The 113111-nt window shown below is 62.8% G+C and carries 106 protein-coding genes, 2 tRNA genes, 5 pseudogenes and 1 riboswitch (2 of these 114 only partly in view); of the genes and pseudogenes, 50 read left to right on the top strand and 63 right to left on the bottom strand.

The window, feature by feature from the left end; genetic code table 11:
* A protein-coding gene (locus MKK04_RS04080) for a TatD family hydrolase (protein WP_241106270.1) crosses the window boundary here: on the top strand, positions 1–206 show its end. The gene continues 571 nt to the left of window position 1, outside the view; the window shows 206 of its 777 coding nt (coding positions 572–777); its start codon lies off the left edge, out of view; it ends in the stop codon at positions 204–206.
* A gap of 134 nt (positions 207–340) precedes the next feature.
* On the opposite strand, the pseudogene MKK04_RS04075 reads toward MKK04_RS04080, so the two are convergent.
* From MKK04_RS04075 to MKK04_RS04055, 5 genes and pseudogenes are all read right to left on the bottom strand, one after another.
* Positions 341–475: pseudogene (locus MKK04_RS04075) on the bottom strand (DUF3077 domain-containing protein); the annotation flags it as partial.
* A gap of 92 nt (positions 476–567) precedes the next feature.
* Positions 568–1521 carry an RHS repeat-associated core domain-containing protein gene (locus MKK04_RS04070; protein ID WP_241106269.1) on the bottom strand — a complete coding sequence of 318 codons (954 nt, stop codon included), beginning with the start codon at positions 1519–1521 and terminating at the stop codon, positions 568–570.
* 152 nt (positions 1522–1673) lie between these two features.
* Positions 1674–2504 carry a regulatory signaling modulator protein AmpE gene (gene ampE, locus MKK04_RS04065; protein WP_233687292.1) on the bottom strand — a complete coding sequence of 277 codons (831 nt, stop codon included), beginning with the start codon at positions 2502–2504 and terminating at the stop codon, positions 1674–1676.
* On the bottom strand, positions 2501–3073 hold the full coding sequence (ampD, locus tag MKK04_RS04060) for a 1,6-anhydro-N-acetylmuramyl-L-alanine amidase AmpD (RefSeq protein ID WP_241106268.1): 573 nt from the start codon (positions 3071–3073) through the stop codon (positions 2501–2503). The genes ampE and ampD overlap by 4 nt, the downstream gene beginning before the upstream one ends.
* 209 nt (positions 3074–3282) lie before the next feature.
* Positions 3283–5412 (bottom strand): DUF1631 domain-containing protein, encoded by a 2130-nt coding sequence (locus MKK04_RS04055; RefSeq protein ID WP_233687294.1) that lies wholly within the window; start codon positions 5410–5412, stop codon positions 3283–3285.
* A gap of 241 nt (positions 5413–5653) precedes the next feature.
* On the opposite strand from MKK04_RS04055, the gene nadC reads away from it, so the two are divergent.
* Positions 5654–6502 (top strand): carboxylating nicotinate-nucleotide diphosphorylase, encoded by an 849-nt coding sequence (gene nadC, locus MKK04_RS04050; protein ID WP_025337721.1) that lies wholly within the window; start codon positions 5654–5656, stop codon positions 6500–6502.
* Positions 6503–6678: 176 nt separating this feature from the next.
* Here nadC and trxB read toward each other — a convergent pair whose 3' ends face one another.
* Positions 6679–7641, bottom strand: a complete 963-nt coding sequence (gene trxB / locus MKK04_RS04045; RefSeq protein ID WP_025337720.1) for a thioredoxin-disulfide reductase — start codon at positions 7639–7641, stop codon at positions 6679–6681.
* A gap of 330 nt (positions 7642–7971) precedes the next feature.
* On the opposite strand from trxB, the gene cysZ reads away from it, so the two are divergent.
* A complete protein-coding gene (gene cysZ / locus MKK04_RS04040; RefSeq protein WP_025337719.1) occupies positions 7972–8700 on the top strand; it encodes a sulfate transporter CysZ in 729 nt (242 codons plus the stop codon).
* 45 nt (positions 8701–8745) lie between these two features.
* Here cysZ and MKK04_RS04035 read toward each other — a convergent pair whose 3' ends face one another.
* The 4 genes and pseudogenes from MKK04_RS04035 to MKK04_RS26580 form a co-directional block, all read right to left on the bottom strand.
* Positions 8746–9363, bottom strand: a complete 618-nt coding sequence (locus tag MKK04_RS04035; protein ID WP_039613812.1) for a GAD-like domain-containing protein — start codon at positions 9361–9363, stop codon at positions 8746–8748.
* Positions 9364–9381: 18 nt separating this feature from the next.
* Positions 9382–10725, bottom strand: coding sequence for a DUF6861 domain-containing protein (locus tag MKK04_RS04030; protein WP_207832477.1), 1344 nt, complete (start codon positions 10723–10725; stop codon positions 9382–9384).
* A 226-nt stretch (positions 10726–10951) separates the two neighbouring features.
* Positions 10952–11362 (bottom strand): methyl-accepting chemotaxis protein, encoded by a 411-nt coding sequence (locus MKK04_RS26585; RefSeq protein ID WP_416775377.1) that lies wholly within the window; start codon positions 11360–11362, stop codon positions 10952–10954.
* 129 nt (positions 11363–11491) lie between these two features.
* A pseudogene (locus MKK04_RS26580) lies at positions 11492–12178 on the bottom strand (PAS domain-containing protein); the annotation flags it as partial.
* Positions 12179–12445: 267 nt separating this feature from the next.
* Between MKK04_RS26580 and MKK04_RS04020 the strand changes: the two are divergent.
* Positions 12446–13636, top strand: a complete 1191-nt coding sequence (locus MKK04_RS04020) for a glycosyltransferase family 4 protein (RefSeq protein ID WP_233687296.1) — start codon at positions 12446–12448, stop codon at positions 13634–13636.
* 312 nt (positions 13637–13948) lie between these two features.
* On the opposite strand, the gene MKK04_RS04015 is transcribed toward MKK04_RS04020, so the two are convergent.
* Both MKK04_RS04015 and MKK04_RS04010 read right to left on the bottom strand, forming a co-directional pair.
* Entirely contained in the window at positions 13949–14431 is a 483-nt protein-coding gene (locus tag MKK04_RS04015) for a glutathione peroxidase (protein WP_207832471.1), read from the bottom strand.
* A 144-nt stretch (positions 14432–14575) separates the two neighbouring features.
* Positions 14576–15061 (bottom strand): FKBP-type peptidyl-prolyl cis-trans isomerase, encoded by a 486-nt coding sequence (locus MKK04_RS04010; RefSeq protein ID WP_003259610.1) that lies wholly within the window; start codon positions 15059–15061, stop codon positions 14576–14578.
* On the opposite strand from MKK04_RS04010, the gene MKK04_RS04005 reads away from it, so the two are divergent.
* Together MKK04_RS04005 and pta are read left to right on the top strand one after the other, a co-directional pair.
* On the top strand, positions 15060–15362 hold the full coding sequence (locus tag MKK04_RS04005) for a DUF3565 domain-containing protein (RefSeq protein WP_233687297.1): 303 nt from the start codon (positions 15060–15062) through the stop codon (positions 15360–15362). The two genes, MKK04_RS04010 and MKK04_RS04005, sit on opposite strands and share 2 nt — an antisense overlap.
* 31 nt (positions 15363–15393) lie before the next feature.
* Entirely contained in the window at positions 15394–17481 is a 2088-nt protein-coding gene (gene pta, locus MKK04_RS04000) for a phosphate acetyltransferase (protein ID WP_207832467.1), read from the top strand.
* 125 nt (positions 17482–17606) lie between these two features.
* Here the strand turns inward: pta and MKK04_RS03995 are convergent, their stop codons facing one another.
* The 8 genes from MKK04_RS03995 to MKK04_RS03960 form a co-directional block, all read right to left on the bottom strand.
* A complete protein-coding gene (locus MKK04_RS03995; protein WP_087503383.1) occupies positions 17607–18326 on the bottom strand; it encodes an OmpA family protein in 720 nt (239 codons plus the stop codon).
* A gap of 108 nt (positions 18327–18434) precedes the next feature.
* Entirely contained in the window at positions 18435–19079 is a 645-nt protein-coding gene (locus tag MKK04_RS03990) for an MBL fold metallo-hydrolase (protein ID WP_063911253.1), read from the bottom strand.
* Between the two features lie 146 nt (positions 19080–19225).
* Positions 19226–19918, bottom strand: coding sequence for a sensor histidine kinase (locus tag MKK04_RS03985; protein ID WP_063911252.1), 693 nt, complete (start codon positions 19916–19918; stop codon positions 19226–19228).
* On the bottom strand, positions 19915–21522 hold the full coding sequence (locus tag MKK04_RS03980; RefSeq protein ID WP_207832464.1) for a response regulator: 1608 nt from the start codon (positions 21520–21522) through the stop codon (positions 19915–19917). The genes MKK04_RS03985 and MKK04_RS03980 overlap by 4 nt, the downstream gene beginning before the upstream one ends.
* 159 nt (positions 21523–21681) lie before the next feature.
* Positions 21682–24393: a LuxR C-terminal-related transcriptional regulator gene (locus MKK04_RS03975; protein WP_233687298.1), complete on the bottom strand. Its 2712-nt coding sequence runs from the start codon at positions 24391–24393 to the stop codon at positions 21682–21684.
* Positions 24394–24731: 338 nt separating this feature from the next.
* A complete protein-coding gene (locus MKK04_RS03970; RefSeq protein WP_241106267.1) occupies positions 24732–26096 on the bottom strand; it encodes a DUF1329 domain-containing protein in 1365 nt (454 codons plus the stop codon).
* Between the two features lie 25 nt (positions 26097–26121).
* The gene (locus MKK04_RS03965) at positions 26122–28005 is read right to left on the bottom strand and encodes a DUF1302 domain-containing protein (RefSeq protein WP_207832458.1); all 1884 of its coding nucleotides are present in this window, start codon (positions 28003–28005) and stop codon (positions 26122–26124) included.
* A 332-nt stretch (positions 28006–28337) separates the two neighbouring features.
* The gene (locus MKK04_RS03960; RefSeq protein ID WP_233687301.1) at positions 28338–30020 is read right to left on the bottom strand and encodes a fatty acid--CoA ligase; all 1683 of its coding nucleotides are present in this window, start codon (positions 30018–30020) and stop codon (positions 28338–28340) included.
* 312 nt (positions 30021–30332) lie between these two features.
* Between MKK04_RS03960 and MKK04_RS03955 the strand changes: the two genes are divergently transcribed.
* The 3 genes from MKK04_RS03955 (at position 30333) to MKK04_RS03945 (ending at position 33203) form a co-directional block, all read left to right on the top strand.
* The gene (locus MKK04_RS03955; protein WP_063911246.1) at positions 30333–31298 is read left to right on the top strand and encodes a 2-hydroxyacid dehydrogenase; all 966 of its coding nucleotides are present in this window, start codon (positions 30333–30335) and stop codon (positions 31296–31298) included.
* Between the two features lie 54 nt (positions 31299–31352).
* On the top strand, positions 31353–32351 hold the full coding sequence (locus MKK04_RS03950) for a class I SAM-dependent methyltransferase (protein ID WP_241106266.1): 999 nt from the start codon (positions 31353–31355) through the stop codon (positions 32349–32351).
* A gap of 39 nt (positions 32352–32390) precedes the next feature.
* Positions 32391–32531, top strand: a riboswitch (yybP-ykoY riboswitch).
* Positions 32532–32618: 87 nt separating this feature from the next.
* Entirely contained in the window at positions 32619–33203 is a 585-nt protein-coding gene (locus tag MKK04_RS03945; RefSeq protein WP_207832452.1) for a TMEM165/GDT1 family protein, read from the top strand.
* A 36-nt stretch (positions 33204–33239) separates the two neighbouring features.
* Here MKK04_RS03945 and MKK04_RS03940 read toward each other — a convergent pair whose 3' ends face one another.
* The 4 genes from MKK04_RS03940 to MKK04_RS03925 form a co-directional block, all read right to left on the bottom strand.
* Positions 33240–34055, bottom strand: a complete 816-nt coding sequence (locus MKK04_RS03940) for a M48 family metallopeptidase (protein WP_207832451.1) — start codon at positions 34053–34055, stop codon at positions 33240–33242.
* A 180-nt stretch (positions 34056–34235) separates the two neighbouring features.
* Positions 34236–34856 (bottom strand): SOS response-associated peptidase, encoded by a 621-nt coding sequence (locus tag MKK04_RS03935; RefSeq protein ID WP_233693843.1) that lies wholly within the window; start codon positions 34854–34856, stop codon positions 34236–34238.
* A gap of 15 nt (positions 34857–34871) precedes the next feature.
* Positions 34872–35132 (bottom strand): putative signal transducing protein, encoded by a 261-nt coding sequence (locus MKK04_RS03930; protein ID WP_133970277.1) that lies wholly within the window; start codon positions 35130–35132, stop codon positions 34872–34874.
* The gene (locus MKK04_RS03925) at positions 35132–35317 is read right to left on the bottom strand and encodes a CPXCG motif-containing cysteine-rich protein (protein ID WP_063911241.1); all 186 of its coding nucleotides are present in this window, start codon (positions 35315–35317) and stop codon (positions 35132–35134) included. The genes MKK04_RS03930 and MKK04_RS03925 overlap by 1 nt, the downstream gene beginning before the upstream one ends.
* Before the next feature lie 125 nt (positions 35318–35442).
* Here MKK04_RS03925 and MKK04_RS03920 point away from each other — a divergent pair, with 125 nt between their 5' ends.
* Entirely contained in the window at positions 35443–36609 is a 1167-nt protein-coding gene (locus tag MKK04_RS03920; RefSeq protein ID WP_241106265.1) for a 1-acyl-sn-glycerol-3-phosphate acyltransferase, read from the top strand.
* Positions 36610–36643: 34 nt separating this feature from the next.
* Here MKK04_RS03920 and MKK04_RS03915 read toward each other — a convergent pair whose 3' ends face one another.
* Positions 36644–36904: a hypothetical protein gene (locus tag MKK04_RS03915; RefSeq protein WP_207832446.1), complete on the bottom strand. Its 261-nt coding sequence runs from the start codon at positions 36902–36904 to the stop codon at positions 36644–36646.
* A gap of 280 nt (positions 36905–37184) precedes the next feature.
* Positions 37185–37769: a YajG family lipoprotein gene (locus tag MKK04_RS03910; RefSeq protein WP_013970929.1), complete on the bottom strand. Its 585-nt coding sequence runs from the start codon at positions 37767–37769 to the stop codon at positions 37185–37187.
* 145 nt (positions 37770–37914) lie between these two features.
* Here MKK04_RS03910 and MKK04_RS03905 point away from each other — a divergent pair, with 145 nt between their 5' ends.
* Positions 37915–38148, top strand: coding sequence for a hypothetical protein (locus MKK04_RS03905; protein WP_063911239.1), 234 nt, complete (start codon positions 37915–37917; stop codon positions 38146–38148).
* 600 nt (positions 38149–38748) lie between these two features.
* Entirely contained in the window at positions 38749–40257 is a 1509-nt protein-coding gene (gene mqo / locus MKK04_RS03900; RefSeq protein ID WP_063911238.1) for a malate dehydrogenase (quinone), read from the top strand.
* Between the two features lie 176 nt (positions 40258–40433).
* Here the strand turns inward: mqo and MKK04_RS03895 are convergent, their stop codons facing one another.
* From MKK04_RS03895 to MKK04_RS03880, 4 genes are all read right to left on the bottom strand, one after another.
* Positions 40434–40724, bottom strand: coding sequence for a PA4642 family protein (locus MKK04_RS03895; RefSeq protein WP_063911237.1), 291 nt, complete (start codon positions 40722–40724; stop codon positions 40434–40436).
* Positions 40725–40792: 68 nt separating this feature from the next.
* Complete coding sequence (locus tag MKK04_RS03890; protein WP_013970925.1) at positions 40793–41263, bottom strand: hypothetical protein; 471 nt, start codon at positions 41261–41263, stop codon at positions 40793–40795.
* 77 nt (positions 41264–41340) lie between these two features.
* The gene (locus MKK04_RS03885; protein WP_207832444.1) at positions 41341–41814 is read right to left on the bottom strand and encodes a WbuC family cupin fold metalloprotein; all 474 of its coding nucleotides are present in this window, start codon (positions 41812–41814) and stop codon (positions 41341–41343) included.
* 2 nt (positions 41815–41816) lie between these two features.
* A complete protein-coding gene (locus tag MKK04_RS03880; protein ID WP_003256346.1) occupies positions 41817–42374 on the bottom strand; it encodes a hypoxanthine-guanine phosphoribosyltransferase in 558 nt (185 codons plus the stop codon).
* A 160-nt stretch (positions 42375–42534) separates the two neighbouring features.
* Between MKK04_RS03880 and upp the strand changes: the two genes are divergently transcribed.
* Positions 42535–43173: a uracil phosphoribosyltransferase gene (gene upp / locus MKK04_RS03875; protein ID WP_063911234.1), complete on the top strand. Its 639-nt coding sequence runs from the start codon at positions 42535–42537 to the stop codon at positions 43171–43173.
* 2 nt (positions 43174–43175) lie between these two features.
* On the top strand, positions 43176–44450 hold the full coding sequence (locus tag MKK04_RS03870) for a uracil-xanthine permease family protein (protein WP_046616023.1): 1275 nt from the start codon (positions 43176–43178) through the stop codon (positions 44448–44450).
* Positions 44451–44582: 132 nt separating this feature from the next.
* On the opposite strand, the gene hemH is transcribed toward MKK04_RS03870, so the two are convergent.
* Together hemH and MKK04_RS03860 are read right to left on the bottom strand one after the other, a co-directional pair.
* A complete protein-coding gene (gene hemH / locus MKK04_RS03865) occupies positions 44583–45596 on the bottom strand; it encodes a ferrochelatase (protein WP_207832442.1) in 1014 nt (337 codons plus the stop codon).
* 13 nt (positions 45597–45609) lie between these two features.
* The gene (locus MKK04_RS03860; RefSeq protein ID WP_207832441.1) at positions 45610–46515 is read right to left on the bottom strand and encodes a TIGR01777 family oxidoreductase; all 906 of its coding nucleotides are present in this window, start codon (positions 46513–46515) and stop codon (positions 45610–45612) included.
* 187 nt (positions 46516–46702) lie between these two features.
* Between MKK04_RS03860 and MKK04_RS03855 the strand changes: the two genes are divergently transcribed.
* From MKK04_RS03855 to MKK04_RS03835, 5 genes are all read left to right on the top strand, one after another.
* Complete coding sequence (locus tag MKK04_RS03855) at positions 46703–47689, top strand: NAD(P)/FAD-dependent oxidoreductase (RefSeq protein ID WP_063911231.1); 987 nt, start codon at positions 46703–46705, stop codon at positions 47687–47689.
* Positions 47690–47790: 101 nt separating this feature from the next.
* The gene (locus MKK04_RS03850) at positions 47791–48759 is read left to right on the top strand and encodes a YbgA family protein (RefSeq protein WP_233687306.1); all 969 of its coding nucleotides are present in this window, start codon (positions 47791–47793) and stop codon (positions 48757–48759) included.
* Positions 48749–49648 (top strand): MerR family transcriptional regulator, encoded by a 900-nt coding sequence (locus MKK04_RS03845; RefSeq protein WP_207832437.1) that lies wholly within the window; start codon positions 48749–48751, stop codon positions 49646–49648. Before MKK04_RS03850 ends, MKK04_RS03845 begins: the two co-directional genes overlap by 11 nt.
* Complete coding sequence (gene phrB, locus MKK04_RS03840) at positions 49639–51081, top strand: deoxyribodipyrimidine photo-lyase (protein ID WP_241106264.1); 1443 nt, start codon at positions 49639–49641, stop codon at positions 51079–51081. Before MKK04_RS03845 ends, phrB begins: the two co-directional genes overlap by 10 nt.
* Positions 51078–51776: an SDR family oxidoreductase gene (locus MKK04_RS03835; RefSeq protein WP_207832433.1), complete on the top strand. Its 699-nt coding sequence runs from the start codon at positions 51078–51080 to the stop codon at positions 51774–51776. The genes phrB and MKK04_RS03835 overlap by 4 nt, the downstream gene beginning before the upstream one ends.
* 123 nt (positions 51777–51899) lie before the next feature.
* On the opposite strand, the gene MKK04_RS03830 is transcribed toward MKK04_RS03835, so the two are convergent.
* The 6 genes from MKK04_RS03830 to hemA all read right to left on the bottom strand — a co-directional run bounded on the left by MKK04_RS03830 (position 51900) and on the right by hemA (position 57245).
* On the bottom strand, positions 51900–52418 hold the full coding sequence (locus MKK04_RS03830) for an acyloxyacyl hydrolase (RefSeq protein ID WP_207832431.1): 519 nt from the start codon (positions 52416–52418) through the stop codon (positions 51900–51902).
* A 101-nt stretch (positions 52419–52519) separates the two neighbouring features.
* Complete coding sequence (gene murI, locus MKK04_RS03825) at positions 52520–53317, bottom strand: glutamate racemase (RefSeq protein ID WP_207832429.1); 798 nt, start codon at positions 53315–53317, stop codon at positions 52520–52522.
* Positions 53310–54065: a molybdopterin-synthase adenylyltransferase MoeB gene (locus tag MKK04_RS03820; RefSeq protein ID WP_013970911.1), complete on the bottom strand. Its 756-nt coding sequence runs from the start codon at positions 54063–54065 to the stop codon at positions 53310–53312. Before MKK04_RS03820 ends, murI begins: the two co-directional genes overlap by 8 nt.
* Positions 54059–54889 carry a peptide chain release factor N(5)-glutamine methyltransferase gene (gene prmC / locus MKK04_RS03815; protein WP_207832427.1) on the bottom strand — a complete coding sequence of 277 codons (831 nt, stop codon included), beginning with the start codon at positions 54887–54889 and terminating at the stop codon, positions 54059–54061. The genes MKK04_RS03820 and prmC overlap by 7 nt, the downstream gene beginning before the upstream one ends.
* Positions 54889–55971 (bottom strand): peptide chain release factor 1, encoded by a 1083-nt coding sequence (gene prfA, locus MKK04_RS03810; protein ID WP_013970909.1) that lies wholly within the window; start codon positions 55969–55971, stop codon positions 54889–54891. Before prfA ends, prmC begins: the two co-directional genes overlap by 1 nt.
* On the bottom strand, positions 55968–57245 hold the full coding sequence (gene hemA, locus MKK04_RS03805) for a glutamyl-tRNA reductase (protein WP_063911223.1): 1278 nt from the start codon (positions 57243–57245) through the stop codon (positions 55968–55970). The genes prfA and hemA overlap by 4 nt, the downstream gene beginning before the upstream one ends.
* Before the next feature lie 519 nt (positions 57246–57764).
* Here hemA and MKK04_RS03800 point away from each other — a divergent pair.
* The 11 genes from MKK04_RS03800 (at position 57765) to MKK04_RS03750 (ending at position 67341) form a co-directional block, all read left to right on the top strand.
* The gene (locus tag MKK04_RS03800) at positions 57765–59486 is read left to right on the top strand and encodes a tetratricopeptide repeat protein (protein ID WP_207832425.1); all 1722 of its coding nucleotides are present in this window, start codon (positions 57765–57767) and stop codon (positions 59484–59486) included.
* A 4-nt stretch (positions 59487–59490) separates the two neighbouring features.
* On the top strand, positions 59491–60108 hold the full coding sequence (gene lolB / locus MKK04_RS03795) for a lipoprotein insertase outer membrane protein LolB (protein WP_207832423.1): 618 nt from the start codon (positions 59491–59493) through the stop codon (positions 60106–60108).
* Positions 60109–60111: 3 nt separating this feature from the next.
* Positions 60112–60972 carry a 4-(cytidine 5'-diphospho)-2-C-methyl-D-erythritol kinase gene (gene ispE / locus MKK04_RS03790; RefSeq protein ID WP_241106263.1) on the top strand — a complete coding sequence of 287 codons (861 nt, stop codon included), beginning with the start codon at positions 60112–60114 and terminating at the stop codon, positions 60970–60972.
* Between the two features lie 20 nt (positions 60973–60992).
* Positions 60993–61067: transfer RNA gene (locus MKK04_RS03785), tRNA-Gln, on the top strand.
* A gap of 47 nt (positions 61068–61114) precedes the next feature.
* Positions 61115–62056 (top strand): ribose-phosphate pyrophosphokinase, encoded by a 942-nt coding sequence (locus MKK04_RS03780; RefSeq protein WP_016391678.1) that lies wholly within the window; start codon positions 61115–61117, stop codon positions 62054–62056.
* Between the two features lie 121 nt (positions 62057–62177).
* Entirely contained in the window at positions 62178–62771 is a 594-nt protein-coding gene (locus MKK04_RS03775; RefSeq protein ID WP_087502895.1) for a 50S ribosomal protein L25/general stress protein Ctc, read from the top strand.
* Positions 62772–62850: 79 nt separating this feature from the next.
* Positions 62851–63435 carry an aminoacyl-tRNA hydrolase gene (gene pth / locus MKK04_RS03770; RefSeq protein WP_008099045.1) on the top strand — a complete coding sequence of 195 codons (585 nt, stop codon included), beginning with the start codon at positions 62851–62853 and terminating at the stop codon, positions 63433–63435.
* Positions 63436–63458: 23 nt separating this feature from the next.
* Positions 63459–64559, top strand: a complete 1101-nt coding sequence (gene ychF / locus MKK04_RS03765; RefSeq protein WP_063911218.1) for a redox-regulated ATPase YchF — start codon at positions 63459–63461, stop codon at positions 64557–64559.
* 886 nt (positions 64560–65445) lie between these two features.
* Complete coding sequence (locus tag MKK04_RS03760) at positions 65446–66090, top strand: hydrolase (RefSeq protein WP_241106262.1); 645 nt, start codon at positions 65446–65448, stop codon at positions 66088–66090.
* A 117-nt stretch (positions 66091–66207) separates the two neighbouring features.
* Positions 66208–66831 (top strand): DedA family protein, encoded by a 624-nt coding sequence (locus MKK04_RS03755; RefSeq protein ID WP_207832418.1) that lies wholly within the window; start codon positions 66208–66210, stop codon positions 66829–66831.
* A 69-nt stretch (positions 66832–66900) separates the two neighbouring features.
* A complete protein-coding gene (locus MKK04_RS03750) occupies positions 66901–67341 on the top strand; it encodes a DoxX family protein (protein ID WP_241106261.1) in 441 nt (146 codons plus the stop codon).
* A gap of 39 nt (positions 67342–67380) precedes the next feature.
* Here MKK04_RS03750 and MKK04_RS03745 read toward each other — a convergent pair whose 3' ends face one another.
* The 3 genes from MKK04_RS03745 to MKK04_RS03735 all read right to left on the bottom strand — a co-directional run bounded on the left by MKK04_RS03745 (position 67381) and on the right by MKK04_RS03735 (position 70018).
* On the bottom strand, positions 67381–68286 hold the full coding sequence (locus MKK04_RS03745; RefSeq protein ID WP_233688384.1) for a LysR family transcriptional regulator: 906 nt from the start codon (positions 68284–68286) through the stop codon (positions 67381–67383).
* A 290-nt stretch (positions 68287–68576) separates the two neighbouring features.
* Positions 68577–69557, bottom strand: a complete 981-nt coding sequence (locus MKK04_RS03740; protein ID WP_207832412.1) for an MBL fold metallo-hydrolase — start codon at positions 69555–69557, stop codon at positions 68577–68579.
* A gap of 101 nt (positions 69558–69658) precedes the next feature.
* Entirely contained in the window at positions 69659–70018 is a 360-nt protein-coding gene (locus MKK04_RS03735; protein WP_233688385.1) for a response regulator transcription factor, read from the bottom strand.
* Between the two features lie 75 nt (positions 70019–70093).
* Here MKK04_RS03735 and MKK04_RS03730 point away from each other — a divergent pair.
* Positions 70094–70362 (top strand): annotated as a pseudogene (locus tag MKK04_RS03730) (AraC family transcriptional regulator); the annotation flags it as partial.
* A 39-nt stretch (positions 70363–70401) separates the two neighbouring features.
* Here MKK04_RS03730 and MKK04_RS03725 read toward each other — a convergent pair.
* From MKK04_RS03725 to MKK04_RS03710, 4 genes are all read right to left on the bottom strand, one after another.
* Positions 70402–71046 carry a hydrolase gene (locus MKK04_RS03725; RefSeq protein WP_207832410.1) on the bottom strand — a complete coding sequence of 215 codons (645 nt, stop codon included), beginning with the start codon at positions 71044–71046 and terminating at the stop codon, positions 70402–70404.
* 166 nt (positions 71047–71212) lie between these two features.
* Positions 71213–71821: a DsbA family protein gene (locus MKK04_RS03720; RefSeq protein WP_207832408.1), complete on the bottom strand. Its 609-nt coding sequence runs from the start codon at positions 71819–71821 to the stop codon at positions 71213–71215.
* Between the two features lie 95 nt (positions 71822–71916).
* On the bottom strand, positions 71917–72819 hold the full coding sequence (locus MKK04_RS03715) for a LysR family transcriptional regulator (protein WP_207832406.1): 903 nt from the start codon (positions 72817–72819) through the stop codon (positions 71917–71919).
* Positions 72820–73233: 414 nt separating this feature from the next.
* The gene (locus tag MKK04_RS03710) at positions 73234–74448 is read right to left on the bottom strand and encodes an MFS transporter (protein WP_241106260.1); all 1215 of its coding nucleotides are present in this window, start codon (positions 74446–74448) and stop codon (positions 73234–73236) included.
* A 331-nt stretch (positions 74449–74779) separates the two neighbouring features.
* Here MKK04_RS03710 and MKK04_RS03705 point away from each other — a divergent pair, with 331 nt between their 5' ends.
* The 8 genes from MKK04_RS03705 (at position 74780) to MKK04_RS03670 (ending at position 84885) form a co-directional block, all read left to right on the top strand.
* On the top strand, positions 74780–76048 hold the full coding sequence (locus MKK04_RS03705; RefSeq protein WP_241106259.1) for a c-type cytochrome: 1269 nt from the start codon (positions 74780–74782) through the stop codon (positions 76046–76048).
* The gene (locus MKK04_RS03700; protein ID WP_207832400.1) at positions 76045–76518 is read left to right on the top strand and encodes a (2Fe-2S)-binding protein; all 474 of its coding nucleotides are present in this window, start codon (positions 76045–76047) and stop codon (positions 76516–76518) included. Before MKK04_RS03705 ends, MKK04_RS03700 begins: the two co-directional genes overlap by 4 nt.
* Complete coding sequence (locus tag MKK04_RS03695) at positions 76511–78730, top strand: xanthine dehydrogenase family protein molybdopterin-binding subunit (RefSeq protein WP_241106258.1); 2220 nt, start codon at positions 76511–76513, stop codon at positions 78728–78730. Before MKK04_RS03700 ends, MKK04_RS03695 begins: the two co-directional genes overlap by 8 nt.
* Positions 78731–78782: 52 nt before the next feature.
* Positions 78783–79751, top strand: coding sequence for an XdhC family protein (locus tag MKK04_RS03690; protein ID WP_233693835.1), 969 nt, complete (start codon positions 78783–78785; stop codon positions 79749–79751).
* Positions 79752–79907: 156 nt separating this feature from the next.
* On the top strand, positions 79908–81020 hold the full coding sequence (locus MKK04_RS03685; RefSeq protein WP_207832396.1) for an alkene reductase: 1113 nt from the start codon (positions 79908–79910) through the stop codon (positions 81018–81020).
* 169 nt (positions 81021–81189) lie between these two features.
* Positions 81190–81621: a DoxX family protein gene (locus tag MKK04_RS03680; RefSeq protein ID WP_233688078.1), complete on the top strand. Its 432-nt coding sequence runs from the start codon at positions 81190–81192 to the stop codon at positions 81619–81621.
* Positions 81622–81654: 33 nt separating this feature from the next.
* Positions 81655–82845 carry a YbfB/YjiJ family MFS transporter gene (locus tag MKK04_RS03675; protein ID WP_241106257.1) on the top strand — a complete coding sequence of 397 codons (1191 nt, stop codon included), beginning with the start codon at positions 81655–81657 and terminating at the stop codon, positions 82843–82845.
* A gap of 327 nt (positions 82846–83172) precedes the next feature.
* On the top strand, positions 83173–84885 hold the full coding sequence (locus MKK04_RS03670) for a SulP family inorganic anion transporter (protein WP_207832390.1): 1713 nt from the start codon (positions 83173–83175) through the stop codon (positions 84883–84885).
* Positions 84886–85004: 119 nt separating this feature from the next.
* Here the strand turns inward: MKK04_RS03670 and MKK04_RS03665 are convergent, their stop codons facing one another.
* From MKK04_RS03665 to ycaC, 7 genes are all read right to left on the bottom strand, one after another.
* Positions 85005–86015: a DUF2955 domain-containing protein gene (locus tag MKK04_RS03665; protein WP_207832387.1), complete on the bottom strand. Its 1011-nt coding sequence runs from the start codon at positions 86013–86015 to the stop codon at positions 85005–85007.
* Complete coding sequence (locus tag MKK04_RS03660; protein WP_241106256.1) at positions 86005–87102, bottom strand: HlyD family secretion protein; 1098 nt, start codon at positions 87100–87102, stop codon at positions 86005–86007. Before MKK04_RS03660 ends, MKK04_RS03665 begins: the two co-directional genes overlap by 11 nt.
* Entirely contained in the window at positions 87099–88619 is a 1521-nt protein-coding gene (locus MKK04_RS03655) for an efflux transporter outer membrane subunit (protein WP_241106255.1), read from the bottom strand. The genes MKK04_RS03660 and MKK04_RS03655 overlap by 4 nt, the downstream gene beginning before the upstream one ends.
* A 13-nt stretch (positions 88620–88632) precedes the next feature.
* Positions 88633–89730, bottom strand: coding sequence for an AI-2E family transporter (locus tag MKK04_RS03650; protein WP_207832381.1), 1098 nt, complete (start codon positions 89728–89730; stop codon positions 88633–88635).
* A gap of 38 nt (positions 89731–89768) precedes the next feature.
* Positions 89769–90965 carry a monovalent cation:proton antiporter-2 (CPA2) family protein gene (locus tag MKK04_RS03645; RefSeq protein WP_241106254.1) on the bottom strand — a complete coding sequence of 399 codons (1197 nt, stop codon included), beginning with the start codon at positions 90963–90965 and terminating at the stop codon, positions 89769–89771.
* Positions 90966–91001: 36 nt separating this feature from the next.
* Complete coding sequence (gene ppk2 / locus MKK04_RS03640) at positions 91002–91820, bottom strand: polyphosphate kinase 2 (RefSeq protein ID WP_207832378.1); 819 nt, start codon at positions 91818–91820, stop codon at positions 91002–91004.
* A gap of 229 nt (positions 91821–92049) precedes the next feature.
* Positions 92050–92670: an isochorismate family cysteine hydrolase YcaC gene (ycaC, locus tag MKK04_RS03635; RefSeq protein ID WP_186673804.1), complete on the bottom strand. Its 621-nt coding sequence runs from the start codon at positions 92668–92670 to the stop codon at positions 92050–92052.
* 238 nt (positions 92671–92908) lie between these two features.
* Here ycaC and MKK04_RS03630 point away from each other — a divergent pair, with 238 nt between their 5' ends.
* From MKK04_RS03630 to MKK04_RS03620, 3 genes are all read left to right on the top strand, one after another.
* A complete protein-coding gene (locus tag MKK04_RS03630) occupies positions 92909–93298 on the top strand; it encodes a YybH family protein (RefSeq protein WP_207832376.1) in 390 nt (129 codons plus the stop codon).
* 95 nt (positions 93299–93393) lie between these two features.
* Positions 93394–94893, top strand: coding sequence for a purine-cytosine permease family protein (locus tag MKK04_RS03625; protein WP_233693833.1), 1500 nt, complete (start codon positions 93394–93396; stop codon positions 94891–94893).
* A 13-nt stretch (positions 94894–94906) separates the two neighbouring features.
* Positions 94907–96337 (top strand): aldehyde dehydrogenase family protein, encoded by a 1431-nt coding sequence (locus tag MKK04_RS03620; RefSeq protein WP_241106253.1) that lies wholly within the window; start codon positions 94907–94909, stop codon positions 96335–96337.
* A gap of 130 nt (positions 96338–96467) precedes the next feature.
* Here MKK04_RS03620 and MKK04_RS03615 read toward each other — a convergent pair whose 3' ends face one another.
* A complete protein-coding gene (locus MKK04_RS03615; protein WP_241106252.1) occupies positions 96468–96986 on the bottom strand; it encodes a GNAT family N-acetyltransferase in 519 nt (172 codons plus the stop codon).
* A gap of 175 nt (positions 96987–97161) precedes the next feature.
* Here MKK04_RS03615 and MKK04_RS03610 point away from each other — a divergent pair.
* A pseudogene (locus MKK04_RS03610) lies at positions 97162–97422 on the top strand (DUF3422 family protein); the annotation flags it as partial.
* A 69-nt stretch (positions 97423–97491) separates the two neighbouring features.
* Here MKK04_RS03610 and MKK04_RS03605 read toward each other — a convergent pair.
* The 6 genes from MKK04_RS03605 to MKK04_RS03580 all read right to left on the bottom strand — a co-directional run bounded on the left by MKK04_RS03605 (position 97492) and on the right by MKK04_RS03580 (position 104676).
* Complete coding sequence (locus MKK04_RS03605) at positions 97492–99903, bottom strand: DUF3772 domain-containing protein (protein ID WP_241106251.1); 2412 nt, start codon at positions 99901–99903, stop codon at positions 97492–97494.
* Positions 99904–99959: 56 nt separating this feature from the next.
* The gene (gene ada / locus MKK04_RS03600) at positions 99960–101018 is read right to left on the bottom strand and encodes a bifunctional DNA-binding transcriptional regulator/O6-methylguanine-DNA methyltransferase Ada (RefSeq protein ID WP_233693830.1); all 1059 of its coding nucleotides are present in this window, start codon (positions 101016–101018) and stop codon (positions 99960–99962) included.
* Positions 101019–101166: 148 nt separating this feature from the next.
* On the bottom strand, positions 101167–101793 hold the full coding sequence (locus MKK04_RS03595) for a DNA-3-methyladenine glycosylase family protein (RefSeq protein ID WP_207832363.1): 627 nt from the start codon (positions 101791–101793) through the stop codon (positions 101167–101169).
* An 88-nt stretch (positions 101794–101881) separates the two neighbouring features.
* Positions 101882–103039 (bottom strand): MFS transporter, encoded by a 1158-nt coding sequence (locus tag MKK04_RS03590; protein ID WP_207832361.1) that lies wholly within the window; start codon positions 103037–103039, stop codon positions 101882–101884.
* A gap of 83 nt (positions 103040–103122) precedes the next feature.
* Entirely contained in the window at positions 103123–103260 is a 138-nt protein-coding gene (locus MKK04_RS03585) for a hypothetical protein (RefSeq protein WP_233688085.1), read from the bottom strand.
* Positions 103261–103461: 201 nt separating this feature from the next.
* The gene (locus MKK04_RS03580; protein ID WP_241106250.1) at positions 103462–104676 is read right to left on the bottom strand and encodes an MFS transporter; all 1215 of its coding nucleotides are present in this window, start codon (positions 104674–104676) and stop codon (positions 103462–103464) included.
* Between the two features lie 181 nt (positions 104677–104857).
* Between MKK04_RS03580 and MKK04_RS03575 the strand changes: the two are divergent.
* Both MKK04_RS03575 and MKK04_RS03570 read left to right on the top strand, forming a co-directional pair.
* Positions 104858–105451 (top strand): annotated as a pseudogene (locus MKK04_RS03575) (FecR family protein); the annotation flags it as partial.
* Positions 105452–105554: 103 nt separating this feature from the next.
* Positions 105555–105631 (top strand) — tRNA-Met (locus tag MKK04_RS03570).
* Between the two features lie 83 nt (positions 105632–105714).
* Here the strand turns inward: MKK04_RS03570 and MKK04_RS03565 are convergent.
* A complete protein-coding gene (locus MKK04_RS03565) occupies positions 105715–106329 on the bottom strand; it encodes a LysE family translocator (protein WP_241106249.1) in 615 nt (204 codons plus the stop codon).
* Positions 106330–106575: 246 nt separating this feature from the next.
* On the opposite strand from MKK04_RS03565, the gene MKK04_RS03560 reads away from it, so the two are divergent.
* A complete protein-coding gene (locus tag MKK04_RS03560) occupies positions 106576–107493 on the top strand; it encodes a LysR substrate-binding domain-containing protein (protein WP_241106248.1) in 918 nt (305 codons plus the stop codon).
* Here MKK04_RS03560 and MKK04_RS03555 read toward each other — a convergent pair.
* Positions 107433–108014 carry a D-Ala-D-Ala carboxypeptidase family metallohydrolase gene (locus MKK04_RS03555; RefSeq protein ID WP_241106247.1) on the bottom strand — a complete coding sequence of 194 codons (582 nt, stop codon included), beginning with the start codon at positions 108012–108014 and terminating at the stop codon, positions 107433–107435. The genes MKK04_RS03560 and MKK04_RS03555 overlap by 61 nt on opposite strands.
* A 67-nt stretch (positions 108015–108081) precedes the next feature.
* Between MKK04_RS03555 and MKK04_RS03550 the strand changes: the two genes are divergently transcribed.
* Complete coding sequence (locus MKK04_RS03550) at positions 108082–109239, top strand: hypothetical protein (RefSeq protein ID WP_207832350.1); 1158 nt, start codon at positions 108082–108084, stop codon at positions 109237–109239.
* A gap of 54 nt (positions 109240–109293) precedes the next feature.
* On the opposite strand, the gene rimI is transcribed toward MKK04_RS03550, so the two are convergent.
* On the bottom strand, positions 109294–109749 hold the full coding sequence (gene rimI, locus MKK04_RS03545; protein WP_046616794.1) for a ribosomal protein S18-alanine N-acetyltransferase: 456 nt from the start codon (positions 109747–109749) through the stop codon (positions 109294–109296).
* Positions 109746–110531 (bottom strand): energy transducer TonB, encoded by a 786-nt coding sequence (locus MKK04_RS03540; protein WP_207832348.1) that lies wholly within the window; start codon positions 110529–110531, stop codon positions 109746–109748. Before MKK04_RS03540 ends, rimI begins: the two co-directional genes overlap by 4 nt.
* 285 nt (positions 110532–110816) lie before the next feature.
* On the opposite strand from MKK04_RS03540, the gene mksB reads away from it, so the two are divergent.
* The 3 genes in view from mksB to mksF are tightly spaced (each overlapping or abutting the next) and all read left to right on the top strand, a layout consistent with a single transcriptional unit that may run on beyond the window.
* A complete protein-coding gene (gene mksB / locus MKK04_RS03535; protein WP_024086237.1) occupies positions 110817–112106 on the top strand; it encodes an Mks condensin complex protein MksB in 1290 nt (429 codons plus the stop codon).
* Entirely contained in the window at positions 112096–112803 is a 708-nt protein-coding gene (gene mksE, locus MKK04_RS03530) for an Mks condensin complex protein MksE (RefSeq protein ID WP_063911191.1), read from the top strand. The genes mksB and mksE overlap by 11 nt, the downstream gene beginning before the upstream one ends.
* Positions 112800–113111, top strand: partial view of an Mks condensin complex protein MksF gene (mksF, locus tag MKK04_RS03525; RefSeq protein ID WP_063911190.1) — the beginning only. The gene runs 2523 nt beyond the window's last position; 312 of the gene's 2835 nt are visible here — the first part of the coding sequence; the start codon lies at positions 112800–112802; the stop codon falls past the right edge of the window. Before mksE ends, mksF begins: the two co-directional genes overlap by 4 nt.

The following is a 113111-nucleotide window of genomic DNA, read 5'->3' as shown; positions in this document are numbered from 1 at the left end:
GCAAGACCCTGGCGCGGTTGCCGCTGGACAGCGTGGTGCTGGAGACCGATGCGCCGGACATGGCGCCGGTCATGTACCCAGGGATGAGGAACAGCCCGGAGCACCTGCCGGAGATTGCCGGGGCGCTGGCGCAGGTGATGGGGGTAGACGTCTCGGAGCTGGCTGAAGCCAGCAGCCGCAATGCTTGCGCGTTGTTTGGCTGGTAGCTGAGAGGGTTATTGCCTGCGCGGGCCTCTTCGCGGGCTTGCCCGCTCCCACAGGGTCCGCGCAAATTGAGACCGGCGCAGTACCTGTGGGAACGGGCGTGTCCGCGAAGAGGCCGGCCCAGCCAATACAAGACTCAGCGCATCATCCCCAACCCGGCATCATCCATCAGCGCCTTGGCCAAAGCACTCAGATAATGTGAAGCCCAAAGCAGTTGCGGCTTGTTGTCCATCAGGCCGTCAATGTTCAGGTCCCGCCCCGACCCGCACAATATGTGGAGCGTGGCGTAAGGCGCGGCGCGAAGAGTGCCAACACGCAAGAGCCCTGACTCAGGGCTCCGTGCTTGCGCATTTGCGCCTAACATCAAGGCCCATGTCGGGCTTGCCTTATGGCATTCATGATTGCCAGGTTTCTATGGTGTTCGACCACCTCCGGATTCGGATTCCACTCATCCCATGAGTCTACAGATGAGGTTGAGCTGACTTGCCTGGAAAGACTGCCGCGCTCATTTGTGCGGGAATTTAAAGGGGGGGTGTAGGGCAACTCCGTTAATGCGTTCTGGGCAGCGAAATTTCCATGTGACGAACTGGTGGCCGCAATTGCAGCTTGTCTTTCCGGATTTGGATTGGCCATCGATGGATGCGACGGCATGTGAAGATTACCTCGCCCCGGCATATGGTCTCGCTGGTGTTGCCTGAACTCATCCCGGAGAATGCTATTTATCACGTTTTCCATCGCACGTACCCGTTGACGATGTCTTGCAGCCTCAGCGGCCCCTTCCAGGGGCCCTGCGAGCTCTCGTTGCCGTATCGGTCTCCATTGTTGCGTTGTAGGAGCGCGCCAACGTCTGAAAGTTAAATGGCCGCTGGGGTCGGTATTGTTTATCGGGTCACAGTCGCAGTAGCTGTATGGATTAATCCCACCTTTCCCAAATGGACTCAAGCTGTCAGGCGACTCAAAGCGCATCAGGACCGTGCTGAAGGATCGATAGCCATTGCCAAGGGCATAGCTGTCGCGTACAGAAATGGTGGCTTCGCCGTTGTAGCCCAGCAGCGTTCGCAATGATGGCGATCCTGGGGCATGACCATAAGCTGAATACGTGTGAGGCTCTTTCTCATCGGTTTCCTGCACCGACAGCACCGAACCCTTGTCATCGGTTGTCAGTAAGCCAGTCGCAGCGCTTCCCGCTATTTGTCGCTCGGCTAATGCCAGGTCATGCGTGCGGAAGATGGTGCGAATCACGTCGCCTTGTTTCAAGAAAATAAAATGGTCACCCTGATAGAAGAAGAGCGAATTGCTTAATGCTTTTCTCATCATGCAAGTCCCTGCGGTGCTGGATGAATGGAGGCTGCTTTTAACTCATTCTGATTAGCTGCAGGGTTTTTTGATACTGGCAGAAATAGTAGTTTTATTGCCTGACACAGAGCCTGTGGGAGCGGGCAAGCCCGCGAAGAAGCCAGCGAGCCAGTTCAGACAAGCACCGTCCACAGCGCAAAACCGGCATACCACAGCACCGCACAGCGCAGCAGCAGCTCCCACAGGCTGTCCAGCCGCCCCAGCCCGCGCTGGCTGTCTTCTTCCTCGGGAATGTCATCGGCAATGCGCCCGACCCGCGCCACCAGGTGGGCGGCGCTGATGTGCCAGTTGAGCACCTCGTGCAGCATCACCCGCGTGACCGCGAGGAAGTTGCCAACCAGGGCAAAACTCAAGGCCAGCACCCGCACCGGGAGCCAGTCCATGATATGCCTCAGCTGCTCGGCACGAGCCTTCAACGTCGGTTGCTTGCTGTGTTCGCCACACAGCGCCAGCAGTCGATAGGCCAGGGCTGCGCCCGGGCCGAGCACGAAGTACCAGAAGATCACCGCGAAAAAGCCCTGGTACACCTGCCACAGCAGGTTGCCCTGCACCTGAACCAACAGGCTGTGCGGTTCGTCGGCCGCCAGCCCCAGGTCGCGTTCGGCCACGTGCAGCGCAGCCTGGTCATCACCGCGCCGCCAGGCATCGCGGAACGGCCCCAGCGATGCCTTGGCATCGCCGCGGCCCAGGCTGTAGATCAGCACCAGCAGGTGCACCGGCAACGCCAGCAAGCCGTACGCCACCGGGTCCAGCACATGCAGCAGCAATACCAGCAGCGCTACCGGTGCCAACACCAGGATGGCCAGCGTCCACCAGGGGTGCACCTTGCCGCTGCGCTCCAGGCGTACCAGTTCGCCCAGGAAGAACCCATCACGTTGCACCTGATGGCGCAGGGCCGAGAACTTCTCGACCCACAGCGCCAGCAACAACACCAGAAAACTCATGCCTTGTCCTCGTTTTGCTGCAGCGCTTGGCGATAGCGCGACCAGTCGAAGGCCGGACCGGGGTCGGTCTTGCGCTGCGGGGCAATGTCGCTATGGCCCTGGATGCGGTCCAGGCCGATGGCCGGCCAGGCACCGCGAATGTGCCGGGTAAGCTGCTCCAGCACCGCGTACTGGGCATCGGTATAGGGCAGGTCGTCGGTCCCTTCAAGTTCGATGCCGATGGAGAAATCGTTACAGCCTTCACGCCCGCCGAAGCACGACACACCGGCGTGCCAGGCGCGGTCGAGCAACGACACGAACTGGGTCACCGCACCGTCACGCTCGACGAACAGGTGCGCCGACACGGTCAGGTGGTTGATGCTGGCGAAGTACGGGTGTTCGTCGGGGTCCAGGCGGTTCTGGAAGAACTGCTGGACCTTGCCGGTGCCGAAACAGGCCGGCGGCAGGCTGATGTTGTGGATCACCAGCAGTGAAATCGATTCGCCTTCGGGGCGGGCATTGAAGTTCGGCGAGGGGCAGTGGGTGATTCCGATTCCGTGGAACCAGCCAGTGGCACGGTCCAATTGCATGGGGCAGATCCTGAAAGCGCCGTGAACAGGCTGACAGTATGCCCTGCGGCCAACGGCGTTTGCATGTGAATCATTGTAATGCTGTAGGAGCGGGCGTGCCCGCGAACACCGGCGCAGCCGGTGCCATCCACCGCGGCGCTTGTTTCGCGGGCACGCCCGCTCCCACCAGGATCGCGTCTGCTTGCAGATATTGCGCAAGACAGTTGCGCCTACCGCCGCAGCCCGTCGAGCACCGCCTCCAGCGCCCGCTCGAACAACAGCCCGTCATCCAGCACCCGCACGTCGCCCCGGTGCAGTGCCTGGGCCAGGCTGGCACCGTTCCATTCGCGCACTTTCATGCCGGTGCGGTTGGCGAACACCAACCGGTCGCTGCTGTCGATGCGTGCCACCAGTTTGCAGCGCAGCGGTTCGTCCTCGTCCAGCACCTCGACCCAGGTACCGATACGCAAGCGCTGCACCTGGCGCAGCGCCACAGCCTGCCCGTCGGCAACCTGCAACGGTGCGCAAGCGGGCTCTTCGGCAATCGCCAGCACGATGTCCTCGGCCACCAGTACGTCGCCCTGGGGCTGGCCCGCGCCACCTGCACAGGCACGCAGGTGCAACTGCTCCAGCTGCAGGAAGAATTCGCGGGTCGCGGCCGAGTCCAGGGCCACGCCGGCCAGGCCATCGCGCAGTGCCTTGAGCAGGCCCGGCACCTGCTGCAGCAAGGCTTGCGGCTCATGTGGCGGGGTGATGCTGGCCAGCAACATGTCCATCGTCTGCAATGCATCCCGCCAGGCCTGGGATGCCTCGCCCTGCTTGAGCCAGGCCAGCAGCAGCACCTGGCTCCAGGCCTGCACCAGCATCTGTACCACCACCTGCGGCAATACCCGGCCACGCAGACGCTGGTTAAGTGCGTGCTGCACCTGCTGCCTGGCCTGCTGGGCCCGGGCACGCCCTTCTTCGGCGTCGCGGGTGCGTTGTTCAAGCAGCTCGTTGCGCCGCCGTTCGTCCTGGTTGAAAACGAGGAAGTCTTCGAGCAGTTCGGCGAACAGGCTGATATCTTCGGCAAAATCATTGAGCAGGCGCTGGACGATACGCTCCACCCGCAGGTGCAGGCTGTCACGCAGGCCATCGCCGCCGCATTCCCAGCCGATGGCCGCGCCGGCGATCTCGTTGAGCAGCCGGCGGGCCGGGTGGCTGGCCCGACTGAACAGCCCCTTGTCCAGCAGGGCCACTTTCAGCAGCGGAATATGCAGACGTGCGATCAGCGCGCGCAGGCTGGCCGGCAAGTTGTCGTCGTTCTGGATGAAGGCGAACAGCAGGCCGATCAGGTTGATCATGTCCTCGTCGGCCACATCGATGCGCCGGCGTGTGCCGCTGCGCACGCTGACCCGCAGCAGCAATTGTTCAAGCTGTTGGCCAAGCTCGAAATCGTCAGCCTCGTGGGTGGCAGGCACGTAGTGCTGCAAATGCGAAAGCAGGCGCAGCAGGTCGGCGGTACTGATTGGCTGGGCGGCGGCCATCGCCTGCAAACGAGGCGCGAACTGCCCACGCGCCGGGGCCAGCAGTGTTTGCAACGAGGCAAAGAAAACCTGCCCTGCTGCGTCCGCGCCTACCTCATGCCCCAGGTTCGCCGGCCCACGTCGTGCGCTCATGCGCCGATCTTCGGCGCGCCGGCGCGGTGCCGGCGGCAACTCGGGCAGCACACCGGCGGCAGCCAGCAACTGGTTGGCTTCACCATAGATCACTTCGGCATCACGCAGCACATAGCGCTCGAACAGTTTGAGCAGGACCAGTTTGACCCGCAGGCCAACCCCCAGGTTGCGGCCAGCGTCGAGGAAGTAACCGCACAGCGCAGCGGGCCCCAGCGGGTTGTGCTGCTCGTGCAGGGGGCGGTCGAGCAGTGCTTGCAAGCGCAGGCCCAGTTGCTGCAGGGCAACGCCGTCGCGTGACAGCACCTGCGCGACCATGCCTTCGATCGCGGCGGCCCGCTCCACCTGGGCTTTGCTGCGCAGGTTGCCCGGCTCGAGCAGGTGCGCCAGCAAGTCAATCTGGCCGATACGGGCAAAGGCATCATGGAACGTGTCGAGAAAACCGCGCTCGATGCTCTTGCGCTTCAGGCGCAGGTCGCGCATGGCCTCGAAGTACAGGTTCTGGTCACTGCGATCGAACGCCTTGTCGGCCATCTCGAAGAGGGTGTCGTCGGCGTTGTCGAACAAGTCCTGCAAACCCTGACGCAACTGCAAGGCGGCCTTGTCGCGTACCTGCAGGAGCAATACCGGAAGGCAAGGCAGAGGCGTACGCCCGCCTCGGTCGATGGCTGCCGCCAAGGGCACCACCTTGCCTTCTTTTTGCATCCTGGACTCCTTGCAGGGTGTCTCGCCCGAAGGGGCTGAAGATCGTCAAACTCATGACGCCAAATACTGGTCACATTATCGGTAAAAATCCGCATCGCTGCCAGCATCGTTTCACAGGCTGGCTAGTGACCCGGGTTTACCCCGGTTGCTCACACCGGCCGACCAAAGGTCATCGCCAAGGCGGCTGTACACGCTGGCCCCCTGCCCTATAATCGCGGGCATCTAGCTTGTGGAGCCGACCATGCCGAACCTACGCCTTGCCGACCTGACCGCTGAAATCGAAGCCAACGTGCGCCGCGCGCTGTTGGAGGACATCGGCAGTGGCGATATCACTGCGCAGCTGATCCCGGCCGAGCGCCTGGCCAAGGCGACCATCATCACCCGCGAAGACTGCGTGATCGCCGGCACCGCCTGGGTCGATGCCGTGTTCCGCCAACTCGACCCGCGCGTGGCCGTGCACTGGCAGGTGGCCGATGGCGAGCGCGCCACGGCCAACCAGCCGCTGTTTCATCTGGAGGGCCCCGCGCGTTCGCTGCTCAGTGGTGAGCGCAGTGCGCTGAACTTCCTGCAGATGCTGTCAGGTGTGGCCACCCGTGCGCGCTTCCTGGCCGACCTGGTGGAAGGCACCCAGGTGCGCCTGCTGGACACCCGCAAGACCCTGCCGGGCCTGCGCCTGGCGCAGAAGTATGCTGTGACTTGCGGCGGTTGCGACAACCACCGCATCGGCCTGTACGACGCCTTCCTGATCAAGGAAAACCACATCGCCGCAAGCGGCGGCGTGGCCGAGGCCGTGGCGGCGGCGCACCGCATTGCGCCGGGCAAGCCGGTGGAAATCGAAGTGGAAAGCCTGGATGAGCTGCGCCAGGCACTGGCTGCTGGTGCCGACATCATCATGCTCGACGAACTGAACCTGGAAGAGATGCGCGAAGCAGTGCGCATTACCGCGGGCAAGGCCAAGCTGGAAGCCAGTGGCGGGGTCAACGAGACAACCTTGCGAGTGATTGCCGAGACTGGGGTGGACTACATCTCGATTGGTGCGATGACCAAGGATGTGAAGGCGGTGGACCTGTCGATGCGCTTGAGCCTGTGAGCTGATTGCGGACACAAAAAAACCGGCCATCGAGCCGGTTTTTTTGTGGGGTGGCTTATGGCCCTATCGCCGGCAAGCCAGCTCCCACAGGTACTGCACATGACTTGAAGTCGATGCGGTCGAGGTGGGAGCCGGCTTGCCGGCGAAAGGGCCCCGAAGCAGCCCCCGGCTGGCAATCAGAACGAGGCGTTGGCCAGCCCGTCCAGGTAACGCTCCACATCCAATGCCGCCATGCAGCCGGCACCGGCCGAGGTAATGGCCTGGCGGTAAACGTGGTCAGCCACGTCACCGGCGGCGAACACGCCCTCGACGTTGGTGGCGGTGGCATTGCCCTCACGGCCGCCGTTGACCACCAGGTAGCCGTCCTTGAGGGTCAGCTGGCCTTCGAACAGCGAGGTGTTAGGGGTGTGGCCAATGGCGATGAACACGCCGTCAACCTTGATTTCGTCGCTGCTGCCGTCGTTGTTCTTCAGGCGCGCACCGGTCACACCCATGTTGTCACCCAGCACTTCGTCCAGGGTGGCGTTGAGCTTGAGCTCGATCTTGCCTTCGGCCACACGGGCGTGCAGCTTGTCGACCAGGATCTTCTCGGCGCGGAAGGTATCGCGACGGTGCACCAGGGTCACCTTGCTGGCGATGTTGGCCAGGTACAGCGCCTCTTCCACGGCAGTGTTGCCGCCGCCAACCACGGCAACCGGCTTGTTGCGGTAGAAGAAACCGTCGCAGGTAGCGCAGGCCGAAACGCCCTTGCCCATGAAGGTTTCTTCCGACGGCAGGCCCAGGTAGCGGGCGCTGGCGCCAGTGGCGATGATCAGCGCGTCGCAGGTGTACTTGCCGCTGTCACCCTGCAGGGTGAACGGCTTGTTGGCCAGGTCGACGGCGTTGATGTGGTCGAAGACGATTTCGGTTTCGAAACGCTCGGCGTGCTCCTGCATGCGCTGCATCAGGGCCGGGCCGGTCAGGCCGTGGGGGTCGCCCGGCCAGTTGTCGACTTCGGTGGTGGTGGTCAGCTGGCCGCCGGCCTGCATGCCGGTGATCAGCAGCGGCTTGAGATTGGCACGGGCGGCATACACCGCGGCGCTGTAACCGGCAGGGCCGGAACCGAGAATGATGACGCGCGAATGACGTACTTCAGACATGTCGAACTCCTGTCGAGCGGGCCGCAGGGGCCGGCTTCGGTATACCGGCTGCGCCAGCTGGAAAATTAAAAAGGACCCACGCAGCACTTGGGGAAGGCTACAACGCGCAGGCCCATAAAGCGGAAAGTTGAGCGCACTGTAGCGAGGTCGCAAAGATTAAGGAAATATCCTTCGACAATCCACCTCATAGCCATCGTCTATTCAGCGAATTCATCGATAGCCAAGCCCTGCTGCTTTTGTTACAGCCCGTTTCCCGCCCGCTGCCCGCCTTTCGTCGGCGCAGCAAACTCGGTAAGGTCAGCGCGTTTTCCTTCTCTGCGGAGTCTCTCGATGCAAGCCCCTGTACTCTCTGGCCCCCAATACCTGCGCGAAGGCCTGAAACTGGTGCTGAGCCCCAATCTGCGGTTGTTCGTGCTGCTGCCGCTGGCGGTCAACCTGCTGCTGTTTGGCGGCCTGATCTACTTCGCCGGCCACCAGTTCAGCCTGTGGGTGGACGCCCTGATGCCAAGCTTGCCGAGCTGGCTGAGCTTTCTCACCTACATCCTCTGGCCGCTGTTCGTCGCCCTGGTGGTGCTGATGGTGTTCTTCACCTTCACCCTGGTGGCCAACATCATTGCCGCGCCGTTCAATGGCTTTCTGGCGGAAAAGGTCGAGGTGGTGGTGCGTGGCCAGGACAACTTCCCGGCGTTCAGCTGGGGCGAACTGGTGGCCATGGTGCCACGTACATTCGGCCGTGAAATGCGCAAGCTGGGCTACTTCCTGCCGCGGGCCATCGGCCTGTTCATCCTGTCGCTGATCCCGGTGGTCAACGTGGTGGCGGCGCCGCTATGGCTGATCTTCGGGGTGTGGATGATGGCTATCCAGTACATCGACTACCCGGCGGACAACAACAAGATGAGCTGGCAGGACATGCTGGCCTGGCTGCGGCAGAAGCGCTGGCAGTCGTTGGGGTTTGGTGGCATCACCTACCTGGCTCTGATGATTCCGCTGGTGAACGTGCTGATGATGCCGGCGGCGGTGGCCGGGGCTACGTTGTTCTGGGTGCGGGAGCGTAACTGAGGGAGCGAGGGGCTGCAGGCCAGCCCCTTTCCGCAGATTGCGTTTCTAGAAGTCAGAGAAGCTGTAGGGTTCTAGAGTAGAAATCTGAGAAAGCAATATCAAATGTTCCACTGCCTTAACCTTTTCGATATTAGCAAGTTCACTTGGCCCACCGAACGCCAAGGCCGGAACAAAACCATACATTTCATCGTGCTTTAGCATGCCTAATTTTCTCTTTGCTGGCTCGAATAGGTCGCCGAAATCATTGGATTCCTTCTCCATGCCCAGGAAAAAACCTTGCACTTCCCTATCGATATCAGCTGTCGCTAATTCATGGTCATTGCCAGAATAACGTGACGCGTAGGCTATGATGTCCAATGAAAACCCGGAATTTTCACCCCATAGATAGAGATCACCAAAGGCACCGCGAGCGACTAGATGATACGTATCACGCCCCTCTAATGCAGTACCTTCAATGAATGAAGCGACCACCCCCTCGTAATCCTGTGGGTTGACAGTCCAGAATATCCCGTCGCCGTATCCACACCATCCGTGCTCAGCCCAATATTCCAATAATTTTTCCGGCAATTTTCCACTATAACGCTGTATGCTCGAAGGCGGAACCTCTTGCCGGAATACAGGATTACCCATTTCCTCTATAAAAATTGAAAAGAATTCATCCATATTAAAAACCTCTAACTATTAGCATTTATGCAACCTGACATTCAAAAGGCTTGATGCACCACCCGACCTGGATAGCTCTTCAGCAGCTTGCTTTAATCCTCCCACTCTATTTTTCCACTGCGGACCTATAGTAGAGTTGACTTGTCTGTCGCCGAAGTCAGAAATAGCGTCCCTACCACCCGCGCTCAAATCTGGATTATGCAATGCCGCAAGCGATGACATGGTTTCCTTTGCTTGCCTCACTGAAAGTTTTTTAGCTTCAATAGGGCTCATACTTTTCATCAAATTTTTCTGAGTTCTATCTTTCAATTTATCATACAGTTTCTTCCTTGCTTTCCTGGCAATGTTCGGATCCCGCTTGACTGGATGAGTAAGATTTTCAAGAAACTCTTCAACCGTAAGCCGGTTTAGCCCATCCTGCTGTCCCTTCAACTGCCGTTCAAACTCGCCATGCTTGGATACTGGCAATTTGTCTGCCTTGAAACACGCCACCGTATGCAACGGCATGCTACCGGGCTTCCCCGTCGAGGGCTCCTTGTCTTTTCCCGCCGGCCGATTCGGCTGCACCGGTTGCGGCTCATTCGCTGCCCCCTTGCGCCGCTCCGGCACCTGCAGGTCCGGTCGTTTCTTCAGCCCCTCTTCATGCTTGAGCATCCATTGCCCCAGCCGCACACCTTTGCGGCTGGCCGCCATCTCCTGCGCCAGCATCCGGGCATCGCCGCGCCCGCGGGTGAGGTACGAGACGATCGCCCCCAACAGCAGCACCACCACTTCCACATGGCCCATGGCGATGTGGTGGGCAGCCCTGGAAATCGCATGCAGATCGTCCCGCCCGAACGGGTCATCACTTTCGTCCCGCGTGCCCTCCCAGGCTATGCGAATGCCATCGAGGTAGTACTCGCCGATGCGGGGCAGGCCTTCGATAAAGAACTCGGCAATGGAGGCAAGTCCCAGTACGCCAAGTATCCAGCCGCTGACCTTGAGGCCCATCGCCGCGCCAGCGCCGGCCAAGGGAATGGCCCCTGCACCTGCGCCAAATGCCCCGATGCCAGCGCCAATGGCGCCGCCGGTGAGGGTGCTGCCGACGACGATCATCGCCATCTCCCTCACGACCTTGAGCAGTTCGTTGAGGATGCTGGCGATTTCCAGGTCGGCAAAGCGTTGGTGCAGGATACTGCCGGCCTGCCACTCGGCCTGGTTGAAGGCCGACTGGACAGCCCTGACCCGACGCAGGTTGAGGGCCAGTGAGGCGGCCGGTTCATTGAGGTAGGTACGAAATTGGGCGCGTCCCTGATAGCCCATTTCATCGGTAATGCGTGATTCGATCTCGAACCACGAGGGCACGAGGTAATCCAGGTACATGAGGTGTCTCCCTGACAGCGTGTGCAGGGGGAAATCCCGTCATGGATTCGGATCGGAGGTTTCTGAGTCAGTTGTAGGAAAATGCGACTTCGTTTACTGCAGGTTCAGCGAAGTTGAGCTGTTCAGCCGACATCATGGACAGGGCTGGGGTTCTTTGTCGTTCCTGAGATCGAGCCCCACCCGGGCGAGGGCTCGATTCCATAGGCGCTACAAACCCCAGGCCATATCAAAGACTCAACCGGCTGGAAAACTGCCCCACCACATCCACCACCCGCTTTGCCCCGTCCTGGATCTCGACAATCACGCTCCCGGTCTCGTCCGCCAGTGCCAGCCCCTGCTCGGCCTGGCGCTTGCTGGTGTCGATGATCGCCACTGCCGCCTGGGCCAGTTGCTCGTTCTGCTGCACCACCCGGGCGATTTCCTCGGTGGCGGTGCTGGTGCGCGAGGCCAGCTGGCGCACTTCATCGGCAACCACGGCAAACCCCCGCCCCTGCTCGCCGGCGCGGGCCGCTTCGATGGCCGCGTTCAGCGCCAGCAAGTTGGTCTGCCCGGCAATGTCGCTGATGGTCTTGATGATCGAGCCGATCACCCGCGACTGGGTATCCAGCGCCTGGATGCCCTCTGCCGCCTCTTGCATCGAAGCTTCCAGCCCGCGCATCACGCTGACGCTCTGGGTGACCACATCGGTGGCCTTGCGGGCGCTGGCATCGGTACCCAGCGAGGTGTTGTAGGCGACATCCGCCGCCTCGGCCACCGCCTGCTCCTGGTTGACCTGCTCGGTGATGACAGTGGCGAACTTGACCACCTTGTACAGCACGTCATGGGCATCGAAGATGGGGTTGTACGAAGCTTCCAGCCAGACCACCCGGCCATGGGCATCGATACGCTTGAAGCGCTCGGCAACGTACTCGCCACGGCGCAGCTTGTCCCAGAACGCCTGATAGCCGGCCGAATTTGCCTCCTCCGGCTCGCAGAAAATGCGGTGATGCTTGCCACGAATCTGTTCCAGGCGGTAACCGACGGTGGTCAGGAATCGATCGTTGGCGGTTAGGATGTTGCCGTCGAGGTCGAATTCGATCACGGCGGTGGAGCGCATCAGGGCCTTGATCAGGCTTTCGTGCTCGCGGGATGTCTCGATGGTGCGGGTAAGATCGCTGGAGTGCAGCGTGAAATACTTGATGCGCCCCTCGCTGTTCTTGACCGGCTGCAGGATCGACCGTAACCAGGCTTCCTGGCCATTGCCGCGCAGCAGGCGGAATGCACCGTTCAGGTGTTCACCGCGGCTGATGGCGCCCTTCATGCGCTGGTAGAAATCCAGCGTCTTCACATGGGCAGGGACGATGTCCTCGATGTTGCGTCCAAGCAATTGTTCGGCACGGTAGAGCATCTCGCTCTCGAAGTTGCCGTTGACCATCTCGATCCGTCCCTGAGGGTCGAGTTGCAGTACCAGCATCTCGCTGTCGAGGCTACTCTTGACCTGTTCGATGGACATCAGGTCTTCGCGTAGCTGCCGGATTTCTTGCTTGAGCTTGTTGTTGAACATCACCGCTCTCCTGGAGCGCATCAGGTAGTCGAATGCATCTGCATCGGCTGTCGGTGCCCCCTCTTGAGCGGCCTGCAAGGAAAAATTCACAAAGCGAAAAGCGTCGGCAATCAGGCGTCATCAGTACGTCACATGGCAGTCACATTGGCGCAACCCAGCAGGCGGAAACTTTTTTTCATGAACACACCCGCCCTACGCATTACCTTGGTCAGCGAAACCTTCCCACCCGAGATCAACGGCGTGGCCAATACCCTTGGCCGCCTCAGCGAAGGGTTGCGCCAACGCGGCCATGAGATCGAAGTGGTGCGCCCGCGCCAGGCCGGTGAAGCCCCGCTGCACAACGACCCGAACCTGATGCTGTGCCGTGGCTGGCCCCTGCCTGGTTACCCGGGGTTGCAGTGGGGCGAGGTGTCGATGCACAAGCTGTTGCGCCGCTGGCGCCGGCAGCGCCCGGATGTGCTGTACATCGCCACCGAGGGGCCGCTGGGGCTCAGCGCACTGCGCGCGGCCCGGCGCCTGGGGGTGGCTGTGGTCAGTGGTTTCCATACCAACTTCCCGCAGTACTCCGGCCAATACGGGCTGGGCCTGCTGACGCGCCTGCTCACCCACTACCTGCGCTGGTTCCATCGGCGCACGGCGATCACCCTGGTGCCCAGCCTCAGCCAGCGCCAGGAGCTTGAGCGCCGCGGCTTCGAACGCCTGGAACTGCTGGCCCGGGGGGTCGATGCCTGCCTGTTCAACCCGGCCCGGCGCAGCCCCGCATTACGGGAAAGCTGGGGGCTTGGCCCGGATGACATCGCCGTCCTGCATGTGGGGCGGCTGGCGGCAGAGAAGAACCTGGGCTTGCTGCGCCCAAGCCTGGAGGCCCTGCAGAAAACTTATCCACACAAACGCCTGCGCCTGATCATGGTAGGTGACGGCCCGCAGCGTGCCGCCCTGGAACAGCAGGTACCGGATGCCGTGTTCTGCGGTGCCCAGCGTGGCGAGGTGCTGGCCGAACACTATGCCAGCGGTGACCTGTTCCTGTTTCCGAGCCTGACCGAAACCTTTGGCAATGTGGTGCTCGAAGCCATGGCCTCGGGCCTGGCGGTGGTCGCGTATGACGAGGCGGCCGCTGCGCAGCATATTCGCCATGGCCATAGCGGTGCACTGGCCATGCCGGGGGATCAGGCAGCGTTCATCGACTCTGCCTGCTGGCTGCTGGAAGAAGAAGAGACGTTACGCCGGGTGCGCCTGAATGCGCGGCGGCATGCCAGCCGCCAGGGCTGGCCGGCGATTGTCGAGCAGTTTGAGGGGTATCTGTATAGCGCTTGTCGACATCCCGGGGGGGCGGCTGAGCGTTCGACGCAATATGTGCAGCGCCTGTAAGACCGAGCGCCGCCCGCGCGGCGCTTCGCGGGACAAGCCCGCTCCCACATTTGTTGCAACGTGGCCATGTCTGTTAGGCCATGGTTGTCAGCCTTAGTTGGCCTGACTCAATTTCTCGGCTGGCGCTACCGCCACCTCACCAGTCTCAAGACATGCACCAAGACAGGCAACCATGGCTTGACAGGTTCGGCACGTTGCAACAAATGTGGAAGCGGGCTTGTCCCGCGAAGCGCCGCGCGGGCGGCGCTCGATTTCACAGGCGCTGCACATATTGCGACAATCACCTGGCAGCCTTGATACGTCCCCAGCTACTCAGCCCAACGCCTTCTCGATAGCCTGCACCACCGCCGGATCATCCGGCGCCGTGCGCGGCGAGAAACGCGCCAGCACCCGCCCGTCCTTGCCGACCAGAAACTTCTCGAAGTTCCAGGTAATGTCACCCGGAAACTCTGCCCCCTCGCCCGCCAGCAGGCGGTACAGCGAGTGACGCCCCGGCCCGTTGACCTCCAGCTTGGCACCCAGCGGGAAGCTCACCCCGTAGTTGAGGCTGCAGAACTCCCGGATTTCCTTTTCGCTGCCCGGCTCCTGGCCGGCAAACTGGTTGCACGGCAGGCCAAGCACGTTGAAGCCCTTGTCCTTGTAAACCTGGTAGAGGTTTTCCAGGGCCTTGTATTGCGGCGTGAGCCCACACTTGGAGGCAACGTTGACCACCAGCACCACTTGGCCCTTGAACGGTGCGAGGGGCAGCTCCCCGCCGTTCAACGCGTCCAGTTTCAGGTCGTGAAATGCACTCATGATGAATCCCCTCTCAGGTTCCCGGTTGCCGCGCAGGCGAAATCCGCCCACTAAAAAGGCGCTCGTCCAAACCGTCCACCTCCCGTAGGAAGGCAAATCGGCTTGCCCGAGCGCCTGGCGACTTTCTGAGCTTAGCGCAGAAAATCAGTGGTGATGGCCACCTTCACCGTGGATGTGGCGGTGAGCGATTTCTTCGTCGCTGGCGTCACGCACGTTGACTACCTTGACCTGGAAGGTCAGGCGCTGACCGGCCAGCGGGTGGTTGCCGTCAACAGTCACGTCGTCGCCGTCGATGTCGCGGATGGTGACGATCTGCATCTGGCCATCCGGTGCCGAAGCGTGGAACTGCATGCCCACTTCCAGCTCGTCGACGCCTTCGAACAGGCTGCGGTTCAGGGTGCTGACCAGCTCGGCCAGGTATTCGCCGTAGGCATCTTCCGGCTCGATGGAAACGTTCAGCTCGTCACCGGCCTGCTTGCCTTCCAGGGCTTTTTCCAGGCCCGGGATGATGTTGCCGGCACCGTGCAGGTAAACCAGCGGTGCACCGCCAGCGGAGCTGTCGATGGTCTCCCCGGCGTCGTTGGTCAGGGTATAGTCGATGGAGACAGCCTTGTTGGCGGCGATCAGCATGGGGCAAGACCTTTTGCAAAAGTATGTAGAGCGGACAAGTGTAACCAAGCCATCGCCCGAATGCGAACGCACCGCGGACGAGCAACGGCCCATCAGTCGGATCACCGGCTTCCACCAGGACGAAGAGGGCCACTGGGTGGCCGAACTGTCCTGCGGCCACACCCAGCACCTGCGCCACCAGCCGCCGTGGCAGGCACGCCCCTGGGTGCTCGACCCGGCCCGGCGCGCGCAGCGCATCGGCCAGCCTTTCGCTTGCGGCTGGTGCGCACAGGGGGCCGATAGCGCTACCCTTGGCCGTTAATTTCTTGCACCGCTTATTTCGAGAAGCACGCATGCAGACATTTTTCATTGCGCCGACCGACTTCGGTGTCGGCCTGACCTCCATCAGCCTGGGCCTGGTGCGCACCCTGGAGCGCGCCGGCCTGAAGGTCGGTTTCTTCAAGCCGATCGCCCAGCCCCACCCGGGTGACACCGGCCCCGAGCGCTCCACCGAGCTGGTCGCCCGCACCCACGGCATCAAGCCCCCCGTGCCGCTGAGCCTGGCCCACGTCGAGCGCATGCTTGGCGATGGCCAGCTGGACGAGTTGCTCGAAGAAATCATCCGTCTTTACCAGCAAGCCTGCATCGGTAACGACGTGGTGGTGGTCGAGGGCATGGTGCCTACGCGCCATGCCAGCTACGCCGCGCGGGTCAACCTGCACCTGGCCAAGAGCCTGGATGCCGAGGTGATCCTGGTGTCGGCACCGGAAAACGAAGTGCTCAGTGAACTGTCCGGGCGGGTCGAACTGCAGGCCCAGCTGTTCGGCGGCCCACGCGACCCGAAGGTGCTCGGGGTCATCCTCAACAAAGTGCGCACCGACGAAAGCATGGCGGACTTTTCCACCCGCCTGCGCGAGCACTCGCCACTGCTGCGCGGCAACGACTTCCGCCTGCTCGGCTGCATCCCCTACCAGCCCGAACTGAACGCCCCGCGCACCCGCGACGTGGCCGACCTGCTCGGTGCCCAGGTGCTCAATGCCGGTGACTACGAGCAGCGGCGCATGAGCAAGATCATCATCTGCGCGCGCACCGTGGCCAACACGGTGCCACTGCTCACCTCGGGCACGCTGGTGGTGACCCCGGGCGACCGCGACGACATCATCCTCGCCGTCAGCCTCGCAGCGATCAACGGCGTCCCACTGGCCGGCCTGCTGCTGACCAGCGACAGCAAACCTGACGCACGCATCCTTGGTCTGTGCCGTGGTGCCCTGCAGGCCGGCCTGCCGATCCTGTCGGTCAGTACCGGCTCGTACGACACCGCCAACCAGCTCAATTCGCTGAACCGCGAAATCCCGGTGGACGACCGCGAGCGCGCCGAATTCATCACCGACTTCGTCGCCAGCCACCTCGACGCCGCCTGGCTGCACCAGCGTTGCGGCACCCCACGCGAACTGCGCCTGTCGCCGGCAGTGTTCCGCTACCAGCTGATCCAGCGGGCACAGCAGGCCAACAAGCGCATCGTCCTGCCGGAAGGTGCCGAGCCGCTGCTGGTGCAGGCTGCGGCCATCTGCCAGGCCCGCGGCATTGCCCGCTGCGTGCTACTGGCCAAGCCCGAGGATGTCGACGCCGTGGCCCGCGCCCAAGGCATCACCTTGCCGCCGGGCCTGGAGATTCTCGACCCCGAGCTGATTCGCGGGCGCTATGTGGAGCCGATGGTCGAGCTGCGCAAGAGCAAGAACCTCAATGCGCCAATGGCCGAGCAGCAACTGGAAGACCCGGTGGTGATCGGCACCATGATGCTGGCCCTGGACGAAGTGGACGGCCTGGTCTCGGGCCTGGTGCACTCCACTGCCAACACCATCCGCCCGGCCCTGCAGCTGATCAAGACCGCACCGGGCTCAAGCCTGGTGTCGTCGGTGTTCTTCATGCTGTTCCCCGAGCAGGTGCTGGTGTACGGCGACTGCGTGATGAACCCGCACCCGAGCGCTGCCGAACTGGCCGAGATCGCCCGGCAGAGTGCCGAATCTGCGCAGGCCTTCGGCATCGCGCCGCGGGTGGCGATGATCAGTTACTCAAGCGATTCGGCCAGCGATGAAGAGGTCGGGAAAGTGCGTGAAGCAACCCGCCTGGCACAGGGTGCGGCGCAGGAGCTGCTGATCGACGGGCCACTGCAGTATGACGCGGCGGCCAACCCGGCGATTGCACGAGAACTGGCGCCGAACAGCCCGGTGGCCGGGCGTGCAACGGTGTTCGTGTTCCCGGACCTGAATACCGGCAACACGACCCACAAGGCGGTGCAGCGCAGCACCGACGGGGTCAGCCTGGGGCCGATGCTGCAAGGGTTGCGCAAGCCGGTGAACGACTTGCCGCGCGGGGCGCAGGTTGACGATATCGTGCATACCATTGCCCTGACGGCGATTCAGGCGAGCGTGGCGGGCTAAAAACAGGGGCTGCCTTGCAGCCCCAGTGGGAGCGGGTTAACCCGCGAAGAATGCGACGCGGTGTTTGGCACCGGCTACGCCGGTGTTCGCGGGTGAACCCGCTCCCACAGGGTCACTCTGATCGATCAGGGATACTGCTGAACCTGACCTTGCTGGTCATACTGCTGCCCCGGGATCGGCTTCAGGTTCACTTCCACACGACGGTTCTGCGCGCGGCCATTGGCGTCAGCGTTGCTGGCGATCGGCTGATCCGGGCCCATGCCACGTACCGAGATACGCGAGGCATCCACACCCTGCGAGGTCAGGTAGGTGCTGACCGCCTGCGCACGGCGCTGGGACAGGTCCATGTTGTGCTGGCGGCTGCCAGTGCTGTCGGTGAAGCCAACCACTTCGATGGTGTTCTGGTTGAACTGCTTGAACGAGCCGGCCAGGTTGTTCAGCGGCGAGTAGAAGCTTGGCGCGATGTTGGCCGAATCGGTGGCGAAGGTGATGTTGCCCGGCATGATCAGCTTGATCTGGTCACCCTGGCGCTGCACTTCCACACCAGTGTTGGCCATCTGTGCGCGCAGCTCGGCTTCCTGCTTGTCGGCGTAGTAGCCATAACCGGCTGCAGCGGCACCTACGGCGGCGGCGCCGATCAGTGCACCCTTGCCACGGTTGTTGTGGTCGATGGCGGCACCGGCGATAGCACCGGCCAGCGCGCCCAGGCCGCCGTACTTGGCGGTCTTGCTCATCCCCGTGGAGCCCTGCGCCTGGCCCTGGCTGTCATAAGGGTTCTGGCCGGCACAGCCGGTCATCAGGGCAGCGGCGGTTGCGACGATAATCAGACGACGCATGGTGAACATGGACAAGCTCCTACTGAATTCATGAATGCGGCAGATCATAACGGGATCTATGCCAGCCTTGGATTGCATCGGCAACGAAAAATTCCATGAAAGTGCCTTCATGTGCCATCAGGCACGCACGAAGGGGTTTTCGCGCATTTCGTCGCCCAGGCGGGTATCGGGCCCGTGGCCGGTCACCACGATGGCCTCCTCGTCCAGCCGGTACAGCCGCTCCTTGATGGAACGTACGATAGCCCGCTGGTCGCCGCCCCACAGATCGGTACGGCCAATGCCACGGCGGAACAGGGTATCGCCGGCGATCAGCAGCTTCGCATCGGCAAACCAGAAGCTCATCGAGCCCGGCGTGTGGCCTGGCGTATGCAGGGCCACGCCACAGCCGCAGGCCAGCTCCTCGTCATCCCCCAGCCAACGGTCTGGCGCAGGTACCGGGGTGTACGGCACGCCGAACATCTGGCATTGCATTTCCAGGTTGTCCCATAGCGCCTGGTCATCCTTGTGCAAGTGCAGCGTAGCGCCGGTCAGTTCCTTGAGCTTGCCCGAGGCGAGGAAGTGATCGAAATGCGCGTGGGTGTGGATGATGCTCACCAGCGTCAGGCCGTGGGCCTGCAGGCGTGCAAGGATCTTGTCCGGGTCACCCCCCGGGTCGACGACGATGGCCTTCCTGGTCAGCGGGTCGCCGATCAGGGTGCAGTTGCATTGCAGAGGGCCTACGGGGAAGGTTTCGCGGATGAGCGCAGGCGGGGCTTGGGTCATGGTGTTCTCGATGGCAAAGCTGGAGTTCTGCTGAGAGCCTGACAGGAAATTGGGGTGGGTGCACGAGGTTCATGTCTTGAGATGTGTGGCGCCTTTGAGATCGAGCGCCGCCCGCGCGGCGCTCGATCTCAAAGGCACCACACATCCTAAGGCAAGAACAACCTGAACAACCCTCCCCCAAGCGCCCCGCCATTGGAGATCTCGATCCGCCCGCGTACCCCGCCGCTTTCATGCAGTGCCGCGATCCGCGCCGCAAAATACAGGCCCAGGCCGGTACTGCCGCTGGTCGAGTCGATACCCTGGATGAATTCCTCCTGGCGTTCGAGCATGCGCTGTGGATAACCCGGGCCGTCATCGTTGACGCAGATGGCCAGCTGGTTGTCTGCCTCTTCGATGGTGATCAGCAAGGCATGCGCGGCAAAGCGGGTGGCGTTGGTGATCACGTTGGCGATTACCGAGGCCACCAGCTCGCGGTCGAAGAAGCCCAGTGGGTTGTCGGTATCGATGCGCCAGGTAGCAAGGATATCCTTGTGCTTGAGCACTTCCTCGTGCGCGGCCAGCTGGGCTTCGATGAAGTCGTCCAGTTCGTGGTAGTCCGGGCACACCGGCAGCTGGTTCACGCCCAGTTTGTACAACCCCAGCAACTGCACCAGCATGCCGTTGAGGTGGCGAAACTCATGCTCCATCACCCCCTGCTCGGCACCACCGCGCAGCTCCTCGGGCAAGCGCTGCACCCACTGGTTGTGGGACTGGATCAGCGCCGACAGGGAATTCTTCAGGTCGTGCACGGTGGAGGCGATCACCGTGGAAAAATCCAGCCCCTGATTGTCTTGATTCATGCGCCGAACACTCGGATGTGCAGTTTGCGGTAGCGGTCGTAGCGGTTGTCGCTGGCGGGGATGCCGGCCACGCTGCTCAGGGCGTCGCGACACTCCTGCATGATCGCCGGCTGAGGGCTGTCACCGCCGATGCGCAGCAGCGCCTGGGCAGTATTGAGGGCGATGCTGATGTTCTTCGGTTGCAAACCCAGCGCTTTGCGGAACAGTTGCAACGCCTCGCCGAGCTGCCCGCCCTGGTAACTGCGCACCCCCTGGCGATTGAGCGTGACCGCTTCGGTGATGGCGTTGAGCACGCTGGGGTCGTCCGTCAGCTTGCCGACCCTCTCCATGACCTTGGGGTCATCGCCATAACTTTCCACACAGCTCTTCAGCACGCCGATGGCGGCGGCTTCCTGCCCCATGGCCTGCAGCTGCGCGGCAACGGTCAGGGCCGAATCGACCGAGAAGAACTGGTTCATCTTGTCCAGGCGCTGGATCGCCTGTTCGGTCAGCTTGGCAGCCGTTTCAGGGTCGCCGGCCTGCTGCAGGCTGGCGGCCTTCATCATGCGGGCACGCACCTGCAGCCCCTGGTCCTCGGGGTTGTCCTTGGCCACTTCGCTGAGCGTACTGTTGATCTCGACCCGGGTGCGCGCATCCAGGCCAAAGCCGGCATTCTTGCTCATCAGCGCCTGCACCAGGCCCAGGTTGTTCTCGGGGTCCTTGTAGCGTGAGCTCTGGCCCTGGTTTACCGCATGGCGGAACGCCTTCGAGGCACTCTCGAAGTCTTCGTTTTCCAACGCCAGCTTGCCCAACGTTGACTGCCGACGCACCGACAATGGCGACAGGCGCACGGCTTCCTCAAGCATGTTCTGCGCACGCCTGGTTTCGCCTTGGGCCACCAGCACCTCGGCCATGCCATCGTACAGGCCTGGCATGATCGGGAAGGCCTTCAGCGCCTGCTCGTACACACCCTGAGCCTGGGCATTCTGGCCACGCTTGTGCATCAGGCTGCCCAACGCCGAATACACCCACGGCTGCGGGCGGCTGGCCAGGATGGCCTTGAGGAACTTCTCCAGCTCCTCGAAACGGTTGAGGTTGCGCAAGGCATCGGCCCGATAGCGCAGGCACAGCGGGGCCAGGCGCGGGTCACGCTTGCACAGCTCGGCGCAGGCCGCCAGCACTTCGGCCGGGCGATTGCGGTCCAGGGCCTGCAGGATCGGCTTGAGCAGGGTCTTGCGCTGGTACAGCTTCTCGACGCGCTGGGCCAGGCCAACCCGGTTGAACGGTTTGGTCAGGTAGGCATCAGGCTCGTGCTCGATGGCGCTCAGGACAATGGCCTGGCTGCTCTCGGCCGTGACCATGATGAATATGCACTCATGGCTGATGTGCTTGTCGAGAATCAGGTCTTCGAGCACCTGCTGGCCGTTCTTCTTGCCGTCGCCCAGGTGGAAGTCCTGCAGGATGACGTCATAGCGCTTTTGCGCGCACATGCGCAGCGCCTGCTCGCCGCTGTCGGCGGTGTCCACGTCACGCACGCCCAGCTCGCGCAGCATGGAACGGGTCGACGTGCGAAAGTCGGTAAAGTCGTCGACGATCAGAAAGCTCTTTTGCCCGTACTGCAGCATCAACACGACCTGCCTTGGAATAATTGAAAAATCGCGCGAGGCGATGCCACCGATCGCTGTATCGGCAGCTGGTCGGGAAAGATGAGGGTAGAGCATTGGCGGCCACGAACCATGGCCTCGGGCCATTACTTTAGCGGGCAATGCCCTGCAGGGCCAGAATCATGCCAGCAACCCCAGGGATTTGGCCTTGGCCACCGCCTGGGTACGCCGCTCCACACCCAGCTTGCTGTTGATATGGCTGGCGTGGGTTTTCACCGTGTGCAGGGAAATGAACAACCGCTCGCTGATCTGCTGGTTGGAACAACCCTGGGCAATCAACTCGAGCACGGCCAGCTCGCGGCCACTCAGGGCCTCGCCGGTGCTGGCGCTTGGCATTTGCGGCAAGCGCTTGAGCAGTTCGGCCTGTACCGGGCAAGCGGCAACTGCCTGCAACTGTTCAAGAAGCCACTGCGGGTGTTGCTCCAGCAAAGGCTGAAAGGGTTGCAGCACGCCGCCATGGGCTGCTTCCAGCAACCTTGGCAACAACTGGGCGGCCTGCCCTTCCCGGCCTTCGCCCAGCAACAAGCCAAGCCACTGGCACAGGGCACTGACGCAGAGCATCATGCCGCCACTGGCCTGGCCGCGCTCGACCAGGCCGGCCAGGCGTTGCGCCGCGTCGTCGCTGCGCGACTGGATACGCTCGAGCAATGCCTGCTGCAAGGCGATGTGCAACGGCAGCAACGGGTGGAACTCCGGGGCCGCCGCGGGTTGCTCGCCACCATAGGTCTGGCCCAGGCGCAGCAGCCAGGACTCGGCCAGGTCAATGCGCCCCTGGGCCAGCCACAACTCGCATTTGACCAGGGTGATCATGGCCAGGTAGTAGACCGGCGGCACATCCCAGATGTGCATCAACCGCTCGGCCTCGGCCAGTTCGGCAAAGGCTTCGGCAAAGTGCCCTTCCCGGCCATCGAGCGTAGCGATCACGCAGTGGCCGATGAGCACGCTGATGTCGCGGCAGGCCCGCGCCTCGCCCAGCCCCGCACGCAAACGGGCACGGCCCTGGGCCGGCTGCAGGCGCGAGACCAGCAGGTAGCCTTCGTAAAGCGTCAGACGGGCGCGCACGGCATACAGGCGCTGTGCCGACAGCCCTTGCAGTCGCTGCAGCCCCTGGCGCACTTCGTCCAGCGCGCGCAACACCTCGCCACGGGCATGCAGCACCCGCGCCCGGTCGTAATGGGCCAGGGCCTCGAACAATGGGTTGCCGACACGCTGGGCCAGTTCCAGGGCCTCGCGGTTCCAGCCACGGGCCCGCCAGAAATCGCCATCGGCAATCGCCAGGTTGGACAGCGTCGACAGGCATACCAGGCGTTGGCCATAACGCTTGCTCGGCAGGCTCTGCAGCGCTTCGCTGCAATAGGCCAGGGTACGCTCGCGGTCGCCACGGCCACGGGCGATCACACCACTCAGCGCCAGCCACTGGGCCAGCATGGACTTTTGCGCGGTTGCCGAAGGTGCGGGCAGGAAGCGGCTGAGGTAACCCGCCAGCTCCTCGGCCGCATCCAGCTGGCACGCCAGGCCCAATGCCCAGCTGTACAGAACGATCAGCCGTGGCGTGCTGATGAGCAGGCTGTCGGGCAGGTCCATCTTCCAGCGCAGCAACATGCCGACGTTCTGTTCAGCCAGCAGTTGTTCCTCGGACAGGCTCTGTACCAGGCCGGCGGCGACATCCAGATGCCCGGCACGCAGCGCCTGCTCCACCGCTTCGTCCAGCAAGCCTTGGCTTTCGAACCAGCGGCAGGCGCGCAACTGCAGGCCGGCCAGCGGCTCGCTGGCCTGGCGGCTGCGCAGCAGGTCGGAGAACAGGTGGTGATAGCGGAACCAGTGGCCATGCTCGTCCAGCGGCACCAGGAACACCTGGTGCGCCTGCAGGAAACGCAGGATCGCGGCACTGTCATGGCGGCCGCGTATGGCATCGCACAACGGGGCACAGAACCGTTCCTGGCAGGCCGTGTCGTACAGGAAGGCCTGCACGTCGGCGGGCAGCATGTCGATGACTTCTTCCAGCAGATAATCGCGGATCAGCCCCTCACCGCCATGCAAGGCCTGGGGCAAGGCATGCTCGTCAGCGGACTCGCTGGCCGCCAGTTGCCAGAAACGCAACCCGGCCACCCAACCGTCACTGCGCTGGATCAGATTGTCCAGGGCCTGGCCACGCAGGCCGGTGGGCTGGCGACCGATCACCGCCAGCGACTCCTCGGCGGTCAGGCGCAAGTCCTGCTCGTTGAGTTCGACCAGTTGCCGCGACAGGCGCAGGCGCGCCAGGTGCCAGTCCGGGCGCTGGCGGCTGGTGACCAGCAGCACCAGCCCGGGGGGCAGGTGATTGAGGAAGAACTGCAGGCAACGGTCGAGCACTGGCCCCTGGGCCAGGTGATAGTCGTCCAGCACCAGCAACAAGGGCGTATCGGCTTGCAGGTACAGCGCCAGCTCGTCGAGCAGACCGTCGAGCCATTCCTCGAAGGCGAACGGCTGGTGGCGCTGGCGCATTTTCAGCAGGCCCATGGCCTGGCCGCCCAGCGCCGGGCAGTACTGCTGCAGGCCTTCGAGCAGGCGTTCGAGGAAGCGGCCCGGGTCGGCATCCCGTTGGCTCAGGCCCAGCCACAGGCTACGCCAGTGCTCGGGCAGCGCTTCGCAAAATTCGATGGCCAGGGAGCTCTTGCCGAAACCCGCCGGGGCATTGACCAACAACAGCCGCCCGCCGAGGCCGGCCTGCAGCCGCTGGCACAGGCGCAGGCGCGGCACATGGCCGTCCGGCAAGGGCGGCCGGAAGAAACGCCCGTCCAGCAGGCCCAGGGCCTGGCTGGTGAATCCATGCGTACGGGACAGATCTGTCATGGCCGGCTCGTTCTGGTTGGAAGACTACGGCGGTATGGATGCTTGCGAGACTAGCGGGTAACGCTGCGCATTTGAAGATGATGGGCGCAATTGGCCTGGAAAAGACTGCGACAAAAAGCAACATGGCCGATGGACAGCGGCTGGGACGGGGGTTTGCTGAGGTATTCACCAGCTTTATTGCTGTACCGGCCTCTTCGCGGGTGAACCCGCTCCCACAGTTACTGCACTGGACTTGAAACCTGTGCGATCCCTGTGGGAGCGGGTTCACCCGCGAAGAGGCCGATACAGGAAAATGAAACGCCCCGGACAAGCCGGGGCGCTCGGGGGTTGCGCGATATCTAGCGAATACCCGACTGGCGCAGTGCCGCTGGCTGGAAGTCAGCCTTGCTGGCGCTGAAGCCGAAGTCGTAGGCGCGCTTCTCTTCGTTCTTCATGCCCAGGGCCAGGTAACGGCCCGACTGCAGGTCGTAGATGGCCTCCAGGGTGTACCACGGCACCTCCACGTTGTAGTACGGCTGGGCATGCGCCTCGGACACGCGCCACAGCTGGCCACGGCCGTCGTACTGGTCGATCACCGCGGCCTGCCAGGTGTCTTCGTCGATGTAGAAGTCACGCTTGGCATAGATGTGTCGCTGGCCCGGCTTGAGGGTAGCGACCACGTGCCACACGCGACGCAACTCGTAACGGGTCAGGTCCTGATTGATATGGCCGGCCTTGATGATATCGGCATACTTGAGCTTGGGGTCGTCGAGCTTGAAGGCGTTGGAGGCGATGTACAGCTCCTTCTTGCCTTCCAGCTTCCAGTCATAGCGGTCTGGCGCACCGTTGAACATGTCCAGGTTGTCCGAGGTGCGCAAACCGTCGGCGGCGGTACCCGGGCCGTCGTACGACACTTGCGGTGCCTGGCGCACACGGCGCTGGCCGGCGTTGTAGATCCACGCCTTGCGCGGTTCCTTCACCTGGTCGAGGGTTTCGTGCACCAGCAGCACGGTCCCGGCCAGGCGTGCAGGCGCGGTCACTTCCTGCTTGAAGTAGAACAGGATATTGCCTGGGTTGTTCGGGTCGTAGTCCTTCATGCGCTCGCGGAAGACGAACTGGTCGGAGAAGTACACTGGGTTGAAGGAGCCGTTCTGCTGTGGCGTGGCCTGGGTCACCAGGCGGCTGACACTGCCACCGCGGTAGCGGGTGATATGGTTCCAGATCACTTCCAGGCCGCTTTTCGGGATGGGGAACGGCACGGCTGTGCGGAAGTTGTTCAAGCCGTTGCCGCCTTCCACCAGGGTGGTCTTGGTGGCGTTTTCCTTGATGGCGGCGAATACGTCGGCCGGTACCGTGGAACCGCGATGGGTCTTGAATACCGGGATCTTGAAGGTGTCCGGGTAGCGCTTGAGCATGGCCAGCTGGCCCGGCGAGAGCTTGTCCTTGTACTGGTCGGCGTTCTGCGCAGTGATGGTGAACAGCGGCTTTTCACTGCCGTACGGGTCGGACAGGAAGCCCTTGCCGTCGGCACTGCCCGCACTCTTCGACAGCGGCTCCCACGGGCCGATCGAGCCATCGGCGTTGCCGGCCTTTTCGGCGCCCATCGGGGTCAGGGTACTGCCCAGCTTGGCCGCCTCGTCGGCGGATACTGCAGCCATGACGCTGGTCGCCAGCAGGGACAGGCCCAGCACACCGGCTTGCAGCAGACTTCTGGTCTTGTTCATGTCGTGTCGTCCTGGATCTGAATGCTTAGAAGTTCACGCCGAAGCTGAGCGCGACGAAGTCGCGGTCATCCACGGTGGTGTACTTGCCATCGAAGAAGTTGGTGTACGACAGGCTTGCCGTGTAGGTGTTCTGGTACTCGGCGTCGAGGCCCAGGCTGACGGCCTTGCGGCCTTCCTCGAAGTTGGCGCCAGGGCCCGGCGAATAGCCGGAGACGTCATGCGACCAGGCCACGCTGGGTTTCAGGTTGACCCCGGCGAACACGTCGTTGTAGTCCCAGATGGCACGAGCGCGGTAACCCCAGGAGGTCGAGGTGGTGAAACCGTCGTTTTCGCAGTTGCGGGTCAGGTTTGCGGTCGACGAACCAAGCCCCGAGCCGATGATGGTGTTGCCGTTGAGAATGGCGCAGGTACCGCTCGGCAGCGGGCCGGGACCGTAGACCGGATCACGCCCGTAACGCGCCTTGCTGGTGCTTTCCAGTCCGCCCACATGGGTGACACCGACTTCACCGACCACGGTGAGGCGACTGGCCCCCATGACCTGGTCGAAGAAGTGGGTAAAGGTGGTCTGGAACTGGGTGATTTCCTTGCGCCGGTAGCCATGCAGGTCCTGCCCGGGCGTGCCGGTCAACACCGAAGCGTTATTGAAGGGGGCTCGATCGATCGGTGTTACCCCTGCAAACAGAATGTCCGTAGTGTTGAGCTGCACCGGAGCATTGGGGCGGTAGCTGAGCTCGCCGCTCCAGGCCGTGCCGGTGGGCAACGTGGTGGAGAAGCTCAGGCCATACAGGCGAATGTCTTCCGGATACTCGACGAAGTACTCGGAGTTGCCCGCGATGATCAAAGGCGCTAACGCACGCACCGCTGGTGGCGCAAGTGGGTTGTTCACCAGATTGAACAGCCCCTGCGGCGCCCCGGTAGCACTGAAGATCGGTGCCCGGCTGTGGTAGTTCATGAAGTAGGCGCCAAACTCAGTATCCAGCGGCTCGAACATGTAGCGGAACGCCACCCCGAACTGGCCGCTATCACGGGCATCGCGGTCGGCACCTCGGCGTACCTTGACGCCCTCGCTGTTGACGTCCACGCCAAAAGCCGACAGGCCGGCGAGCGCCTGGGGCGACAATGCCCGGCTGCTGTTGAGCACACGCAGGTTATCGGTACAGCCATCGGCAATAATGTCCGGCTGGGAGAAGAAGGTGCCGCAGTTGTCGACGACAGTCTGGTCCCATTCGATCTGGTAGAAGGCCTCGGCCGACAGGTTGTCGGTCAGGCTCTGCGAAACGTAGAACATGTTGACCGGAATCAGGCCTTCCTTGATCTCGGCCCCCGGGCGGCGGAACGCCGACACGTCGATCGGGTTGATCGAGTTGATGCCGCCACCGATGAAGGTACTTTCACCCCAGCTCACCACCTGCTTGCCCAGGCGCACCGAGCCAGGCTGATCGCCGATGGCGTAATTGTGGTAGACGAAGGCGTCGAGCAGCTCGGCACCGGACGATTTGGCGCCTTCCTTGCGGTTGGAGTCGCTGATGTCCTTGAACTCGCGGCCTTCGTCCTTCAGTTCGAAGTCATACCAGTACTTGCCACGAACGAACACGCCGGTATCGCCGTACTTGAGCTCCAGGTCATGGATGCCCTTGAAGATCTTGGAGAAGGTTTCGCCCTTCTTGAAGTTCAGGTGGCCATCGTCGGATGTCTGCGACAGGCCCTTGCCGCCGTTGTTCACCCCGATCAGGTTCTTGTTGGGGTTGGCCGTCGACCAGCTGGCGCCGATGGAGAGCGACGAGTCGAACTGGCCTTCGATTTCACCAATGTTGAAACTGACAGCGAAAGCAGGACTTGCGAGCGTGGAAGCAAGGCTGACGGCCAGGGGCAACTTGGCCCGGCGCCAGAACAGGTTTGCAGATTTCATCGACGCTACTCCATGTACTTTTTTTGTTATGGCAGTGAGTCCTTTCAAGAACGGCCCGAGCGACCGGTGTACAGGCTTGCGCCCGCGGCGACACGGCTTGCGCATGTCGCCTTCCCCCATTCCTGAAAATCCCCTGGCCCCGACTATAGCCAGCAAGGCACAGGCGCTTGATCCCTCTAAAGTGTGATTTGCGCTCCGTGCTGCCAACTCGCTGTAATGTTGTCCCGGTTGCGCGCTGGCAGTGCTAAAGGATGGCGTATTTCTGCCGTTTGGCAAGGCTCACCCGCTCTAGCATGCGGATCGCGAACTGCGGTAAGCGACCCGCATGGCGGTTACAGCGTGGAAAGGAACGCGCTGTTGCTGGCCTGCCACTGGACGATGTCCTGGCGGATGCGTTTCTTGTCGAGCTTGCCGACACTGGTCTTGGGAATTTCAGTAACAACGGCGATCTGGCTTGGAATGGCCCACTTGTTGATGTGCCCTTGCTCGACGAACGGCTTGAGGTGTTCCTTCAGCGCCTTGGCGTCGATGACCTGGCCTTCGCGCACCACCAGCAGGGCAAACGGGCGCTCGCCCCACTGCGGGTCGGCCACCCCCACTACCGCCACTTCGCGCACGGCCGGATGGCGGCTGATCAGGTCTTCGAGGTCGAGCGAGGAAATCCACTCGCCACCGGTCTTGATCACATCCTTGATGCGGTCACGGATGTCGATGTAGCCCATACCGTCCAGCGTGGCGACATCACCGGTGTGCAGCCAGCCACCCTGCCACAGCTCCTCGCTCTTTTCCGGCTCCTTGAAGTAGCCCAAGGTCAGCCACGGCGCACGCAGCACCAGCTCGCCCTGGGTTTCACCGTCGGCGGGCAGGAAGTTGCCGTCGCCGTCGACGATGGCCGCCTCGACCAGCGGTACCGGCACGCCGGCCTTGATGCGGTAGGTGATGCGCTCATCCTCGCTGCCGGCCTGCAGCTCGTCGTTCAGGTGGGCGGCGGAAATCAGCGGGCAGGTCTCGGACATGCCATACGCGGCGGTCAACTGGATGCCGCGCGCCAGGGCGGCCTGGTACAGCGAGCGGTTGAGCGCGCTGCCGCCGATGATGATCTTCCAGCCGCCGAAGTCCTGCCCTTGAGCGTTCGGGCAGTTGAGCAGCATCTGCAGGATGGTTGGCACGCAATGGGAGAAGGTGACCTTCTCTTCGCGCCACAGCTTGACCAGCATGTCCGGCTCGTAGCGCCCCGGGTACACCTGCTTCATGCCGAGCATGGTGGCGGCGTAGGGAATGCCCCAGGCATGCACGTGGAACATCGGGGTAATGGGCATGTACACATCGTTGCTGCCCAGCAGGCGCACGCTGTCGATGCTGCCGGTCACCGAGGCTTCGGCCAGGGTATGCAGCACCAGTTGCCGGTGGGTGAAGTACACCCCCTTGGGGTTGCCAGTGGTGCCGGTGGTGTAGAAGGTGGTGGCCACCGAGTTCTCGTCGAAGTCCGGGAAGTCGTAGCGCGGGCTGGCGGCGGCCAGCAGTTGCTCGTACTCGCCGACCAGGTTGGGCAGCTCGGCAGTCTTGTCCGGGCCGTCGGTCAGCAACAGGGTCTTGTCGACGGTGGTCAGTTGCCCGGCGATGGCCTGGTACAGGCCGACGAAGTCGCTGTTGACCAGCACCACACGGTCTTCGGCGTGGTTCATGGTGTAGAGAATCTGCTCGGGCGACAGGCGCACGTTGATGGTGTGCACCACCGCGCCGATCATCGGGATGGCGAACATGCATTCCAGGTAGCGGTGGCTGTCCCAGTCCATCACCGCCACGGTGTCACCGGCCTTTACCCCGGCTTCGGTCAGCACGTTTGCCAGGCGCGCGATGCGTTCGTTGAGTTGTGGGTAGGTCAACCGCAACTGGTCGCGGTAGACGATTTCGCGGGTCTTTTCATAGCGGCTGCCGGACATCAGCAGGCGCTTGATCAGCAGCGGGTAGGCGTAGGCGCCCTCGGCGGGCTTGATGATGCGGGTCTGCAACATGGGTATCCCTTTTCTGAAAAGCGGGCCGGACAAGTCTGGGAACTACTGTAGTTCGCCAATGTGACGGCTAAATCAGCCGAAGGAATGATTTGCGTGGCAAAGGTATGAGTGGCGGGCGTTGACGGGCGGCAAGGTTGAGCTAGACACTGCGGCGGCAGCTTCAGGTCATGTGGTGAAGCTGAGGGCCTGTTCGCGGGTAAACCCGCTCCCACAGGTACTGCACCAGCCTCTGCAATTGTGCAATATCTGTGGGAGCGGGTTTACCCGCGAATGGCCGTGACACCGAAATTCCGCCCAGCCTCGGAGAACTTCATGCCCAGCCCGCGTCGCGCCGTGTTTCTCGATCACCAGTCCCTGGACCTGGGCGATCTCGACCTCTCGCCCCTGAAGCAGCAGTTCGACGAGTTCGAGCTGTTCGCCGCCACCCGCCCGGAGCAAGTCGCCGAACGCCTGCAGGGCGCGGTGGCGGTGGTCAGCAACAAGGTCATGCTCGACGCCGCGACCCTGGCCGCCAACCCGCAACTGAAGCTGATCCTGGTGGCCGCCACCGGCACCAACAATGTCGACCTGGCGGCAGCGCGTGCCCAGGGCATCACCGTGTGCAACTGCCAGGGCTACGGCACACCGTCCGTCGCCCAGCACACCCTCGCCCTGCTGCTGGCCCTGGCCACCCGCCTGTGCGACTACAACCAGGCGGTAGCCGACGGCCAGTGGGCCAAGGCCAGCCAGTTCTGCCTGCTGGACTTCCCTATCGTCGAACTGGAAGGCAAGACCCTTGGCTTGCTCGGCCATGGTGAACTGGGCGGCGCGGTGGCGCGGCTGGCCGAAGCCTTCGGCATGCGCGTGCTCAGCGGGCAGATCCCCGGCCGCCCGGATCGCGCCGACCGGCTGCCACTGGACGAGCTGCTGCCGCAAGTCGACGCCCTGACCCTGCACTGCCCGCTGAACGAGCACACCCGGCACATGCTCGGCGCCCGCGAGCTGGCCCTGCTCAAGCCCAACGCGCTGGTAGTCAACACCGCCCGTGGCGGCCTGATCGATGAGCAAGCGCTGGCCGACGCCCTGCGCAGTGGCCACCTGGGCGGCGCCGCTACCGATGTGCTGAGCGTGGAGCCGCCGGTCAACGGCAACCCGCTGCTGGAGCCCGGCATCCCGCGCCTGATCATCACCCCGCACAGTGCCTGGGGTGCGGTGGAGTCGCGCCAGCGCATCGTCGGCCAGCTCAGCGAGAATGCCCAGGCCTTCTTCGCCGGGCAGCCACGCCGCGTGGTCAGCTGAGCCCGGCGCCTAGCTCTGCTACACTGCGCCACTTTTTTCCAGGAGGCGTCGTCCATGGACCCGCGCAGTGAAGTGTTGCTCCGCCAGGCAGAGCTGTTCCAGGGGCCGCTGCTGCTCGCCGGCGCCCCCGCCGACAGCCTGCTCGCTCAGTTGCCCCAGGCCCAGGCCTGGACCTGGCATGCGGGCGATCAGGCCATGCTCGAAAGCCGCTTCGCCGGCCGCAGCCACTATGCAGTCGAGCCCCCTGACGTGGCGTTCGACAGCGCCGTGCTGTTCCTGCCCAAGTCCCGCGAACTGGCCGCCTACCTGCTCAACGCCCTGGCCTCGCGCCTGGCCGGCCGCGAGCTGTACCTGGTCGGCGAAAAACGTGGTGGCATCGAAGGCGCGGCCAAGCAGCTGCAGGCCTTTGGCAAGCCGCGCAAGCTCGACAGTGCCCGCCATTGCCAGCTGTGGCAGGTGACCATCGAACACGCGCCAGAAGCCAAACCCCTGGAAAGCCTGGCCGAACGCTTCGAGCTCAGCCTGGAAGATGGCCCGTTGCAGGTGGTCAGCCTGCCCGGTGTGTTCAGCCATGGTCGCCTCGATCGCGGCACCGCCCTGCTGCTCAAGCACCTCGATGGCCTGCCGAGCGGCCATGTACTGGACTTCGGCTGCGGCGCCGGGGTGCTGGGCGCCACGGTCAAGCGCCGTTATCCACAAAGCCAGGTGACCCTGCTGGACGTTGATGCCTTCGCCGTGGCCGCCAGCCGCCTGACCTTGGCCGCCAATGGTCTGGAAGGCGAAGTGATCAGCGGCGATGGCATCGACGCGGCGCCGACCGGGCTGAGCCTGATCCTGAGCAACCCGCCGTTCCACACCGGGGTGCACACCAACTACCAGGCATCGGAAAACTTGCTGAAAAAATCGGCCGTTCATCTGCGAAAAGGTGGCGAAATGCGCCTGGTTGCCAACAGCTTCCTGCGCTACCAGCCGCTGATCGAAGGGGCGCTGGGCAACTGCCAGATACGCGACGAGGCGGACGGCTTCCGCATCTACCAGGCAACACACGGATAAAAACAGCGCTTGCCGAAAGCGTTCTGCCTAGGCAGAATCCGCACCGTCCTAGGGGAGTAGTCTCCCGCGAGCACCCAGCTCGCCCGGTACGCGTCAACATACTTGGTCCACAGACCATGGCGCGTGCGACCCACCATGCCAGCCTGCATGGCGAGATCCGCATAGACGGATCCAGGGTTTGACAAGACCTATGACACGCACACCTTACCCGGGGCGGGAAGGCTGTACGTGTCATAGCCGTGTCGACCCGCCCCCGTAGGAATCCTGATGCTGGAATCTCTGTTGGTCCCCACCGCCATCGTTGCCCTCGCCGAAATCGGCGACAAGACGCAATTGCTCGCGCTCATTCTCGCTGCCCGCTTCCGCAAGCCCTGGCCGATCATCGCCGGTATCATCGCCGCCACCCTGGCCAACCATGCCGCGGCCGGTGCCGTGGGTGCGTGGGTCGGTAGTTTCTTCAGTGACTCGGCCCTGCACTGGGTTCTGGCTGCGAGCTTCACCGCCACTGCACTGTGGACCCTGGTACCGGACAAGATGGATGACGACGAGAACCCGGCACGCCGCTTCGGGCCGTTCCTGACCACGCTGATCGCGTTCTTCCTGGCTGAAATCGGTGACAAGACCCAGGTCGCCACGGTGATGCTGGCTGCACAGTATCCGTACCTGATCATGGTCATTATCGGCACCACCCTGGGCATGCTGATTGCCAACGTGCCGGTGGTACTGGCGGGTAACTTCGCGGCGGACAAACTGCCGCTGACGCTGATCCGTCGCCTGGCGGCCACGGCGTTCTTCGTGCTGGCGATCGTGGCCGTGTACTCGGCGATGAAAGCCAGTGGCTGGGTGGGTTGACTGCTGACGGGGGCCGCTCTGCGGCCCCTTACGGTCTTACTTCCTGGCCGCCTGATACAGTGGCATCACCTTCGGAATCGCCGCCTGCAGCGAAGCAATGCGGCTCTGGGACGCCGGGTGAGTGCTCATGAACTCAGGCGGTGCGCCTTCGGAAGCCTGGCTCATCTTGTTCCACAAGGTGATCGCGGCATTCGGGTCGTAACCGGCACGCGCCGAGAGCTCCAGGCCGATCAGGTCGGCTTCGTTCTCGTTGGCCCGGCTGTTGGGCAGGGTCATGGCGTAGTTCACCACGGTGTCGGCCAAGGCCATGCTGCTCTGGCCCAGGCCAAAGAGGGCGCCGGCACCCTGGCGGGCCATTTCCACACCGTACGCCTTGGACATCGCCTCGCGGCTGTGCTCACGCAAGGCATGGGCGATCTCGTGGCCCACCACCGCCGCAATTTCCGCATCGGTGAGCTTGAGCTGGTCGATCAGCCCGGTGTAGACGATGATCTTGCCACCCGGGCCGCAGTTGGCGTTGAGCTCGTCGCTCTTGATCACGTTGACTTCCCAGTTCCATTGCGCGGCATCCGGGCGGAACTTGGGCGCCTGGGCGATCAGGCGGTTGGCAATTACCTGGACACGCTTGGCATCAGCGCTGGACTTGTCGAGCACGCCTTTGTTCGATGCCTCGCCCAGGGTCTGCTGGTACGACTGGGCGTACATCTGGTTGACCTCATCGGTCGAGAGCATGCTGAACATGTACTGCTGGCGCTCGACGCCGACAGCACCGCCGCTGGTGGTGTTCACCGCCTGGCAGCCGGCTAGCAGAATGCCGGCACTCAACAGACTGACGACAAAAGACTTACGCATGAAAACACTCCCTTTTTACATGCGCCGTATCGTAGGCCGAGTCGCTTGGGGCCGCCATAGCCGCAGGGAAGATTTTCGTCGCCTGTGCCGGCCCCTTCGCGGGTGAACCCGCTCCTACAGGGATAATGCGATCGTTGCAGGAGCGGCTTCAGCCGCGAAGAGGCCGGTACAGGCAACCCATCAAGCCGGGGTCAGGCACTCCGGTGCATCCAGCTTCGGGTCATTGACGAAATGCGCCAGGGCCCGCTCGCGCAACGTCGCCGGCGGGCTGGCCAGCAATTCATGCAGGCGGGTCAGCGGCGTGTCCGGGTCAAGCCAGGCCGCCTGCCCTGCCTCGTCCAGTATCAGCGGCCGACGCTGGTTCATCGCCGCCTGGGTCACCACTGCGCAACTGAGCCACACCTGATCCTGCACCGGGTAGGCCTCCCACACGGCAGCGAAGTACAGCGACGCCCCCTCCCCCGGGGTCAGCCAGTACGGGCGCTTGCGCACGCTGCCACGCCATTCGTAAAAGCCGTTGGCCGGCATCAGGCAGCGGCGCTGACGAAACGCGTCACGAAACATCGGCTGCTCGGCCAGGGTCTCGGCGCGGGCATGGGCGGGGGTACGCGAAAGGTCGGTGAGCCAGGCCGGGGTCAGCCCCCAGCGCGCCTTGGCCAGTTGCAGCTGGCCGTCGAGCTGGCGCTGGATCAGCACCGTGCCCCCTGGCGAGATGTTCCATTGAGGTGGCTGGCCGGCGGGAAAGCCAGGCAGACTGGCAAGGGCCTGGGGCCAGCGAAACAGGGCGTAACGTCCACACATGGGCGATTTCAGAACCTAGCAGATCAAGGTACCGGGGAAACTCTCCGGTTCGTCGCCAACCAGTGGCTGGGCGTCATTGTACGCATCGATCAGTTGCCGTGCGTATTCGGCCTGCTCATCAGCCACGGCAAGCCCCAGCAGGCCCTGCAGCGGCAGCTCGCCGGCAGCACCGACCAGGTCACGGCCGACCAGGTGCGCCTCGACCCCCTCGCTGGCGAGCATGCCCGCCAGCATTTCCGCCTCAAGCAGGCTTTCCGGTTCGTAGATGCGTTGCATCAGGTATCGTCCTCGCGGCGGACTTCGAGCATCCATTCGTCACCATGCACCTGCAGAATGAACACCACAGGCTGGCAGCACACCTGGCAGTCCTCGGTGTAGACCTGGTCACCACCTGACAGGTCAACAGTGGTTTCCACACGTTCGCCACAATAAGGGCAATCATAGAAGTCGGTTTCCAGCATCGAGGTCTCCGCAGTGACTTATGCGTATAATTGCCGGTCTATTTACAGGGCCTGTGTGTGTCCGAGCCGTTTTTCGGAACCCGTCCCTACCTTATTACCCTAGCCGTTTCCAACAAGAGAGCATGATGGGCGAATTCGATGCCATCCGACCGTACGACGACGCTGAGGTCCCTGCCGTTCTGGCACGCCTGCTCAGCGACCCGGCATTCCTCGATATCCTCACCCACTTCCGCTTCCCGCGTGCGGCCGGTGCTCTCGGCTGGTTGCTCAAACCGCTGATCGCTCGCCGCCTGCGCAAGGAGTTCGCCGGCGTCACCTGTGTCTCGACCTTGCAGGACAAAGTCGAGTACTACGTCGACCAGACCATCGACCGCGCCACCGACGGCGTCACCTATTCGGGCGTGGAGCAGCTCAAGGCCGGCACCGCCTACCTGTTCCTGGCCAACCACCGTGACATCGTCATGGACCCGGCCTTCGTCAACTATGCGGTGTACCACGCCGGCTTGCCCACGCCGCGCATCGCCATTGGCGACAACCTGCTGCAAAAGCCGTTTGTCAGCGACATGATGCGCCTGAACAAGAGCTTCATCGTGCACCGCTCGATCAGTGGGCGCCGCGAGAAGCTGGCGGCCTACCAGCTGCTCTCGGCCTACATCAACTACTCGATCCGCAACGACGCCACGTCGATCTGGATCGCCCAGGCCGAAGGCCGGGCCAAGGACGGTGACGACCGCACCGATTCGGCAATCCTCAAGATGTTCCACATGAGCCGCAAGGACGAGCCGTTCGGCGCGGTGATCCAGAGCCTGAACCTGACGCCGGTGTCGATCAGCTACGAATACGACCCGTGCGACCAGGCCAAGGCCCGCGAGCTGTACATCCGCGCCACCACCGGCACCTACAAGAAGGCGCCGGGCGAGGACGACAACAGCATCGCCAAGGGCATTACCGGCTACAAGGGCCGGGTGCACATCAACTTCGCCCCGCCGGTGACCGAGTACCACGAGGACACCAAGCAGCTGGCAGCGGAAATCGACCGGCAGATCCTCGGTGGCTACCGGCTGTTCCCGGTGCACTACCTGGCCTATGCGATGTGGGATGGCAAGGATGAGGCGCTGCAGGTGCCCAGCGCCGAGAAGGTGTTCCCGGCTGATGAGCTGGCCCGGGCCAAGGAGGAATGGCAACGCCGCCTGGATGCCTGCCCTGATGAGCAGCGGCCGTACCTGGTGCTGCAGTATGCGACGCCGGTGCGTAACCAGTACCAGGTCAGGCAGCAGGCGCCGGTTGCATGAGCGAATGCCGGGGCTGCTTTGCAGCCCCAGGCTTTCAGACCCAGGTACTGAACCAGGACAACAGCAACGCCATCGCCAGGCACGAAAAACCGAGAATGTAGAAATAGCGCGGCACCCGAAGGTCGAATGCGTCCACTACCCCCTCGCACATTGTCATGTATTCGCGGGTTTCGGCCTCGCGCCGCCGTGCACTGTGCAGCAACCACCCGCCCGGGCAGGTCAGCAGCAGCGCCAGCAGATTGATCAGCTTGATCGGGTGGGCGGCCAGGAACCCCCAGAGTACTTGCAAGGACATCACGCAACCTCGGTATGAGCGACGGCAAAGGCCTGCATTTTACCCAAGTCGCTACCTGACGCCCGGCCCAGGCGACAAAGTGTCATCAAGTTTCATCTGGCATGGCATGAGGATTTGCCGGTCTCTTCGCGGGCACGCCCGCTCCCACAGGAACATCACTATGTTCAGGTCCAGTGATATCCCTGTAGGAGCGGGCGTGCCCGCGAAAGGGCCGGTACAGACAACAAAAAACCCGCTGCCCGGATCACAGGCAGCGGGTTTAGTTTTACCTGATGAAGGCTTACTGCCCCAGCACCTGCCCGATGGTCGGGTCCTTGAACATGCGGGTCAGGGCATCGCTCAGCACATCGCCCACCAGCTGGGTGTTGGTTTCCTGGTTCGGCGCCATGCCGAAACGCTGGTCCAGCGAAGCGCCATAACGACCACTGTAGCGGCGGCCGCCATTGGACACGTCGGCACGGAAGGTGGCGCCGATGGTAGCCTCGGTCACGTACAGGTTGTCTTTCGGCGACTGGTACTTCAGCTCGGCCAGGGTCACGGTCAGCTGCGGTGCGTTGTAGGCGTTCGGCGTCGGGGTGAAGCCGAGCAGGCGCACGGCGGCTTCGGCCTGGGCCTGCAGCTTGGGCACGATGTCGTTACCGCTGACGCTGATGGTGCTGGTCTCGGGATACATGCCACCGCGAGTGCCCAGGGACTGCGAAGCCCGCCCGTCAACCACCCGGACCACGACCGGCTGGCCATGGCCGACCGGGGCGAGCTGGGCCTTGAGCGTGGGTTGCGGGTTGAGTTGTTGCGGGCTGTGGGCACAACCGACCAGGCTGAGGCTGGCCACGGCGATCAAACCGAACAACAGACGTTGCAACATGCGCGTTACTCCAGAAAAAGCGGCGAAGGCCCACAGTATACCTAGCCACGCATCGACCAGTCATCGGTCCGACCCGCTTGTCACAATCGTTTCATCGCCACGCCCTTATCCTTGCGCCAAGCCCTAACGCAAAGGACTCGTCGCCATGGCCTCGCTCTGGACCCTGCTCTTCCAACGCCCGCGCCACAACGCCTATGCCCGCCTCGACGCCGACGGCAAATGCCTGGCCTTCAAGCAATGCAGCCAGGCGCCCAGCGGCAGCGGCTGGGTCCAGGTCGGCGAAATCCAGCTTGCCTGGCTGGGCCGCGAACTGCCCGCCAGCGCCCGGGTTTGCGCCCGCGCAAGCCGCCGCTGGCACCAGCGCATCCTCGCGGCCTGACAAACGCTGCAATAAAAACCACGAATGGCGACATTTCTGCCCGCGACATCGCTATAATCTCCCCCCGATTATAAGGACGTCTCCTGATCGGGCCCCGCACTCGCCGATTGACCCCGGCAACTTCAACGCTTCGCCCACAGAGAGCCTTCCACTCAGGTCTTGCATCGGCTGTCGTGCCTGCTTTTCCGGCCCTTCACACTGCATGAACCTGCGGGTTGCCATCGCGCAGTCCCCTTTTGAGGTTCACGTCTCCAAAAGAGCGTGAAAAAACGGTTTTCACAACTTCACAAGAGTGTGGCGAGCAAATGAACAGTCTGGCATGTGCAAAAGCGGCAGATGTGTCCCGAACAGCCCTGAACAGGCGGCAAATGCGCTCATCCCGTATGAGTGTCTGAGCCGTTCCATAACGCACGCACGACACCTTGACCATAAGTCGAATTGCCGCACCCGTGGCAAGCCGCGTTCAATACCTGAACCCGAAGACTGATTGGCGGTGTCCGCGGAAGTTGCAAGAACTGCGAAAAGTCGGACATGGCGAACCTGGCAAACCCAGGTCCTATGCTGTCAATTAGGTAGCTGTAGATTGTGGAGACGCGTTAAATGGCGCAGAACGAATCGGTTGATGTGGTACTGGTAGGCGCGGGCATCATGAGTGCCACCCTGGCCGTACTGCTCAAGGAGCTCGACCCGACCCTGAAGCTTGAGGTCGTGGAGGCGATGGACTCCGGAGCCGCGGAAAGCTCCAACCCCTGGAACAACGCAGGCACCGGCCACGCCGGCCTGTGCGAGCTTAACTACACGCCCCAGGCCGCCGATGGCAGCATCGACATCAAGAAGGCCGTGCACATCAACACCCAGTTCGAGGTTTCGCGCCAGTTCTGGGCCTACCTGAGCAAGAAGGGCAACTTCGGCTCGGCGCGTGCCTTCATCAACCCTGTCCCGCACCTGAGCTACGTCGAGGGTGACAAGGGTGTTTCCTTCCTCAAGAAGCGCTATGAGCTGCTCAAGCAGCACCATGCCTTCGCCGATATGGAATACACCGAAGACAAGGCCGTGATGAACGACTGGATGCCGCTGATGATGCCAGGCCGCCCGGCCGACCAGCACATCGCCGCCACCCGCGTGCTCAAGGGCACCGACGTCAACTTCGGCGCCCTGACCAACAAGCTGCTGAAGCTGCTGGGCGACTCGCAGGACGCCCAAGTGAAGTACAGCAAGAAGGTCGTCGGCCTGCGCCGTAACGGCAAGGGCTGGACCGTGAGCATCAAGGACGTCAACAGCGGCGGCAGCCGTGAAGTGGACGCCCGCTTCGTCTTCCTCGGCGCCGGTGGCGCGGCCCTGCCGCTGCTGCAGCTGTCGGGCATCCCGGAAAGCAAAGGCTTCGGCGGCTTCCCGGTCAGCGGCCAGTGGCTGCGTTGCGACAACCCGGAAATCGTCAAGCAGCACCAGGCCAAGGTCTACAGCCAGGCCGCAGTAGGCGCCCCGCCGATGTCGGTACCGCACCTGGATACCCGCGTGGTCGATGGCAAGAAATCGCTGCTGTTCGGCCCCTATGCCGGCTTCACCACCAAGTTCCTCAAGCACGGCTCGCTGATGGACCTGCCGCTGTCGGTGCGCATGGGCAACATCGGCCCGATGCTGGCCGTGGCCCGTGACAACATGGACCTGACCAAGTACCTGGTCAGCGAAGTGATGCAGTCGATGGAGCAGCGCCTGGAAGCCCTGCGTCGCTTCTACCCACAGGCCAAGGCCGAAGACTGGCGCCTGGAAGTGGCTGGTCAGCGTGTGCAGATCATCAAGAAAGACCCGAAGAAAGGCGGCGTGCTGCAGTTCGGTACCGAGCTGGTTTCGGCCCAGGACGGCAGCCTGGCTGCACTGCTCGGCGCATCGCCGGGTGCTTCGGTCACCGTGTCGATCATGCTGGAACTGATCGAACGCTGCTTCCCCGAGCAGGCCAAAGGTGCCTGGGCTGCCAAGCTCAAGGAAATCTTCCCGGCTCGCGAGAAGACCTTGGCGACCGATGCCGCCCTGTACCACAAGATCAGTGCCGACAACGACGTGGCACTGGAACTGGTGGAAAGCAGCCCGGCAGCCAAGCACTACGCCTGATTCGCCCGGTAACGAAAAAACGCCCCTCGGGGCGTTTTTTTGTGCCTGGATGTCAGCCTGTTCTGCCCTTTCGCGGGTAAACCCGCTCCCACAAGGACAGCACCACAGCTTAGGGCTGCGCTGTACCTGTGGGAGCGGGTTTACCCGCGGTACAAACCGGAGACATCGTTTACAAATCAACCACGGGCCTTGGCGATGATCTCGATGTAATCCGCCGCATTGCGCTGGTCGGCAATCTGTTCGACAAAGGTCTTGCCGTGCTCGTCCTTGCCATCCAGGTCCAGCCCGGCCTCGACGAAGAAGCCGACAAAACGCTCGAAATCGTCGATGCGCAGGCCACGGTAGGCCTTGACCAGCTTGTGCAGCGACGGCGAGGTCACGCCATCGGCAGGCTCGAACTGAAGGAACGTCTTGATGTAGTCGTCGCTGATCTCGTCACCGATTACCTGTTTCTTGTCTTTACGCATTGCCGACTCCAACTGGACCATCACGAAATTTCGAAGGCCGGCAGTGTACCCCCCGCAGGCCGGGCGCCTCAACGCGTACGTACGGTACCGGTGTGCAGGTCGGCCCAGACGTGGCCGTTGCCGTACGTGAGAAACTGCACATACAGCGTCTCGTTGCGCAGCAGGTCCATGATCACCCGGTAGTCGCTGAGCGGGTAATTCAGGCTCAGGGTGCGGGTTTTCTCGTCGTACACAGGCTTCTTCAAGCTCTTGGCAGCCTCACCGTCGAAGGTCAGCAGCACCTGGGCGATGGTCGCACCCTTGCTTAGCGGCTTGCCTTTGAGGCGCACCTGCAACGACGAGGTGATCGGGATCGGCTGCTGGTCGGACTGGCGCTGGGTGCCCACGACCACCGAGTAGTCGGTCACTTGCAGCAATTGCTGGCCGGTCGGCGCTTCCTGGCGCAGGGACTGGTCGTCAGGTGGCAGGAACTGGCTGTGCAGCGGTGCGGCGGCGAGTGGCAGGCTGACCGCCAGCAGGAGGGGAAGAAACGCACGCATGTGAGGCTCCTTGAATGAAGGAGCACTCTAGCATGCTGTGTCTGGGCTTGCCGGCGATGAGGCCGATGCAGGCAACATCAATCGAACTGCGCGAGCATCCAGGCCTGGTACTCGGCCACGCCCTCTTCTCCTTCGCGCGGTGCCCAGTGCGCATGCTCACCCTCGCCCACCGGCCGGTATGGCCCAGCCTTGCACTCGAACAGGATGCTGTCCGGCTCCAGCACCACCAGCCCATGGTAAATGCCGGGGGCCAGGTCCACCCCCAGGCAATTGCCGCCTGCCTGCAGCACCCGCTTGTCGGTCACCGCCCCCTGCTCATCGAAAAGCAACAGACCGAAGCGCCCCTTGAGTGCAATCAGCGTTTCGGCCTTGTCGGCGCTCAGGTGGCGGTGCGGCGGGATGTAGGTGCCCGGCTGCAGGCCGACCGCCATGCGGTGGCAGGGTTCTTCCATCTCATGGAAGGTGTGATGCTGCCGCCCGCGCGGGTTGGCGGCGGCCTGTGCGGCCAGCCCGGCGAACAGCGATTGGTCGATGAACGCAGGCTGGCGCATGATCACAACCCCTTGACGGCGAAGATGCCGTTGGCGTTGCGCCAGTAGCCTTTGTAGTCCATGCCGTAACCGAAGATGTAGCGGTCGACGCAGGGCAGGCCCACGTAGTTGGCCTTGAGCTCCGGGCTGGCCTTGCGGTCATGGTCCTTGTCGATCAGTACCGCCGTGTGCACCGAGCGCGCGCCGGCATGCTTGCAGAACTCGATGATGGCGCTGAGGGTGTGGCCTTCGTCGAGGATGTCGTCGACGATCAGCACGTCACGGTCGATGAACGACACTTCCGGCTTGGCCTTCCAGAACAGCTCGCCGCCACTGGTCTGGTTGCGGTAGCGGGTGGCGTGCAGATAGCTGGCTTCCAGCGGGAACTGCAGGTGGGTCAGCAGTTTGCCGGAGAAGATCAGGCCGCCGTTCATCACGCAGAACACCACCGGGTTCTTGTCGTGCAGGTCTTTGCAGATCTGCTCGCCGACTTTGGCGATGGCCGCTTCGACTTCGGCTTCGGTGTACAGGCAGTCAGCTTCACGCATGACTTGACGGATATGCTCGAGATCGGCGGACATGGCGCTCTCCGGGGGGCATTTTGGAAAAGCGGGCAAAGGTACGCATCCGCTCGTCACAGATCAAGCATTTATGGACTAACGTCCAGAATGACCAGACGACAGCACAGGCTGAATAGATTAATCTAGCGCGGTTTTTTTGCCCGCCTTTCGGAGCCCCCCTATGCCCACTCGTGAGATCCGCCATCCGCTGATCCGCCACAAGCTCGGCCTGATGCGCCGTGCCGATATCAGCACCAAGAATTTTCGCGAACTTGCCCAGGAAGTCGGCGCGCTCCTGACCTACGAAGCCACCCAGGACCTGCCGCTCGAAACCTACGAGATCGACGGCTGGTGCGGCAAGGTGCAGGTTGAAAAAATCGCCGGCAAGAAGATTACCGTGGTGCCGATCCTGCGCGCCGGTATCGGCATGCTCGATGGCGTGCTCAGCCTGATCCCGGGTGCCAAGGTCAGCGCCGTCGGCGTTGCCCGCAACGAGGAAACCCTCGAAGCCCACACCTACCTGGAAAAGCTCGCGCCGGACATCAACCAGCGCCTGGCCCTGATCATCGACCCGATGCTGGCCACCGGCGGTTCGATGGTCGCCACCATCGACCTGCTGAAGAAGGCCGGCTGCAAGGAGATCCGCGCCATGGTCCTGGTCGCCGCGCCTGAAGGCATCGAAGCGGTGGAAAAAGCCCACCCGGACGTGCAGATCTACACCGCTTCGATCGACCAGCGCCTGAACGAACACGGCTACATCGTGCCGGGCCTGGGCGACGCCGGTGACAAGATCTTCGGCACCAAGCAAAAGGACGCCTGACCATGCAGGACGGCTTCAACGACCCGCTCTGGCGCCAGGTCGTTTCGGGCGCGCAGATGCTCTTCGTGGCATTCGGCGCGCTGGTGCTGATGCCACTGATCACCGGCCTCGACCCGAACGTCGCGCTGTTCACCGCCGGCATCGGCACCCTGCTGTTCCAGCTGGTCACCGGCCGCCAGGTACCGGTGTTCCTGGCCTCGAGCTTTGCCTTCATCACCCCGATCATCCTCGCCAAGGGCCAGTTCGGCCTGGCCGAGACCATGGGCGGCGTGATGGCCGCAGGCTTCGTGTACACCTTCATGGGCCTGATGGTGAAAATCAAAGGCACCGGTTTCATCGACCGCATGCTGCCACCGGTGGTGATCGGCCCGGTGATCATCTCCATCGGCCTGGCCATGGCGCCGATCGCCGCCAACATGGCGATGGGCAAGGCCGGTGACGGCAGCGTGCTGCTGCCGTACAAGACCGCCATGATGATCTCGATGCCGGCCCTGCTGACCACGCTGATCGTCGCCGTGTTCGGCAAGGGCATCTTCCGTCTGGTGCCGATCATTGCCGGCGTGCTGGTAGGCTTTGCCCTGTCCTTCGCCTTTGGCGTGGTCGACACTGCCAGGATCGCCGCCGCACCGTGGCTGGAGCTGCCCAACTTCACCGCGCCAGCGTTCAACTGGCAGGCCATCCTGTTCATCGTCCCGGTTGCCCTGGCACCGGCGATCGAACACATCGGCGGGGTGATCGCGGTCGGCAGCGTGACCGGCCGTGACTACCTGAAGAAGCCTGGCCTGCACCGCACCCTGCTGGGTGACGGCCTGGCCACCACCGCAGCCGGCCTGTTCGGCGGCCCGCCCAACACCACCTATGCCGAAGTGACCGGCGCGGTGATGCTGACCAAGAACTACAACCCGAAGATCATGACCTGGGCGGCGGTCTTCGCCATCACCCTGGCCTTCATCGGCAAGTTCGGCGCGCTGCTGCAGAGCATCCCGGTACCGGTGATGGGCGGCATCCTGTGCCTGCTGTTCGGCTCGATCGCGGCGGTGGGCATGAACACCATGATCCGCCACAAGATCGACCTGGCCGAAGCGCGCAACCTGGTAATCGTGTCGGTGACCCTGGTGTTCGGTATCGGCGGCGTGCTGATCGGCAGCGGTGACGGCCCGGATGACTGGGGCCTGAAGGGCATCGCCCTGTGCGCCATCGTGGCTATCGCCCTGAACCTGATCCTGCCGGGCAATGATGGCTGGAAGCACAAGAAACTGGATGATCAGTTGCCTTGATTCGGCTTTAGCCTGACCCGGCCACTTCGCGGGTAAACCCGCTCCCACAGGTACCCCGCTGCCCTCAGGCCTTGTGCAAAACCTGTGGGAGCGGGTTTACCCGCGAAGAGGCCAGAACAGGCAACCTTGGACTCAGGCTTTTTCGCACATTCCCGCCAGCACCTTCACCCACTCCGGGTGATCATTCAGGCACGGCACCAGCACCAGCTCCTGCCCGCCGGCCTCGACAAACTGCTCGCTGCCGCGCATGCCGATCTCCTCCAGCGTCTCGATGCAATCGGCCACGAACGCCGGGCACATCACCAGCAGCTTCTTCACCCCGGCCTTGGCCAGTTCGTCCAACCGCGCCTCGGTATAGGGTTCGATCCACTTGGCCCGCCCCAGCCGCGACTGGAAAGACACCGACCATTTGCCATCGGGTATGCCCATTTTCTGCGCAAAGGCCCTGGCCGTGGCCAGGCACTGCCCGCGGTAACACACCGCACGCATATCGGCACTGGCATCCTTGCAGCAATCGGCCGCCTGGAAGTCATGTTTGCCAGTCGGGTCCAGCTTTTTCAGATGCCGTTCCGGCAAGCCGTGGAAGCTCAGCAACAGGTGATCGTAATCCTGCTCCAGGTAAGGCCTGGCGCTGGCGCCCAGTGCCTCGATGTAGTCCGGGTGCTCGTAGAACGGCTGCAGCACGCGCATCTGCAACGGCAACTGGCGTTCACTGACCGTCTGCCTGGCCAGCTCTACTACAGTGGTTACCGTGCTATCGGCGAACTGTGGGTACAGCGGCGCCAGGGTCACCTTGCGCACACCCTGGGCCACCAGGCGCTCAAGTACCTCGGGCAAGGCTGGCTGGCCATAGCGCATGGCAATCTCCACCGGGCCATGGGGCCAGTGCTCGACCATCGCCGCCTGCAGGCGACGGGTCAGCACCACCAGTGGCGAGCCCTCGTCCCACCAGATCGAGCCATAGGCGTGTGCCGACTGCTCCGGGCGCTTGACCAGGATCAGCGACACCAGCAGGCGCCGTACCGGCCAAGGCAGGTCGATCACGTAAGGGTCCATGAGGAACTGGTTGAGGTAGCGGCGCACATCGGCCACCGAGGTGGAGGCCGGGGAACCCAGGTTGACCAGCAGCAGAGCGTGATCGGTCATGCAGCGTCCTATGTCAGAGGCGGCTGGACAGGTTGTCCAGGGCCGATTGCAAATCGTTGAAGCGGAAGGTGAAGCCTGCCGCCAGCAAACGTACCGGGCGCGCGCGCTGGCCGCCGAGCAGCAGCGTCGACAGCTCACCCAGGCCGGCCTTGAGCAGCAGTGCCGGCACCGGCAGCAAGGCCGGCCGGTGCAGGGTGCGCCCCAGGCGCCTGGCAAACTCGCGGTTGCGCACCGGCTCCGGGGCGCAGGCATTATAAGGACCGCTGGCATCCTTGTGCTGCAAGAGAAAATCAATCAGGGCGACCTGGTCGTCTATATGGATCCAGGGCATCCACTGCCGCCCGTCGCCCAAAGGCCCGCCCAGCCCCAGTTTGAAGGGCACGCGCAGGCGCGACAAAAAGCCGCCATCACTGGCCAGCACCAACCCGGTACGCACCAGCACCACGCGAATACCCTGGGCCTGGGAACGCAGGGCCGTCTCTTCCCAGGCAATGCACAGCTGGCTGGCGAAATCTTCGCGCACCGGCGGTGAAGCCTCGGTCAGCTCGCGTTCGCCACCGTCTCCGTACCAGCCCACCGCAGAGCCGGAGATCAGCACTTGCGGGCGCTGTTCACGGGTGCCCAGCCAGGCCAGCAACTGCTCGGTGAGGCTGACGCGGCTGGCCCACAGCAGGTTGCGCCGGGCGGCTGTCCAGGGCCGGTCGGCAATCGGCGCGCCGGCCAGGTTGATCACCGCGTCCAACTGATCATCCGCCTCCAGTTGCTCCAGGCGGGCGATGCCACGCACGCCGGTGCCACAAATTTTCGGCACCTGCTCAGGTCGCCGGCTCCACACCGTCAGGCGATGACCCTGGCCGAGCCAGTACTGGCACAGGTGCTTGCCAATCAACCCGGTGCCACCTGTCAGCAATATATGCATGGCTGTGTCCTCGCAGAATGCGGCGGTGGTCTATTTTTAACATCAAGGCACTTTTTTGACCCGACGCTCTCGGATAAACATAGGTCAACCTGTCTGCCAACGCGGAATAACCTTATACAAATTTTGTGCATTGTACAGGTTTACCTGACAGCGTAGTCTGCTTACAGCAAGGTTTGAAGAGGCCATCATGACAGTACCTATCGCCATCATCGGGGCCGGTATAGCCGGCTTGTCAGCCGCCCAGGCCTTGCAAAAGGCCGGGCAATCCGTGCATTTGTTCGACAAGGGCCACGGCAGTGGCGGGCGCATGGCCAGCAAGCGCAGCGAAGTCGGCGCGCTGGACCTGGGTGCCCAGTACTTCACCGCCCGTGACCGGCGCTTCGTCGAGCAGGTGCAGCAGTGGGTCGCCGCCGGTTGGGCCGAACAATGGAAACCGCAGCTGTACAACTACCGCGATGGTGAGCTCACCCCCTCCCCCGACGAGCAGACGCGCTGGGTGGGTGTGCCGCGCATGAGTGCAATCACCCGCGGCCTGCTCAAGGACGTGACGGTCAACTTCGGCTGCCGCATCGCCGAGGTGTTCCGCGGCAAGCAATACTGGCACCTGCAGGACACCGAAGGCTGCAGCCACGGCCCCTACAGCCGCGTGGTGATCGCCGTGCCGGCACCGCAGGCCACCCCGCTGCTGGCCTCCACCCCCAAGCTCGCCGCCGTGGCCGCCGGCGTGCAGATGGAGCCCACCTGGGCCGTCGCCCTGGCCTTCCAGACCCCGCTGGACACGCCGATGCAAGGCTGCTTCGTGCAGGACAACCCGCTCGAGTGGCTGGCGCGCAACCGTAGCAAACCCGGGCGTGACGAGAAGTTCGACACCTGGGTACTGCACGCTACCTCGAACTGGAGCCGGCAACACATCGACCTGCCCAAGGAAGAGGTGATCGAACAGCTGAGGGGCGAGTTCGCCGAACTGGTCGGCTGCGTGGTGCCGCCACCTACTTTTGCCTTGGCCCACCGCTGGCTGTATGCCCGCCCGAGCAGCAACCATGAATGGGGCGCGCTGGCCGATGCAGACCAAGGCTTGTACGCCTGCGGCGACTGGTGCCTGTCCGGGCGGGTCGAGGGCGCCTGGCTCAGCGGCCAGGAAGCTGCGCGCCGGCTGCTCGAACACCTCGAATGATGTAGAGCTATACAAAAAAACTGGTTTGCATAACTTCAGGGCTGTGCTGGAATAAACCTGTACAAGTTTTTGGTTTCGTACAGGTTATCTGGAGACAGCCCATGCACGACTCATCCGCCCACAGCAAGCCGCGTATCGCCATCAGCGCCTGTCTGACCGGGCACAGCGTGCGCTATAACGGCGGCCACAAGGCCTCCGACCTGTGCCGCACGCAGCTCGAGGAACACTTCGACTGGTTGCCGGTGTGCCCGGAGGTGGCCATCGGCCTGGGCGTACCGCGCGACCCGATCCGCCTGGTCGGCGACCCCGAGCAACCGGAAGTGGTCGGAACCCGCAACCCCGGGATGGACCTGACCGGCCCGCTGCGCAGCTACGGCGAGCAAATGGCCGCCGAACTCGACGATATCTGCGGCTACATTTTCATGCAGAAATCGCCCTCCTGTGGCCTGGAGCGGGTCAAGGTGTACCAGGACAATGGCCATCCGGCCTTCAACAGCGGGCGGGGCGTGTATGCCCAGGCGTTCTGCGCAAGGCGCCCAGACCTGCCGGTGGAAGAAGAAGGCCGCCTGCACGACCCGGTGCTGCGCGAGAATTTCATCAGCCGCGTGTACGCCTACGCCGACTGGCAGCGCCTGCTGGCCGAAGGCCTGAGCCGGGGCGCCCTGGTGCGCTTCCACTCACGCTACAAGTACCTGCTGATGGCCAACAACCCCCAAGCCTACCGCAGCCTGGGGCGCCTGCTCGGCAGCATGAGCAAGGAAGACGACCCGCAAAGCATCGGCCCGCGCTACTTCAGCCAGCTGATGCAGGCCCTGCGCCGCTGCGCCAGCCGTGGTACCCATGGCAACGTGCTGCAGCATCTGAGCGGCTACTTCAAGGACGCGCTCACTCAGCAGGACAAAGCCGAGCTGCAGACCGTCATCGGCCAATACCAGCAAGGCGTTGTGCCGCTGGTGGTGCCGCTGACCCTGCTCAAGCACCACTTGCGCAAGCACCCCGACCCGTATCTGCAGCAACAGGCCTACCTGCAGCCGCACCCAGAGCGCCTGGGCCTGCGCAATGCCGTCTGAAATCCTGTTGCCCATCGGCGAACTGGCTCGCCGCACGGGCGTCAACCCCGTCACCCTGCGCGCCTGGGAGCGCCGCTACGGCCTGCTCAAGCCCCAGCGCACTGCCAAGGGCCATCGCCTGTATCCGCTGGAGCAGGTCGCACGCGTCGAGGCGATCCTCGCCTGGCTGCAGCGCGGTGCCTCCGTCAGCCAGGTACGTGAGCTGCTCGACAAACCGGCCAGCACGGCGCCGAAAGGCGACTGGCAAGCCCGGCAGTTCCAGCTGATCGAGGCCATTGCCACGCTGTCGCAGCGCGCCCTCGACCAGCAGCTCAACCAGGCGATGGCCTTGTACCCGGCCGTCACCCTGTGCGAGCAGTTGCTGTTGCCGCTGCTCGACCTCCTGGAGCTGCGCTGGCGCAACTACTTCAATGCACGGCTGGAGCAGGTGTTTTTCCACAGCTGGCTGCGCAGCAAGCTGGGCGCCCGGGTCTACCACGACAACCAGTTGCTGCAAGGCCCTGCCATCTTGCTGGCTGAAGACAGCGAACGCACCTTCAACCCCGATTTGTGGTTGTGCGCCTGGCTGTTCACCAGCAACGGCCTGCCAGTCGAAGTGCTGGAGCACGCCATTGCCGGCGCGCACCTGCAATGCGCCGTCACCATGCTCAAACCGCGCGCCGTGCTCCTGCACCTGGGGCCACGCATCGATGAAAAGGCGCTGCAACGCACCCTGCCCAACCTGCCCGTACCGACCTTGCTCGGTGGGCCAACGCTGGCGCTGCACGAAGCCCGGCTGCGAGCCCTCCGGCTGCCCAACCTCGCCCTGTTCGATACCCCACAGGCGGCATTGCGTTTGCTGCAAGCCCATGACCGCCAGCCCGTAGAGATGACCGCACCATGCACCTGACCTGGCTGCGCAGTGACCTGCGCATCGATGACAACACCGCGCTCAGCGCCGCCAGCGAACGCGGCACGACCCTCGCCCTGTGGCTGGTCAGCCCCGGGCAATGGCAGGCCCACGACGACGCTACCTGCAAAGTCGACTTCTGGCTGCGCAACCTGCGCGACCTGCGCCAGTCGCTGGGACGCCTGAACATTCCCCTGCTGATCCGCAAGATCGACACCTGGGACCAGGCGCCACAGGCGGTGCTCGATGTCTGCCGCCAACACCAGGTGCAAAGCGTGCACTGGAACGAGGAGTACGGCATCAACGAACAACGTCGCGACACCGCCACCCGGGCGCTGCTGGAAAAGTCGGCCATCCAGGCCCACAGCCACCTCGACCAGCTGTTGTTCCGCCCGGGCACCATCCTTACCCGCAGCGGCGACTACTTCCAGGTGTTCAGCCAGTTCAAGAAGAGCTGCCTGGAGCACTTGCACCGCGGCCTCCCCGCCCTGGCCCACCGAGTCAAACGCCAGGCACCGCTGCAGATCAGCAGCGACCCGATCCCCCAGCACGTGGACGGCTTCGAAAAACCCGCTCAGGCCCTGCGCGACCACTGGCCGGCCGGTGAAGCCGAGGCACAAGCGCGGCTGACCCGCTTTCTCGACGAGACCATCGACGACTACCAACAACTGCGCGACTTGCCTGCCAGGCCCGGCACCAGCCAGCTCTCCGCCTACCTGGCCGCTGGCGTGATCTCGCCGCGCCAGTGCCTGCACGGCGCCCTGGCCAGCAACCGCGGCGAGTTCGACAGCGGTAGCAGCGGCGTGCAAACCTGGATCAACGAGCTGCTCTGGCGCGAATTCTACAAACACATCCTGACCGGTTATCCACAGGTCTCGCGTCACCGCGCCTTCCGCGCCCAGACCGAAGCCCTGCCCTGGCGCGACGCACCGGCCGACCTTGAAGCCTGGGAACAGGGGCGTACCGGCTTCCCGATCATCGACGCCGCCATGCGCCAACTGCTGCACACTGGGTGGATGCACAACCGCCTGCGCATGATCGTGGCCATGTTCCTCAGCAAGAACCTGCTGATCGACTGGCGCAAGGGCGAGCGGCATTTCATGCGCCACCTGATAGACGGCGACCTGGCCGCCAACAACGGCGGCTGGCAGTGGAGCGCGTCCACCGGCACCGACGCAGTGCCCTATTTCCGCATCTTCAACCCGGTTTCACAGTCGCAGCGTTTCGACCCGCAGGGGCGTTTCATTCGGCACTGGCTGCCGGAATTGCAGGGGCTGGATGAAAAAACCATTCATCTTCCCGTAAGATCAGCCGATCTTTTTGCCAGACAATCCTACTACAGTCCAATCGTCGATCTTGACAGCAGTCGCCAGCGCGCGCTGGAGGCGTTCAAGGGCCTCCCGCGCCGGCAGGATCAGAGGGCGCTATCTTGAACAATGCACGCAGTATCTGGGTAACGGGCGCCGGCAATGGACTAGGCCTGGCGCTGGTGGAAGAGTTGCTCGCTGAAGGACACCGGGTAGCCGCCAGCGGCAAGGACAGCGAGGCACTGGATGCCTTGGCGGCGCGTTATGGCAGCCAATTGTTGCGCTTGCCCTGGCAGTTGCATGAAGAACAGCAGGCGGCCCAGGCCAGCCAACAGATCTGCCATGCCTGGTGCTCGCTGGATGGCTTGATCATCAACGCCGGTACCAGCGATTACCTGGTGGACGATGTGGCGGACAGCGAGTTGTTCGAGGCGCTCGTCACTGGCAACCAGTTGGCCAGCGAGCATTGCCTGGCCAATGCGCTGCCCTTGCTGGCGAAGGGTGACTCGCCGCAGGTGATGGCGGTGTTCAACCGGTATTCGGCCTTGCAGTTATATGCGCCGACGCAGGTGACTGCGGGCTGGAACAACTTGCCGCAGTGGGTGCGCGAGCAGCGTCAGGCGTTGAAGGCTCTGGGGGTTGAGCTAACAGTGGTTGGGCCGCAGTCGTTGAAGACACCTGTAACCCCGGCGCAGGCAATACCAGAGGTGTGGACGCCGCAGAATGCGGCAGAAGAACTGCTGCGGCGCTGGCCACAGAGGGAACCTGAGCTTGTGCTGGAGGCTTTGGACCTCAATGGCCTGTGGCCGTTGACGCGGTAGAGTCTGGCATCGGCACTGCCTTCTTCGCGGGTAAACCCGCTCCCACAGGTACACCACTGCACTCAAGATACAGTCCACCCTGTGGGAGCGGGTTTACCCGCGAAGAGGCCGGCACAGGAGCGCTCAGAGCGCCATGCGGTAATGCAGGCTGTAGCTCTCCACGCCATCGTTGGGCTGTTTGATGCCCGCGTTGGAATAGTGAATCGCCCGCACGCCAATCTCATGCCCACCGGCAAAGCGCAAACCAAAGCCGATGCGGTCCTCGAACTGGAACGCCGAGCCCAGTTCGTTGTCTTCCAGTTCGGTGCTGGAGAATGCCGCCACACCGATCCCCGCCTCGATGTAAGGCTTCACCGACTCCCCGGCAAACTCATAAACGAACACCGGCGCGAACGACAGGCTGTGGTTGCTCGCGGTCTTGTCGCCATCCCAATAGGTGTAGGCCCCATCCCAGTACCCCGTAAGGCGCCCCACGCTGGTCTGCCACCAGCTCGCCTCCCAATTCGATTGCAGCCCCAACCGGTAGACCATGGTCGAGTCACCGGTCTGCCCCACCGAAAACGAAACATCGGCAGCCTGCGCCGACAATGAATGCCCCAGGGTGAAGACGGCAGCCGCCGCCAAGCCGAGCAGCTTCTTCATGAGCAACATCCTTCTTTGCTGTTATTAGTGTCCGCCTCATATCAGGCAAGGCGGTAGAAAACGGCAGCGGTACGGTAGTTCAGTTGCTTTTCACGTTTTTTTTACAATGAAAAGCTTTGCACACTGCCAGACTTATGCCACAGCAAAGGTAGGATTTTCCTGAGAGATTGCGGATCAGCACTGGTCCAGAAACGGGTATCCCGAGCCGGTCCTTCAGCCAACAGGTCATCCGCGCCCAGCAGCCTCTGCAGTTGGCGCGCCACCGCGGCGCCAGTGTCGATGATGGCCACGTCGGCTGGCACCATGCCGGCCAGCAACGGGCGCAAGAAGGGGTAATGGGTGCAGCCGAGGATCAGCGTGTCGCAGCCAGCGGCCAGCAACGGCTGAACATAACCTTGCAGCAACTGGCGCAGCGCCGGGCTCGCCAGGTCGCCGGCCTCGATCAACTCGACCAGCCCCGGGCAAGGTTGGGTGATGACCTGTACGTCATTGGCAAAACGGTCGAGCAAGGCGGCGAACTTGGCGCTCTGCAGGGTACCGGTGGTGGCCAGCACACCGACCACGCCAGAGCGCGTAGCGGCGGCAGCGGGCTTCACCGCCGGCTCCATGCCCACCAGCGGCCAGTTCGGGTACAACTCGCGCAGGTCGGCCACCGCCGCCACCGTGGCGGTGTTGCAGGCCAGTACCATGGCCTTGGCGCCCTGTTCATGGAAGAACGCAGCAATGCGCCGGAGACGCTCACGGATATAGTCCGGCGACTTCTCGCCGTAGGGTATGTGGCCGCAATCGCCCACGTACAGCAGCGTCTCGTTGGGCAGCAGGCGCTGGATCTCGGCGAGTACCGACAAGCCGCCAACCCCGGAGTCCATCACGCCGACCGGCGCCGAACGCTCAGCCATCGCGCTTGCCGCAGACCGCACAAGCCGGGTCGCGCTTGACCCGCAATTCGCGGATACGAGTGCCGAGCGCATCGATCAACAGCAGGCGGCCGACCAGCGGCTCGCCGAACCCGGCCAGCAGCTTCATCGCCTCCAGCGCCTGCAGGCTGCCTACCAGGCCCACCAGCGGGCCGATCACGCCGGCTTCGCTGCAGGTCAGTTCGGCTTCGCTGCCATGGCCGTACAGGCAGTGGTAGCAAGGGCTGTAGTCACGCCGTGGGTCGAACACCGACAACTGCCCTTCCAGGCGGATCGCCGCACCGCTGACCAGCGGCTTGCCAGCCGCGACACAGGCGGCGTTGACCGCCTCACGGGTACCGAAGTTGTCGGAGCAGTCCAGCACCAGGTCGACCGCCGCCACGGCGGCCGCCAGCGAATCCTCGTCCAGCGCCTGGCGATGGGCGACCAGGCTGATTTCCGGGTTGATCGCCTGCAAGCGCTGCAAGGCCGAATCGACCTTGCTCATGCCGACGCTGGCACTGTCGTGGATGACCTGGCGTTGCAGGTTGGTCAGGTCGACGGTGTCGAAGTCGGCCAGGTGCAGCTCCCCCACCCCGGCGGCGGCCAGGTACAGGGCAACTGGCGAGCCAAGGCCACCGAGCCCGACGATCAGCGCCTTGCTCTGCTTGAGCCGCAACTGGCCGTCAATATCGATCTGGGCCAGCAATACCTGCCGGCTGTAACGCAGCAGTTCCTGATCACTCAACATGGCAGGCGCCCCAGGGTAATGCGTTCATGACCGCCCAGATCCATGCGGCTGGCGACCTCGATGAAACCTTGTTCAGCCAGCAGGGCGCGCACCGCCGCTGCCTGATCGTAGCCGTGTTCCAGCAACAACCAGCCACCCGGCAACAGGTGCGCGGGGGCCTGGGCGGCGATTACCCGCAGGTCGTCCAGGCCATCGGCCCCGGCCACCAGCGCGCTGCTGGGCTCGAAGCGCACATCACCGGCAACCAGGTGCGGGTCTGCGGCGGCGATGTAGGGCGGGTTGCTGACAATCAGGTCGAAACGCTCGCCGGCCAGGCTGTCGAACCAGTGACTGAGCCGTACCTGGACGTTTTCCAGGCCCAGGCGCTGGCGGTTGCGCTCGGCCAGGGCGACGGCCTCCTCCACTCGGTCCACTGCGGTTACCTGCCAGGCCGGGCGATCACTGGCCAGGGCCAGGGCAATCGCGCCGGTGCCGGTGCCCAGGTCAAGGACCTTGGCCGGCGTGGCAGGTTGCAGCTCAAGGGCGGCTTCGACCAGCAGCTCGGTATCCGGCCGCGGGATCAGGGTATGCGGCGCCACTTCCAGGTCGATCTTCCAGAAGCCCTGCAGCCCGAGAATGTAGGCGACCGGCTCGCCGCCACGGCGGCGCTGCAGGTAACCGGCATAGGTCTCGGCGTCTTCGCTGCTGACGATTCGCTCGGGCCAGGTATGCAGGTAGCTGCGCGACTTGCCGATGGCCGCAGCCAACAGCAGCTCGGCATCCAGCCGCTCGGTGGGCGATTCTGGCAACTGCGCGTTGCGCAGCAGGCTGGCGATGATGGTCATCAGTCCCCCAGGGCGGCCAGTTGATCGGCCTGGTACTCGGCCAGCAGCGGTTCGATCACCGCCTCCACGCCGCCGGCGAGGATGTCGTCCAGCGAGTACAGGGTCAGGTTGATACGGTGGTCGGTCACCCGGCCCTGCGGATAATTGTACGTGCGAATGCGCTCGGAACGGTCGCCAGAGCCGACCAGCAGCTTGCGCTCGGTGGCGATGGCGTTCTGCGCCGCGCTGGTCTGCATGTCGTTGAGCTTGGCCGACAGCCAGGACATGGCGCGGGCACGGTTCTTGTGCTGCGAACGCTCTTCCTGGCACTCGACCACGATACCGGTTGGCAAGTGGGTGATACGGATCGCCGAGTCGGTCTTGTTGACGTGCTGGCCACCGGCACCGGATGCGCGGTAGGTGTCCACGCGCAGGTCGGCCGGGTTGATCTCGATGGCCGCCTGTTCGTCCGGCTCGGGCAGTACCGCCACGGTGCACGCGGAGGTGTGGATACGGCCCTGGGATTCGGTCTCGGGCACGCGCTGTACGCGGTGCGCGCCGGACTCGAACTTGAGCTTGCCGTACACGCTCTCCCCCTCGACGCGAGCGATGATTTCCTTGTAGCCGCCGTGTTCGCCTTCGTTCTCGGAGAGGATTTCCAGGCGCCAGCCACGCTTTTCGGCGTAGCGCGAATACATGCGGAACAGGTCGCCGGAGAAGATCGCTGCCTCGTCGCCACCGGTGCCGGCACGGATTTCGAGGAACACGTTGCGGCCGTCGTTGGGGTCCTTGGGCAACAGCATGCGTTGCAGCTGCGACTCCAGCGTCAGCAGTTGTTCCTTGGCTTCACGCACTTCTTCCACGGCCATTTCGCGCAGGTCCGGGTCACTGTCCTTGAGCAGCGCCTGGGCACCTTCGAGGTCGTCCTGGACTTTGCGCCACTCTTTATAAGCAGCGTAGACCGGCTCGACTTCGGCGTACTCACGGGAATAGGCGCGAAAGCGCGTCTGGTCGGAAATGACCTCGGCATCACCGAGCAGTGCGGTGAGTTCTTCGAAGCGGTCCTGGAGGATTTCCAGTTTGTTCAGCAGCGACGCTTTCATTGCGGGGATTTGTCCGTCGAGCCCTCGTTGAGGGCAAAGAGTTCCTGGGCCATGGCCAGCGCATCGAGGCGGCCCTCGGCCGAGAGCCTTTTCAGTTGCACGCTTGGCGCATGCAGGAGTTTGTTGGTCAGCCCCCGGGCCAGTTGGGCCAATACGTCTTCGGGGTTGCCGCCGTTGGCCAGCAGGCGCTGGGCCTTTTGCAGTTCTTCGTCGCGCAGGCGCTCGCTTTGCTGGCGATAGGCCTTGAGCACGTCCACCGCGGCCAGCTCGCGCAGGCGCAGCATGAAATCTTCGGCCCCCACCGACACCAGTTCCTCGGCGGCCTGGGCCGCGCCCTGGCGGCTCTTGAGGTTTTCCGCCACCACGTCGTGCAGGTCATCGACAGTGTACAGGTAGACGTCGTCCAGTTCGCCGACTTCGGTTTCGATATCGCGCGGTACGGCGATGTCGACCATGAAGATCGGCTTGTGCCGGCGCTGCTTCAGCGCGCTCTCGACCGCGCCCTTGCCGAGGATTGGCAACTGGCTGGCGGTGGAGCTGATGACGATGTCGCTGTTGGCCAGTTCCTGGGGGATGTCGGCCAGCAGTACCGCGTGCGCACCGAACTGCTCGGCCAGGATGCTGGCCCGCTCCAGGGTACGGTTGGCCACGACGATGCGGCGCACGCCCTGCTCATGCAGATGGCGGGCGACCAGGGTGATGGTTTCGCCGGCGCCGATCAGCAGGGCCTGGCTACGGCCCAGGTCGCTAAAGATCTGCTTGGCCAGGCTGACTGCGGCAAACGCCACCGACACCGGGTTTTCGCCGATGGCGGTGTCGGTGCGCACCTGCTTGGCGGCGCTGAAGGTGGCCTGGAACAGGCGCCCGAGCAGCGGGCCGACGGTGCCGGCCTCACGCGCCACGGCGTAGGCGGACTTCATCTGGCCGAGGATCTGCGGCTCGCCGAGCACCAGCGAGTCCAGGCCGGAGGCCACCCGCATCATGTGCTTCACCGCCTCGTGCTCTTCGTGCACGTAGGCGCTGGCGCGCAGCTCGTCCAGGCTGAGGCGGTGATAGTCGGCCAGCCATTGCAGCACCGCATCGGCGGACAGGTGGTCCTGCTCTATATAGAGCTCGCTACGGTTGCAGGTCGACAGGATCGCCGCTTCGCGGCTGGATGTCAGTCGGCAGAGCTGCTGCAGGGCGTCTACCAGCTGCTCTGGGGTAAACGCCACGCGCTCGCGTACGTCTACCGAGGCAGTCTTATGGTTGATACCAAGTGCAAGAAAGGCCATGCAAGGTCGCTGGTTGTGACGAGAAGCCGATAATTGTCCTCTTTCGCAGGTTTCAGGACAACCACCGTTGGTGTTCGCCTTGACACTTTCTGCGCCTGTAAAATCGAGCGCCGCCCGCGCGGCGCTTCGCGGGACAAGCCCGCTCCCACATTTGTTGCAACGTGCCGAACCTGTCAGGCCATGGTTGCACGCCTTGTTGGCTCGACTCTATTTCGAGGTGGACACATCCGCAGCCCCACTTGTCTGAAGACATGCACCAAGGCTGGCAACGCCTCTCCAACAGACATGGCCACGTTGCAACAAATGTGGGAGCGGGCTTGTCCCGCGAAGCGCCGCGCGGGCGGCGCTCGATCTCCGCACCACCACACCAATCAAGCCATACACCCGGCACAACCAACCTGTCCGGAACCCTTCCCCCCCCTCAAAGGTCGCAGTTAACCAGCCACAGCACAGGTGGGTTTGCCCCCGCGCTTGTGTCATCATGCTCCGACCGCCGGTGAGTCCTCCAATAAGCCTTCTATGAACAAACCATACGCATTGCTGCTTGCCTTCGCCCTGCTCCAGGGCTGCCAGAGCCTGGCCCCGCAAAAGGCCGAGCCTCCCGTCGCCGAGGCCGGCAAACCCGAGGCGGAAAAGCCCGTGGTGTATGGCTCGTTCAAGCAGGACACGCTCTATAGCCTGCTGGTGGCGGAGCTGGCCGGCCAACGCAACCGCTTCGACATCGCCCTGGCCAACTACACCGACCAGGCCGCGAAAACCCAGGACCCGGGGGTTTCCGAGCGCGCCTACCGCATTGCCGAATACCTCGGCGCCGACGAACCGGCGCTGGACAACGCCCTGGTCTGGGCCCGCAACGACCCGCAGAACCTCGACGCCCAGCGCGCCGCCGCCATCCAGCTGGCCCGCGCCGGCCGCTATGACGACTCCATGGCGTACATGGAAAAGGTGCTGCAGGGCCAAGGCGACACCCATTTCGACTTCCTCGCCCTGTCCGCCGCCGAAACCGACCAGGGCACCCGCGACGGCCTGCTGCAAAGCTTCGAGCGCCTGCTGGTGAAGTACCCGGACAACAGCCAGCTGGTGTTCGGCAAGGCCCTGCTGCTGAACCAGGACGGCAAGGCCGAAGAAGCTCTGGAGCTGCTCGAGTCGCACCCGCCGCAAAACGACGAAGTCGCCCCGATCCTGCTGCGCGCGCGCCTGCTGCAAGCCCTGAACCGCGGCCCGGAGGCCCTGCCACTGCTGCGCGGCGCGATTCGCGACAACCCGGACGACAAGCGCCTGCGCCTGACCTATGCACGCACCCTGGTCGAACAGGACCGCATCGCCGATGCCAAGGGCGAGTTCCTCAGCCTGGTCCAGCAATACCCCGACGACGACGAACTGCGCTATTCGCTGGCCCTGGTGTGCCTGGAAAACAAGGACTGGGATGAAGCCGAGGGCTACCTGCAGGAGCTGATCGAGCGCGACAGCAACGTCGACGCCGCGCACCTGAACCTGGGCCGCATCCGCGAGGAGCGCCACGACCCCGCTGGCGCCCTGCGTGAATACGCCCTGGTCGGTCCGGGCCCCGACTACCTGCCGGCGCAATTGCGCCAGGCCGACATCCTGATCGCCAACGGCCGTGGTACCGAGGCCTCCCGCCTGCTCGCCGACGCCCGCGAAGCCCAGCCGGATTACGCCATCCAGCTGTTCCTGATCGAATCGGAAAGCTACAGCAACAACAACAAGGACGCCCAGGCCAGCCAGGTGCTGCAGCAAGCCATCCAGCGCTACCCGGACGACCTCAACCTGCTGTACACCCGCGCCATGCTGGCCGAAAAGCGTGACGACCTGCCGCAGATGGAAAAAGACCTGCGCGCCATCATCGCCCGCGAGCCGGAAAATGCCATGGCCCTGAACGCCCTCGGCTACACCCTGGCCGACCGCACCACCCGCTACAGCGAAGCCAAGGCGCTGATCGACAAGGCCCATCAGCTGACCCCGGACGACCCGGCGGTGCTCGACAGCCTGGGCTGGGTCAACTACCGCCTGGGCAACCTCGACGAGGCTGAAACCTACTTGCGCAAGGCCTTTGCCAGCTTCCCCGACCACGAAGTGGCCGCCCACCTGGGCGAAGTGCTATGGGCCAACGGCAAGCGCCGCGAAGCCCGCCAGGTCTGGGCCAAGGGCTTCGAAGCCCAGGCCGACAGCCCCATCCTGCGCAAGACCCTCCTGCGCCTGACCGGATCCGAGACTCTCTAACGCCATGTTCCTGCGCCATTGCATTACCTTCACCCTGATCGCCCTGCTGGCAGGCTGTGCCGGCTTCGGTAGCCGCGAGGCCCTGCAGGGCCACGGCAACCCGCAGCAGTGGCGCGCCCATAAAGAGCAGCTGAGCAGCCTCGATGGCTGGCAGATCAACGGCAAGGTCGGCATCCGTGCCCCACGCGACTCCGGCAGCGGCACGCTGTTCTGGCTGCAACGCCAGGACTACTACGACATTCGCCTGGCCGGCCCGCTGGGCCGTGGCGCCGCACGTCTGACCGGGCGCCCCGGCGGCGTGGTGCTGGAAGTGGCCAACCAGGGCCGCTACGAGGCCCCCAGCCCCGAAGCCTTGCTGGAAGAACAGCTGGGCTGGCAGCTGCCGGTCTCGCACCTGGTCTGGTGGGTACGCGGCCTGCCCGCCCCCGACAGCAAGAGCAAGCTGACCCTGGACAGCGACAGCCGCCTGGCCAGCCTCGACCAGGATGGCTGGCAGGTGCAGTACCTGAGCTACACCGAACAGAACGGCTACTGGCTGCCCGAGCGCCTCAAGCTGCACGGCAAGGACATCGACGTGACCCTGGTGGTCAAGGACTGGCAGCCGCGCCAGCTGGGACACTGATACATGCAAACCCTTACCCTGCCCGCCCCGGCCAAGCTCAACCTGTGGCTGCACATCATCGGCCGCCGCGCCGACGGCTATCACGAGCTGGAAACCGTGTTCCAGTTTCTCGATCACGGCGACGAACTGCACTTTGCCTTGCGTGACGACGGCGTGATCCGCCTGCATACCGAGATCGAGGCGGTACCGCACGACAGCAACCTGATCGTGCGTGCCGCGCGCAAGCTGCAGGAGCAATCCGGCACGACGTTGGGCGCCGACATCTGGTTGAGCAAGGTGCTGCCCATGGGCGGTGGCATCGGCGGCGGCAGCTCGGATGCCGCCACTACCCTGTTGGCCCTCACCCACCTGTGGCAACTGGACTGGAACGAAGACCGCCTGGCCGCACTGGGCCTGAGCCTGGGCGCCGACGTACCGGTATTCGTGCGCGGCCACGCGGCATTCGCCCAGGGCGTGGGTGAACAACTGACCCCGGTCGACCCGGAGGAGCCGTGGTATGTCGTGCTGGTGCCGCAAGTGTCTGTCAGCACAGTAGAAATTTTTTCACATCCACAGTTGACACGTGATTCACTCCCCCTTAAGATGCGCCCCGTTCCCGAGGGAAACAGTCGAAATGACTGCCAACCGGTGGTAGAGCAGAGTTACCCGGAAGTTCGCAATGCGTTGAATTCACTGGGCAAATTCACTGAGGCTCGATTAACCGGTACTGGAAGTTGTGTGTTTGGGGCCTTCCCAAGCAAAGCCGAAGCTGATAAAGTTCTGGCCCTTCTTTCAGCGACCCAAACAGGGTTTGTGGCGAAAGGAAGCAACGTTTCGATGTTGCATCGCAAGCTGCAAAGTCTGGTCAAGAAGTCGAGCGCATAAGCGTTCGCAGCAACAGATACAGGGGCGTCGCCAAGCGGTAAGGCAGCAGGTTTTGATCCTGCCATGCGTTGGTTCGAATCCAGCCGCCCCTGCCATTTTCCTTATACTCATCCAGGTTACCCTCAGCCTTCAGGTACTGCGCGTGTCCAAGATGATGGTCTTTACGGGGAATGCCAACCCCGATCTGGCTCGGCGTGTAGTACGTCAGCTGCATATCCCTCTCGGTGATGTCTCTGTCGGTAAGTTCTCCGACGGCGAGATCAGTGCCGAGATCAATGAAAACGTTCGTGGTAAAGACGTCTTCATTATTCAGCCGACCTGTGCCCCGACCAACGATAACCTGATGGAACTGGTAGTGATGGCCGACGCCTTCCGCCGCTCCTCAGCATCCCGAATCACCGCCGTGATTCCTTACTTCGGATACGCCCGCCAGGACCGCCGTCCGCGTTCGGCACGTGTAGCCATCAGCGCCAAAGTCGTCGCTGACATGCTCACTGTCGTCGGTATCGACCGTGTACTCACCGTCGACCTGCACGCTGACCAGATCCAGGGTTTCTTCGATATCCCGGTCGACAACATCTACGGCTCGCCCGTACTGGTCGACGATATCGAAGACCAGCGTTTCGAGAACCTGATGATCGTCTCCCCGGACATCGGTGGTGTCGTGCGCGCACGTGCCGTCGCCAAGTCCCTGGGCGTCGACCTGGGTATCATCGACAAGCGCCGCGAGAAGGCTAACCACTCCGAGGTCATGCACATCATCGGCGACGTCGAAGGGCGCACCTGCATCCTGGTAGACGACATGGTCGACACCGCCGGCACCCTGTGCCACGCGGCCAAAGCCCTGAAAGAACACGGCGCTGCCAAGGTTTACGCCTACTGCACGCACCCTGTCCTGTCGGGCCGCGCGATCGAGAACATCGAGAAGTCGGTACTGGACGAGCTGGTGGTGACCAACACCGTTCCGCTGTCCGCCGCTGCTCAAGCCTGTGACCGTATCCGTCAGCTGGATATCGCACCGGTTGTCGCTGAAGCGGTCCGCCGCATCAGCAACGAAGAATCGATCAGCGCGATGTTCCGCTAAGCGGAACACACGCTGACGAAAAGCGCCCCGCCCCAACACTGGTTGTTGGGGCGGGGCTTTTTTGCCATCCCCGTTGGCGCTGGTCGCAAACGCCCTCGGGGGGCTATTTTGGAGAAACAAAATGACCGAATTCACTCTGAACGCCCAAGCGCGTACTGACCTGGGGAAAGGTGCGAGCCGCCGCCTGCGTCACTCCGCCAACATCCCAGCCGTTGTCTACGGTGGTAACCAGGACGCCCAGTCCCTGACCATCCTGGCCAAGGAAATCACCAAGCTGTTCGAAAACGAGGCTGCCTTCAGCCACGTTCTGGAACTGAACGTCGACGGCGCCAAGCAAAACGTCGTGGTCAAGGCCCTGCAGCGTCACCCGGCCAAAGGCTTCATCATGCACGCCGACTTCGTTCGCGTCGTTGCTGGCCAGAAACTGACCGCCAAGGTACCGGTTCACTTCGTCAACGAAGAAGCCCCGGTCAAGAAAGGCGGCGAGATCTCCCACGTAGAAGCCGAGATCGAAGTTTCCTGCGAAGCCAAAGACCTGCCTGAGTTCATCGAAGTTGACCTGGCCAACGCTGAAATCGGCACCATCATCCACCTGTCGGACCTGAAAGCTCCGAAAGGCGTAGAGTTCGTAGCTCTGGCCCACGGTGATGACAAAGCTGTTGCCAACGTTCACGCTCCACGCGTTGCTCCAGAAGCAGAAGGCGCTGCCGAGTAATCCACTCGCGCGCCGGCGTTGATCGGGTTACAGTGCCGCGCGCCCTGTAACCCACCAACTCCAAGGAAGAGCCCCTGACGTGACCGCCATCCAGTTGATCGTCGGCCTGGGTAACCCCGGCCCCGAATACGAACAGACCCGGCATAACGCAGGGGCTCTTTTCGTTGAACGCATTGCCAGCGCCCAGCGCGTCTCGTTGACCGCTGACCGCAAATATTTCGGCCTGACGGCTAAATTCAGCCATCAGGGCAACGACGTTCGTCTGCTCATCCCCACCACCTACATGAACCGTAGCGGCCAGTCCGTGGCGGCCTTGGCCAATTTCTTCCGCATCAAGCCGGAAGCGATCCTGGTGGCGCATGACGAACTCGACCTGCCCCCGGGCGTCGCCAAGCTCAAGCGCGGCGGTGGCCATGGTGGGCACAACGGCCTGCGCGACATCATCGCGCAGCTCGGCAACCAGAACGACTTCCACCGCCTGCGGCTTGGCATCGGCCACCCGGGCGACGCCAAACTGGTCTCCAACTTCGTCCTGGGCCGCGCGCCGCGCGCCGAGCAGGAGAAGCTCGACGCCAGCATCGATTTTGCCCTCGGCGTGCTGCCGGACGTGCTTGCCGGCGACTTCGCCAAAGCGATGCGCGAGCTGCACAGCCAGAAGGCCTGATTTCCTTAGAGAGGGGAATACCCATGGGTTTCAATTGCGGCATCGTCGGCCTGCCCAACGTCGGCAAGTCCACCCTGTTCAACGCCCTGACCAAGTCTGGCATCGCGGCGGAGAACTTCCCTTTCTGCACCATCGAGCCAAACAGCGGCATCGTGCCAATGCCCGATGCGCGCCTGAATGCGCTGGCTGAAATCGTCAAGCCAAACCGCATCCTGCCGACCACCATGGAATTCGTCGACATCGCCGGCCTGGTGGCTGGTGCTTCGAAAGGCGAAGGCCTGGGCAACAAGTTCCTCGCCAACATCCGCGAGACCGACGCCATTGCCCACGTGGTGCGCTGCTTCGAAGACGAGAACGTGATCCACGTTTCCAACAGCGTCGACCCCAAGCGTGACATCGAGATCATCGACCTCGAACTGATCTTCGCCGACCTCGACAGCTGCGAGAAGCAGTTGCAGAAGGTTGCCCGCAACGCCAAGGGCGGCGACAAGGACGCCCTGGCGCAGAAGGCCATCCTCGAGCAGCTGATCCCGCACTTCACCGAAGGCAAGCCTGCACGCAGCCTGATGAAGAACATGAGCGCCGAAGACAAGGCGGTCATCCGCGGCTTCCACCTGCTGACCAGCAAGCCGGTGATGTATATCGCCAACGTGGCCGAAGACGGCTTCGACAACAACCCGCACCTGGACGTGGTCAAGGCCATTGCCGAGGAAGAAGGCGCGGTGGTGGTGCCGGTGTGCAACAAGATCGAAGCGGAAATCGCCGAGCTGGAAGACGGTGAAGAGAAGGACATGTTCCTCGAGGCCCTGGGCCTGGAAGAGCCTGGCCTGAACCGCGTGATCCGCGCCGGTTACGAACTGCTGAACCTGCAAACCTACTTCACTGCCGGCGTGCAGGAAGTACGTGCCTGGACCGTACGCGTCGGTGCCACCGCACCACAAGCCGCTGGCGTGATCCACACCGACTTCGAAAAAGGCTTCATCCGCGCTGAAGTGGTGGCCTATGACGACTTCATCCAGTTCAAGGGTGAGAGCGGTGCCAAGGAAGCCGGTAAATGGCGCTTGGAAGGAAAGGATTACATCGTCAAAGACGGCGATGTGATGCACTTCCGCTTCAACGTATAGTGAGTGCTCATTGGCAGCCAACCATCATGTGCCAACCTATGGACACGATGGTTGGCTGTCAATCTGTAAAGTGCTAGCTCGAGCTCATCTCGGGCAGCTCTTTAGAGGAGGCTCATATGGCTTGTCTGGAATACGTTCACCTTTCTCCTGTCTCCTCCACCACCTCCTGTGGTCCCTCCACCTTTACCCCCCCATCTACGCCTACCTGACATCAAACACCTTCCGCAAATTTTCTGGGATACGGGTGCGAGCTGGTCAGAGGTGAATCTGTGGGCGTTAGACAAAATCCAGACTCAGCATCGAGATGTTGAAACGGTAAACGCTCTCCTTAAACACCTTCACGCCTATGCCTCTCACCTGGAAAGTTCAGGCTTAGACTGGCGCCATTTTCCAGTTCGAATCTCAAACAGATCGGTCTATAAGTATCGAGGCGAGCTTGTTGCGTGCATGAAAGGCCTTGCAGACATTGGCGGAAAATGCCGTCGGTAACCAGCCCAATGTGGTGATCCAAGTGGTAATGCCTGGCAAATCGGAAACTCGAACACTCCGCCTCGCTCAGGACCAACCCTGACAGAGTGCGGATGTAATGAATTTCGGATGTTTGCATCGAGTCGGGACCACGGGTGGAGGTGGGCTGAGTCAGCGTGCCAGATTCACCCGTCCGTTCATTAGAAGCATTAAAAGGCACTATCCGGATGGATAGTGTCTGCGTAAGCGAGCAGCTTAATTGTCCCCAAAAAAGGAACAATCATTCCCGTTTAAGCCTAATTGTCTTGAAATAGACCCTTCGTCAGAATGGCATCCATACCGCAGACAACGCCACCGGCACAGCGCGGTGACCCATTTAAAACCCATGGCTTTCAACCATTCTGAAGAGATCACGACCATGTCCAAACGCGAACTGCTGAACCCAACCAACTCCACTCTGATCCTGATCGACCACCAGCCGCAGATGGCTTTCGGTGTCCAGTCGATCGACCGTCAGACCCTGAAGAACAACACCGTTGGCCTGGCCAAGGCCGCCAGGATCTTCAACGTGCCGACCATCTACACCTCGGTCGAAACCGAAAGCTTCAGCGGTTATATCTGGCCCGAACTGCTGGCAGTGAACCCGGGCGCCAAGCCGATCGAGCGCACCTCGATGAACAGCTGGGAAGACGCCAAGCTGGTTGAAGCCGTGAAGGCCACCGGCCGCAAGAAGCTGGTCATGGCCGCGCTGTGGACCGAGGTCTGCCTGACCTTCCCGGCTCTGGAAGCCATGGAAGCCGGCTACGAGGTGTACATCGTCACCGACGCCTCGGGTGGCACCACTCAGGAAGCACACGACATGTCGGTGCAGCGCATGATTCAGGCCGGTGCGATTCCGGTGACCTGGCAGCAGGTTCTGCTGGAATACCAGCGTGACTGGGCACACGAGGACACCTACCAGGCGGTCATGGACCTGGTCGTGGAACACAGCGGTGCCTACGGCATGGGCGTTGATTACGCCTACACCATGGTGCACAAAGCCCCCCAACGTAAGGTGTCCTGACCGTTAGCCGTGAAACCAGCCGCTTGAGGCTATATCTCAAGCGGCTGGTTTCGCGCTGACTCGTCGCACCCTGCGTTCAGCGATCCGACGGTAGTCGAGCCCAGAAGAGGTGCCGCCATGAGTCCAATTGAGAGCTTCGCAGTCAATCACCCATTGTCGCTGCTCGCATTGAATGTGTTTGGCGACCAGATTGGATTACCAATCCCGTCCTACCCTTCACTCGTGCTTGCAGGCGCCTTCGCTAGCGAGCACGGCGCGCCCGATCCTGCCTTGGTCATCGCCATGGCTGTGGTTGTGTGCTTGGTGGCGGACAGTATCTGGTACTGGATGGGCAGCCGTTTCGGCGAAGTCCTCACCAGACGAATCTGTCGGGGTTCTCCCAAGATGGGGGCGGCCTTCGCTCAAGGCAGGAAGGCTTACCTGAGGTATGGACCGGTAGTCTTAGTCTTCGCCAAATTCGTACCTGGCGCAGGCGCCGTCTCAACGTTGTTGGCCGGCCAAATGGCTATGCCCAAATCGCACTTCGTCGCCTACAGCATTCTCGGCTCGCTCCTTTGGTGCTGTAGCGCTCTGGCCCTCGGCGCAGGCTTTGGTCGGCCAATCTTGTATGCCTTTGACAGCTTAAAAGACTACCTGCTGTTGGGTCTGGCCGCAGTGGGAATTGGTGGGCTCACCCTCATGGTCTTCAGAGCAGCACTTTCTGCTTTGAAACATGCGATGCGAAGCCCGGTTACGAAATAGCTCGCGGCAATCGCACAATTTTTAACGGTGATCCAAGGCGTCATCGTCACGATAGGAGGTTTATTCTCAATGTCTAAGTCTGAATTCCCGCAGAAAGAGAGCCCCCTCGCAGGTATCTCGGTGCCACTGGGACTACTTTTTTTTCGCGTCTCTGCCGCGCTTTTGCTTCTGCAGATCCACGGGTTGCCCAAGCTGCTGAACTGGAGCACAGAGCTACAGCGTATCGAGGATCCGTTTGGCCTAGGTCCGACGTTGACGTTGGCCATGGCAGTCTTCGCTGAAGTTCTCTGCCCCATCTTGCTCATACTCGGCATATTTGCACGCCTTGCTTGCCTCCCGGTCTTGGCCGTCCTCGGTGTTGCCCTATTAGTAGTGCATCCGGAATGGACGTTGGAGGAAGCACAATTCGCCTGGTTGTTCGCTGTATTGTTTGCCGGTTTGGCTATCACCGGGCCAGGTGCCTGGGTTTTCAAGGCACCGGCCTTTACTCAGAAAGCCAAGGTTGTGTGACCCTCAGGTGCAACCCTCTTTGCGTCACAAGAATCATACCTAAGATACCGCTGCAGTCTCCGGAATCCGGAGCTCAGCGGCGAGAAAGTCCAGGAAGGCCCGTGTCTTGAGCGGGACCCTTCGAGCTGTGGGATAAACCGCATGAATTGAAATGGGCGGGGCCTCCCAATCTTTCAGCACCTGAACCAACCTCCCCTCGGCCAACGCCTTGTCCACGATAAACAATGGCAACAAGGCAATACCCATGTCCGCCTCTGCACCCTGCGCAAGCAAATCGCCATTGTTGGCGTGCAGCGGTCCGGTCACGTGAACACGCTGGATTTCTTTTCCGTTGCTCAGTTGCAAGCTAGCGCCGCTCTGCAGATACCCATAATTGAGGCATTTGTGACAGGCCAGGTCCTTAGGCGTTTCAGGAAAGCCGTGCTGAGCCAAATAACCTGGAGAAGCAACCAGGACCCTCGGTGCGGGAGAGAGATGCTTGGCTACTAGCGAGGAGTCAGCAAGACTCGCGATGCGGATCGTGACGTCGAAGCCGCCCTTGATAGGATCGACCTGCTGATCACTCAGAACAAGCTGCAGTTCTACTTTCGGATACAGCGCATGAAATTGAGGGAGCAGCGGACCCAGACGGCATAGACCGAAGGACATCGGAGCGTTTACTCGTAATACGCCTTGGACTTGCGCCAATCCACTCCGTGCTCGTTGCTCCGCCTCATCCAACGAAGCCACCACTTCTCGACACGCTTCGTAGTATTCGCAGCCTGCTTCTGTCAGGTGCAGGCTGCGGGTCGTGCGATGCAGCAGCTGTACTCCAAGCGCTTCTTCCAGCGCCTGGATTTGTTTACTCACCTTAGAGCGCGGTACATGCAGAATCCTCGCCGCCGCCGTGAATCCGCTGGCGTCAACGGTGGCTATGAAGGTCCGCATGCATTCAAATCGGTCCACTTGATTGTCCCTTTTTTTAAACCAAAAGTTCTTGCTTTTGCCTGATTGCCCCTATCCGATATGCACTTCAGAATGGCATCCATACCGCAGACAACGCCACCGGCACAGCACGGTGATCCGTTTAAAACCCATAGCTTTCAACCATCCTGTCCTGATTCATCCGACAATATCCCCATCCGAGCCCGTGCAGTGATGCACGGGCTTTTCGCGCGTGGAGACATGCGGCGACACAAAACTGCCCGACTCACTTGCGAGATGTGCCCTGGCCGACAGGCATCAGCCGATCTGGACTACTTGAGCAGCGGGACTTCAGCGGCACGTTGATAAGGTCCAAACAAAGCAGGTACCCAACGATATGCTTGGCCATTCATAGTCAAATGGCCGATGCCTGGAAACGGCAGATGCGCTGCTGCAAGCCATTCGCCCCGCTTGGCCAGATCGTTGAATTCCTCTTTGCGGGAAGCAATCGCTTGTTCAGGTTTTGTGTCGAAGTGAATAGAAACTTCGGGATGATCGAACTGCACCGCAGCACTGTGGATCAGGTCACCAATGAAAACGATGGCTTTGCCACCCGATTCGAACCGGTAAGTCACGCTGCCGGGTGTATGGCCAGCTCTGGCTATGACTTCCACCTCACGAATAGGCGGCTGAGGCGGGGTGAATGTCTTGAAGCGGCCAGCGTCACGGTATGGCTTGAGCGAATTGACTGCGATGTCAAAGTACTCTTTGCCACCTGCCGGCGCTTTGGCTTTCTCTTGCGGGCTCAACCAATAATCCGCCTCAGCTTTGGTGGCGTAGACCTGGGCATTCGGGAACAGGGCTTTACCCGATTCGGTCACCAAACCGCAGACGTGATCCAAATGCATGTGGGTGAGGAGGACGGTATCGATTTGCTCTGGCTTGTAACCAGAGGTGCGAAGGTTCGACTCCAGCGATCCGGCCGTCTGAGGTAGGCAATGCCCAGCACCGCTATCTACCAGCACAAGGTGCTTACCGGTATTCACGACAAAGGCGTTGAACGAGGTCTGCATACGCTCGGGGTCAACGGCATTCTCTACCAGTTGCTGACGGATTTTTTCAGGGGCAAGTCCTTCCAACAGGCTCGGCCCCAGATCGTTGTATCCGTCGAAGAGTGCGGTGACCTCGTAATCACCCACTGCTAGGCGGAAGTAACCTGGCACTTGGGTATGAATGGGCGCAGGCGGCTGTGCCCACGAGACATTCGCGCTCAATAGCGCAGCAGAAACGAGAAGGATTCGGAGGCTAGACATTTCAGGCTCTCAGAGAAAGGGTGAGCCTAGAGAGTATTTAGCCAGCTGCCAGAACTCTTGAAAAACTGTGCTCCGAAGCCGCGCTCAAAGGAGTTTGGTACTCACTGATCAGAACCTTGAGTCGCCTCGTCGACCGCTTCGAGCAAGGCTTCTTCCGTGAACGGTTTTGAAAGGCATGCAATCGCACCATGGTACATCGCCCCTGATAGAGCACTATCGTCCCAATGAGCTGACATGCAGATAACCGGCAAGCGGCTTTGCAGCCGGCACAGCTCTTTCTGCACATCCGCACCCGACAGGCCTTTCATTTTGAGGTCGAGCAAGGCACAACCGGCCTTCAAAGCAGGTGGCGAGGCAAGGAAGTCCTCCCCTGACGCGAATGCCAGGGTATCAAATCCTGCTGAGCGCAATAGGTTCGAGAGGCTCTTTCGCACAGATGAATCGTCATCGACAATGCATATGACGATTGCATCCGACGGATCAGGACTGAGTGCTTTGCACTCAGGATATCTATTCATGCAGTTCCTGATCCTAAGGTCGAAGCAGAGCAGATCTTTGTGATGGATCGCAATCTTGTGACCAGCAGCGGTATCACCGCTGAAATCGACATGGCGCTAGCGATCGTTGCAGAGGATCACGGCAAAGAATTAGCCCTGGAAGTGGCGAAGGTGCTGCTGGTCGTTGGCCACTCAAAACCATCGCCTCGCGATGCGGTTTTTGCAGTGCTCGCTACATGCACAAGGTGTTCTGCGAGCGTATCGGAGTGACCCCAAGCCAGTATCGACTGCAGTTTGGATCACAATGAAAAGAACCCGCAGTGTGCGGGTTCCTTTCATTAAAGGGCTCAGCCCAGAGTTCGCTGTGGCGCCTTGTGCACCATGGTGTAGGCGTAATCAACGCCCATGCCGTAGGCACCGCTGTGTTCCACGACCAGGTCCATGACCGCCTGGTAGGTGTCCTTGTGTGCCCAGTCACGCTGGTATTCCAGCAGAACCTGCTGCCAGGTCACCGGAATCGCACCGGCCTGAATCATGCGCTGCACCGACATGTCGTGTGCTTCCTGAGTGGTGCCACCCGAGGCGTCGGTGACGATGTACACCTCGTAGCCGGCTTCCATGGCTTCCAGAGCCGGGAAGGTCAGGCAGACCTCGGTCCACAGCGCGGCCATGACCAGCTTCTTGCGGCCGGTGGCCTTCACGGCTTCAACCAGCTTGGCGTCTTCCCAGCTGTTCATCGAGGTGCGCTCGATCGGCTTGGCGCCCGGGTTCACTGCCAGCAGTTCGGGCCAGATATAACCGCTGAAGCTTTCGGTTTCGACCGAGGTGTAGATGGTCGGCACGTTGAAGATCCTGGCGGCCTTGGCCAGGCCAACGGTGTTGTTCTTCAGGGTCTGACGGTCGATCGACTGGACACCGAAAGCCATCTGCGGCTGGTGGTCGATCAGGATCAGAGCGGAGTTGGTTGGGTTCAGCAGTTCGCGTTTGGACATGGTCGTGATCTCTTCAGAATGGTTGAAAGCCATGGGTTTTAAATGGGTCACCGCGCTATGCCGGTGGCGTTGTCTGCGGTATGGGTGCCATTCTGTTTCGACCTAACCAAGTGCACAATTACAGCAATTTCGATTTCTCTGTTTCCAAAATGGAACCAGTGATTCGCTAGGCAAACATAGGTGCCAGAACACCTGGAGTCTGCGCGCCGAAGACAACAGTGCCGTTAATGCGAAAGGAAGGAATCACACGCCCGGCCCAACCTGCGACTGAGGTTTCGGTTTCCTGAAGCTCTCTACTAAACAAGTCACTAAGCAGGAAGGACTTAATGTCGCTAAAAGCCACTGCCTCCTGGCTCAGTAGCTTTTCCAGAACGGCATCATCACCGATGTTCTCACCGTAGCAATACAAAGCCTCGTACACTCGTTGCACGAATGCCTCGGCAGATCTCTCATTTCGCTGCAGCCACAGCACAGCAGCAAGGGCGGGACGGGTATCAGGAACGCTGCGGATTTGGCTAAAAGCAGGCTCCATGCCCAGCTTTTGCATCTCGGTCGTCACGAGAGACTGATGAATCAGAGCTTGTGTGCCGAAGCGGCGCTCCAAGAATTCAGCGTATGACATCCCTGCTGCTATCCGGCTCAGCGAAGACCGACACGGTTGGAAAGTAACGTCGAAAGCCTTTCCGGCCTGATTCATCGCCATTGCAAGCCGACGCACCCCAATCCAACCCCAGGGATCGAGAAAGTCAAACGCTAATATTGGTGAAGTATTCATGCTCGATACCCTGAAGGATTTATTCACCTTAAGGGTAAGGAGTTACTCAAGACAGCAGAAGTCCCGCGTCACGCAATAGAGCATTGCGTAAGCTGCTATGCAATATTCAGTAACTCTTTCATGAATTGCGCGAAGACCCGAATGCGGGTGGACTCGCGATTTATAGGCAGGTAAATAATATTGATAGAGGAATTCACGGACGTTGGATTCACCTCATACTCAGGCATCAAGCGGGTGAGCCGTCCATGCTGCACATCCTCTGCAACCAACCAATCAGCTAACAGCGCCACGCCCTGCCCAGCGACTGCCGCATGCCTGAGGATGTCGGCATTATTGCTTTGCATTCGGCCTTGTACCGCCACGGATACCGTCTCGTCTTCGACTTCAAAATGCCAGTCCCTCATGGGGCCTCCGTAATCGAAGCGCATGCACGAGTGATCCAATAAATCACCAGGTTGCGTTGGGGCGCCATGCTGTTCCAAGTAGGCAGGGCTAGCCACTAACCAACGCTGAAAATGACCAACCGTAGTGCAGATCACCTCTTCGCTGGAAACGGTTGAGCCGAGTCGGACCGTTAAATCTATCCGATCCTTGTACAGATCGACCATTTCATCGCTAAGGTTCAGGCTCACTTCCAGTTCAGGATGGGCAGCAAGAAACCGCCCAAGGTGCGGCGAAATCAGGCGCCGACCAAATTCCACTGGAACGCTAATCCGCAGCTTGCCTTTCGCTTCACTTCCCCTGTCGGTAACCATGCTATCTGCTGCAGCGAGAGCGTCGAGGATGGTGATGGCGTGATCGAAATAGGCCTGGCCGAGATCGGTCGGGCTGTTCTGGCGTGTGCTACGTGTAATGAGTGTAGTGCCAAGATCCGCCTCCAGAGCAGCGACCTGCCGTGCTACAGACGATGTTGCCACGCCTAGCTTTCGCGCTGCTGCAGAGTATCCTCCACAACGCACGGTCTCTACGAACATGCTCAACGCGAGAAACTTATCCATGTATTCGACTCAGCTGATGATCCATGAGGGGAAGCCATTGTCGCCACCGGTCAACGGGGCAGGCAATCTGGATCATAGCCACTTGCCTGGCTTCGAGATATGACAGGCGTGCTGTCGCAGGAGCACCTAAATTCAAGAATCGTGTTGCAGATGCCATTAGCATTGTTGAGGCAACTTAAGGCTTTTTGTTGCACTTGGAGGACAGAGGTGTGATCTCTCTTCGCTATCCTTTGTCGACCCTCCCACGGTTTCGAATCGATAGTGATGAATCCTGGGCTCCAAGCCTGACTGGGCAGATTCTTCCCCAATTTAAGGTCCGCCTGGTCAATCCGATACGTCCTCCCTTTGGGCCGCGACACCTAGTGCATTGATGCTCCAGGTGATCGCGGTTTTTTTTGCAGCTATGTGTTCGGATCAACGCTTACCGACGTGCTTCGCGAAGAAAATCACCAGTGCCAAGGCGGGGATCGCTGCGGCAGCGTAAGCGGTAATCGCCCAGCCAAAGCTCTCGTAGAGTGGGCTCGCGACCATCGAACCCAACGCACCACCGACAAAGATGCTGGTCATGAACACTGCGTTCAGCCGTGCACGGCTGTTGGGGTCCAGGGCGTAGACTTCACGCTGGCCAAGGACCATGTTCATTTGCACGGCGAAATCCAGAGCGATCGCCGCAGCGACCAACCCTAGGTAACCCAGCCCAGGGATCCCGGCGATGAGCAACGCAGCCGGTGCCATAACCAAGGCTACCAGTGTACTCGCGTGACCATGACCTGCATCAGCCAGACGGCCTGCGATCGGGGCTGCAATGGCGCCCACGGCCCCCACAAGAGCGAAGAGCGCTACACCGTTCTGGGTAAAGCCGTAGTGACGGATCAACTCGATCGGTACGACAGTCCAGAAGAAGCTGAAGCTTGCAAACAGTAACCCCTGATACAGAGAACGCTCACGAAGCACAGCATATTGCTTAGCCAGGCCGAAGACGGAACCAATCAAGCGGGCGTAGGTAGTGTGATGATTCGGAACGCGCTTAGGCAGTAGTGCCGCTACCAGGGCCGCGATAACGACCATCAGCACGGCGGCACTGAAGAACACGCCCCTCCAGCCCACATACTCCGACACCAGGCTTGAAACAGGGCGAGCCAGCAGGATTCCGAGCAACAGACCACTCATGATGTTGCCCACCACGCGGCCTCGACTGCTCTCAGGCGCCATGTGGGCGGCCAGCGGCACCAGGATCTGCACAGCGACAGAAGTAAGCCCGATCATCAGAGAGGCAATCAGGAACAGCGACGGCGAATCAGCGAAACCTGCTGCTGCGAGGAATGCGCCTACCACCAGGGTGAAGCCGATCACCAGACGCTTGTTTTCCATCAGGTCGGCCAGTGGAACCAAGAACAGCAGTCCAGCGGCATAGCCGAACTGGGTCAGCGAAACGATCAGGCTGGCATGTTCAGGCGAAAGGCCAATGCTTGGGGCAATAAGCTCAACGATGGGCTGTGCGTAGTAGAGGTTGGCGACTACGGCGCCACAGCAAAACGCGAGAAAGATGACCAACGCTTTAGATAGTGTCGGGACTGTATCGGCATGCACCGACGGTGAAGCAATTACATCAGGGCTGCTCGCTGACATGGCGACATCTCCGAATGGGTTGAGAAAGTTCAGGAGCAAGCCTATGCGTGAGGGACAGTCATGAGAATACGAACTTCCAGCAACGAAGTTATGCAAGTTGCGCAAAACTGGCAGCGTTGCGTGATGAGCAAAGCTTCGTTGCGTGAGGTACCTATACCCCTGTAAGTCGTGCTCCTTTAGGCTCACGCCTTCAACTAATCGGCACCCAATAAGCCGAGGTTGAAGATGAGGAGATCTTCGATGAGTTCGGCTCGATTGGCGTCCGCCATCTCAAGCCCCTGTAGCTTAGGGCGTCAGTCGGCGCTCTTAGCCAAGAGCCAGGTGGGTATTGATGTCACGTAAAAAGCTTTGGGTATCTGCAGCTGTTGCGCTCGGCGCAGGAGGACTTGCTGTAGCGTTCGGGCTGATGTGGCGACCTGCGATCGACCCGATCGATAAGCCTGTGGAATTCGATACGGCCCAAATCGCTCGAGGCGCCGACGTGGTGACAGCCGGCGATTGTGCTGTGTGTCATACGCGCCCGGGTGGCAAGTACCTCGCAGGTGGCCTGCCACTGGTGACGCCGTTCGGCACGCTCTACAGCACCAACATCACCCCGGACGCCACGACCGGCATTGGCCAGTGGCCGTTCGAAGCATTTGTACGTGCCATGCGCGAGGGCATCTCCAGAGACGGTCATTTTCTCTACCCGGCCTTCCCGTACAAGCACTACCGCCTGCTCAGCGACGACGACCTGGCCGATGCCTATGCGTATCTGATGAGTGGCCCGCCTGTATACGAGCCGGCGACACCCAATCGCATGAAGTTCCCCATGAACATTCGCCCGCTGGTCGCGGGCTGGAACTTGATGTTCCTGCACACGGCGCCGTTCGAGCCGGCAGCGCAGCAATCGCAACAGTGGAACCGTGGACGGTACCTGGTCGAAGGCGCAGGCCACTGCGGGGGTTGCCATACACCCCTGAACTTCCTCGGCGCTGAAAAAGACACCAAAGCACTTTCCGGTGGCGTGGTCGATGGGTGGGAAGCACCCTCCTTGCTGGGTCTGGCGAGTCGCGAGAAGCCTTGGTCGCAAACACAACTGGTGGAGTACCTGCAGGCCAAGGTTGTAGACAACCATGGCACGCCGGCCGGTCCAATGCGCCCGGTCAGTCAGGAGCTCGCCCGCCTGCCACAGACCGATGTCGATGCCATCGCGGAATACTTGCTGAGCCTGCCCGCGAGCGATGCCAAGCCGAGCCCTATCGGCGCCAGCACCGCGCTAACCGCTGAGTCGGCCCGTCTGGGCCATGATCTGTTCCAAGGCGCCTGTGCCGGTTGCCACGGCGGCGCGGCGCCCATGCGCGCCATCGACGGCAGACCGGCACTGACCACCACGTCAGCAGTCCAGGCCGATAAACCACGCAACTTCATCAAGACAGTGCTGGAAGGCATCGCGCCCACGCCCGGCGAACCGGGCCCAGCCATGCCGCCGTTCGCCGCGAGCCTGAACGACCAGCAGCTCACCGCCCTGGCCGAGTTCATCCGCCATCAGGCGAGCCCGGACAAACCGTGGCCTGATGTTGATGCAACCATTCAGGCACTGCGCCAGGAGACCCCATGAGCAAGGTGAATCTCAACGTAAACGGCCAGGTACACAGCCTGGATATCGACCCGGACATGCCGTTGCTCTATGCCCTGCGGAACCAGCTGGAGCTCAACGGCGCCAAGTACGGTTGCGGACTGGGCCAGTGCGGCGCCTGCACCGTCATCGTCGACGACAAGCCGGTGTTTTCCTGCGTGACCCCTTGCGCGGGGCTGGAAGGTCGCAAGGTGCGCACGGTCGAGAGCTTGGGCACGGCCGAGCACCCCGGCCCCTTGCAGCAGGCGTTCATTGATACCCAGGCTGCCCAGTGCGGTTACTGCATCGCCGGGATGATCATGCGCGCCCAGGCCTTGCTGGAGAAAAACCCTCGGCCCGACCAGGCTACGCTTCGCACCCACATGGCGACGAATCTGTGCCGCTGCGGTACCCACCTGCGGATTATCGAAGCCATTACACGCGTCATTGAAAACGGTGGTCTCCATGGCTAACAGCGAATTCAGTCGTCGCGCCTTCCTTCAAGGCAGCAGCCTGCTGATGGCCTTCACACTGATGCCGGTAGCCCGCAAGGCGCTGGCCGATACCGAGGTGGACACGCTCGGTACCGTCGTGCTCGCCCCCGACCTGCCGGGCAGCCTGCGCACCAACCCCTATCTCGACGCCTGGATCAAGGTAGGGGCTGAAGGCATCACGGTGTACACCGGCAAGGTGGAGCTGGGTACCGGGGTGAAGACTGCGCTGCTGCAGATCGCAGCGGAGCGGCTGGACGTTGCGCCGGCTGCGGTCAACTTCCTCACGGCGGATACCGCCCTGACCCCTAACGAAGGCTACACGGCTGGCAGCCATACGATTTTCGACAGCGGCACGGCGCTATTCAACGCGGCTGCGCAGGTTCGCCAAATGCTCATGGAGTCTGCCGCTCGACACTGGGGCTTGGACGTCGCCTCGCTGAAAACTGGTGATGCGATGATTACCGCACCGTCCGGGGCGCGCATGAGATATGCCGACGCCGTGGCTGGGGTGGACCTCCATCAGTACGCCCAGGCCAAGTCACCTGACATTTCACCTGAACAGTTCAAGCTTATCGGCCATGCGGTGCAGCGGCTCGACATCCCTGCAAAGGTCACTGGCGCCGCAGCGTTCGTACAGGACATGCGCTTGCCGGGCATGCTCCATGCCCGCGTGATCAGACCGCCGCGCCCGGGCAGCCAGCTCACCGGCTTTGATATGCCCGCCATCGAACGCCTGCCGGGTGTGGTCAAGGTGATCCGGGACGGCAATTACCTCGCGGTGGTAGCCAAAGATGAGTGGCAAGCGGTCAAAGCCATGCGCGCCGGCTACGAGGCCGCGACGTGGGCCGGTGGCGACGTGATCCCGGACCAAGCCGTGATTCACCAGTTGCTGCCCAAGTTGCAGTCCAAGCGCTATCCCATCAAGCATGAGGGGACCCCAGCGCCTTCGAGCGGCAAGACGTACCGGGCGCGGGTCACCAAGCAGTACCTGATGCACGGTTCCATCGGCCCATCCTGTTCGATAGCTTGGTTCAAAGACGGCATGCTGACGGTCTGGACCCACACCCAGGGAGTGTTCCCGCTGCGTGCCGGCATCGCCGAAATGGTCGGCCTGCCGCCAGCCGCCGTACGCTGCATCCACGCCGAAGGCTCGGGATGCTACGGACACAATGGCGCCGATGACGCCGCGGCCGATGCTGCCCTGATCGCCGTGCGCCTGCCAGGTGTACCCGTGCGAGTTCAATGGATGCGCGAACAGGAAAACCTCTGGGAACCCTACAGCTCGGCCATGCTTACCGAGCTGCAAGCCAGCCTGGGCAGTGACGGGCGGATCAACGACTGGAAGTACGAGCTGTGGACCACCCCGCACAACGAGCGCATCACCAACGCCGGACGCCTGGTGCCGGCGCGGATGATCGCCCGCCCGTTCACCTCGATGCCCTCCGTTCCGATTGCCCAGCCCGAGGGGGATGGCGACCGCAACGCGATCCCGCTGTACGAAACCGGTGCGGCTAGCATCGACATGAACTTCATCACCCAGATGCCGTTCCGGACCTCGGCGATGCGCTCGCTGGGCGCGCACATAAATGTCTTCGCCATCGAGGCCTGCCTGGACGAGTTGGCGGATCAGGCGGGTGTGGATGCCGTCGAATTCCGTCTTGAGCACCTCACCGACCCAAGGGCCCGAGCAGTCATTGAGCGGGCCCGGGACGAGTTCGGTTGGCCACGCCGCTCACCGGCTCCGGGAAGCGGCATCGGCCTGGGCTTCGCCCGTTACAAGAACATCATGGGTTACTGTGCGGTGGCCGTGGAAATCCAGGTGCATCCGCAAACTGGCGACATCGAGATCCAGCGGGTGGTCACCGCAGTGGACGTGGGTCAGATCGTCAACCCCGATGGCCTTCGCAATCAGGTCGAAGGCGGTATCGTCCAGTCGAGCAGTTGGACGCTTTACGAGGCGGTCAGTTATGACGCCGGCGGGGTGCGCAGCTACGACTGGAGCGGCTACCCGATCCTGCGTTTCCCGCAGCTTCCCAAGCACGTGGAAGTACACATGATCGATCAGCCTGGCCAGCCGTTCCTTGGCGCTGCCGAAATCGTCCAAGGCCCGATGGCGGCGGCGCTGGGTAACGCCGTGGCCGATGCCACCGGCCACCGCCGGCTTGCGTTACCACTTACCCGCAAGGCCTGAGCAATGAGCAGGTCGCCGACGTTCGGTCAAGTGCTTGGAAAGGTAACGGCAGATGCAGCATCTTGATGTGAAGGTACTCGAGCAAGCACTGGCCTGGGCCGACGAAGGGCAAAGCATGTGGTTGTGCACCGTGCTCTCCACCTTCGGTTCGGCGCCGAGATCGCCTGGTGCAATGCTGGTGGCCACGCAGTCCGGCGCGCACTGCGGCTCGTTGTCGGGTGGCTGCGTCGAAGAAGAATTCCTCCAAGCGCTGGGCCGTGGCGAGCACGCGGCCCCCGCCCAGGTTGTCAGTTACGGACGTACCGCTGAAGAGCGAAGCCGCCTGCAACTTCCCTGTGGCGGCAGCTTGGATGTGTTGGTCGAGCATCGAGAACCAACCGTGGAATGGAAGGCTCACCTGAGCCAGTTGCTCGACGCAATGCGTGGCCAGCACCGGCTGACGCGGATAATCGAACTTGAAAGCGACCTGTTCAGCTCCCGGCGTTACGCAGACGGAGCCGACACCGTGACTCGCCGTGGTAGCCGTCTGGAAATTAACCTAGGTCCTGCACTTCGCCTGCTACTTGCCGGCATGTCACCCGTCGCCCAGGCCTGTGGTCAGTTCGCCAAAGCCCTCGGGTTCGAAGTGATTGCCTGCGATCCGCGGGAAGAAGCGGCCGAAATGCCAATCGAAGGGGTGCCTCTGATTCCGCTGTTGCCCTCGCTGTACATCGCCAATGGAGGTTGCCACGAAGCGACAGCCGTCGTTGCGCTCACCCATGACCCGAAAATCGATGACCTCGCCTTGATGGAAGCTGTGCACACCCCTGCCTTCTATATCGGTGCAATGGGCTCCAAGCGCACTTCGGAAAAGCGAGCAGAGAGGTTGCGGCGAATCGGCGGCCTGTCGTCTACCGACGTAGACCGCTTGCACATGCCCATAGGCCTGGATATCGGTTCCAGGACCCCGGCCGAGATCGCCTTGTCGGTCATGGCTGACGTGCTGCGGGTTTACAGAGGTAAAGCTCGTACTGCGCTTTAGGGCAGAGATCCCAGGTTTTGCGAGTTGCGCAATGCACTTGCTCCGGTTTTGCGGATTATCAATTTTCGGTCTGGGTATTAACCTAACTTCATCAAACAGAAGCGACGATGTTTCATCTCTTGAATTTATTGAATTTACTTCAAAAGGAACTGAGTAATGACCAGCCATCTGTTCAATCCCATTCGTGTGGGCGCCTTAGAACTTCCTCATCGCATTGCGATGGCTCCATTGACCCGGTCTCGCGCTGGTCAACCTGGGGATGTCCCGACATCAATGGCTGCGGAGTATTATGGCCAGCGGGCAAGCGCGGCTCTAATCATTACCGAGGCCACGCAAATCTCTCAACAGGGGCAAGGTTACGCATGGACTCCAGGTATCTATACCCCTGAACAGATTCAGGCCTGGAAACGTGTAAGCGATGAGGTGCACGAACTCGATGGACGCATCTTCATGCAACTTTGGCACGTTGGCCGCGTTTCGCATCCCAGCTTCCAGCCGGATAACGCTCTGCCTGTGGCACCGAGTGCCATCGCAGCGCCTGGCAAGACCTTCATTGTCGACGAAGATGGTAACGGGGTGTGGGGGGATGTGCCGGTACCGCGCGCGCTAGAAACCGAAGAAATCGCCGCAATCATTGATGACTACCGCATCGCCGCGCTTAACGCCATCGAGGCCGGTATGGACGGCGTGGAAATCCATGCGGGCAACGGCTATCTGCTCGACCAATTCATCAACAGCAACAGCAACAAGCGCAATGACCCATACGGTGGTACTTATCAGAATCGGGCGCGCCTGCTCCTGGCGATCGTTCAGGCAGTTGCGCAAGAGATCGGTGCAGACCGCGTCGGTGTGCGTCTTACCCCGATGGGACGTTTCATGGGCATGGGAGACGACACCCCCATCGAGACCTTCACCTACATCGTGGAGTCGTTGAACCGCTATGGGCTGGCGTATCTCCACCTCGTAGAGCCTGCCGTTGTCGGTACGGTGAAGGACGAAAACTTCGACCCGCGCTGGGACGAGATCATCTTGAAGCTGCGTGACGCTTGGAACGGTGTGTTGATCATCGCAGGCGGTTATGACGCGGCCTCTGCGGAGAAAGCGATTCGGGAAGGACGCGCGGACGTTGTGGCTTTCGGTCGGCCGTTCCTGGCCAACCCGGATCTACCACGCCGGATTCGAGATGGATTGGAACTCAATACACCTGATCCGACCACCTTCTTCGGTGGCAACGAACGCGGCTACATCGACTACCCCGTACACCCGTAACTTGATCGACAGACTGGCTGGATGCCCCAGCCAGTTCTGTACGGTGCCAATTGTCCCTGATTTTGAAACAGTCAAATCGAAAGTGTTCATATTGTTGCCAAGTTGGCCTGAATTTATGATTTCTCCATCGAAAGCCACTTCGGCAAACTTTAAAATCAGGAGCAATCAAATGAACTCACTAAAAAATACCACTGCAGTAACCGGCCGCGTATTGTTGGCTGTTCTTTTCTTGCTTAGCGGCTTCAGCAAGCTGGCCTCACCAGAGGGAACCATTGCTTATATCGAGTCAAGTGGTTTGCCGTTCCCATTGCTGAGCTACTTGGCCGCACTTGGTGTGGAACTTGGTCTCGCCACACTGTTGATCATTGGTTTTCAAACGCGCATTGTCGCTGTGGTCATGGCTCTATTCACGGTAATGGCAGCGTTTGCTTTCCATAACAATCTGGCTGATCAAGGTCAGTTCATTAACTTCTTCAAGAACATTTCCATTGCCGGCGGTTTGTTGCAGATCGCAGCCTTTGGCGGCGGTGCGCTGAGCCTCGATGCGCTGGTGGCCAACATCAAAGCTCGGACTGCGAAAGCCCAACTCAATCCCGTCTAACCTTTCACGCCGCGAACGGCGCAGGGGGAAGTCATGACTACATCCACACAACGTGCCCCCTGGCTACCGATTTGGGCTGGTCTCTGTGCCAGCCTCGTCGGCATCGGATTGGCACGATTCGCTTATACACCACTCATCCCGGCACTTATTGAAGCCCATTGGTTTGCCAGCTCTGCAGTCGTTTTCCTTGGCGCGGCAAACCTGGCCGGCTACCTGATTGGAGCTTTGATTGGCCGGCCAATGGCCGCCAGATGGTCAAGCGCAACCGTGCTGCGTTTCATGATGGTCATGGTCAGCTTGGCATTCCTTGGCTGCGCCTGGCCGCTGTCGGTGAGCTGGTTCTTCTTCTGGCGTCTGCTTTCAGGCATCGCCGGTGGCGTGATCATGGTGCTGGCAGCAACTGCTATCCTGCCACATGTATCTGCCAACCGAAGGGGCCTCGCAAGTGGCGCGATTTTCCTTGGTATCGGATTGGGAATCGCAGGAGCTGCAAGCCTGGTTCCCTGGCTGTTGGCCAAAGGGCTTCAGCAAACCTGGCTTGGTTTAGCGGCACTCTCATTCGCGCTCACTGTCAGCAGCTGGGCGGGGTGGCCGGCCGATCATCCTCACCATCAAGCGACACCGACTACACCTGAAGCTGCAACCTCATCCGCCGTAATGGTTTTGTTCGGCCAGTACGCTTTGATGGCGACTGCGCTGGTTGCACCCATGATGTTCCTGGTGGACTACGTTAGCCGCGGCCTTGGTGCAGGAACCCATGCAGGAGCGTTGATGTGGGGCCTGTACGGTATCGGTGCCATTGCAGGTCCGGTGCTTTACGGGCTGTTGGCGGATCATCTGGGCGCTCGGACAGGCATTCGGATTGTCCTGATTGCCCAACTTATCGCAGTAGGTGTACTGATTGAGACCCATGATCTGCGCCTGCTTGGAGCAGCGGCATTGCTCATAGGCTCATTCCCACCAGGTATCGTTCCTTTGGTCCTTGCTCGGGTGCACAATCTGGTAGAGGGGCACACGCAGCAGAACGCGACTTGGAGCCGCGCTACAGTAGCTTTCGCAAGCTTCCAAGCCATTGCGGGATATGGATACTCAGCGCTGTTCGCAAGCAGCAACGGTCATCATGGCGTGCTGTTCAGCGTCGCTGCAGGTGCCTTGATTCTGGCTCTGCTGCTCGACCTGATCCTCAAACGCGAGGCCCGAACAGCATCGATTCAGACCGTTTGAAAACCGAAACCCCAGCATCACGCTGGGGCTTCATCTGAGGGGGGAGTACGATTTTTCGGGGCATTGAAATCAGAATAGGTCCCGGCAGGAGGTTATGAGACCGAAGCGCAGGCACGAATAGATATCCAGGCTTGCCTGATGCGCTACAACCTCAAGCGCCTCCACAGCTACAACGGCCATGAAAAAAGCTCAACGCAGCGGCATGAACCTTAACCGGTGTCCAAAATTACTTGACCAGATCACCTTGTGTCGCGATAGGGCCGCAGAGCGGCGCCGAAATTCAGCATCTAAGCTGTGATTCAGCACCCTCCCCTGGACGCACGCCCCATGCCCGAAAAACCCCGCCTCGACTGGCAACGCTGGCTCCCCGGCCTGGTCACCCTGCTCCACTACCAACCCGCCTGGCTGCCCAGGGACATCGCCGCCGGCCTGGTGCTCACCACCATGCTGGTGCCGGTGGGCATCGCCTATGCCGAGGCATCTGGCGTACCCGGCATCTACGGCCTGTACGCCACCATCATCCCGCTGCTGGCCTATGCCCTGTTCGGCCCCAGCCGCATCCTGGTGCTGGGCCCGGACTCGGCGCTGGCCGCACCGATCCTGGCGGTAGTGGTGCAGTACGCCGCCAGCGACCCGCAGCGGGCTATCGCCATCGCCAGCCTGATGGCCCTGGTTGCCGGGGCGTTCTGCGTGATCGCCGGGCTGCTGCGCCTGGGCTTCATCACCGAGTTGCTGTCCAAGCCGATCCGCTATGGCTACATGAACGGCATCGCCCTCACGGTGCTGATCAGCCAGTTGCCCAAGCTATTCGGTATCAAAGTCGATAGCCAAGGCCCCTTGCGCGACCTTTGGCAATTGGCCGAAGCACTGCTTGCCGGCCAAGGGCACTGGCCAAGCTTCGTGGTCGGCGGCGGCAGCCTGGCGCTGATCCTGCTGCTCAAGCCGTTCAAGCGCTTGCCGGGCATTCTCATTGCGGTGGTACTGGCCACGCTGGCGGTGAGCCTGCTAGGGCTCGACCAGCAAGGTGTGAAAGTGCTCGGCCAGTTGCCCCAAGGCCTGCCAAGCTTCGTGTTTCCCTGGGTCACCGACATCGACCTGGTCGAGGTGGTACTGGGCGGGATTGCCGTGGCGCTGGTGTCATTCGCCGATACCAGTGTGCTGTCGCGCTCCTATGCCGCGCGCATGAAGATGCCGGTCAACCCGAACCAGGAAATGTTCGGCCTGGGTGTGGCCAACCTGGCCTCCGGGCTGTTCCAGGGCATCCCCATCAGCAGCAGCTCGTCACGTACCCCCGTGGCCGAAGCGGCCGGCTCGCAGACCCAGCTCACCGGCATCATCGGTGCGCTGGCGGTAACCTTGTTGCTGCTGGTGGCGCCCAACCTGATGCAACACCTGCCCAACAGCGCCCTGGCGGCGGTGGTGATTGCCGCAGCGTTGGGCCTGTTCGAGTTTGCCGACCTCAAGCGCATCTTCCGCATGCAGCAATGGGAGTTCTGGCTGTCATTCACCTGCTTCGTCGGCGTGGCGGTATTCGGGGCCATTCCCGGTATCGGCATTGCCGTGGCGGTGTCGGTGATCGAATTCCTGTGGGACGGCTGGCGGCCGCATCATGCGGTGCTGGGCCGGGTGGATGGCACCCGTGGCTACCATGACGTGCTGCGTTATCCACAGGCCCGACGCATTCCGGGGCTGGTGCTGCTGCGTTGGGATGCGCCGCTGTTCTTTGCCAATGCCGAGCAGTTCCAGAACACGGTGATGGCTGCGGTGGATGCGTCGCCTACCCCGGTCCAACGGCTGGTGATTGCGGCGGAGCCGGTGACCAGCATCGATATCACCTCGGCGGACATGCTGGCCGAGCTGGACCGGGCGCTGGAGGCGCAGGGGGTGGAATTGCAGTTTGCCGAGATGAAGGACCCGGTAAAGGACAAGATGCGGCAGTTCGAGTTGTTCGAGCATATGGGGGAGTCGGCATTCCATCCCACTGTAGGTGCAGCGGTGGATGCCTATCTGGAAGAGAGTGGGGTTGACTGGAGGCCCTAGGGTTTCCTGTGCTGGCCTCTTCGCGGGTAAACCCGCTCCCACAGGTACAACGACAACCTTGAAGTTTGTGCGATCCCTGTGGGAGCGGGCGTGCCCGCGAAGAGGCCAGTACAGAAGAGCTAAACAGTCCGAACCCGACGCCGATCAATCCATATGAGCATGGCGCTAGCGTACACCGACACCACCAGAAACAGCGCCATGCGCACGGCAAAGGCGCGGTACACATCCTGCCCGCCCGCGCTGTCCTGCACCGACTGCCCCAGCAAAATCAGCATGGTCGTCAGGCAACTCACCCAGTACGCCGGGCTTTGCCTGGTATCTACCGCACGGTAGAGCCTGCGCCCCTGCCAAAGGACGAACAGCAGCACCCACAGGAAAAACATCCACAGGTGCACGAACAGGCTCAACGCGCCCCACATCAGTATCGCCAGCAACCCGGCAAGCAAGGTCGAGCCGATCAGCTCGCGGCTGGCATGTCGCGCGCGGGTCTCACCGGCCTGCTGCCCCAGACTCACTGCCTTCATGATCAGCGGCATGTACTGGTCCGGGGCAATCAGCGCCAGCAAAAAGGCCGGCATCACGATCAGCGTGGCACGCAAAGCGACCCAGCTCACCTGGTCACTGTCGAGCAACGGTGGTGCCGGTGGCGCCGGCGCATTGGCCGGCTCGGGAAACAGCACATGCGCCGCCGCCGTGCCCAGCACCGCCAGCAGCATGCCTTTGGCCAGCGCTTCGACCACCGATAGCGCCAAGGTGAAGTCGCTGGTGCCAGCAGCAGCGATCATGGTCAGGCCGATGACCAGCAAATTGGCTAGCAGGCCGTTGCCGCCTTTCAGCGCATAACGCAAAGTCAGAAAAACCCCCACCCCCACCAGCAAAACCCCACTCACCGGGGCATGGCGCAACAGCGGAATCAGCAGCAGCCCGCTGCCGCAACTGAGCAGCACCAGCACCGCCAGGGCCGGTGCCGCACGCAGGGGCAAGGGCTGGCTGCGCATGGCCAGCAACAGCACCGCGAACACCGGCGCCAGGATCGGCACCGGCAGGCCGATGCCAAAACTCACCGCCAGGCACAGCGCCACGCCCCAGGCCAGGCGCAGGGCGCGCAGGCGGCGCAGCTCAATAGGCATAAGACAGCCAGCTCATCAGCCACATGAACAACCGGCCCAGCAGGTTCAATGGGTTGCCCTCGCTGGGCAGCGCCATGACTTCGGCCTGGCCGCCGACCCGCAAACCAGTCTTGTCCTGCAACTGGTCACGCTCCAGTTCAACGATCACCGGGAAGCGCTGGGCCGAGCGCAGCCACTCGCGGCTGTTCTGCACGGTCGGCAACGTACCCGGCGGGGTACTCTGGCCCACGCTCACGCCGTAGCCAATGCTGCGAATACGCCCCTTCAACACCGTGCCGGGCAGCGCATCGAGCACTACCAGCACCGGGGTTTCAGGGCGCAGCCGACCGAGGTTGTTCTCGGTCATGTCGGCACTTATCCACACGTCATGGATGGCGATCAGAGTCATCATCGGGCTGCCGGCGCCGACATAGTGGCCAACGTCGGTACGCAGGTCGGTGATCAGCCCGTTCGCGTCGGCGCGTACCACGGTGCGCGCCAGGTCCAGGCGGGCTTTTTCCACATTGGCCGCCGCGCTGCGCAGCTGGGCGTTGTCGTCCTGCGCCCCGCCCTGCTGCTCACGGGCCCGCTCCACTTCGGCACGGGCTGCCGCCACCTGGCTGATGGCCTGGTCACGGGTGGCCTGGGCGCCTTCCAGGCGGCGTACCGACACCGTGCCGGGGTCTTCATCGATCAGGCGCTTGAGCCGCTCGGCGTCCTGCCGCGCCTTGCGCTCGTTGGCCTGGGCCGCCACCAGTGCCGCCTGGGCCGAGTCGATGCCGGCGGTGTGGGCGCCGATCTGCCGGCGTACCGTGTCCAGGTCGGCTTCGGCGCGGGCCAGGGCGATGCGGTACTGCTCCTGGTCCAGCTCGAACAGCACATCGCCCTTGCGCACTTCCTGGTTGTTGCCCACCGCCACACGCTTCACCTGCCCGGCCACCTCGGCACTCACCGGCACCACGTAGGCCTGCAGGCGGGCCTGCTGGGTGTAGGGCGTGAAACGGTCGGCCAGCAGGTACCACAGCAGGCTCACGGCAATCAGCAGCAGCACCCAGCGCATGCCGCGATCGGGGGCTGGCGGGGTTGGCGTTGGCGTGGCGTCGCTCATTTCGGTTCACCTTGTGCATGTGCGCTGGGGGCTGGCTCGTCGAGCAGCTCGCCCCAGTCGGTGCGTTGCTGCATCTGTTGGCGCGTGGCCGGGTCGATCGGTGCGCGGCTGGCGTCCCAACCGCCGCCCAGGGCCTTGTACAGCGTCACCAGGCTGCTGACGGCATTGCCGCGGCTGACCAGGTAACCGTCCTGTTGCTGCAGCAGCAGTTGCTGGGCGTCGAGCACGCGCTGGAAGTCGGCAAAGCCTTCGCGGTACTGCGAGCTGGCCAGGTTCAGCGAGCGCTGCGCGGCCTGCGAGGCCTGCTCGCGGATACTTGCACTCTGCAGCGAGCGCACCAGTCCGCTGGCGGCATCGTCGGCCTCGCGCGCGGCTTCGCGCACGCCCTGGTGATACAGCTCGATCAGTTGCTGCAAGCGGGCATCTTCCACGCGCACGGCGTTCTTGCGCCGGCCATAGTCGAACGGGTTCCAGATCAGGCTGGGCCCGGCGGCGATGTCGAAGGTATCGGGCAGGTGATTGGCCGAGACGAAGCTCCAGCCAATGCTGCCCAGCAGGCTCAGCTGTGGATAAAGATCGGCCTCGGCCACCCCGACCAGCGCCGACTGTGCCGCCACCGCCTGTTCGGCGGCGCGGATGTCCGGGCGGCGCTGCAGCAGGCTGGCAGGCACGTCCTGCAGCACGGCACGGTCCGGCAACGGCAGCTGGCCGTGGCCTGCATCGAGCTGCGGCAGCGGCCCGGGCGGCCTGCCGAGCAGCGAGCACAGCACGTTGCGCAGGGCATTGAGCTGGTTCTGGAACTCGGGGATGGTGGCCTGGGTAGCCAGGTACTGGGTGCGCGCCTGTTGCCAGTCGAGTTCGTCGTTTTCGCCATGCCGGAACAGCCGCTCGGTTATCTCCAGGCTGCGCGCCTGACGGCGGGCGTTTTCCTCGGCGATATCCAGCCGCGCTTCGGCGGTGCGCAGGGCAAAGTAGGTGTCGGCCACCTGCGCACGCAACAGCAGCATGACATCGGCGTAGTTGGCCTGGGAGGCAAAGTAGACGGCGTCGGCGCTTTCGATGGCGCGGCTGAAGCGCCCCCAGAAGTCGATTTCCCAGCCGATGTCGAAGCCCGCACTGGATTGCCAGAACACCGAGTCGCGAGCGGTGGCGGTGCCGGACTGGTCCTGTTTCAGGTACAGGCTCTGGGCGCGCAGTTGCTGCAGCTGTGGATAACGCCCGGTCTGCACGATGGCCAGCTGGGCACGGGCTTCGGCAATACGCAAGCCAGCCACGCGCAGGTTGCTGTTGTTGGCATCGGCCTCGGCGATCAAGGCATCCAGGGCCGGGTCGGCGAACACGGCCCACCACTGGCGCAGGTCGGGCGCTGCGGCCTGCCGCCCTGCCTGTTCCAGCAGCGGGGTGTTCCAGGTGCCCAGCCACGGGTCCTGCGGCGGCCGGAAATCCGGGCCGACCTGGGTACAGCCCACCAACATGGCAGCCAGGCTCAGTGCACAACCATGGAAGCGTCCGGGCATGGCGGGCCTTGGCTTACGCCGATGGCTCGACGGGGTTTTCCGGCACCTGCAGCGCCACCCACTGCCAGAACAGCACGTAGGTGACGCCAAGGATCACCGGGCCGATGAACAGGCCGATGATGCCTTTGACCACCATGCCGCCCAGCGCCCCGATCAACACCACCGGCATCGGCACGTCCACCCCGCGCCCCAGCAGCAGCGGCTTGAGCACGTTGTCGGCAAGCCCGGCGACAAAGCTGTAGATGGCGAAGATGATGGTCGCCACGGTAAAGCCTTCGACGTTGAATACGTAGATGATCACCGGCACCGTGATCAACGTGGCCGGCGCCTGGGCAATCCCCAGCATGAGGATGACGATGGCCAGCATCCCCGCCCCCGGTACCCCTTTGATGACGAAGCCGACACCGATCAGCAGCATCTGGATGAAGGCAATGCCGATCACGCCCTGGGCCACCGCGCGAATGGTGGCGGTGCACAGCTTGGCCAGTGGCTTGCCACGCTCCTCGCCCGACACCCGCATGGCAATGCGCTGCGCCGCGATTTCACCGCGGTCACCAAACGCCATGATGATGCCCGAGACGATGATCGCCGCGATGAACAACAGGAACGCCCCCCCTGCGCTGGCTGCTGCACCCAGCACCGTGCGCCCGGCGCCCTTGAGCTGGGGCATCCACTGGTTCAGCACACCGGCCATGTTTTCCGAAGCGGCCAGCCACAGGGCATGCACCTTCGGCCCGATCAATGGCCAGGCCGCCACCGAATCAGGCGGTGCCGGCACGCTCCAGGCACCGCTCTTGAGCAGCGTCACCAGGCTGTCCACCGATTCGCCGATGGACATCACCACCAGGTAGATCGGCACCAGCAGCACGACCAGTACCAGTAGCACCACCAGCGTCGCTGAAAGCCCGTCCTTGAGCCCTGTGCGGCGCTGGATGCGGCAATACAGCGGATACAAGGTCACCGCCAGGATCACCGACCACAGCATCAGCTCCAGGAACGGCTGGAACGTCTGGAAGGCGAACATCACCAGCGCCGCCACCAGGCCGGCCTTGATGAGCACATCGAGCAAGCCCCGCGACAGGCGGCTGTCCAGCTTGAGACCCGGTTGCATGCTTCACCTCCGAACTCAGGTGCGCCATGTGGCGCGATTCAGTGGCCCGTTTCAGGGCTTGCCTGGGCTGGGCTGTCGTCACGCAACTGCCGCGCCAGGGCCATCATTACCAAGGGCACCACCGCCATCGACAAGGTGATGGCCAGCACCAGCAGGTCATGCACCTGCTGCGCCAGCACCTGATGGTCGAGTGCCAGCTTGAACACCACGAAGGCAAACTCGCCGCCAGACGCCAGCACTACGCCCAGGCACAGCGCCTGGGGCTGGTTGAGCCCACCGGCCATGCGCCCCAGGCCATACAGCAGCGGCAGCTTGATGACCACCAGCAGCAGGGTCAGCGCCAGTACCAGCAATGGCATGCCGAACAGCAGGCGCAGGTCGGCACTCATCCCCACGCCAACGAAGAACAGCCCCAGCAGCAGCCCCTTGATGGGTTCGATCTGGGTTTCCAGTTCATGGCGGAAAGGCGACTCAGCCATCAAGACGCCCGCCAGGAATGCCCCCAGCGCCATGGACACGCCCACGTGCTCCATCACCCAGGCAGTGCCCAGCACCACCAGCAAGGCGGTAGCGGTCGACAGCTCGGGCAGGCCCGAACCGACTGTCCATTTGAAGACAGGGGTCAGCAGGTAGCGGCCAAAGATAATCACCACACCTATACCAGCCACCACCGCCAGCACCGGCCAGGCGCCTTCGTCGGCGGTACTGACGTCACCTCCGAGCAACGGCACCACGGCAATCAGCGGGATCGCGGCAATGTCCTGGAACAACAGGATCGCCACGGCCAGGCGACCATGCGGCTTGCCCAGGTCCTTGCGCTCGGCCAGCACTTGCAGGCCAAACGCGGTGGACGACAGCGCCAGCCCCAAGCCCAGCACGATGGCTGCCTGCTTCGACTGGCCGAACAGCCAGTACGCCAGCAGGCCAAGCACTATGGCGCTCAGGCCCACTTGTAGCGAGCCGATGCCGAACAGCGCCCGGCGCATGGTCCACAAACGCCTCGGCGAAAGCTCCAGGCCGATGACGAACAGCAGCATCACCACACCCATCTCCGACAGGCGCGCCACGTTATCCGGGTTGTTCAGCAGGCCAAACACCGACGGCCCTATCAGGATGCCCGCCAGCAGATAGCCGGGCACTGCCCCCATTTTCAAACGCTGCGCCAGCGGCACCAGAAGCACCACGGCCAGCAGGAACACCACCGTCGCCTGCAACAGGCTGCCGTCATGTGGCATAGGCTCGCTCTCTCCGCTGCTCCCCGCAGGGAAGGATCAGAAACGCTCTTCGACGACTTTGAACGGATAGTTCACGGCCTTGTATTTGCCGATCTTGCCGCGCCTGGGCAACTTCACTACCTCGTCGCGGGTAATGTCCTTGTAGGGAATGCGCGTCAGCAGATGGCTGATGATGTTCAGCCGGGCACGGCGCTTGTCGTTGGAATGGGCCATGAACCAAGGTGCCCAGGACGAATCGGAGGCGGCGAACATGTCGTCGCGGGCCCGGGTGTACTCATCCCAGCGGGTGTACGACTTGAGGTCCATCGGCGACAGCTTCCACAGCTTGCGGCCATCGTTGATGCGGTCTTGCAGGCGGCGGGTCTGCTCTTCGGCACTGACTTCCAGCCAGTACTTGATGAGGATGATCCCCGACTCGACCATCATCTTTTCGAACAGCGGCACCACGGTGAGAAACTTGCTGCTCTGCTCTTCGCTGCAGAAGCCCATCACCCGCTCGACACCGGCGCGGTTGTACCAGCTGCGGTCGAAGATCACTACCTCGCCTGCAGCGGGCAAGTGCCCCAGGTAGCGTTGTACGTACATCTGGGTCTTTTCCCGCTCGGTCGGTGCCGGCAGCGCCACCACGCGGAATACTCGCGGGCTGACACGCTCGGTAATGGCCTTGATGGTGCCGCCCTTGCCAGCACCGTCGCGGCCCTCGAAGACAATGCACACCTTCAGGCCCTTGGCGACCACCCACTCCTGCAGTTTCACCAGTTCCACATGCAGCTGCTTGAGTTCCTTCTCATAGGCCTTGCCGCCCAGTTTTTTCGGCTGGTTCCTGGGATCTTTCTTCCTGGACGACTTCGACATGGCACTCTCCTGAGGGCGGATGAAGAGTCAGTATGGTCGATCCATGGCGCTTTGCCGCTTCGCTTGCAGATTTCGCAGGCCTGGTTCTATCTCATTGATTCTGCGGGTGCTGGTGGGTGTTCCGGGGAGGGTGTGGGAGCGGGTTTACCCGCGAATGCGTCAGTGGATCTACCGACGTCTTCGCGGGTAAACCCGCTCCCACAGGGTATGCGGTGCCTTCAAGGCCGGATTACCTGGCCAGCTTGTTGTAGCTGGTCATCAGGTTGCGGTAGTCCGGAATATGGTTGGAGAACAGGGTCCCCAGCCCTTCGATGTCATTGCGCCAGTCCCGGTGCAGCTCGCAGGCCACGCCGAACCAGGTCATCAACTGCGCCCCGGCCGCCTCCATGCGCCGCCAGGCCGAGTCCCGGGTCAGTTCGTTGAAGGTGCCGGAGGCGTCGGTGACGACAAATACCTCAAAGCCCTCCTCCAGCGCCGACAGTGCCGGGAAGGCCACGCACACTTCAGTCACCACCCCGGCGATCAGCAGTTGCTTCTTGCCGGTGGCTTTGACGGCCTTGACGAAGTCCTCGTTGTCCCAGGCGTTGATGTTGCCAGGGCGTGCGATGTACGGGGCGTCGGGGAACTGCTCTTTCAGTTCGGGCACCAGCGGGCCGTTGGGGCCGGTCTCGAAACTGGTGGTGAGGATGGTCGGCAGCTTGAAGTACTTGGCCAGGTCCGACAGGGCCAGGACGTTGTTCTTGAAGCGGTCTGGGTCTATGTCCCTTACCAGCGAGAGCAGACCAGTCTGGTGGTCAACCAGCAGCACAGCAGCGTTGTTCTTGTCCAGACGCTTGTATTGGAAGGCCATGACAGTTCTCCTTGCTTCAGCGGGTTGGGTGTATCAGCGTAGGCAAGGATGAGAGCTGGGGGGGACCGTCAGTCGGTTGGCTCATTGTTGGCTGTAGCGGTCCGCTCCCACAGTAAGGAAAGCACAGCCGTCACTTCACAAATTCCTGAACTGATTATTTGCCCGCAGCGATTTTTCCCCTCGCCGACCGCCACCAGAATCGCTTCACCACAATCACAAGAACCGTGAGGCCACTCCCGTGGACCAGACACTCCAGGTACGGCAAGCCGCCGCCGACCTCGTTGCCGCGTTCGCCAGCAACGACACCGCCCGCTATTTCGCCTGCTTCAGCGAAGACGCCAGCTTCCTTTTCCACACCCTGCCGCAACCGCTGCTGTCGCGCCGTGCCTACGAGCAACTCTGGGCCCAGTGGCAGGCCGACGGTTTCGCCGTGCTCGCCTGCGAATCAGGCAATGCCCAGGTGAGCCTGCAAGGTGACGTGGCGATCTTCATGCACGATGTGGCCACGCACATCCGCATCGCCGGCGAAGAACACCAGTTGAGCGAGCGCGAGACCATCGTCTTCCGCCGCCACGGCGAACAGTGGCTGGCCTGCCACGAGCACCTGTCGGTCGTATCGCCGGCCTGATCTGCTTTTTTACGCGGCCCTGCCGCCCTGCCATCGCACCCACAAGAAGGCCCGCGCACTGCGCCGGCCCACAACAACCGCGCTGGAGCATCACCATGAGCCACTCGACCGGTATCGAGACCAACGGCGTCGAACAGATCCCCGACGATCAACGCGACGCCTCCCCGCTGGACCTGTTCCGCCTGATCTTCGGCGGCGCCAATACCTTCGCCACCGCCGTGCTGGGCAGTTTCCCGGTGCTGTTCGGGCTGTCGTTCCAGGCCGGCGTGTGGGCGATCCTGCTCGGCGTCGGCGTGGGCGCGCTGATCCTCGCGCCCATGGGCCTGTTCGGTGCGCTCAACGGCACCAACAACGCGGTGTCGTCGGGCGCGCACTTTGGCGTGCACGGGCGCATCGTCGGCTCGTTCCTGTCGCTGCTCACCGCAGTGGCGTTCTTTTCGCTGTCGGTGTGGAGCTCGGGCGACGCCCTGGTCGGCGGCGCCAAGCGCCTGGCTGGCCTGCCGGAAACCGACCTGACCCTGGGCCTGGCCTACGGCCTGTTCGCGGTGCTGGTGCTGGTGGTGTGCATCTTCGGCTTCCGCTTCATGCTGTGGGTCAACAAAGTTGCCGTGTGGGCCTCGAGCCTGCTGTTCCTGCTGGGCATCGTTGCCTTTGCCGGGCCGTTCGATGCCGGCTACGCGGGCAGCGTCAACCTCGGCCAGGCGGGCTTCTGGGCGGCCTTTGTCGGCGCGGCGATCCTGGCCATGAGCAACCCGGTGTCGTTCGGTGCGTTCCTCGGCGACTGGTCACGCTACATCCCGCGTGAAACGCCCAAGGCGCGCATCATGCTGGCGGTGATCGCGGCCCAGGGCGCGACCCTGATCCCGTTCCTGTTCGGCCTGTGCACCGCCACCCTGGTGGCCACCCAGGCACCGGACTACATCGCCGCCAACAACTACGTCGGTGGCCTGCTGGCGGTGGCGCCAAGCTGGTTCTTCCTGCCGGTGTGCCTGATTGCGGTAATCGGTGGCATGTCCACCGGCACCACGGCGCTGTACGGCACTGGCCTGGACATGTCCAGCGTGTTCCCACGCCTGCTCAGCCGTGCCGGCGCCACACTGCTGATCGGTGTGCTGGCGATCGGCTTCATCTTCATCGGCCGCTTCACCTTCAACCTGGTGCAGAGCGTGTCGACCTTCGCCGTGCTGATCATCACCTGCACCAGCCCGTGGATGGTGATCATGATCCTCGGCCTGATCACTCGCCGCGGCTTCTACCATGCCGACGACCTGCAGGTGTTCACCCGCGGCCAGCGTGGCGGCCACTACTGGTTCCTGCATGGCTGGAACTGGCGCGGCATGGGGGCGTGGATCCCCAGCGCGGCGGTCGGCCTGTGCTTCGTCAACCTGCCAGGGCAGTTCGTCGGCCCGCTGGGCGACCTGGCCGGTGGCATCGACCTGAGCCTGCCGGTCACCCTGGGGCTGGCCGGCGTGCTGTACCTGCTGCTGCTCAACCTGTTCCCCGAACCTGCTGGCGTGTATGGCCCCCTGGGCCCGCGTTGGGTGCGTTGCAAAAGCACCGCGCACACGCCGGTAACCACTGCCGAAATGGCCTGACTGGAAACCGACCATGACCACTTCCCACTACATCGCCGGCCGCTGGGTCGAAGGCCAGGGCAGCGACTGCATCAGCGTCAATGACCCTGCGCTGGGGCAACCGTTCGCCGAACTGATGGCCGCCAGCGTCGCCCAGGTAGACCAGGCCGTGACCGCTGCCCGTGGCGCCCTGCCCGCCTGGAAAAACACCAGCGCCAGCGAACGCGCCACCTACCTGCGCGGTTTTGCCGAGCAACTCGGCCAACGCCGCGAAGCGCTGATCACTTTGCAGATGCGCAACAACGGCAAACCACGTCACGAAGCGGAAATCGACCTGGACGACGCCATCGCCACCTTCAGCTACTACGCCGAACTGGCCGAGCAACTGCCATCGAAGAACCGTGACGTACCCTTGGTTGCACCGGGTTTCACTGCGCGCACTCGCCTGGAGCCGGTGGGCGTGGTCGGCCTGATCGTGCCGTGGAACTTCCCGCTGGTGACCAGCGCCTGGAAGCTCGCCCCGGCCCTGGCTGCCGGTTGCACCGTGGTGCTCAAGCCCTCGGAAGTCACCCCGCTGATCGAACAGGCCTACGGCCAGATCGCCGATGCCCTGGGGCTGCCGGCCGGGGTGTTGAACATCGTCAACGGCAAGGCCGAGACTGGCGCCGCACTGAGCAACCACAACGGCCTGGACAAACTGTCGTTCACCGGCAGCAACAGCGTCGGCAGCCAGGTGATGCGCAGCGCGTCGGCGCAGTGCCGGCCGGTGACGCTGGAACTGGGTGGCAAGTCGGCGATCGTGGTGTTCGATGATTGCGATGTCGACCAGGCTGTGGAATGGATCGTCGCCGGCATCACCTGGAATGCCGGGCAAATGTGCTCGGCCACTTCGCGGCTGCTGGTGCAGGACGGCATTGCCGATGCGCTGCTAACGCGCTTGCAGGCTGCACTGGAAAACCTGCGGGTCGGTAATCCGTTGACCGAAGAGGTCGATATGGGGCCACTGACCAGTCAGGCCCAGTGGTTGAAGGTGGCCAGCTACTTTGCCACGGCGCGGGAAGAAGGCCTGCAGTGCCTGGCCGGTGGCAAGGCGCTGGACCGGGATGGCTGGTTCGTCAGCCCGACGCTGTATGCCGATGTGCCGAAAGACAGCCGCCTGTGGACCGAGGAAATCTTTGGCCCGGTACTGTGCGCACGGCGCTTTGCTACCGAGGAACAGGCGATTGCCGAGGCCAACGACAGCCGTTTCGGGCTGGTGGCGACGGTGTGCTCCGCCGACCTGGAGCGCGCCGAGCGAGTGGCCGATGCGCTGGAGGTTGGCCATGTGTGGATCAACTCGGTACAGGCGGTGTTCGTCGAGACCTCATGGGGTGGTACCAAGGGCAGCGGGATCGGGCGTGAGCTGGGGCCGTGGGGGTTGTCGGCCTACCAGTCGGTCAAGCATGTGACGCGGTGTCTGGGCTGAGATTTCTGCGGCCGCTCCCACAGGGATAGCGCAGGCCTGAAGGGCAGCGCCGTACCTGTGGGAGGGGGTTTACTCGCGAAGAGGCCGGTGCAGGCAACACATGCCATGCGGCCCATTCGCCGGCAAGCCCCTACCCCAGGCGGTGATACACAACCGCTTCATGGCCCGGCTTGTTGTCGAGCAACTCGAACCCTAGCCCGACGACCTTGAACCCCACCCGGCTCAACACCTTGGCGGACGCAATGTTCCGCTTCAGGCAACTGGCCGCCAGGGTAGGGATCCCCAGCTCATCAGTGGCATACCGGCAAACCCGGCTGGCAGCCTGGGTGGCATGGCCATTGCCCCAGAACGCCTTGCCCAGCCAATACCCCAGCACCGGTGCTGCACCGCCCAGCTCCCGCAACGAAATCACCCCCATCAGCGTTCCCTCATCACGGCAGCAGATCCCCCATACCACCCCTTCCCTGGCCGCCCAGAGCTGTGGGTGCCGGCCAATCCAGGCACTCGCCAGGCCTGGCGGGTAAGGAAAGGGAATGAGCGAGGTCATCTGGGCGATTTCCCGGTCCTGCAGCAAGCCCTCGATGGCAGACGCATCGCGCTGGGCGAGGGGGCGAAGCTGCAAACGTGGCGTATACAGTGTGGGTTGCATTCGGTTCTCCCTGCTCGTCGAATAGCTACTGTATGCGCAATCTCGCGGTAGCTGCCGGCTGCGCTGCGACAATATGTGTCACTGGAAATGTGTCACCAACAGGTAACTTTCACGGCCCCCGGCAAAGTCCCACTCCCTGGTCCCCCCAAAATCACAACACCAGGCCGGACCACCCATGCACCCTCAATGCACCGCCTTGCACAATGAACTGCACGCCTGCCCGTCGCTGTATTTCGACGGCCCGGCGCATGTCTTCCACCTGGCCTTGCTCGGCGGCGACGCTGCTGCCCGGATGCCCTGGACACCGCAACCGCCCAGGGCATCACCCGCCTGGATGGGCATCCGTTCAAGTGGGAGCGGCACACCGAGTTCTTCACCCTGACCCTGGTGGTGCCCTGCACTGCAGCCGGTGCTGGCCGAGGCTATCGCCCCGCAACCCACAGGTACTGCGTATGGCTTGAAGACGACGCGGCCCTTGTGAGAGCCGGCTTGCCGGCGATTGGCTTCACACCGACTCGTCAGCCGAGCGATTGCCCTCTTGCACCAACACCATGCTCTGCGGCGACGACAAGGAAATGCCTTCATCACGCAGGCGCCCAAGAATGGTGAACAGCAGGTCGCTACGGGTACCAGACACCTGCCGTGGCCCCGCCACGTAACCACTCACGCCAATCACCATCCCGCTGCTGGTCAGGTCCTTGAACGACACCGAGGTGGCCGGCGCATCCAGAATCGCCTCGTGCTCCTGGTAAGCCGCCAGCAGCAGTTCACGCACGCGGTTGGCATCGGTCTCCAGCGGCAGCGTCAGCGTAATGCCGACCACGCCCAAGGCATTGCCCATGGTCACGTTGCGCACGTTCTGGGAAATGAACTGCGAGTTGGGCACGATTACCGTCGAACGGTCGGACATCTGGATCTCGGTGGCACGCACGTTGATACGGCGAATGTCGCCCTCGACGCCCGCCAGGCTGACCCAGTCGCCCACCTTCACCGGGCGCTCGGTCAGCAGGATCAGGCCAGAGATGAAGTTCTGCACGATCTGCTGCAAGCCGAAACCGATACCCACCGACAGGGCACTGACCACCCAGGTCAGGCTGGTGAGGTTGATGCGCAGGGTCGACATCACCAGCATGGCCAGGAAGATGAAGCCCAGGTAACCCACCAGGGTCACCAGCGAGGCACGCATGCCGGCGTCCATGTCGGTTTCCGGCAGCAGGCGATCGCTCAGCCAGCGCTTGACCACGCGGATGGCGAACAGACCGCCGAGGAACATCACCACCGCCAACAGGATGTCCTGGGGGACAATGTTCATGTTGCCGAGCAGCTTGCCGCCGGTTTCGTCCCAGTCGCCCAGGCTCAGCAGCAGCTCGCTGGGGCTGGTGCCCGATGGCATCAGTGCCAGCAGCAGTGCCAGGAACAGCACCACGGTGCGGCCGATGCCGGCCAGGATGGTGCTGGCCTGGGCCTGGTGACGCGGCGCCAGACCCAGGGTCGAGGCCAGCGCCAGGCCACCGGGTTGGCGGGGCGACAGCAGGGTTTCGCACAGGTCGCCAAAGAAGGTGGTCAGCAGGTAGGCACAGGTGACCACCAGGCTGACCCACAGCAGCTTGGCAGTGAGGAAGTAGGCGAGTGTCAGGTAACCGGTGAGCAGGGCCAGCAGGATCAGCGTCAGCCAGATCACCATCACGAACGGGATCAACCCGGCCAGGCCCGTGGGCTGTTCCAGGTCATGCTTGCGCAGGGTACGGCGGTATCGCAGCAGCGCACAGGCGAAGGTGACCGCCACCACCAGCGCGGTCAGGCCGTTGACCGCCACGGTCAGCGCCAGGCTGGCACCAATCACGCTGTTGATGCGCTCCATGGTCATCATGACCATCAGTGCCAACGCCAGCACCTTGGGGAACCAGCCCAGCGCGCTGGCCACTTCGTCGTGGATCGGCGGCAAGCGCCAGGACGGGCGTTGCAGCATCAGCATGGCGCGGCCCAGACCAGTGATGAAGGCGCTGAACACCACCAGGGCGAGCACATGGTTGGCCAGGCTGGCGATATCGGAGCCCAGCTCGGCGCTGCTCTCCAGCCCCCAACGCAGCAGCGAGACCGAGCCGGCGATGGTACCCAGGGTTGCCAGGCTCACACCCAGCGCCAACGAACTGCGGCGCAGGCGGCCTTCGGGTAGCCAGCTGACCATGGCGTTGGCCAGCAAACGCTCGAGCACGCGGCGCACCAAAGTCCAGACCAGGATTGCCGCCACCAGGCTGGTAATGAACAGCCAGCGATGTTCGGCGCTGAAGGCACTGCCGATGGCATCGGCCGTCTCGCCACGCAGGTCACGCAGGCGCCCCACATCGTCCTGGGTGGGACGAATGATGCTCTGCCAGAATGCCGGGCTCAGCGGTGAGGCCGCGCGACTGGTGATCTGCGAGTTGAACTGGCTGCGCCGCAGGTTGACGATTTGCGTGGACAGGTCGCGGGCCGATTGGGTCAGCTTGGCAGCCTGGTCCTGCTGGGCTACCAAGGCCTTCTTCTCGGCTTCCAACGCTTTACGCTGCTGGGTCAGGGTGGCGGCCTCGTCCGGCTGGACCGGGCCGATGACCTTGAGCTGGTCGTCGACTTTTTCCACATCCGTGGTGCGCAGGGCAGTCAACGCATCGGCCTGGCGCTGAACCTGCATGGCGCCCAGGCGCAGTTGCGACAGCAGATCGTCGTTGGCCTCGTTGGTGACCCCCTGACGGATCTGGTCCAGCCGCTCGCTCAGTTGCTCGAAGCTGGCGTTCTCATCCAGCACGGGCGCTTCGGCAACCGCCAGGTTGGACAAGGGTGTGGCCGGGGCCGACCAGGCCGGGCTGGCGAGCGCCAGCATCAGGGCCATCAGGACCATAAGGCCTGGACAATAACGGGCAAGGCTGACACGCCTCATCGAATATTCCTCTTTACAATTCGATTTGGCGGCGGATTCTACTCGGCTTCACGCGATCAGGAGAGTGCCGTTTCTCGCTTGAGCAGTTGCTGTTTGCGCTCGACGCCCCAGCGGTAGCCGCTGATGTCGCCGTCCCGACGCACTACCCGATGACAGGGGATGGCCACGGCGATGTGGTTGGCCGCGCAGGCCATGGCCACCGCGCGCACCGCCTTGGGTGCGCCGATGCGCTCGGCGATGTCGGTGTAGCTGACCCGGCTACCGGCCGGCACCTCGCGCAGGGCCTGCCACACCCGTTCCTGGAAGGCCGTGCCTTGCACATCCAGTGGCAGGGCCAGGCCCAGTGCCGGCGCTTCGACGAAGCCCACCACTTCGGCAACCAGCCGTTCGTAGGCGCTGTCGCCGCCGATCAGCCGGGCCTTGGGGAACTGGTCCTGCAGGTCGTGCAGCAGGGCCTCGGGGTCGTCGCCCAGCAGAATCGCGCAAATGCCCTTCTCGCTCTGGGCGACCAGGATCGCACCCAGAGAGCACTGGCCGAGAGCGAAGTGGATGGTTGCCCCGGCGCCGCCGGCGCGGTATTGCCGCGGACGCATGCCCAGGCGCTGGTCGGCGCTTTCGTAGAAGCGGCTGTTGGAGTTGTAGCCGGCATCGTAGATGGCATCGGTGACCGAGCGCTGGCCATCTTCCAGGTGCGCGCGCAGGCGCCGGGCGCGGAAGGCGGTGGCGTAGGCCTTGGGGGTAAGCCCGGTTTCGGCCTTGAACAGGCGGTGCAGGTGGAAAGGGCTGACAGCCAGTTGGGCGCTGAGTTGGTCGAGGCCGGGGGCGGGGTCGCTGGCTTCGATCAGGCGGCAGGCGCGGGTGACCAGCTGGCTGTGGCGGGTGGCGCTGGGGTTGCTGGTGGCGGTGCAACGTTTGCAGGCGCGGTAGCCGGCGGCTTCGGCGGCGGCTGGGGTGTCGTAGAACTCGACGTTGGTTCGCTTGGCAAGGCGTGATTTGCAGCCGGGCTGGCAGTAGATCCCGGTGGTGCGCACGGCGTAGACGAAGTGGCCGGTGGCGGCGGTTTCGCGGGATTCTACGGCTTGCCAGCGTTGGTCGGGGGTGGTGTAGGGGTTCATTAGTAAATGTCCAGATTGGTTGTCGCCTGTGCCGGCCCTTTCGCGGGTGAACCCGCTCCCACAGGTACTGCATAGACATTCCAGGCTGTGGAAATCCCTGTGGGAGCGGGTTTACCCGCGAAGAGACCGGCCCAGGCAGTGCAAAACCTCAGGCCCGCCACAGGTACCAGGCCGCCACGGTGCGGTACGGCCGCCAACCGCCGCCCAGCGAACGCATCTGCGCCGGCGTCGGCGCCGTGTCCAGCCCCTTCATCCGCCGATACCCCTCGCGCACGCCAAAATCGTCCACCGGCAGCACGTCCGAACGCGCCAGGCTATAGATCAGCAACATCTCCACCGTCCACCGCCCTACCCCGCGCAATGTCACCAGCCGTTCGATCAACGCCTCGTCAGACATGGCCAGTGCCTCCTCCCGGGTCGGCACCACACCCTCCAGACGGCCCTGGGCAATGCCCTGGATCGTCGCCAGCTTGCTCGCGGAAAAACCACAAGCGCGCATGGTTTCCGGTGTAACCGCCAACAATTGCTCTGGCCCTGGGAACGCAGCCTCCGGGAACAGCGCCAGCAAGCGCCCAAGAATTGCCTCGGCAGCACGGGCATGCAGTTGCTGGTAGGCGATCGCCCGCACCAACACCTCATAAGGCTCCCGCCCCGGCGTGGCCTGGTGCAGGCAAGGCCCGGTCGCTGCGATATGCCGTGCCCAGTCCGGGTCCAGCGCCGCCAGGTATTCGGTGGCCTCGCGGTAGGCGTCAGGCGAAAGGTCGGCCAGGATCATGGAACCTCCATCAAGTCGATTGCAGGTCCAGCTTAGCGCAGCCGCTCATCGGGCAAACGCCGGTTCTTGCGCAACCAATTCCTGACCGTCAGTCGGCAATCATCCGCAACCGCCCCGCGCGCCGGTAGGACTGCCGGGCAAAGCACACGAACAACCCGGCCATCAGCGCCAGTGCGATGGGCAGACCATGCGGCGCCACATCCATCGCCGCACCGCTCACCAGCGGCCCGACCAGGCTACCCACGCCCCACAGCAGCCCCACGCTGGCATTGGCGGTGACCAGGTCCTGGCCCTTGAAGCGCTGCCCGATCAGCACCAGCGCCAGGGTGTAGATACCCCCTGCCACTGCGCCCAGCAGCACCAGCAGCGGCCACAGCAGCCAGGTCATGTTCAGCAGCCAGGGCAGGCCGATACCGATCGCCATCGCCAGCAGCCCGCATACCAGGTGCAACCCGGTGCGCTCCACCCGGTCGGCCAACCAGCCGAGCGGCAACTGGAACACCATGTCGCCGGCAAACACCACGGTCACCATCAGCGCCGCCACACCCACGGCAAAGCCATGACTGGTGGCATACACCGGCAGCAGCGACAGCACCACGGCATCGAAGAACGAGAAGAACAGCACCGCCACGCACAACGCCGGCGCCACGCGGAAGAAACCGGCCAGGCCGAAGCTCTTTTCACCCTCTTCATGTTCCACATGGTCGTTGGGCACGGTCAGCACGATGCACAGCAGCGCCAGGCCATAGCAGGCGGTGACCACAGCGGTGATCCATGGGCTGTCGGCGCCCAGCACCGCCAGCATGGCCGGGCCGAGCACCTGGAAACCGGTAAAGCTGGTGGCGTACAGGGCCATGATCTTGCCGCGGTTGTGCTCCGGGCACAGCTCGTTGACCCACGACTCGCCGAGGATGATGGCGATCCCCATGCCCAGCCCCAGGCCCAGGCGCAACAGCGCCAGCAGCCACAGCGAGCCGAACGCCGACTCGAGCAAGGCAATGCTGAGCGTGCACAGGCTGAAGCACAGCAGGTAGATGGTGCGCCGGGTGAGGTGGCGACAGCAGGCGTCGACCAGGAACGCCGAGAGCATCATGCCCGCGGCGGGTATGGCCGAGATGATGCCGATTTCCAGGGTACTTGCACCGGCCTCATGCAGGCGCAACGACACCAGCGGCAGGCTGGCCCCCAAACTGAAACCCACGACCGAAACGGCGAACAACAAGCCCGCCAGCAAACGCATGTTCATGTACCACTCCTTGCAAACCGAAAAGACGTGCAGACACAGGCGCGCACGCCAGGGCGGCGAGCGACGCGTAAGCGCAGATCAGTTCAGGCGAGGTGTGGCGAGAAGGTGAAGGCAAACAGCACGCTGCGGCGACGCTTGAGCACCGTGTCGCTCGGCCACGCACGACGCAGGGCCTGGAGGGCCGGCTGGCGGGTGTTTGGCAGGGACTGGGTACGGCACATTGCTTTGGCTACTACGCAGGTGGTCTGGAAAGAGGCGGCACTCTAGGCCAAGGGTGTCAGGCCGTCAATCGTCGGGGGCCGCTGCGCGCCCCGTCGCCGGCAAGCCAGACTCCTACAGGGACTGCGCATGGCTTGAGGCCGATGTGGTCGAGGTGGGGAGCTGGCTTGCCGGCGATGGGCTGCAAAGCAGCCCCGGCAATATCAGCGCTTACCGGTACTCGGCAAGAACACCGCCAACACGCCGAACAACGGCAGGAACGAGCACAGCCCATACACATATTCGATACCGCGCAGGTCTGCCACATACCCCAGCAGCGCCGCGCCAATACCGCCAAAACCGAACATCAGCCCGAAGAAGATCCCGGCAATCATGCCCACGCTGCCCGGCACCAGCTCCTGCGCATACACCACGATCGCGGAAAACGCCGAGGCCAGGATAAAGCCGATCACCACGCTCAACACCGTGGTCCAGAACAGGTCGGCATACGGCAGCACCAGGGTGAACGGCGCCACGCCAAGGATCGAGAACCAGATCACCGCCTTGCGCCCGATCCGGTCACCGATCGGTCCGCCGAAGAAGGTACCTGCCGCCACCGCACCGAGGAACAGGAACAGGTGCAGCTGCGAACTGGCCACCGACACATCGAACTTCTCGATCAGGTAAAAAGTGAAGTAGCTGGTGAAGCTGGCCATGTAGAAGTACTTGGAGAACACCAGCAGGCCCAGCACGATCAGCGCCGCGATCACCCGCCCGCGGGAAATGCCGTGGGTCGCCTGCACTGCCTTGCGCGCCTTGGCCTGGTTGAGGTGCTCCTTGTACCAGCCACGCAGCATCAGGGTGACGCCGAGGAAGAACAGCGCAGCCAGGCCGAACCAGGCCACGTGGCTCTGGCCGAACGGAATGACAATGGCCGCCGCCAGCAACGGGCCCAGGGCCGAGCCGGTGTTGCCGCCGACCTGGAAGGTCGACTGGGCCAGGCCGAAGCGCCCACCCGAGGCCAGGCGCGCGATACGCGAGGTCTCCGGGTGGAAGGTCGACGAGCCGATACCCACCAGCGCCGAGGCCAGCAGAATCATCGGGAAGCTGCCGACGAAGGCCAGCATCACGATACCCACCAGGGTGCACAGGGTGCCCAGCGGCAACAGGTTCGGTGCCGGGCGGCGATCAGTGAAGAAGCCGACCCAAGGCTGCAGTAGCGAGGCGGTGATCTGGAACGTCAGGGTGATCATGCCGATCTGGGCGAAACTCAGGTCGTAGTTGGCCTTGAGCATCGGGTAGATCGCCGGCAGCACCGACTGGATCAGGTCATTGATCAGGTGCGCCAGGGCGCAGAAACCGATGATGCGCATCACCAGCGGCGTGGCTTGGCTCGACGCCGCACTGGTGGGCGCCGTGGAGGCGCTACTGATAGCCATGTGCCGACTCTCCATCCGTAGTTTGGGATCCGATTATCGGGAAACGAATAGATACTTAGCTACCTTTTTTATTCATCTGTCGCAGCGCACTTGTAAATGCTTCTCAATATAATTAGCATCATCGGCCCATTCCCCTGTCATCGTTGGGCGAAACGGCCCCTATCGCGAGCAGACCGAATTCATGAGCCCGATGCCCGCCAGGCAATTGCAGCCGCCGACCACTCGCCCCCGCCCGCGACAGATCAATGCGCGCCGCAGCCACTTGGGCAAATGGCTGGCGCTGCTGTTCCTGCTGGGGCTGGGCGCTGCCGCATACCTGTACTGGCCGCTGATGCAGCGCCTGGGCAGCCAATTGCATACCGATGCAGGTGAACTTCGCAGCCTGCGCCTGGCCGATGGCACCACTCTGCACCTGGATAGCGCCAGCGCGATGAACGCCGACCTGCGCGGCAGTACACGCGAACTACAACTGGTGCAGGGCCAGGTGTACCTGGAAGTGATGCTCGACGGCCGGGCCATGGAGGTGACAGTGGGCGATGCGCGCATTCAGGTGTTCGGTACCCGCCTGCAGGTCGCCCGCCATGCAGGCCATGACGAACTGGTGGTGCTCAGTGGCCAGGCAATGATTATCCAGGGCGGCGAACAGCGCTTGGTGTCGGCGGGCGAGCGGGTAACCTTCGATGGCTCGCGTATCGGCCCGGTGCGCAAAGCCGACCTCAAGGCCGTCGGCAGCTGGCGCAACGGGCACCTGAAAGCCAGCGACATGCCGTTGGGCCACGCAGAAAGCGGGCCTGGCCGCTAAGTTTTTGAAAGCGTGCAAATTTTTTTTGAAATGAGTGTTGACAGGGGGGCCGTTCAAGAGAATAATGCGCGCCATCGGCTACATAGCTCAGTTGGTTAGAGCATAGCATTCATAATGCTGGGGTCCGGGGTTCAAGTCCCTGTGTAGCCACCAAACAAGACAAAGGGCTTACCGCAAGGTAGGCCCTTTTTCTTTGCCTGCGAAAAATACCACAGGCCTGCCCTCCTTCTCCCGCCTCAGCGCATGCCGGTAACAGCCACGGCCAGGCCAAGCCCTATCAGCGCCACACCGATCACCCGGTCCACCAGCATCTGCCGCTCGATCATCGCCTTGCGCAATGCCGTGCTGGAGAAGAACACCGCCACCAGGCTGAACCACAGCCAGTGAGCAACGGACATGAAAGCGCCGTAGGCAAAATCCAGCACCAGCGGGCTACCGGGCTTCACCACCTGGGTGAAGGCGCTGATGACGAACAGCATGGTCTTGGGGTTGAAGGCGTTGGTCAGAAAGCCCGTGCGCAGGGCCTGCGTCACGCTGGCGGCGGATGCGGCGCCCCCGACGAGGCTGATGCGCCGGGTGTTGGTGAGCGACTGGTAGCCCAGATAAACCAGGTAACCCGCGCCTAGCACTTTCATGCCCAGGAACAAGGCCGGGCTCTGGCTGATGATCACCGCGATGCCCAGCACCGTGTACAGGACATGCACCTGCACCCCCAATGCAATGCCCACGGCGGCAGCCAGCCCGGCCTTGCGGCCTTGTGCATAACTACTGCGAGTGACCATGGCGAAGTCGGCACCAGGGCTGATGACGGCGAGCAGGGTGAACAGGGCGACGGCGATGAGTTCGGTCATGCTGGTGGCTCTCGATAGGCGATGGAAATGCACAGACCACGCAATTATCGAGAGCTTATAGGCCGGGAAAAATCGATTTATAGTGAAGCAAATCTGATAGCTTTCCTCACAGTTATATAGAACCTGTGCCGGCCTCTTCGCGGGTAAACCCGCTCCCACAGGTGATGCGCCGCCCTCAGGTTCGGAGAAGTTCCTGTGGGAGCGGGTTTACCCGCGAAGAGGCCGGTACAGGCAACCAGGGATGCCATGAAACTGCCCCCACTCAACGCCTTCCGCTACTTCGACATCGCCGCCAAAACCGAGAGTTTCGTGCGCGCCGCCGAGCACCTGCACGTCACCCACGGCGCGGTCAGCCGCCAGGTGCGCCTGCTTGAAGAAAGCCTTGGCGTGGAGCTGTTCGAGCGCCGCAACCGGGCCATTTTCCTCACCCCTGCCGGTCGCGCCTTGCAGGGCACCACCCAGGCGATCTTCGAGCAGCTCGAAGGCGCCGTGCAGCGTTTGCAGCAACAGGCCCGCGACAACGTGCTGGTGCTGTCGTGCGAACCGACCATTGCCATGCGCTGGCTGATCCCCCGCCTGCCCCGCTTCCATGCCGCCCACCCCGACCTGCAGTTGCACCTGGTGGCCGCAGGCGGGCCCCTGGACTTCGCCCGCAGCGGTGTCGACCTGGCAATTCGCCGCGACGACTTCCACTGGGACAAGCAGCTGTACAACCAGAAAATCTGCGACGAATGGATCGGCCCGGTGTGTCACCCCACCTCCCCCATCCAGCTTGAAGGCCAACGCCTGCTGCACAGCGCCACCCGCCCCGGGGCCTGGCCCACCTGGCTGCGCCTGAGCGGCCAGCAGGCTCGGCACACCGAGCGCAGCGACTTCGAGCATTTCTACCTGTCGATTCAGGCTGCCAGCGCCGGCCTGGGCCTGGCCATGGCCTCAGCCCTGATGGTGCGTGACGAACTCGACAGCGGGCAGTTGCAGGCGCCATTCGGCTTTGTACGCGACGGCTCGGCCTACCACCTGCTCAGCCCGCAGCCCTTGGAAGACGGCGGCAGGCGCCAGCGCTTCGCCGCATGGGTGATGGGCGAATGCCGGGGCTGCCTGGCTCATCTGGGCTTGATACAGAACGACGAACCCGAACGGCCATCACCACCCCAGGTGCGGTAACCCGCGGTATCTACATGAATACGCCCGGACGGATAGCGCCCCAGGCCCATGTTCCAGGCCTGGCCATACTGCTGCCAGAAACGGCACAGCGGGTTGGGGTCCGCCCAGGCGGGTAGCAGGATATCGACGGCGAAGGCACGGGTGTGGGCGCTGTTGGCTGCCCCGCCGGCGCAGACGTTCAGGCGTGGGTCGCGGTAGGCCGAAACCACCTCGAACTGGCGCAGGATGCCCTGGTCGTCGAGCGCCTTGATCAGCGAGAGCGTCGAGCGCACTGCCGGCCAGTTGCTGGCAGGTGGCACGGCGAAGGGTGACGCGTGGCACAGCTTCCAGTCCGAGGCCGAACGCAGCAACTGATGGATCGGTACCACGCCATACAGGCGCGCATCCACCAGCATCTCGCGAAACGGCCGGGTCTGATGGTCCCCGGCCCATTGCGCGAACAACCACAGATCACGCTCATCGGCCTGCGCTGCAGCACACAGCATGCCCAGTGCCAGCGCCAGCCATCCAGCCCTTTTCATCCCTGCTCCCCCTGCCACAGTATGTGCAACACTGCCGAACACGGCAGCGCCCAACAAGGAGTTAAGCATGCACAAGATTGCCTTACCGAGCCTCGCCGCCCTGGCCTTCAGCGGCCTTGCCGCCGCCGACGCGCGCATCGACCTGGGCGACGCCCAGCGCGTTACCCGCCTCTTCGCCTTCCCCAACAACTGCCACGTGATCTGTTATCGCGACTGGACCCTGGAGCAAACCGTCGAACACTACCTGACCCAGAGCGTACGCCGCGACGGCCATGCCGCCGCCCAGGTGCATGTAAGCCGCGACAATGACCGCCTGCACGCAACCATCAGTGGTGTACCCGCCAGCTATGCCAAGCCGCTGCGCAAGCTGCTCGACAGCGGTGAACTGGCCTATCAGGGGGCCACCCGGCTGAACAAGGACGGCAAATGGTCCTACGACTGGTACCTGTTCCTGCCACTGGGCATGGCCCTGCAGAACCGCCGCAGTATCGAACTGCTGCACTTCCCGCCGGACTACTCACTGACCCAGGCCCAGGACTACCTGCGCTCCAACACCACCGACCGCTGGGCCGAGCTGCTGACATTCAACGGCGTCGACGCCAGCCAGACCCCGGCCTACCAGACCATCATCGATATCGCCCCCATCGCCGCACCGGCCAGCGCGGGCGAAGCGCTGAAGGACACCTACAGCTACTTCAAGGACTACCAGCTGCGCATGGTCAGCGAGATGACCCTGCAGAACCCCGCCAGGCCCCTGCCGATGGTGGCCTTCGGCGCGCCGGTACGCAGCTGGATCCAGCAACAGTACGGGCCGCAGGTGGATGTGCTGGGCCTGGTCAGCATCAGCCCGCAGCCAGGGGCCAAGGTGCCGGTGCTGGGCGCCAACCACCCCAGCGCCATCTGGTATGCGGCGAACAAGGACAGCCACGGTGGCAACGAGGATGCAGCCAATGCCGCCGGCTTGAAAATGATGGGGCAGGACCTGACCGCGGCATGCTGGCAGGCGGGGATGGGGCGCAATCAACGGGCCGATGCCAAGCTGACGCTGGACGCCTGCTCGACCAAGTGGCAGGTGACGCAGAAGAAACAGACCTGCGAGCTGTTCTTCCGCACCGTGCGCAAGTACACGCCAGAACAGGCGGCAGCCAAATGCAATACCGGCAGCGTGACCCGAAGCCTGCGCGACCTGGCCAAGCCGATAGAGGCTCAGCCGCAGGACCTGTGACCGGCATACCGTCTCTTCGCGGGTACGCCCGCGAAGGGGCCCGTGCAGGCCTGCTCAGTCTTCGAGCAGGGTACAGGCCATCACCAGCGCATCCTCGCGGCCGCCGGCAACCGGGTAATAGTCGCGGCGGCGGCCGATTTCGTTGAAGCCGTAGCGCTCGTACAAGCGGTAGGCCGACTGGTTGCTGGCGCGCACTTCCAGGAAGCATTCGCGGCCATTGAGCTGGTAGGCCCGGGCCATCAGGTGTTCGAGCAGACGCAGGCCCAGCCCGCGGCCCTGGTTTTCCGGTTTGACGGTAATGTTGAGCAGATGTGCCTCGTCGATGATCACGTTGATCACGCCATGGCCCACTTGCTGCTGACCGTCGAACATCAGCCAGACTTCGTACGATTTGAGCGCATCCTGAAAGATCCCTCGGGTCCAGGGATGACTGAACGCGGCATATTCGATCTTAAGTACGGCATCCAGATCCGCCTCGGTCATCGGGCGGAAACTGATCGAGTCACTCATTCAACGCTCTTCCAGCGCGCCATCAGCTGGCGCATGGCTTTCCAGACGTCCGCCTTGCGCTGCGGCTCGTCCATCAACAGTTCAAGGCCCGGCAAGGCCCAGGCTTCGCCCAGGCCTTCGAGCTTCAGGGTTTGGTAATAGGCATCGCCATCGGCATTGGCGGCAAAGCGCAGCGCCGGCAGGCCGATCAGCCACAGGCAGGTGCACGGGGCGTCCTCCAGGCGCGCCTGGACAAAGCCCTGGACGAAATCGCGCGCAGCCTCCGGGCCCTGGTCCATGTTGCCGCGCACCAGCAGCGGCCAGCGCACCGGCTCGCCGATGATCTGCGGGGCATCGGGCAGGCCGGCGGCGCGCAGCATGTCCTTGAGCAGCAGATAGGACGGATCGCGGCTCTGGAACGGCTGGCCGGTGGCCAGTTCAACCAGCAGCAAGCAACTGCCAGCGCGCAGCAACTGCAGCGAGAAGCGCGGGGGCGGCACCGGGGCCGGGCGCGGTGGTGCGGCCTGCTCCTCGGTCTCGGCGGGCTTTGCGGCAGGCTTGGGCGCACTGCCCGGGCGCGGAATCTCGATTTTCGGCCGCTCGCCGGAACGGGCCTGGGGGGCGGCGGGCGCCTCGTTGGCAGCCGGTACCGGCCTGACGTCGAAATCGGGGGCCTCGACCGGCGCCACCGGCAGCAGCAGCTCGGGGCGCGACGGTGCAGCGAACGGCAGTTCGGCGCGCGGCAGCCAGTGCACCACTTGCATGGCGGAAAGGTAGGCGCGGCGACGGGGTTCGGTGAGCAAGGGGCGGGTTTCCGAGGGGTGGAGACAATTGGCCATTCTAACGCCGTTGGCATTCGAGTGCCGCAACTGGTCGGCGGATTTTTGTTGCCTGTACTGGCCCTTTCGCGGGTGAACCCGCTCCCACAGGGCCTTGTGCAGTACCTGTGGGAGCGGGTTCACCCGCGAAAGGGCCAGTGAATCCCCTACAAGGATGATGGATATCTCTCATTACAGACCAAGGGGTGAAAACCTCCCCCCCGGATGCAGTACAATCGCCCCCTTTTTCTTGGCAACGAGTCGAAGCCAATGATCGAACCCAAGCGCGTCCTGCGCGCCCTAGCCGAACACTGGGCCCTGATCGAGCCGCTGTGCGAGCGATTCGACCAGGGCACCCTGAGCCTGGTCGAATTGCGTCAGCATGTGGCCCGCCAGCAGGTCGAGAGCACCCCGCAGGACATCACCCAGCTGCTCGACGTGTGGATCCGTCTGGATATCCTGGTCCCGGTGGCCAAAAGCCCGAACCGTTTCGAGCTCAACGCGCAGATCCACGACTTCCTCGCCTACCTGCGCCGCGAACACCGGCTGGGCCTGTGCCTGGAGATCGAAGCCTACCTGCGCCACCTGGAACGCCTGGCCGGGCATATCCAGGACGCCTTCGACAACCGCGACAGCGACGACCTGGCGCGCCAGCTGCGCCTGCTCGACATGCGCGTGCGCGATGTACTGAAGAAGCTCGACAACGACGAGCAGGCACTGGTGGCCGTGGCCGAGCGGGCCAAGACCAGCAACCGCCAGATCCCGCTGCGCCAGCGCTATGCCGAAGTACTGGCAACCTGGGACGAGTACGTCGAGCCGATGATCCAGCTGGTCAACGCCGACGGCGCCTTCGAACAGGGTGTACGCAAGGTCGAGACCGTACTGCTGAAGCTGCTGGGTGAACAGGCGCGCCTGGGCCACCTGGTCGACGATGACATGCTGCTGCGCACCCACGCGCGCATCCTGGAAATGCAGACCAGCGCCCAGCTGACCCTGCGCCACGCCCGCGAACTGCTGCTGCCGCTGCGCGAAGAGGCCCGCCGGCACAACGCCGTGACCCGTGGCGCCGCACTGGCCCTGTCGGTGATCCGGCGCAAGGGCATCGACGCCGTGCCGCAAGCGGCCATGCCGATGTTCACCCGCCCGCAAAGCACCTTCCTCGGCAGCGCCAGCCAGGTCGAGGCCTATGTCTACGCCCTGGCCCGCTTCGAGCCCAAGCCGGCGCGCTTCCCCAAGGCCCACAAGACCCAGTCCGGCGCCCTGCCCCGTGCACCGCGCACGGTCAAGGAAATGGCCGAACGCTGCGAACAGGCCCTGCCGCTGCCCGACCTGATGGTCTGGTTGCTGGAGCAGGAACCCGAAGGCGCCACCGACGAGCTGCTGTACTGGTTCTCGCGCCTGTCGCGGGAAAAGCGCTTCAAGCGCGAACGCCTCGACCGCCGCGAGTACATCACCCAGGAACACCTGGTCAGCCTGCGCTCGTTCGCCCTGACCTCCAGCCGCGAAGACGCCGCCAGCGCGCCTACCGAATCCAACGCGAGCCCAGCCCATGCATCTTGATCTTTCCGAACTGTCCCAGCTCGCGCCGATCTTCCGCGAGCTGTTCAAAGGCTTCCACGTCAGCCGCCGCGACCCCGAGCTGTACGCCCAGCTGTCGAACTTCCAGGACCAGTACCGCACCCTGTTCAAGGCCTTGGGCTTCGAACTGGTGTGCGACACCCGTGGTTTCTACTACTTCGTGCCGGACATGACCGCCGCGCAGGTCAACAAGACCGCGCAGCGCCTGTCGCTGTTCACCTTCATCCTGGTAGAACACCTGGCCGACCAGGGCCGCGACCCGATGGCCGTGCTCGATGGCGGCAGCATCGGCCGTGACGAACTGCCCTCGCTGCTGGACAAGTACCGCGACCTGTTCCTGCAGGCCGAAGTGCAGACCGTGGACGAGCTGGAAGAAAAAATCCTGCGCCGCATGACCCAACTCGGCTTCGCCTTCGAGGAAGGCGGCATCTACCGCTTCCTGCCACCGATGCACCGCTTCCTCGACGTGTGCCTGGCCGTGCAGCAGGACCGCGACCTGGCGGCCACCCTGCACAGCGACCTGCCGCTGCCGACCCCGGTACTGGTCGAGGAAGAAAGCCCCGAAGAACTCAACCGCACCGACGACCCGCTCGACCTCAGCCCGTTCGAGGGCGAGGAAAGCGAAGAGCAAGCCCTGGCCCGGGCCATCCGCGAAGAGCAACAGGAGATTGACGCATGAGCCAGGAACGCTACGGCATCCGCCGCTTCGCACTGCTCAACACCGCCGGCTACAGCCTTGGCCTGTTCCCGCTGGAACACCCGCTGTCGGTCTACGGTGCCAACAACCTGGGTAAATCGGCGTCGATCAACGCCCTGCAATTCCCTATCCTGGCGCGCATGTCGGACATGAGCTTCGGCAAGTACAGCCTCGAGCAGTCGCGCCGCTTCTACTTCGCCAGCGACACCTCGTACATTCTCTGCGAGCTGAGCCTGCCCCACGGCCCGCACGTGATCGGCGTGGTTGGCCGCGGCCCGGGCGGCGGTTTC

This window comes from Pseudomonas sp. LS.1a (genome assembly GCF_022533585.1).
Lineage (GTDB): Bacteria > Pseudomonadota > Gammaproteobacteria > Pseudomonadales > Pseudomonadaceae > Aquipseudomonas.
Note: the sequence above shows the minus strand (reverse complement) of the source record. Positions and strands in the feature narration are given on the sequence as shown.

Coding starts and splice junctions, on each gene's coding strand:
- MKK04_RS03910 (WP_013970929.1), bottom strand. CDS start 37,769: ATGTTGCAACGTCTGTTGTTCGGTTTGATCGCCGTGGCCAGCCTCAGC.
- MKK04_RS03590 (WP_207832361.1), bottom strand. CDS start 103,039: ATGAACATGCGTTTGCTGGCGGGCTTGTTGTTCGCCGTTTCGGTCGTG.
- ampE (WP_233687292.1), bottom strand. CDS start 2,504: ATGAGTTTTCTGGTGTTGTTGCTGGCGCTGTGGGTCGAGAAGTTCTCG.
- MKK04_RS03845 (WP_207832437.1), top strand. CDS start 48,749: ATGCCGTCTGAAATCCTGTTGCCCATCGGCGAACTGGCTCGCCGCACG.
- MKK04_RS03995 (WP_087503383.1), bottom strand. CDS start 18,326: ATGTTCACCATGCGTCGTCTGATTATCGTCGCAACCGCCGCTGCCCTG.
- MKK04_RS03625 (WP_233693833.1), top strand. CDS start 93,394: ATGAGCCACTCGACCGGTATCGAGACCAACGGCGTCGAACAGATCCCC.
- MKK04_RS03985 (WP_063911252.1), bottom strand. CDS start 19,918: ATGAATCAAGACAATCAGGGGCTGGATTTTTCCACGGTGATCGCCTCC.
- MKK04_RS03685 (WP_207832396.1), top strand. CDS start 79,908: ATGACCAGCCATCTGTTCAATCCCATTCGTGTGGGCGCCTTAGAACTT.
- MKK04_RS03620 (WP_241106253.1), top strand. CDS start 94,907: ATGACCACTTCCCACTACATCGCCGGCCGCTGGGTCGAAGGCCAGGGC.
- hemH (WP_207832442.1), bottom strand. CDS start 45,596: ATGACCGATCACGCTCTGCTGCTGGTCAACCTGGGTTCCCCGGCCTCC.
- hemA (WP_063911223.1), bottom strand. CDS start 57,245: ATGGCCTTTCTTGCACTTGGTATCAACCATAAGACTGCCTCGGTAGAC.
- phrB (WP_241106264.1), top strand. CDS start 49,639: ATGCACCTGACCTGGCTGCGCAGTGACCTGCGCATCGATGACAACACC.
- MKK04_RS03855 (WP_063911231.1), top strand. CDS start 46,703: ATGACAGTACCTATCGCCATCATCGGGGCCGGTATAGCCGGCTTGTCA.
- MKK04_RS03980 (WP_207832464.1), bottom strand. CDS start 21,522: ATGCTGCAGTACGGGCAAAAGAGCTTTCTGATCGTCGACGACTTTACC.
- MKK04_RS03690 (WP_233693835.1), top strand. CDS start 78,783: ATGCAGCATCTTGATGTGAAGGTACTCGAGCAAGCACTGGCCTGGGCC.
- MKK04_RS04020 (WP_233687296.1), top strand. CDS start 12,446: ATGAACACACCCGCCCTACGCATTACCTTGGTCAGCGAAACCTTCCCA.
- pta (WP_207832467.1), top strand. CDS start 15,394: ATGCAGACATTTTTCATTGCGCCGACCGACTTCGGTGTCGGCCTGACC.
- mksB (WP_024086237.1), top strand. CDS start 110,817: ATGATCGAACCCAAGCGCGTCCTGCGCGCCCTAGCCGAACACTGGGCC.
- MKK04_RS03830 (WP_207832431.1), bottom strand. CDS start 52,418: ATGAAGAAGCTGCTCGGCTTGGCGGCGGCTGCCGTCTTCACCCTGGGG.
- MKK04_RS03905 (WP_063911239.1), top strand. CDS start 37,915: ATGGCCTCGCTCTGGACCCTGCTCTTCCAACGCCCGCGCCACAACGCC.
- upp (WP_063911234.1), top strand. CDS start 42,535: ATGCCCACTCGTGAGATCCGCCATCCGCTGATCCGCCACAAGCTCGGC.
- MKK04_RS03675 (WP_241106257.1), top strand. CDS start 81,655: ATGACTACATCCACACAACGTGCCCCCTGGCTACCGATTTGGGCTGGT.
- ispE (WP_241106263.1), top strand. CDS start 60,112: ATGCAAACCCTTACCCTGCCCGCCCCGGCCAAGCTCAACCTGTGGCTG.
- ada (WP_233693830.1), bottom strand. CDS start 101,018: ATGAACCCCTACACCACCCCCGACCAACGCTGGCAAGCCGTAGAATCC.
- MKK04_RS03775 (WP_087502895.1), top strand. CDS start 62,178: ATGACCGAATTCACTCTGAACGCCCAAGCGCGTACTGACCTGGGGAAA.
- MKK04_RS03715 (WP_207832406.1), bottom strand. CDS start 72,819: ATGGATAAGTTTCTCGCGTTGAGCATGTTCGTAGAGACCGTGCGTTGT.
- MKK04_RS03880 (WP_003256346.1), bottom strand. CDS start 42,374: ATGTCCGCCGATCTCGAGCATATCCGTCAAGTCATGCGTGAAGCTGAC.
- MKK04_RS03700 (WP_207832400.1), top strand. CDS start 76,045: ATGAGCAAGGTGAATCTCAACGTAAACGGCCAGGTACACAGCCTGGAT.
- MKK04_RS03680 (WP_233688078.1), top strand. CDS start 81,190: ATGAACTCACTAAAAAATACCACTGCAGTAACCGGCCGCGTATTGTTG.
- cysZ (WP_025337719.1), top strand. CDS start 7,972: ATGCAAGCCCCTGTACTCTCTGGCCCCCAATACCTGCGCGAAGGCCTG.
- MKK04_RS03970 (WP_241106267.1), bottom strand. CDS start 26,096: ATGAACAAGACCAGAAGTCTGCTGCAAGCCGGTGTGCTGGGCCTGTCC.
- MKK04_RS03915 (WP_207832446.1), bottom strand. CDS start 36,904: ATGTCCTTGCAAGTACTCTGGGGGTTCCTGGCCGCCCACCCGATCAAG.
- MKK04_RS03740 (WP_207832412.1), bottom strand. CDS start 69,557: ATGTCTAGCCTCCGAATCCTTCTCGTTTCTGCTGCGCTATTGAGCGCG.
- rimI (WP_046616794.1), bottom strand. CDS start 109,749: ATGAGTGACTCGATCAGTTTCCGCCCGATGACCGAGGCGGATCTGGAT.
- MKK04_RS03555 (WP_241106247.1), bottom strand. CDS start 108,014: ATGAAAAGGGCTGGATGGCTGGCGCTGGCACTGGGCATGCTGTGTGCT.
- MKK04_RS03665 (WP_207832387.1), bottom strand. CDS start 86,015: ATGCCTATTGAGCTGCGCCGCCTGCGCGCCCTGCGCCTGGCCTGGGGC.
- ppk2 (WP_207832378.1), bottom strand. CDS start 91,820: ATGTCGAAGTCGTCCAGGAAGAAAGATCCCAGGAACCAGCCGAAAAAA.
- MKK04_RS03695 (WP_241106258.1), top strand. CDS start 76,511: ATGGCTAACAGCGAATTCAGTCGTCGCGCCTTCCTTCAAGGCAGCAGC.
- MKK04_RS26585 (WP_416775377.1), bottom strand. CDS start 11,362: ATGCAAGAGGCGGCAGAGGGCATCCAGGCGCTGGATACCCAGTCGCGG.
- MKK04_RS03580 (WP_241106250.1), bottom strand. CDS start 104,676: ATGGCTATCAGTAGCGCCTCCACGGCGCCCACCAGTGCGGCGTCGAGC.
- MKK04_RS04055 (WP_233687294.1), bottom strand. CDS start 5,412: ATGCAAAAAGAAGGCAAGGTGGTGCCCTTGGCGGCAGCCATCGACCGA.
- MKK04_RS03930 (WP_133970277.1), bottom strand. CDS start 35,132: ATGCAACGCATCTACGAACCGGAAAGCCTGCTTGAGGCGGAAATGCTG.
- mksE (WP_063911191.1), top strand. CDS start 112,096: ATGCATCTTGATCTTTCCGAACTGTCCCAGCTCGCGCCGATCTTCCGC.
- ycaC (WP_186673804.1), bottom strand. CDS start 92,670: ATGGCCTTCCAATACAAGCGTCTGGACAAGAACAACGCTGCTGTGCTG.
- MKK04_RS03595 (WP_207832363.1), bottom strand. CDS start 101,793: ATGATCCTGGCCGACCTTTCGCCTGACGCCTACCGCGAGGCCACCGAA.
- MKK04_RS03990 (WP_063911253.1), bottom strand. CDS start 19,079: ATGACCCAAGCCCCGCCTGCGCTCATCCGCGAAACCTTCCCCGTAGGC.
- MKK04_RS04010 (WP_003259610.1), bottom strand. CDS start 15,061: ATGCTGATCGCCGCCAACAAGGCTGTCTCCATCGACTATACCCTGACC.
- MKK04_RS03655 (WP_241106255.1), bottom strand. CDS start 88,619: ATGCCCGGACGCTTCCATGGTTGTGCACTGAGCCTGGCTGCCATGTTG.
- MKK04_RS03550 (WP_207832350.1), top strand. CDS start 108,082: ATGCACAAGATTGCCTTACCGAGCCTCGCCGCCCTGGCCTTCAGCGGC.
- MKK04_RS03645 (WP_241106254.1), bottom strand. CDS start 90,965: ATGCCACATGACGGCAGCCTGTTGCAGGCGACGGTGGTGTTCCTGCTG.
- MKK04_RS03975 (WP_233687298.1), bottom strand. CDS start 24,393: ATGACAGATCTGTCCCGTACGCATGGATTCACCAGCCAGGCCCTGGGC.
- MKK04_RS03820 (WP_013970911.1), bottom strand. CDS start 54,065: ATGTTGAGTGATCAGGAACTGCTGCGTTACAGCCGGCAGGTATTGCTG.
- MKK04_RS04015 (WP_207832471.1), bottom strand. CDS start 14,431: ATGAGTGCATTTCACGACCTGAAACTGGACGCGTTGAACGGCGGGGAG.
- MKK04_RS03955 (WP_063911246.1), top strand. CDS start 30,333: ATGCCCAGCCCGCGTCGCGCCGTGTTTCTCGATCACCAGTCCCTGGAC.
- MKK04_RS03660 (WP_241106256.1), bottom strand. CDS start 87,102: ATGAGCGACGCCACGCCAACGCCAACCCCGCCAGCCCCCGATCGCGGC.
- MKK04_RS03870 (WP_046616023.1), top strand. CDS start 43,176: ATGCAGGACGGCTTCAACGACCCGCTCTGGCGCCAGGTCGTTTCGGGC.
- lolB (WP_207832423.1), top strand. CDS start 59,491: ATGTTCCTGCGCCATTGCATTACCTTCACCCTGATCGCCCTGCTGGCA.
- MKK04_RS04070 (WP_241106269.1), bottom strand. CDS start 1,521: ATGATGAGAAAAGCATTAAGCAATTCGCTCTTCTTCTATCAGGGTGAC.
- MKK04_RS03670 (WP_207832390.1), top strand. CDS start 83,173: ATGCCCGAAAAACCCCGCCTCGACTGGCAACGCTGGCTCCCCGGCCTG.
- MKK04_RS03560 (WP_241106248.1), top strand. CDS start 106,576: ATGAAACTGCCCCCACTCAACGCCTTCCGCTACTTCGACATCGCCGCC.
- MKK04_RS03860 (WP_207832441.1), bottom strand. CDS start 46,515: ATGCATATATTGCTGACAGGTGGCACCGGGTTGATTGGCAAGCACCTG.
- ychF (WP_063911218.1), top strand. CDS start 63,459: ATGGGTTTCAATTGCGGCATCGTCGGCCTGCCCAACGTCGGCAAGTCC.
- MKK04_RS03750 (WP_241106261.1), top strand. CDS start 66,901: ATGTCTAAGTCTGAATTCCCGCAGAAAGAGAGCCCCCTCGCAGGTATC.
- MKK04_RS03565 (WP_241106249.1), bottom strand. CDS start 106,329: ATGACCGAACTCATCGCCGTCGCCCTGTTCACCCTGCTCGCCGTCATC.
- prfA (WP_013970909.1), bottom strand. CDS start 55,971: ATGAAAGCGTCGCTGCTGAACAAACTGGAAATCCTCCAGGACCGCTTC.
- MKK04_RS03650 (WP_207832381.1), bottom strand. CDS start 89,730: ATGCAACCGGGTCTCAAGCTGGACAGCCGCCTGTCGCGGGGCTTGCTC.
- MKK04_RS03800 (WP_207832425.1), top strand. CDS start 57,765: ATGAACAAACCATACGCATTGCTGCTTGCCTTCGCCCTGCTCCAGGGC.
- MKK04_RS03760 (WP_241106262.1), top strand. CDS start 65,446: ATGTCCAAACGCGAACTGCTGAACCCAACCAACTCCACTCTGATCCTG.
- nadC (WP_025337721.1), top strand. CDS start 5,654: ATGCCGAACCTACGCCTTGCCGACCTGACCGCTGAAATCGAAGCCAAC.
- prmC (WP_207832427.1), bottom strand. CDS start 54,889: ATGACCATCATCGCCAGCCTGCTGCGCAACGCGCAGTTGCCAGAATCG.
- MKK04_RS03615 (WP_241106252.1), bottom strand. CDS start 96,986: ATGCAACCCACACTGTATACGCCACGTTTGCAGCTTCGCCCCCTCGCC.
- MKK04_RS03935 (WP_233693843.1), bottom strand. CDS start 34,856: ATGTGTGGACGTTACGCCCTGTTTCGCTGGCCCCAGGCCCTTGCCAGT.
- MKK04_RS03960 (WP_233687301.1), bottom strand. CDS start 30,020: ATGTTGCAGACCCGCATCATCAAGCCCGCCGAGGGCGCCTACGCCTAC.
- MKK04_RS03725 (WP_207832410.1), bottom strand. CDS start 71,046: ATGTCCAAACGCGAACTGCTGAACCCAACCAACTCCGCTCTGATCCTG.
- MKK04_RS03705 (WP_241106259.1), top strand. CDS start 74,780: ATGTCACGTAAAAAGCTTTGGGTATCTGCAGCTGTTGCGCTCGGCGCA.
- MKK04_RS03605 (WP_241106251.1), bottom strand. CDS start 99,903: ATGAGGCGTGTCAGCCTTGCCCGTTATTGTCCAGGCCTTATGGTCCTG.
- MKK04_RS03920 (WP_241106265.1), top strand. CDS start 35,443: ATGGGCGAATTCGATGCCATCCGACCGTACGACGACGCTGAGGTCCCT.
- MKK04_RS03945 (WP_207832452.1), top strand. CDS start 32,619: ATGCTGGAATCTCTGTTGGTCCCCACCGCCATCGTTGCCCTCGCCGAA.
- MKK04_RS03925 (WP_063911241.1), bottom strand. CDS start 35,317: ATGCTGGAAACCGACTTCTATGATTGCCCTTATTGTGGCGAACGTGTG.
- MKK04_RS03710 (WP_241106260.1), bottom strand. CDS start 74,448: ATGTCAGCGAGCAGCCCTGATGTAATTGCTTCACCGTCGGTGCATGCC.
- ampD (WP_241106268.1), bottom strand. CDS start 3,073: ATGCAATTGGACCGTGCCACTGGCTGGTTCCACGGAATCGGAATCACC.
- MKK04_RS03585 (WP_233688085.1), bottom strand. CDS start 103,260: ATGTGCCGTACCCAGTCCCTGCCAAACACCCGCCAGCCGGCCCTCCAG.
- MKK04_RS03885 (WP_207832444.1), bottom strand. CDS start 41,814: ATGCGCCAGCCTGCGTTCATCGACCAATCGCTGTTCGCCGGGCTGGCC.
- MKK04_RS03895 (WP_063911237.1), bottom strand. CDS start 40,724: ATGCGTAAAGACAAGAAACAGGTAATCGGTGACGAGATCAGCGACGAC.
- MKK04_RS03940 (WP_207832451.1), bottom strand. CDS start 34,055: ATGCGTAAGTCTTTTGTCGTCAGTCTGTTGAGTGCCGGCATTCTGCTA.
- MKK04_RS03755 (WP_207832418.1), top strand. CDS start 66,208: ATGAGTCCAATTGAGAGCTTCGCAGTCAATCACCCATTGTCGCTGCTC.
- MKK04_RS03950 (WP_241106266.1), top strand. CDS start 31,353: ATGGACCCGCGCAGTGAAGTGTTGCTCCGCCAGGCAGAGCTGTTCCAG.
- MKK04_RS03720 (WP_207832408.1), bottom strand. CDS start 71,821: ATGAATACTTCACCAATATTAGCGTTTGACTTTCTCGATCCCTGGGGT.
- MKK04_RS03890 (WP_013970925.1), bottom strand. CDS start 41,263: ATGCGTGCGTTTCTTCCCCTCCTGCTGGCGGTCAGCCTGCCACTCGCC.
- trxB (WP_025337720.1), bottom strand. CDS start 7,641: ATGTCTGAAGTACGTCATTCGCGCGTCATCATTCTCGGTTCCGGCCCT.
- MKK04_RS04005 (WP_233687297.1), top strand. CDS start 15,060: ATGGGGCAAGACCTTTTGCAAAAGTATGTAGAGCGGACAAGTGTAACC.
- MKK04_RS04035 (WP_039613812.1), bottom strand. CDS start 9,363: ATGGATGAATTCTTTTCAATTTTTATAGAGGAAATGGGTAATCCTGTA.
- MKK04_RS04030 (WP_207832477.1), bottom strand. CDS start 10,725: ATGTACCTGGATTACCTCGTGCCCTCGTGGTTCGAGATCGAATCACGC.
- murI (WP_207832429.1), bottom strand. CDS start 53,317: ATGGCTGAGCGTTCGGCGCCGGTCGGCGTGATGGACTCCGGGGTTGGC.
- MKK04_RS03965 (WP_207832458.1), bottom strand. CDS start 28,005: ATGAAATCTGCAAACCTGTTCTGGCGCCGGGCCAAGTTGCCCCTGGCC.
- MKK04_RS03850 (WP_233687306.1), top strand. CDS start 47,791: ATGCACGACTCATCCGCCCACAGCAAGCCGCGTATCGCCATCAGCGCC.
- mqo (WP_063911238.1), top strand. CDS start 38,749: ATGGCGCAGAACGAATCGGTTGATGTGGTACTGGTAGGCGCGGGCATC.